This is a genomic window from Flavivirga spongiicola, assembly GCF_030540825.1.
Lineage (GTDB): Bacteria > Bacteroidota > Bacteroidia > Flavobacteriales > Flavobacteriaceae > Flavivirga > Flavivirga spongiicola.
Genome location: NZ_JAUOEO010000001.1, coordinates 3,175,001 through 3,290,343, shown reverse-complemented (window position 1 = coordinate 3,290,343; position 115,343 = coordinate 3,175,001). Strand labels below are relative to the sequence as shown.

The following is a 115,343-nucleotide window of genomic DNA, read 5'->3' as shown; positions in this document are numbered from 1 at the left end:
AATTACTACGTCAATAATGGCTGGTTTAATGTTAAAACCTCTTATGATATAAAAAAAGGTGAAGACAAACGTGCCAGTATTGAGTATCAAGTTAAAACAGGAACTCCTTTTATAATCGATTCTATTTCAGAAAAAGTAAAATCCCCCATAATAGATTCTTTATATCAAAACATTAAAAGAAATGCTTTAATCAAACCGAACGAACAGTATAAAACCAATAATTTTGAGCAAGAACGTAATAGGATCTCTAGTGCATTACGAAACTCTGGCGTATTTCATTTTGATCAAGATTATATTACTTTCGAAATAGATACAGTAGGCACTAATAAGAAAGTGAATGTTGGGATTCAAATTCAAGACAGAGCTATTAGAACACTAGATTCTATTAGACGTGAACCTTTTAAAATATTCAAAATTAAAGATGTTAACATCATTACAGATTACACCTTTGAAAATAGAGAAAAATCATTTCAAGAATCAATAACTTACGATGGCTATAAACTTTCTAGTTACGACAAAATACGATACAGACCAGAAGCTCTTACAGATGCTATATTTATAAATCCTGGCTCTGTTTATAAAGATATAGATAGGACACGTACCTATAGGCACTTAAATCAATTACGCACCTTTAAATACCCTGATATAAAATATGATACCGTTCCAAATTCAGATAACGAGCTCATTGCAACTATAAATTTAACGCCTTTAAAAAAGTTTAGTTTAGCGTTTAGTGGTGATGTATCACAGAGTAACATCCAAACATTTGGATTTTCATTAAACCCGAGCTTATTAATTAGAAATATTTTTAGAGGCGCAGAAACACTTGAAGTTTCTGCAATTGGATCCATTGGTGCGTCAAAAGACAAAAATAATCTTGACGATCCTTTTTTCGATATTAACGAAATTGGTATTGATTTTAAACTAACAATCCCTAGACTATTTTCACCTTTTAATACAGAAGGCATTATTCCTAAATATATGTCTCCTTCTACACGAATTGGTTTATCTACAACAGGCCAGACTAATATTGGACTAGACAAACAAACCTTTAGCGGTACGTTTAATTATAACTGGTATCCAAATAAAAAAGTAAGTAACAGACTAGATTTATTTAATGTTCAATATGTTAGAAATCTGAATGTAAACAACTATTTTGGTGTATATCAAAACTCCTACAATTCTTTGAATCAGATTGCAAAAGACGTCAATTATATTGATTCAAATAGTAATTTAAGTATTCCCAGTCAAACAGATGCCTTTTTAGATTATGCCTTAAACCCAGAAACTCCTGGTGAAATTTCAAGCAGTCAATTAGCAATAATAAATAGCGTTGACGAGCGTAAAGACAGATTAACAGAAGACAACTTAATTCTTTCTTCCAGCTTTAGTTTTATTAATGACGAACGTACTAATTTATTTGATGATGACTTTTCTATCTTTCGTTTTAAGTTAGAACTAGCAGGTAATTTATTAGCAAATACATCAAAATTATTGGGCTTAAAAAAAAATGATGACAATCGATATGAAATTTTAAATGTTGCATATTCTCAATATGTAAAAACCGAATTTGATTATACAAAACATTGGGGTTTAGGGAAAAAAAACATTTTAGCTATGAGAAGCTTTTTAGGTATTGCTATTCCTTACGGAAACTCTACAAGCATACCATTTTCAAAAAGTTTCTTTGCAGGTGGACCTAACGACAATCGCGCGTGGACAGCTTATAGTTTAGGTCCTGGTAGTTCAGAAACTATCAATGAGTTTAATGAGGCTAATTTAAAAATAGCCTTAAATATTGAACAACGCTTCAATATATTCGAAAACTTAAATGGAGCTATCTTTGTTGATGCCGGAAATATTTGGAATGTATTAGATAATGTAGAAGATGACAGCGCTACATTTACAGACTTTAATTCGTTAAAAGATATTGCCGTTGGTTCTGGTTTTGGTCTGCGTTACGATTTTAGGTTTTTTGTATTTCGTTTCGATATAGGTTTCAAAACTTACGATCCTTTTTACAGAGATCAAAACCGGTGGTTTAATGATTATAATTTTTCAAATGCCGTTTATAATATTGGTATAAACTATCCTTTTTAATTGAACTCGTTTAAAGTTTTTCAATTGGCTAGCTTAATATTATTGAGCTTTCTAATAAAATTGGCATTCTCTTGCCTGTGCTGAACTTGTTTCAGTAAAATCAAAGACTCACGAATACTATTTAAATAAAGATTTAATAAGTAAAGCGAGAATCTAATTCTAATTATAAAACTATAACGTTTTAGTCCTCTTTTAGTATTTTCAAGCCATTAAATCATATCTATTTATTCAAAAAATGATTACTTTTGGCTTCAATTAATCACTAATCAAATTATTTATAATGGGACACAATATTAAATCAGGAGTTGCTACAGGTCATGAAGTACAAGCAATTTTTAAACTTGCAAAAGAAAAAGGGTTTGCTTTACCAGCTGTTAATGTAATAGGTTCAGACACAATCAATGGTGTATTAGAAACTGCAGCAGCTTTAAATGCTCCCGTAATTATACAATTTTCTAATGGCGGTGCCCAATTTAATGCAGGTAAAGGCTTAAGTAATGAGGGGCAAAAATCTGCTATTGCAGGTGCTGTTGCAGGTGCAAAACATGTGCATACAATGGCAGAAGCCTACGGTGTTCCTGTAATTTTACATACAGATCACTGTGCAAAAAAACTATTACCTTGGATTGATGGTTTATTAGATGCAAGTGAAAAGCATTTCGCTGAAACTGGAAAATCACTATTCAGTTCACACATGATTGATCTTTCTGAAGAACCAATCGAAGAAAATATTGAAATATGTAAAACCTATTTAGAGCGCATGAGTAAAATGGGTATGACACTAGAAATAGAACTTGGAATTACAGGAGGTGAAGAAGACGGTGTAGATAATAGTGATGTTGATGATTCTAAACTATATACGCAACCAGAAGAAGTAGCTTATGCTTACGAAGAATTAAGCAAAGTAAGTGATCAATTCACAATTGCAGCAGCTTTTGGTAATGTACATGGGGTTTACAAGCCAGGAAACGTAAAATTAACTCCTAAAATCTTAAAAAATTCTCAAGAATATATTACTAAGAAATATGGTGTTGAAGAAAATCATATCGATTTTGTTTTCCATGGTGGTTCTGGTTCTACGGTTGAAGAAATTCGCGAAGGTATCAGCTACGGTGTTATAAAAATGAATATCGATACTGATTTACAATATGCCTTTATGAGTGGTATTCGCGACTATATGGATGATAAATCTGAATATTTAAAAGCACAGATAGGAAATCCTGATGGAGATGATGTTCCAAATAAAAAATTCTATGACCCACGTGTTTGGTTACGTGCTGGTGAAGTTACTTTTACAGAACGCTTAAAAAAGGCTTTTGAAGATTTAAACAATGTAAACACCTTATAATTATAGGTAAATTTACTACAAATACATTCATTAAAGGCTCTGTACAACACAGAGTCTTTTTTACATATACACCTACAAAACAACAAGTTACAAGTATTGAATTAATAAAATCATTAGGGCGTAACCACAAAATTAAAAAAAGGTTTAATTTTGTGGTCTGGCTTTCGATAATCGCTTTCCAATAAAATTTGGGAGTGTTTAAACAAATGCCTCAAATACGAAGTATTCACGATTTCGTATTTAACAATATTAAAGGATGAATAATTCTTAACGTGAATGTCATTCCTGCGGCATGTGCTGAACTTATTTCAGTAAAGCAGGAATCTCAAAGTGCTAACTAAATTTTAAAAGATTCCCTTTTACTAGGGAAAGTTAAATCGTAACTCATTATGTCTTGGTTTAAAAGAAAAACAAAAGGAATCACTACAACCACTCAGGAGAAAAAAGATACTCCTAAAGGTCTTTGGTATAAATCTCCCACAGGTAAAGTTGTTGATGCAGAAGAATTAGAGAAAAACTTCTATGTAAGCCCAGAAGATGGTTATCATGTACGCATAGGAAGTAAAGAATATTTCGAAATATTATTTGACGACAATAAATTTAAAGAACTAGATGCTAATTTAGAATCTAAAGATCCACTTAAATTTGTGGATACAAAAAAATATCCAGAGCGTTTAAAAGCAGCTCAAGATAAAACCAATTTAAAAGATGCTGTTCGTACAGCTGTTGGAAAATCCAAAGGAAAAGACTTAGTAGTTGCCTGTATGGATTTTGCATTTATTGGCGGTTCTATGGGAAGTGTTGTAGGTGAAAAAATTGCTCGTGCTGCAGATTATGCATTAAAGAACAAAATGCCTTTAATGGTCATATCTAAATCTGGGGGAGCAAGAATGATGGAAGCTGCATTATCTTTAATGCAATTGGCTAAAACATCTGTAAAACTAGCTCAGCTAGCTGATGCACAAATTCCATACATTTCACTATGTACAGATCCAACTACAGGTGGTACGACCGCATCATTTGCTATGTTAGGTGATATAAATATTAGTGAACCTGGCGCTTTAATTGGATTTGCAGGACCACGAATTGTAAGAGATACTACGGGAAAAGAATTACCAGAAGGTTTTCAAACTGCCGAGTTTTTATTAGAGCATGGTTTCTTAGATTTTATTACAGTTAGAAATGAGTTGAAAAACAAAGTAAACAAATACCTCGACTTAATAACAAATCAACCTTTAAGAGTATAAATACATAAGATTTAACGACTTAGATCTGTCAGGTTTTTAAAACCTGACAGATCTTTTTTGTAGTATAAATAAGGCTAGTTGAGGTTCGTATTATCATAGATAGTTTCAAGTTTTTTATCTTTCTTTTTTAAATGTGCATTTTTTACCTGCTGTAATAACTGTAATAGAAGTACAAACAATGTTTTGTATTCTATAAAATATTGTTTGTATCCATTAAAAATCACTATATTTGCCGCTCGAAAGATAAACTTTCGTTTACATAACAATTATTTACAATAATATTAGCATGTATTTAGATCAAAAAGAAAAAGAAGCCATCTTTAAAAAACATGGTAAAGATGCAAAAAACACAGGTTCTGCAGAAGGGCAAATTGCGTTGTTCACTTACAGAATTAATCACTTAACAGAGCACTTAAAAAACAATCGTAAAGATTTTAATACAGAGCGTTCGTTAGTAAAATTAGTGGGAAAGCGTCGTGCTTTACTAGATTACTTAACTAAGAAAGATATCTTAAGATATCGTGCCATAGTAAAAGAATTAGGATTAAGAAAATAATTAAAAGAGGCTTAACAGCCTCTTTTTTGTTTTTGCGCAGCTGTCTCTAGCCAAAAAATAAAGTGATGCGCAAATAATATAACTCGGACGAAGAGTATAAATTACGTAATTATATGATTAAGCAGATCCTGAAATGAGTTCAGGACACATAGTTTTTCATTGGTCACACAACAACTACAACAACACAACGACCATTGTTTAATTAGAATTAAAAAATTTATGATTCCACAAGTTTTTAGAGAGGTCATAGACCTAGGTAACGGTAGAGAAATTTCTATCGAAACTGGAAAATTAGCAAAACAAGCGCATGGTAGCGTTGTTGTGCAATCTGGAAAATGTATGCTTTTGTGTACAGTTGTTTCCAATTACAAACAGTCAGATGTTGACTTCTTACCATTAACAGTTGACTATAGAGAAAAATTTGCTGCGGCAGGACGTTATCCTGGAGGTTTCTTTAAAAGAGAAGCAAGACCTAGTGATGGTGAAGTATTAACAATGCGTCTTGTAGACCGTGTTTTACGTCCATTATTCCCAAAAGATTATCATAGTGAAACTCAGGTGATGATTCAGTTAATGTCTCATGATGATGATGTTATGCCAGATGCCATGGCTGGATTAGCGGCTTCTGCTGCTATTCAACTATCAGATTTCCCTTTTGAATGTGCTATTTCTGAAGCCAGAGTTGGTCGTGTAAACGGCGAATTCGTAATCAACCCAACACGTTCTCAGTTATTAGAGTCTGACATTGATATGATGATTGGTGCCTCGGCTGATTCTGTAATGATGGTTGAAGGTGAAATGGATGAGATTTCTGAGGAAGAAATGACTGAAGCTATCAAATTTGCACACGAAGCTATTAAAGTACAATGTGCTGCACAAGTTGCTTTAGCTGAAGCATTCGGAAAAAAAGAAGTTCGCGAGTACGAACCTGAACGTGAAGATACCGATTTAGCTCAAAAAATTCATGATATGGCATACGACAAAGTATATGCTGTAGCAAAAGCAGGTTCTGCTAAACATGAAAGAGGCGCTGCATTTGCAGAAATCAAAGAAGAAATAAAAGCGACTTTCTCTGAAGAAGAATTAGAAGATATTGGAGGTTTAATATCTAAATATTACAGTAAAGCTGAAAAAGCGGCTGTTAGAGATTTAACTTTAAACGAAGGTTTACGTTTAGATGGTCGTAAGACTGATGAAATTAGACCTATTTGGTGTGAGATTGATTATTTACCATCAACTCATGGTTCTGCAATCTTTACTCGTGGAGAAACTCAAGCATTAGCAACAGTTACTTTAGGAACATCTAGAGAAGCGAATCAAATAGATATGCCATCTTTTGAAGGAGAAGAACGTTTCTATTTACATTATAACTTCCCTCCTTTTTCAACAGGAGAGGCCAGACCAATTCGTGGGACATCTCGTCGTGAAGTAGGACATGGTAATTTAGCACAACGTGCTTTAAAAGGTATGGTTCCTGAAGATTGCCCTTATACAGTTCGTGTTGTTTCTGAAGTATTAGAAAGTAACGGTTCGTCTTCTATGGCAACGGTTTGTTCTGGTACTATGGCACTTATGGATGCTGGTGTTCAATTAAAGAAACCTGTTTCTGGTATTGCCATGGGATTAATTTCTGATGTAGATTCTGGAAAGTATGCGGTTCTATCTGATATTTTAGGTGATGAAGATCACTTAGGGGATATGGATTTTAAAGTAACTGGTACTGCCGATGGTATTACAGCTTGTCAAATGGATATAAAAGTAAAAGGATTGTCTTATGAAATTCTTGTAAATGCTTTAAATCAAGCTCGTGACGGTCGTTTGCATATTTTAGACAAATTAACTGATACTATCGCTGCTCCTGCAGAAGATGTGAAACCGCACTCTCCAAAAATGGTAACCAGAAGAATTCCTAACGAATTTATTGGTGCATTAATTGGTCCTGGTGGAAAAGTAATTCAAGAATTACAAAAAGAAACAGGAACAACGATCGTTATTAATGAAGATCCAGTTACCGAAGAAGGTATTGTTGAAGTTCTAGGTGTTGGTAACGAAGGTATCGATGCTGTTTTAGCAAAAATAGATTCATTAATGTTTAAACCAGAAGTTGGTAGCGTTTACGAAGTAAAAGTTATTAAAATGCTTGATTTTGGAGCCGTTGTAGAATACATGGATGCTCCTGGAAATGAAGTATTATTACACGTGAGCGAATTAGCTTGGGAACGTACAGAAAATGTATCTGACGTTGTAAACATGGGAGACGTTTTTGATGTGAAGTATTTTGGAGTTGATTCAAGAACGCGCAAAGAAAAAGTATCTCGTAAAGCTATTTTACCAAAACCGGAAGGTTATGTAGCAAGACCACCAAGAGAAAGTAATGGACGTGATAGCAGAGGTGGGCGTGATAACAGAGGTAGAGACAATCGAGGACGTGATAACCGTCGTGATGACAGAAAACCTAGAGAAGATAAAAAAGAAGGTTAATTAATTTAACACCTTTATAATCTACAAACTTAAAACCTCTCAATTTAAATTGAGAGGTTTTTTTTTCTCAACTTTTAAACTGCCAATTAATTATAGGAAATGAGCGCTTGTCATTTTTATTCCATATACCCAATTGAATGCCTCTAAAGTTTTTTGCTTTATTAAAAACACCAATTTGTACTCCTCTACCTTTTTCATATATGTAATTCTCAGCGGCAATTTGCATACCATTAAAACGTCTTGCTACGTTATTCCAAACACTTGCAATCATAATACCATTACCTTGATAAACTTGATTGCCTCCAAAACTGGCTACAATTCCATTTGCTCTTTCAATTGAATTAGTAAGTCCTGCTATAGAGACACCGTTATTCTTTCTGCTGTAATGCATAAAACCTGTTAAAGAGATACCATAAGAATCAATACCTTCAAAAGTTCCAGTCGAAATATTTAGACCATAAATTTGTTGTGTCACACTAGTGTTTTCCATATGCTTTTTATAGGCAACTTCATTTGTAGAGATAGGTGTTCTTGGAGCAAGAAAATAAAAGGGAGATAAAGGAAATATTTCAATTCGAATGCCAAACGTTCTTGTAAGTTTATGTTTATTATTATAATCCGTTGGAAAAGCACCTAAAGACACTCCTACTATATCGGTGTTCATACTATGAGTTGTCCAAATAGGGCCTCTTAATTTTCGGTTTACAATTGAGTCGTTTTGGCCAACAACACTTAAATTAACTAATAATATAGTAATAATGCATATTAATTTTCTCATAATTATAATTTTTAAATTCAGTCCAAAACTATTGCTATAATCACATATTTAATTGCTTAAAATGCAAGATAAAATATTATTATTTGTGATTATCACAAATAACAAATACATTTGAAAATGTATCAGATCGTTTTTATTCAGAATTTAAAACAGGAATTACCCAAAGGCACTTCAACTATTGAAGCTATTTCTACTGCTTTAGATATTAGCTATGACGCTGCACATAGGCGGGTGAGTTTAAAAAGTAAATTCTCTATTGAGGAAACCATTGTTTTGGCTAAATATTATAACATATCCTTAGACCGCTTGTTTGAAATCACAAACGCGGAGTTTGTGACAATTGAAAAGACAAAACATATCGAAACAGAATCCGAACTTCAATGCTACTTTGACGATTCTTACAATTCACTTTATCCCTTATTAAAACAAAAGGAAGGTCGTATTATATATTCAGCAAAAGATATTCCTTTATTTTATAATTTAAATGGTGATAAATTAAGTCAGTTTAAATATTATGTTTGGCTCAAATTATTAAATCCAAAATTAGCAACTAAAAGCTTCGAAAATTTTGCACCAAGCCCTGCTTTAATTGAAGCTGGAAAAAAATTAGGCAGTCTTTATTATAATTTGAATACCATTGAGATATGGGATATCACTTCGGTTAATAGTACATTAAAGCAGATTCATTTTTACTACCAGGCTGGACAGGTAAAAACGGAAAATGCTTTACAAATCTGTCAACTATTAAAACAATTAATCAAAGATATTTCTGTTAAACTAATTAATAAAAATCTTAAATTCAAGCTGTACTACAATGAGTTGCATTTAATGAATAATAATGTTTTAGTGAGCACTCCGGATGCTCAAATGCTATATGTGCCTTTTACTTTATTGTCTTATTACAAAACGGCAGATAAACATACATGTAATGAGGCGAATACTTTTTTAAAAAAGCAGTTGCAAAACTCCAAGTTATTAAATACTGCTGGCGAAAAAGAGCGCAATACTTTTTTTAATAAAATCTATTCAAAAATAGATGCACTGTACAATTTAATTGAAGCTACTAAACTTTTAGATTTTGAATAAACTTCAAAAATGCCCATTAATTATAGTAGTGCCTACTTTTCCATACTTCTTAAAAAATATAGCCAATACCTCTACTTTTAAGCAAAAAAAGGAATTAATGTGACTTTTTTGAGGTTTTTGGGTCTAAAAAAGGAATAAAAAAAATAATTTGAAACTTTTTGTAACATTTTACGACATATAAACGTATAACCACTGAACGCCCAAATATTCAATAAAAAATCACAGGAGAATTTTAGATGAGACAACTTAAAATTACGAAGCAAGTTACTAATAGAGAAACTGCTTCGTTAGATAAATACCTGCAAGAAATAGGCAAGGTTGATTTAATTACTGCAGACGAAGAAGTAGAATTAGCACAACGTATTAAAGCTGGAGATCAGATAGCTTTAGAGAAGTTAACGAAAGCTAATTTACGTTTCGTAGTATCAGTAGCTAAACAATACCAAAACCAAGGTTTAACATTACCAGATTTAATTAATGAAGGTAATTTAGGTTTAATTAAAGCGGCACAACGTTTTGATGAAACACGTGGTTTTAAATTTATATCCTATGCCGTTTGGTGGATACGTCAATCGATTTTACAAGCTTTAGCTGAACAATCTCGTATTGTACGTTTACCATTAAATAAAATTGGTTCTATTAATAAAATAAATAAAACGTTTGCTTTTCTTGAGCAAAGTCATGAACGTCCGCCAAGTGCAGAGGAAATTGCTAAGGAATTAGACATGACAATTAATGATGTTAAAGAGTCTATGAAAAACTCTGGTCGTCATGTAAGCATGGATGCTCCTTTAGTTGAAGGTGAAGATTCTAACTTATACGATGTACTAAATAGTGGTGAATCTCCAAATCCAGATAGAGAGTTATTGCATGAGTCTTTACGTACTGAGATTGAGCGTGCTTTAGAAACTTTAACACCTCGTGAAGCTGATGTTATTCGCTTATACTTTGGTTTAGGAAACCAACACCCAATGACTTTAGAAGAAATTGGAGAAACATTTGACTTAACACGAGAGCGTGTAAGACAAATTAAAGAAAAAGCGATTAGAAGACTTAAACATACTTCCAGAAGTAAAATATTAAAAACATATTTAGGATAGTAATTTTTTTACGACTAAATTACAGTAACAAACAGTTACACATAACTGTTCGTTTTTTGATTGATGAAAGAACCCCCGGCTGATTACCGGGGGTTCGTTTTTTATTCTCCTTAGGGCTTGTTATCATTTTGAAGCCAATTGAAAAAAGTTTAAAACACTTCTTTACATAAATATTGATTTCCGATTAATCCATTATATTATTTTTTGTATTTTCGAGAAAACGAACTTTCTTAAATGCTAAAGACAATATGTTATATAAGTGATTCTTGCCAGGAAGAATCGTTAGATACGCTTAAAGCCTTATATTCAAAAGCGAAAAATAATAATTCTAAATATAACATAACTGGTATATTGATATACTCTAATTCTAATTTCTTACAGGTTCTTGAAGGTGATCAAACTAGTGTTGATGCTACTTTTAAAAGAATTAGCCTGGATAGAAGACACAGGAATATTTTTAAAGTTATTAATATTGATATTCAACAGCGCATTTTTGAAGACTATAATTTTGGGTTCACAATAGTTAATAATAACAATAAAGAGTTAGATAGTCTTTACGAGTATCTTGAATGGCTTAGAAAAGCTGATAATACACTGGCCAATAAAGTTGTCAACATGGTTGAAAATTTTATTGCACAAAAAACAGCTAAACATTAAGTAGTACCATTTCTATCATAAAATATGGCATATAATTCGTTTATTTTTCACTATTTCTGCATTATAAAAACATGTGATTAGCTCGATTAGGTATAAATCGTAGCTATACTTTGACTTTAGCTTGTCTTAATTAATTCGGCTGCGCTCAACATGAACTAAAGACAAAAGGCTGGCATAAGTTCTTATGATTGGTTTTTTACGCTTTGAACCAGCAAAAACTATTTCAAATTATTTATATAGCATTTTATAAAAGAACTGGTATAAAACAGTTATTTTTGCTGAACAAACAAAACATTAAATGAGTTCTAAACTAATTGCGCCATCAATTCTGGCAGCAGATTTTGCAAACCTTCAATGTGATATAGAAATGGTTAATACAAGTGATGCCGATTGGTTTCATATTGATATCATGGATGGTGTATTCGTACCTAATATTTCCTTTGGAATGCCTGTTTTACAAGCCATTACTAAACATGCAAAAAAAACCATAGATGTACATTTAATGATTGTTGATCCAGACAGGTATATTAAAACTTTTGCTGAATTAGGTAGTGATGTTCTTACGGTGCATTATGAAGCCTGTACGCATTTGCATCGTACCCTTCAAGCTATAAAAAATGAAGGTATGAAAGCGGGTGTTGCCCTAAACCCTCATACTAATATAAATGTTTTAGAAGACACCATAAACGATATCGATTTGGTGTGTATTATGAGTGTAAACCCTGGTTTTGGAGGTCAAAGTTTTATTGAAAACACTTACAATAAAGTCTCGCAGCTAAAAGAATTAATAACACGCAAAAGAGCTTCAACAATGATAGAAATTGATGGAGGTGTCACTAACAAAAATGCCAAAGCACTTGTTGATGCTGGTGCGGATGTATTAGTTGCTGGAAGTTATGTATTTAAAAGCAGTGACCAAATTAAAACAGTTAAAGACTTAAAAGGATTGGCTAATTCTTAATATTGCTTTAGCAAATAATTTATTAAATCTGTAGTTGTTACAATACCTACCAGAAGCGAGTCGTCAACAATTGGTAACGCATGAAACTCATTTTTAGCTAAAATTTCTGCTACTTCTTTTATAGTTGTATCACTTGAAACACTTACCAGGCTTTTTGTCATAACCTGTTCAATAGTAAACATATTATAAACAACCGTGTCTACACTGCCCTCATCATCTGTAGCATCAGCAAAGCTAATTCTGAGTAAATCTGTATAGCTTAACATACCAATTATGGATTCACCACTAACTACAGGAATATGCCTAATGTTATGTCTTTTAAAAAGCATTTCGGCTCTCTCTAAATTATCTGACCTCCTTAAAGCTATAATATTCCTGCTCATTATTTCTGAAACTGGAGTTCTTCTTCTCATCTTACTAGATTTTTAATTCTACATTAAAATTAAGCATGGAAATGAAAAGAAAGTATGATAAAAATCATGTCATCAATATAAAAAAACACAAAGCAACATGTTAAAGTTATGTTAATCACATACAGACTTGTCTGTTTTATTATTTTTAATCTACATTTGTACTATGAAAAGATTAGGAGTAAAAGAACGAATTATTGAAACAGCATCAGATTTGTTCTACCATAATGGATACAATCAAACGGGTATCAATCAAATTATTGCAGAGGCTGGAGTTGCTAAAGCAAGTATGTATCAACATTTTAGATCTAAAGAAGATATTGCAGTAGCTTATTTAGTAGGAAGGCATACCATTTGGATGGGAAAATTATTTGACTTTATATCAACAGAGCGTACTTCAAAAGGAAAAATAATTCGTTGTTTTGACTATTTAATAGACTGGTTGGGCGAAGTAGATTTTAGAGGTTGTGGATGGCAAAATATAATAACTGATTTACCAATCGATCATGACAAAATTAGAATACAAGCAATAAATCATAAAAACGAAGTAAGAAACTATATTCATGACATATTAAAAAGTGAAACTGAATATACAATAGAACAAGCTGAACAATTAGGAGATCAAATTCTAATACTAATTGAAGGTGCTATCATTTTATCTCAAATTCAAAAAAATAAATGGCCCATTCTAGCTGCCAAAAATGCATCCATTAGCCTATTAAAATAAAACAAAAGAATCAAAATATAATAATTATCAACATAAAAAACAGACTTGTCTGTATGTAAAAATTAGAGTTATGAAAAAATTAGTCCCCCCTTTTAGTAAAGAAACAGCAGAAGCAAAAGTACAAGCAGCAGAAGATGCTTGGAATAGTAAAGATCCATATAGAGTATCACTAGCCTACACTAAAAATTCAAAGTGGCGTAATAGAAATTTATTTTTTCAAGGTAGAGATGCTATTGAACAGTTTTTAAGTAGAAAATGGAAAAAAGAATCTTATTACAAATTAAAAAAACATTTATGGTGTTTTTCTGAAAATAGAATTTCTGTTCGTTTTGAATATGAATGGTTAAACGAAAAAACGCAACAATGGTATAGAACACATGGAAACGAACATTGGGAATTTGACGATGATGGATTAATGCGAATAAGAGATATGAGTGCCAACGATATAGAAATACTCGAAACCGAACGCAAATTATAAACTATAAAAAATTATGAGAACATTAAACAGTAACCAGATTACAAGTACCTTAAAAACATCAAAAATTAATATTTGGAACAGTAAAAGACGATACAGGTAAATGTATCATATCAAAAACAATAATAACACAAAACATTATGAAATCAAAGATTCACGAATACCAATTAAAAACAAATCATAGAACAATGAGTAAAACACAAATTTTAAAATCAGTATTAGGTTTAACCTTATTAGTAATTGTATCCTTTGGGGTATTATCTTTTAATAGCCTAAAGAATACCGAAATTAGTAATACCAATAAAGAGACCTCCTATCCAACATTACACAAAAACGTCACTATAAATGGGTTAAATATTTTTTATCGAGAAGCAGGAAACATTAATAAACCAACCATAATATTATTACACGGTTATCCTACATCTTCACATATGTTTCGCAATTTAATAACAGACCTGTCTGTTCAATATCATGTATTAGCTCCTGATTATCCTGGGTTTGGAAAAAGTGACCAACCTTTAATAAAAGATTTTGATTATACTTTTGGTAACATGTCTAAAATTGTAGAGGAATTTATAAATACACTTCAGGTAGAAAAATATAGCCTATACTTAATGGATTATGGTGCCCCTGTAGGTTTTAGAATTGCTGCAAAATACCCAAACCGTATAGAATCATTAATCATTCAAAATGGAAATGCTTATGAAGAGGGCCTACGTGAGTTCTGGAATCCTATTAAAAAATATTGGAATGATTATACTATTGAAAATGGAAAACCCCTTGAAGGCTTCCACTCTATTGATGGATTAAAATGGCAATACACACATGGGGTACAAGATGTATCGAAAATTAGCCCAGACAACTGGACTATAGATTTACAACATTTAACAAGACCAGAGAATAATGACATACAATTGGCTATGTTTTATGATTATAGAACCAATGTCCCATTATATCCGGAATGGCAACAATACCTTAGAGATCATCAACCACCAACACTCATAGTTTGGGGGAAAAATGATATCATATTTCCTGTCGAGGGCGCACATCCATACAAAAGAGATTTAAAAAACTTAGAAACTCACTTATTAGATACAGGCCATTTTGCACTTGAAGAAAAAGGTACAGAAATAGCGAATTACATACTGAATTTTCTAAATAAAAATAACATTAATTAGGCATTTACCTTATGTAATTAATTAAAAATCAAACTCTTGTCATTTCGACGATAGGAGAAATCACAAATAAAATAGATAAATACTATGAGATTCCTCCTCATGCTTCGTTCGGAATGACAGGGTTATAACAAAAATTTGATATAACAAATTAACATACAACTAAATATTAATCGAGTTAGGTTAATATAGAATAGACTAGTTTTAAATTTAGTAACAATTTACCATGAAATATACCAGCGATATTGCATTTACACCAGCTGTAAAAAAGCTTCAAGAAAAATTTGGGTCACGAAAAGGTTATGGACGTATGGAAACATCTGGAGGATGGCAACAAGAAATCAATCCGAATCTAGCCCACATACTACAGCATATGGATTCTTTTTATTTTGCTACCTCTAATAGTATCAATCAACCCTATATACAACACAGAGGTGGTCCTAAAGGTTTTCTAAAAGTATTAGATAATAAACGATTAGCTTTTGCCGATTTCTCCGGAAATAAACAATATATTTCAGTAGGGAACCTCAGCGAAAATAATAAAGCCTATATTTTCCTAATGGATTATGCGAACCAAACCAGAATTAAAATTTGGGGAACAGCAGAAATAGTTGAAAACGATATTGAGTTAATAAATTCTTTATCTGATGAAAATTATAATGCTAAATCTGAAAGAGCAATCATTTTTTCAGTAGTAGCTTGGGATGTAAATTGCAGACAACATATTCAACGGCGTTTTACAATCGAGCAAATTGAGGAAGTTACAAAACCTTTATATAATAAAATTAAAGCGTTAAAAGAAGAAATAAACAGCTTAAAAACTAATACCCCTTAACCTTGAAATTAAGCATTTGCTTAATTTTATTATAAACCTCAGGAAACTGAGATCTGAATTCTTGTGGTGTTTCTATAAAATTCTCAATAGTAACTGCTAAAAACTCAAACTGATTTGTAAAGGCATATTTTCTAAAGTAATCAGACGCTTTTAATTCATCGCGCAATGATTCATTTTCAGAGAATAAAGCAGATAATTCTTTAAAAGAATCATTAAAAATGATCGAACTCACATCTCGTTCTTTCATACTATTAATGTGAATAGCATGTGTAAGTTCATGGATCCCTAAATTTAAATTATCGCTTTCATTATCGAAACCTTTTACAAAATCTTCCCAAGATAATACCAAGGTTTTAAATCTAGGATTAAATTCCCCTTTATGGTATGCTTTATTTATATTAGAATAATAGTTACTTGGATATATAATAATCTTAGAAATAATCCCAATATAAAAATCACGAAAACCAAAAGTTAACATCACAGCAGTTGAAGCTATTAGAATTTTTATTTCATCATTAATTACAATCCCATCTCTACCTATAAAATCTTTATCTATTATAAAGGATGCTACCCGATGTTCAAAGTATTTTTTCTCTTTAGCGGTGAGCTTCTTATAGAAGGAAAATTGGTTCGTTAAAACAGATTTTTGATTTTTATTTAAACGTCTTAAACGAAAATAAAAATGGTTATATAACGGTTGTTTGTATTTAAGCACATAGCCCATTTCTATCATTCTCATAGCATAATTCAAAAGCATATATGCCAAAACTGCAAAAAGAATTCCCAGAATTATTTTACTACCTAAAGTGTATTTTTCTACAACTAGAATTATAAACATATGTTGCTTAACGCTTTTAATTAAAAAATAATATGCTTTGTATTAATTATTCGCGCAAAATAACTAATTAAAAACATAGCTAAGAAATAAAATACATTTATAATTAACCTATTATAAACCCAATATCTTAAACTTTTGGTAAAATAACAGCGGAATAAAAAAGTGACATCATATGAAAACAAAAAACCGCAGTTTCTATAACCTTTGGGATAATAGAATAAGCTGAATCTGTTCCAGTGACCGTGAAGGAGTTCCTTCCCTACCCCCAAAGCTCTGCTTTGAAAATAAAAAATGCAGACTAACAAATTCAAATTAACTTGATTTGACGCATGCATTTTCTATTTATTCGTGATCCACATAGACCTGACATCAAATCAAATATTAGAATTTTAAAAAATTTAAGCGAAAAATTATAATGAGGTTTATATATGAATTATAGTAAAATAAAGTGTCGGTAGATAGAATAAATTAAACTTATAGATATAGAAAAACAAAACTAACTGTTGTTGTTTTGCTATCAAAAAAGACACTATTTTCTCCATTTAGTTCTAATCGATCTTAAATTAGATGAAGAAAGTAGTGTCAAACTAGTAAAATTATTTCAGCTAGTTATTCATTTGCCAATATATTAATTTGAGTTTGATTTAAGGCAGAATCATAAATTTTCATATTATCAATCAATCCATTAAAATAACTCCCATTCTTAGCTTTATTGACGCCCAATAACAGTTCTCCAGTTTCCGATGTAACCGATAAACCTGTGTTTGCCGTACCTGCTGAACCGTCAACATAGATAGTAACACTTCCGCTACCGCTGTGAACTATGGCCAAATGGTGCCAGTTAGTATCATTAACTGCACTCGAACCTGTTGTAGTACTTTGCCCCAACCAAGAGGTTATTTGATTACTAGTGTTCAACAAAAAGTAGTTCCTACCGCTAGTACCTTCTTGTTGCAAAATCAATTGGCTTGACGAAGTGGTGTTAGCTCTTTTTACCCAAACCGAAGCGGTAAACGCCGTATTAGGGTTAATAACAAAGGGGAGGTCTACATAATCTCCTGTACCATCCAAAGAAAGCACATTGCCTCTAGTGGCATCATTTACACCAGCCGTAGCATTACCTACCAAAGTACCATTGTACGAACCAACATCACTATCGGCATTTACATCAAAACTCCATGATGCCAAAGGGTTTGGTAAACTTGTACTACTACAAGTTGTGCCACTATAAGCATCTTCCTTAAAGGCATATATGTCTCTGATTGACCATTTTTTAGTAGAAGTTCCTGTTTGGCGTATGGTAATAAACCGTCCCGATTGTGCAGTAGTGAAACATTCATCTGTTACCGCAGAACCCGTTCCAGAAGCAATCATGGTACCCCAGTTGGCTACATTTGTAGATGTCCAAGCTGTTTCTGAATTTGATAAATAGATTTCATAATTAGCAGCATATTGACCCTCGGTATCATTTTCCTGACTAGCGCTTGTATAGCCTGGTGCAATGATACGCAATTGTTTAAATGCTTGCTCGTACCCCATATCTACTTTAAACCACTGATTTTCAGAAGGACTCTGAGATTCTGCACTTCTCCAGTACCATATTCCTCCAACTCCATGAACCTTTACTGTACGGGCTGGCCAATAACCTCCTGTGGGTGTGCCATTACCTGTATCCGTAGAGCTCGCTTTTGTAAACCAAGATGATCTATCAATTTCTGTCCATTCATTAATAGTACCTGTATTATTTGGGCTTTCATATAGTCTTACATAATCTACTTCCATATCAATCTCTCCACTTGCTGCCGAGGGTATTGCATGAGCTGCTGCTGTTAGCATTATATATTTTGGTGTTGCAGAACTCGTATTTCCGTTAGGTGTCGCGTTTATTTTTACACCATCAAAATACATGGTAAACCCAGAGGTAGTCCAAAGCAGGCCTATGGTATGAAAAGGGTCATTTCCATTATTTAATTTGTTAATCCCTGATCCATAAGCTATATGACCAGAATTTCCTGTCCAGGGACCATCACCTTCATTATGGTGTAATACATAATCGTTACTACTTTGATAAGCCTCCAGAATATCCACTTCATGTCCCCAACCTGGCATCCCAGATTTTGTATAAGTAGATGAATGGTTGGATCGATTGTCTGCATCACCTAGACCATCTAACCAAAATGCTGGAATATACCCTCCCCCATTACTTCTATTTGTACCTCCAAATTTAATTCTAGCTTCTAAATAACCATAAGAATACGTAAATTTATGCGCTGTACTTATAGCACCCGACTTGGTTGGTACTGTTCGTTCATTTACTGTTCCATTTTCAGTTTTAGATTTCACTATCAAATTACCATTTGAAACACTTACCATATCGGAAAAATAACCAAAATTATCATTTGGATGGATAAAATCTCTTTTTTTACCCCTTAAATACGGACTCCAAACTGTATTGTCTAATGCTGTACCATTAAACTCATCAGACCATGTAAGTACATATCCTTGATTCTGCAAATCAGTAGGAAGACCTGAACCTGTTTCTGCTAAAAGTTGTATATCTGCTATAGAAAGTGCTTGATCGAATATTGCAAGATCATCAATAAGGCCATTAAAATAACTACCATTCTTAGTTTTATTAACTCCCAATAACAATTCTCCTGTTTCCGAAGTAATCGATAAACCTGTGTTTGCCGTACCTGCTGAACCGTCGACATAGATAGTAACACTTCCGCTACCATTGTGTACAATAGCTAAGTGGTGCCAGTTCGTATCATTAATCACACTTGAACCTGTTGTAGTACTTTGCCCCAACCAGGAGGTAATTTGATTGCTAGTGTTCAATATAAAGTAGTTCCTACCATTACTACCTTCTTGTTGTAAGATTAATTGGCTTGACGAAGTGGTGTTGGCTCTTTTGACCCAAACGGAAGCGGTAAACGCCGTATTAGGATTAATAACAAAGGGGAGGTCTACATAATCTCCAGAGCCGTCCAATGAAAGCACATTCCCTCTAGTAGCGTCATTTACACCAGCCGCAGCATTGCCCACCAAAGTACCGTTGTAAGAACCTACATCACTATTGGCATTTACATCAAAACTCCAACTTGCAATGGGTGCTACTGAAGTGCTAGCTAATGAGGCTGACGTCTTAGAAAAAAGCACATTTTCTTTGACTAAATCATCTAGTTTATCTTCCTGACATCCTAAAAGAAATAATAATGACAGGACAAAGAGCGTAACTAAACCTCTTAAAGTTCTAGCTTTATGTATTACATTTTTATATTTTTGCATTGTTTTATTTATAAAGTGAAACATTCTATATTGGGCACTTCCTTAGGTACAAACTAAGGAGTGCTTTTTTATTTGAACCTATTTTTGGAGGATCTTTATTCATTTTTTAATTCTATCATATTAATTTCTAATTTTTTAAGGTTATAATCTAGAATAAATTGACTTTGATGGTTTCATAAGCAAGGATATTATTTCATTTTTTCAAAAACTTCAAGTAAATCCGGGGTGCTTCCAACCCATCTCAACCCTGCCACGTCCGTATGATACTTAGGCGTCTTTCCGTTAAATTTAATATTGTACGTGTTTCTCAAGTTTACATGCAAGTGCTCAACCATTTGCTCAGTGGGTGTTATGTTTAAAGTGCCATTATCGGCTACTTGTAGTTCACAGTTATAAGTTTCAAACGAGCCATCCTTATTTTCAACAACATATGCATTTGTTAAAGCTATTTCTTCTATACATTTAAATACTTCGTGAACAAAATTATCTATACCCCATTTTTCTCTCCATGTAGGGTTAGGTCTTTTATGCCAGCCACTTATCATATCTATATATTGTTCTCCAATAAGAATATTTTGTCTTTTCGCTATTCCGGACCCTAAAGGGGACTCTAGATATTGTTGGGTTTCGATATACGGATCAGGAACAAAGCAAAATCGAAGTTTTCCGGTATCTATATTTATAAGTTGTGCTCCAGTTCCTAATGAGTTCATGGTTTGTTTAAAGTACTCCGTTTCTCCTGTTAAAAGATATAGATACCATGTTCCATAAGTTTTCCACAATGACCACCCAGATGGAGAGTTCATCATATTGTGCATCATATTTACTGTGTATTGTGCTTCCCAAAAACGTAGGGTTGCTCCGTTCATTCTAGAGTCCGGTATTACCATTTGTGTTAAACATTGATGGCTTTTATCCAACTCAACAGCACGTTCAATATATTTTTTACGTTTGTTAGCATCACTTTCTCTAAGTGCTCCCATAGCCAATTGAGTTACCGAACACGATATCATACCATCTTCAAAGGTTTGTTGTCCCTCTGTTTGTACATTACTTCCTCTGTGTTCCAAATCATCAATAGCACGTTGAACAGATTCTAAATGACGATTATACTTCTCTTTCCATAGTTCATTTTTTAACGCAAGTTTACGTTCCTGTGTTACAACTTCCATAATAGATTTAGCTATATAAATTACAGATGTATAATGAACACCATGCCCGAAATTATAATATGCCCCATCTTCTTTCTGCGCTTTTTCTATTAAAAAGTCCACCATATTCACTGCTAACTCCAAATCACGTTCGTCTCCAGTTACTTGGTATCTATCTGCCAGAATACCAGCCATAGTTGCAGAGTTTTGAATTCTAGATTTCAACTCGCGCAATTCCTTGTTTTCACTATCGTATAGTTTTGGAAATAACTCTTGAAATACTTTTTCTGCTTGCTGATCTTCAATTGAATCTGGTAGATGTTTTCTAGCTAAAAAATACGTGTAAAACGGATAAAATGATTCTGCATGATGTGTATACGTTGGTAATACTCTTAAAGCTTCAGACCTGGCTTGTCTTAAATACCAAGACCAATCTTTTCTAACATATAGTTTAGCTTCTGAAATTTTACCAGCCTTATTCGTACTTATAACTGTGTATGTACCTTCTCCTCCATTTGGTATAAAATTAACGCTGTAAGTATTTGTAATTATTTCTTTTTCTGGTTTCAAGTGATATACGGTATTATTAGGGCCTATTACTTTAACTTTTATTGCTGTTGTTGAAACAATTTTTCCTTTAAAGGTTTGTTCTTTTGAAAGGGTATAGTCTTCAAATTTAATAATAGGTGCCTTGGTATTTATAGCAGCGACTCTATTAATTTCTTGCAGGCTTTTAGCTTCTTCAAAATATAAATTAACATGTATAGATTTTCCCGGAGCAATTCCTGTTAATTGTTGCGGATGACGATTTGGAAGAGGTAATTGATGCAATAAACTAAGCGAAGAAGTATATATTCTATGTGCTCCCACTTGCAAAGTTTCTTCTTTAACTACATTATTAATCTGTTTTTCTTTTACCGTATATGATCTTGTCTCATATTCATTATTCCAAGATGCAATAGGGTTAGAAGAGGTTACTGTTAAAATCTTTCCTTTTGGTGTCATAAAATAGGCCCAAAAATGTGTTTTTTCAGAACGTAATAGAGTTGGAGAAAATACATGATCCCATTCTGGATATGATTGCATATACGTATCAATTCCTAAATAAATATCTTCACTTTTAGGTTGGTAAAAGGACTCTCCTTTGTTGATAATATCCATTTTAACTTTTAGTTTTTTTCCTTCTGAAATGTACTGTAATCTATAAATGATAGCTTCTTTATGTCCTTCAAAAATTAGCTCTTTAGAATTGATACATTCCAATGGAATATTCTTGAAAACGGGCCCTGAGTATTTGTCTTTTCTAAAAGGCATCAATGTTCTATTCTTTCCTTCGCCTGAGTAAAAGTCTAAAATAGTTCCATTTTCACTCAATTTAATTTCCCATCCTTCGCCAGAAAGGTTGTAAGATTGTTTTAAGGAGTTTTGTGCCACAGACACATTAATAATACTCAACAAAAGACCTATAACCCAAATTCTATAAATTTTCATTCTTTTTCTTTTAATATGTGTTTTAATTTTATAATCTTATAAATACTTTTAGAGACAAAAGATTTCTTCTAACAGTAGCATTGTAAATTATTTAATCTCTCCTTTAATTTCTTCCATTTTAGCTAATTTTTTCTCACCCAATTGCTCAAATTTAAAGCGATCATTAACGGCCTCTACATGAGCCTCTTTTAATAAGGCTTCCATTTCTTTTATAACTTCGGGATGTTGAGATGCTACATTTTCAGTTTCATTGTCTACATTTAAATTATAAAGTTCTAGAACCGCACTTCCATCGTTTATATCCTTTCTTATAGCTTTCCAATCCCCTTTACGTATTGCTTGTTGTCCGCCATAATTTGTAAACTCCCAATATAAATATTTATGCTCTTTTTGCTGTTTCTTTCCTAATAAAGAGGGTAATAAACTAATACCATCTATAGTTTCTATTTTTTTATTCTTATTACCCACTATTTCAGCAAGTGTAGGGAATATATCCCATTGGGCGGAAATATGGTCGTTTACTGTACCTGGCTTTATTCTATCTGGCCAACTGGCAATCATGGGCACTCTAATCCCTCCTTCATACACAAAGCATTTCCCTTTTCCGTTTTCACTGGAAAACGGCCGTGCACTATCAAAGAAATTAGAATCGGAACCCCCGTTAAATGTAGGCCCATTATCACTTGAGAATATAATCAATGTGTTATCATATAATCCTAATTCTTTAAGTCTAGAGACCAATTGACCTACTTGGTCATCAAGATAAGTAACCATAGCCGCATAGGTAGCTCTTGGGTATTGATTTGGAAAATAATTTCCTCCTCCTGTATAGGGGAGCTCTTCTCCAAATTCTTTTCGATACTTGTCTACATATTCTTTGGGTGCTTGAAGAGGTACATGGGTAAGTGGGGACGCAAAATATAGGAAAAACGGATTTTCTTTATTTTCATCCATAAATCCTAAAGCTTCATCTAACATCAGAGTTGGAGCATATTCTTTTTGGGAAAATCTGGCATAACTTTCTTCCTTATTGGGATCTGCTCCTTCTTCTAAGCTAGAATGAGAGGGAACCAGTTCATTGTTCAACCAAATCTTTTCTTCGTTTTTCCATAGATGTTTTGGATATAGATTATGTGCTTGTCGTTGACAGTTATATCCATAAAAAAAATCAAAACCCTGTTTGGTAGCAACGCCTCCTGTATTCGGAGCTCCTAATCCCCATTTCCCTACCAATGCTGTTTTATAGCCTGCATTCTGAAGCATTTTACCAATCGTGTATGTACTATCTGGAATAGGGCGCTGTCCTTCCAGACCAGTATCGTGAACTGCCTTCTCATAATCCCAAACGTCGCCTCGTTGTGTCCACTCATCATTTCCTCTTATATATCCATGTCCAGTATGTAAACCTGTCAACAGGCTATACCTTGAAGGTGCACAAACTGGAGAGCCTGAATAATGCTGGGTAAATTTTACACCATGCTTCGCTAAAGCATCAATATTGGGTGTATGTATTTTGGTTTGCCCATAGCATCCCAATTCGCCATAGCCTAAATCGTCTGCTAGAATATAAACGATATTGGGGTTTTGTTCGCTTACAGGTTCTTTTTTTATTGTTGTTTTTTCCTTGCATGATATCAAGGTTAATAATATGACTATACTATAGGTCAATGTTTTCTTTAAATGGTTCATGTATTATTTTAATTTATGTGCTGAAAATAGTCTCAGGGTATCGTTATTACTACTTGCCAAAAAGCCAAACGCCTCTTGTGTACCAAGCTTTATTGGCTTTATATCTTTTATGTTATAGGGTAATGAAATACCACTGCTAGGATAAAATTCGAAATGTGGTAATGTATCTCTCTTTTTATGTTGTAATAGAAAACCTATAGATGCATCTGCCCGGGTTGTTTCTATTTCTACATCAAAATTATTGCCTCCTCCAATAACATCCATATATCCATCCGCATCAAAATCATAGACAGCAATTCCATTAAGGGTAGACAACTGAGCTTCTGCTGGAAGGGTTTGCGCCATGAATTCACCATTTTTATTCAAAAAAAGCACACTGTTGAACATATAGGCTTCAAGGTGTTTACGCGTAGAATTAAATGGCGCATTAATTACCTGAAAGATATCGGCATTGGCAAATTCGGCATAGGTTTTAAATCTTTTCGATATACTGGGCAATTGTTCGGTGGCACAATCTTTACCGCGTACAGGCACCTGCCTGTTTTTATCATATTTGGCAAGAAATATATCAATAGTATTGTTACGATCATAATCCCCTGCATAAATATGGAATGGTTTTTCTTGCGATGCCTTATATTTATAGTTCTCACCTAAATTCCCTGCTATAATATCAATATCACCATCATTATCTATATCTGTTGACACCAAGGTATTCCACCATCCATTGGTTTTTTCAGGTATGTATTTATTTGAAACATTCCGCATTTCAGTACCATCATAGCTAAACACATGTATAGGTGCCCATTCACCAGCCACCACCAGTTCTTCTGCCCCATCATTTTCAATATCTATGACCAAAGCTGTATTAACCAAACCTAGCTCTTTAAAATCAGTCGCCTTAGGGAAAAAGACATTTTCAAAAGAACCATTAGTATTTTCCAATAATGCACTGTTTTCACTAAAAGGATAGGCTCCCGGAATAGCGTGTCCCCCTACAAAAAGATCTTTATCTCCATCCTGATCATAATCTAAAGGAGTTACACAGCTTCCCACAAAATCCATTCTTGGTAAGGTTCCTTTTGAAAAGCCCCCTTTGCCATCATTTATATACAAACGATCTTGATACAATTCTTTTCTCATCTCAAATTCGTAACCACCGCTAACTATATATAAGTCCACATCACCATCATTATCGGCATCAAAAAATGCTGAGCCCATGTCTTCATATTCTTTATCTTTGAATAATGCCTTTGAATAAACGGGAATAAATTCTCCTTTTATATTTTGTATGTAAACAGTTCCTGGCTGCCCTTTTGGCCCTCCTACGAAAAAATCATCGAGTTTATCATTATTAACATCCCCTATAGAAATAAAGGGGCCTTTATGTGATAATTTATGGGGCAGCAACGGCTGTATAGTATAATCATCAAATTCATTCTCGATATGGATGAAAGGTTTCTTGAAACGTTGAGCCGTCTGATCTTCAAAAATAGTTTTTATCTCCTTTTCTTTGGTAATTGATTCTATAGCATCTGAATATGCAATGGTAATTCTTTGATTGGCTTTGATATCCCTCAAGGTAGTGACCTTACCATCTGTCCATTGTACTTTTAAAGAATCAACCCTTTGTATATCACCAAGACCAAAATGAGCCAATGGCTCTACTGAAGAAAGAAAGCCTCTGGTTGTTTTCATTTCAAAAAACTGAAGTGCGTCTCCAATAAAAAGGGAGATTTTAGCACCTAATCCTGTTTTATTTTTTTTTGGCCCGTTTAAACTTATTTGAATGAATTTATTCGTATTATTTTGGTTGTTGCGATAAACATGTGCCTCATCATCTATATTGTTGATAACCAGATCAAGATCCCCATCATTATCTAAATCGGCAGTAGCTGCTCCATTTGACAAAGAGGGTTTCTCTATTCCCCACGGCTCATTAACACTTTTAAATTTAAGCCCGTTCGTGTTTTTGAATATACGATTAGGAAGTTTATTGGAACCATATAGGTTAATTATATCTTTGGCAATGGCATTGGTTAACTCTTGCTGGGTTTTATACTTTTTTTTATTGGCGTTTACCAATTGTATCATTTTGGGTTTTACGTCTCGATCATAGACATCTCTTTTTATCCCATTGGCTACAAAAACATCACGATAGCCATCATTGTCAAAATCTTCCATAAGACATGCCCAGCTCCAATCTGTTTTATCTAGTGTTGCATACTCAGCGATATCACTAAGATGTTTTCCTTGATGATTCAACTGAAGGGTGTTGTGCATATACTGTCTATGAAACCCCTTGTCTAATAAATATTGGTACCCGGCCCTGTTCATAGGTGCCATTGTAGTCTTTGAGCGTTTGTAGTCTGATGGCAACATTTCACTGACCAGAACATCTTCATAACCGTCATTGTTTATATCGGCTATATCAACGCCCATAGCATAGAAAGAATTATGCTGTGTAAATTTTTTAATACTCTCGGTTACTGTTCCATCTCCATTATTCAAATAAAGGTAATCGTTTTCGGCGAAGTCGTTAGTAACATAGATATCCGTATAGCCATCTTTATTTATATCTGCAGTAACGACACCCAGCCCATAGCCATAATTGGATTTGAGGCCTGCTTGTTTGCCAATTTCAGTAAAATTTCCATTGGCATTTATATACAATTTATCTCGATGTACATCTCGAGATAGTTCTTTTTGATTAAGGTAAGCATCTATTGGTATAAAGAAGGACGAAGGTCTGTTTGTTAGGTACAGATCGAGATCATTGTCATTATCAAAATCAAAAAATGCGGCTTGGGTAGAATACCCATCATCATCTAAGCCATATTTTGATGCCTGTTCTGTAAAACCAAGATTCCCATTATTTATAAACAATAGGTTTTTTCTATCTTTTGGAGCATCATTCCATCCTCCTCGGCAAATATAAATATCGAGGTAGCCATCATGATTTATGTCTACCATAGACACTCCATTTCGCCAACCTTGACTTTTATTTATCCCAGATTTTTTACTGATATCCTCAAATTCAAGATGCCCCTTATTTAAGTATAATTTATCAGCAACTTGATTACCGGTAAAATAGATATCGGGAAGATTATCGTTATTAATATCCCCTATAGCTACCCCGCCTCCATTATAGGCGTAATTAAAAACATCTATGAAATTTTGTGCATTTTCTTGAATCTCATTTGTAAAATGAATTCCTGTACTTTGCGAATCCAGCAATGTGAATTGTTTTTTCGTATTAGAAAGTTTACTCTTAGAATTTTTATCATTGGATATACAACTAAACAGAACCCCAAAAAGCAAAAACAAAATAATATGTAACTGCAATCTTTTATAATATTCGAAAGTTAAGTTAGAGACCAACATTTATAAATAAGATGTTTTTAATTATATATTTAATAAAAATTACCTGCAAAGAATAATTAAAAGGATATCCTAAATATTCTTTTACATGCAATCATGTTTTTTTAAACTTTGAGTTAATTATTCTGAAGTACTTATTAATAACTAACAGCTTACAAAAAATTATGCTTGTTGTTTTCCAACTGAAACAAAATAAACTTGCAGGGAGATGTTTCCCCGCAAGTTCTTAAAAAAACTAACTCAAAAAAAAACTTTCATTTGAACAATAGTAATTAATTATATCCTGGATTATTAGGCGCCAAATTGGGGTTTTTAACAATCTCTTCTTCTGGTATCCTAAATAATACGTGGTGCGATTTAATATTGGTTGCTGCTGTAGGATTAGACCCAGAGGCAAACTGAACAGCTGCATTTAATGCATCAAACCCCCAGTGAATTAAATACCATTTTCTTAAACCTTCTCCGCCAAGTTCGAATCTGTTCTCATCAATTATAGCCTGGCTAAATGCCTCTTTAGAAAGCGCTGCTGGTACATCATGAGCATTATCACCAAAGGCACGTCTTCTAATTTCATTAATTGATGCATATGCTGCTGCAGTTGGTCCATTAATTTCGTTTTCTGCTTCTGCTGCTATTAAATACATTTCACCTAATCGTGTAACAGGAATATCTCTACTACCGTTATTTGGTGTTTCATCGAATGCTAAAAATTTCCTATTGTAATACCCTCCACTACCAGAGCTTCCTCCAGTCATTGTGATTGTGGTACCATCTGTTAGCATAAAATCATGCCACCATAATGCTTTACGAGTATCACCAGCCTCATAGCTATCATAATTCTCTGCGATGGTCTGGTAAATGCCCCAACCTTGAAAGAGTCCGCCTATACCACCTGCCTGTAGTACTTCTTCACCATCAGGTCTTATTGCAGCTATACCATTACTAAAATCTACTAAAACGGCCTCATCAAAACCACGTGCTGATGAGAACGAATGCACATTAGATCCTTTTATGTCCGTTAGCTTTGGAATAACATGTATTAGTTCGCTGTTAAACTTGTTATTAAAATCGAAAAGATCTTCAACGCTCGGGATTAATGAATGACCCGAGTTTAAAATAACATCATTAGCAGTACTCAAAGCATTTTGCCAATCATTTCCAAATAGATAAACTCTGGCAAGTAATGCCTTTGCTGCCCATGTTGTAACTCTTCCTAAATTTCCAGCATCACGTGTTGGGGGTAAGGAATTTGCCGCATCAGTTAAGTCTTGAATTATTTGAGCACGTACTTCTTCAAGAGGTGTACGCCCCAAGGTTTCTACTTCGTCTAAATTTAATTCGTTTAACCACATCGGTACATCACCCCATAATAAAGTGAGTTTAAAGTAATAATATGCTCTTAAATATTTGGCTTCACCTACAACCTCATCTTTAAAACCTTGTGTGAAGTTATCAGATTCTGAAACTCTTTGCACAACTGTATTTGCTGCCCCAATAGCCTGGTAGTGATCTCTATATAAGGTAGTAAATCGACCGTCTGGAGTATCCATTTCATAAAACTGTCCCGTATTAAATCGACCTATAGATCTGGTAACCCCTATGTCCGTACCTAAATCTCCTATTAGTAACCAAAAATTATCATTTATATTTTCATTATGCAAGAAATTATACACTCCAAACAGTGCTGCTTCAACCTCTTGTTCAGTATTAAAAAATTGTGATGGCGCAATGAATCCTGTTGGTTCCTCTTTTAAAATATCAGTACTACATCCCGTAATAAATGATGCAAATAATAATATGATTATTAAATTATTTATTTTCATAACTTCTATGTTCTTTAAATTAAAATGTTGCTCTAAGTCCTAATGTAAAAGATCTGCTTTGCGGATAAACATTACTATCGAAGCCTCTACGTGTAGCGCTAGTACCTGCACTGTTTACATCTGGTGTAAAACCATCATACTTAGTAAGGGTAAATAAATTAGTTCCCGTAGCGTAAACTGCTAAACTTTTAAGAATCTTACTTTCAAGCGGAATATCATATTGCAGGTTAAGAGTTTTTAACCTTAAATAAGAACCATCAGATACTACCAAATCACTCTGCTGTGCATAACTGTCAAAAAAATTGGTAAAATTACTTCCTGCTCTCGGAATATTTGAGCCAGTATTCTGCGGTGTCCAACGGTTTCTATATTTACCATACACATTGGTAGTAAACCCAGTGTTAAATTCCCTACCGGCCAAGTCATAAATATCATTTCCTTGACTAAAGTCAAAAAACATAGTTAGAGTAAAATCTTTATAAGTAAATATATTGTTTATTCCTCCATAAAAATCGGGAATAGCATTACCAATTATTTGACCATCTTCCACATTTATTATCCCATTATCATCTAAATCTTCAAACTTAGGATCTCCTGGTAAATGTCCTGCTATTCCAGCATCGCCATCTTGCCATACACCTAAATATTTGGCTCCAAAAAATGTACCTACAGATTCACCAACAATAAGCCTTGATCCTGTCCCATTTCCTAAAAAGTCTTTTCCTGCTAAATTGGTGACTTTGTTCTTATTTGAAGCAAGGGTAAGTGTAGATTGCCAATTAAAGTTTTCGTTACGAATTATTCTTGCATTTATATTAAACTCAATCCCTTTATTTTCAAGTGACCCAACATTCTCCAAACGTGATCCAAATCCTGTTTGAAAAGGCAACTCTCTACCAAGTAATAAGTCTGTGGTTTCTTTACTATAATAATCTATCTCTACATTAAGTCCTCTATTAAAAAAGCTAGCTTCTAAACCTATATTATATTGATCTGTAACTTCCCATCCTAATGATGAATTGGCTGAACCTCCAGGGATAAATGTGGTGACTTCATTCCCACCAATAAGTGTTGAACCAGACTGTAAGCTAGCTAAAGTTGCATAAGGATTAATGGACTGACTTCCAGACTTACCATAAGACACTCTTAATTTTAGGTTATCAAAAACATCTAAATCTTTTATAAAAGCCTCGTCAGATAATCTCCAACCTATGGCTACTGATGGGAAGAATTGCCATTGATTCCCCTCAGCTAATCTTGAAGATCCATCATTTCTTCCGGATAAGGTCAATAAATATTTTCCTTTATAGGAATAGTTAACCCTAAAAAGAGCCGAAAGCAAAGTCCAACTACTTTCGTTAGAATTTATAGAGTGTTGAGCCTGATCACCATTTTCTAAAGCGTTAAACAAACTCACATCATTAGAGAAGCCACGGGTTCCTGCATTTAGCCCTTCAAATTTAAAATTCTGATAGGTGTATCCTGCTAAAACATTTATATTATGGTCATCGTTAAATGTATGATCGTAATTTAATGTATTTTCATTTTGAATAGTTGTAGAAAAACCTGTATTTACACTTGCAATACCTCCTGTATTATTAAAAGCATTGGAAGGCAAATCTATAGAACTATAGGTATTATTTTTAGTTGTATATAAATCAAAACCGAAAGTTGATTTAAATGTTAATCCCTTTAAAAGGTTTACCTGAGCATAAATATTTCCAAGTATTCTATTTCCAGTGGTTTCATTTAATGTCAATTTTTCTAATGCTAGAGGATTGTTGAAAGGAAATCCATTCAATTGGTTCTCACTAAAAAAGCTTCCATCGTCATTGTATACTGGAGCTGTTGGCAATATGCCATAACCAGATGCGTTACGATTATCTCTATTTGTACGTGCCGCCGTTAGGGATGCCCCAATTTTAAATGCGTTGCCTAAGTGTTGATCAATATTAAATCGTAATTGATACCTTTTAAATCCAGAGCCAATTATAATCCCTTCGTCATTCAAATAATTTAAGCCTAGATAATAATTAGAAGTCTCTGTTCCATTGGTGACACTTAGATTATTGTTATGAACAACTCCAGTTGTAAACATTATGTCTTGCCAATTAGTATCTGCAATATCGTTGAGATCAGAAAATGGAACATTTGCAGGATCTACCCCATTATAAATAGCATATTCATTTCTAAATTCTGCATATTCTCTACCACTAAGTAAATCCAATTTTTTTACAGGGTTACTAATTGTTATGTTGGTATCATAAGTCACTTGAGGCACAGAATTTAGTTTTCCTCTTTTAGTGGTAATCAATACCACCCCGTTGGATCCCCTAGAACCATAAATGGCTGTAGAACTAGCATCTTTTAGAACTTCGATAGATTTAATATCTGCAGGGTTTATGGTGTTTAAGTCTCCTCCGCCAATAAACCCATCTACAACATATAGAGGTTCGTTGCCCGCGTTAATAGAATTTCCTCCACGTATTCTAATCGTAGTGCCTGATCCTGGTGCTCCTCCTATTGAAGATACTTGAACTCCCGAAAGCCTACCTTGTAATGCTTGGTCTATTCTAGTTACCTGCTGTTTTTGTATTTCTTCTTCTTTAATAGTTCCTACAGCTCCTGTAAGATCACTTTTTTTAACAGTTCCGTACCCAACAACGACAACCTCATCCAAACTTGCAGCATCTTCTTTCAAGACTACAGTTATGTTGGTTTGATTACCAATAGTAACCTCTTGTCTTTCAAAACCTAAATAAGACACTACAAGTATAGCATTGTCATTCGTTATTTTTAAAGAAAAATTACCGTCAAAATTGGATTGCGTACCATTTTTTGTTCCTTTTTCAAGAATATTAGCTCCTGGAAGTGGTTGCCCATTACCATCAATAACAACACCCGATACTTGAATGCCTTGCTCCTTAATGATGCTTTGCTTTCTTCTTTCTTTTACAACAACTGTATTATTAGAAGAAAGTACAACATTGAAATTGCCACTTGACAAACTCTTTTGTAATAATTTATTTGCTGATACGATTCCCTTTTTTACTTTTACTCTTGGGAAATCTTTAAATATCCCTTCTTGATAAATGAATTTATAGTCTGTTTGTTCCATAATTAGATCAAAGACTTCATCTACTGTTAAAGTATTATCTATATCTATTTTTATTTTAGTGTTTTGTGATAACACGTCACTTGGCGTAAAGCCAAAGGCTGTTATACAGCATAAGAAAACAAAGGTTCTCATAATAATTAGTAGTAGTTTCTTTCTAAAATAGAGAGATTTATTTTTTAATTTAATTTCCATAAATTTGTTTTGTTATTAGTTAGTTAAACATTTAATTAATTAGTGACTACAAAGGGGATAAAGTCTAATACTTTCCACGGTCTAAACTCTGTTCCCTTTACTTTTTTTTTAGAGTTGTTGTTATTTCATATAGTTCTTGGTGTTTATTATTAAACTTTATTTTCTATAGTTCATGCATTGTGCAAGTTGGCCATTTCATAAAAAATGTTAAGACATTTTCAATCTGTAACCTTTCCGTCCTACTTTAAAATTATTGTCTTGTCTTTAATTTTATAGTCTTTAATTATACTTAAAGTTTTTATTGCTGATAAAATTTCTTCAATGTTTTGATCTTTTCCTAAGACTCCTTTAAATCTAATATCTTCAAGTTCTTTATTTACAAAAACCACATCTATATCATACCATCTAGATATTACTTTCATTATATTTTTTAATGGTTTTTCTTTAAAAATGAAAACACCGTTTTTCCAAGAAATCTCAGTGTTTATATCTACTACTGCTACTGATAATTTATTATTTATAACATCAACGTTTGACTGCTGATTTGGAACCAATAATTGTTTATCTATTGATGTGTTAACTTCTATTTTCCCTTCAACTAAAGTGGTATAGACATTAGTCTCATCTTTATATGCTTTTATATTGAACTCGGTTCCGAATACTTCTATTTCTTGAGATTGGTTAAATACTTTGAATTTTGACCCTTTGTGTTCTGAACTAGATGACACATCAAAATATGCTTCTCCATATACTAATTCAACATTACGAGTTTCTCCATCAATAAAACTCACGGGGAATTTTAATTGCGATTCTGAATTAAGCCACACCTTAGTACCATCCGATAGTTTTACAAAAAACTGACCACCTCGTGGAATGGTTAGATAATTATATACAACCTCTTTTGCATTTTGTTTCGCTACTTCATAAATAATTTCCTCTCCATTACTGCTGGCATTTTGTGTTTGAAAAGATGAACCTTTCCCTAAAGCTACTTGAGAACCATCTTCTAAGGTAAGTGTAGCCTTGTCTGTACCAGGTACTATAATATTAGTATTTACTATTGTTGGAGTTGTGTTTTCTATATCATTATTTACAAATTTATCTCTAATAAAATAGCTGGTAGCTAGGATACCTATAAGAACTGCCGCTGCTACATATTTTAAATAAGGTCTGAACAGGTTTCCTTTTTTCTTCTGGGCTTTATTAATTTGAGATTCTATTCTTGACCATGATTCTATTTTGAACACGTTTTCTTTTCCCATTTTTAACTCAGTCCAAATATTATTTTTATCTTGATAGGAATCTAAAAATGCTTCTAATAACTGAATTTCTTCAATAGAACATTCATCATTAATGTATTTAGTAAAAAGCTTTTTTGCTTGTTTTATATTCATTATTTTTTGTAATAAACGTTTTAATAAATTTTGGGTAGATAATAGTAAGTAACAAAACTTACTACTTGGTACACGTTAAAAACAGTTTTTTTATAAAAAAAACATCAAAGCACATAAAACCCTGTACTTATCCTTTTTAATGTGAACTAGTGAATTTTGAATATTTTCATATTATAGACCTATACTATATCAAATAACAAATAGCACGTTTATTAAATAAAATGGTCTTGATTTGATGAGATACAAATGAAATAAAAAAGGTGTTCTTCATCTTGAAGGTCTTTCTTTATAAATTTTAATGCTTTTGAGATTTGATTTTTAACGGCTTGCATTGAGATTTTTAAATCTTCAGAGATTTCTTTATTCGATTTATATTGATATCTACTTAATTCGAAAATCTCTTTACAGCGTTTAGGCAATTTATTAACTGAATCATGTATAGCTTTTTTAAGTTCATCGTACTCCATTTTTTTGGAAGTATTAACCGATAAATCAACAATATTCAGTCTTGTAATATCTTCTTTTGTAAACTTTTGATCTCTAAAATAATTAAATATCTGGTATTTTACTGCTCTAAATAAATAGGCTTTGATATTAATTATTTTCGCCTCTTTTCGTTTTGACCAAAAATCAATAAAGATATTTTGGATGATGTCTTCACAGGCTTCTTTGTTTTTTATAACATTAAAAGCGTACAAAAACATTTTACTAGCGTACATTTCATGTAGTTCCTTAAATGCCTTTGAATTACCAAGTGCAATCTGCTCAAGAAGTTCTTTATCGCTATAAGACCTTAATATCATTAAAGAGAATATAAAAAAGTTTTAATTGTAGCATTTATTACAAAACAATATTAAGTAAATTTTATTAATATCTTTTGTTTATGGTAGTCTTTTGTAATCTGTTATCGAAATGTACTTAACGTTTTGCTTAAAATCAAGATATTTTGTTATTATTTACTAGCGATTTAGACTAACGGATTCTATTTAATATAGTATAATCTAAATTTGTATTTGCTTTTTCCAATATTTTATTTTTTTTACTAAACTTCTCTCATAATACTTTCATATCGCCTCTTACTTTTCTTTCTATTATTATAGTGACATAGATTTTAGCAACAATTTTTTTAAGCTCGAATAATTTTGGAGCAGCTTTTAAAGAAAAATATAGGCAACTGATAATACCCTAAACAACACAGTCAATATAAAAACTCCGATCTTCAAAGTAGGATAAATTTTGACCATGACAATAAAAAAAATCATACTGCTTTTCAGGCACTTACATTTTTAAAGTTTTTTATTATCATCTAAAAATAGATCCAAAATATTACAGATGCAACAGGACCAATTGCTATCATATTTAATGTACTCCTAAAAACCTGAAAACCATGCAATTCATAAGAATTACATGGTTTTGCTACTAAAAAACATTTAGTTTCAGTGACCGCGAAGGGATTCGAACCCCCAACCCTCAGAGCCGAAATCTGATATTCTATCCAGTTGAACTACGCAGCCATTACATTCCCGTCTTTCGACTTCGCTCAAGATAAACTCTAGCAGGAATCTTATAATTGTTAACTTAATTTTTGTCGTACAATATTAGAAATTGTTTTACCGTCCGCTTGTCCAGCTAATTCTTTACTAACCATACCCATGACCTTACCCATATCTTTCATGCCTTCTGCTCCAATTCGATCAATAGTCATAACAACTACTTTCTCAATTTCTTCATCTGTTAAAGCTTCTGGTAAAAATTGTGCAATAACCTCTGCTTCTGCTAATTCTGGAGCGGCTAAATCTTCGCGTCCTTGTTCTATATAAATAGCAGCGCTATCTCTTCGCTGTTTTACTTGTTTTTGAAGTATTTTAAGCTCTTGTTCTTCCGTTAAATCTTCCTTTGCACCGCTTTCAGTTTGTGCTAACAAAATTGCAGATTTCACGGCACGTAAAGCCGTTAAAGCTGTTTGATCTTTAGCTTTCATGGCTTCTTTTAAAGCTGACATGACATCTTGTTGTAAACTCATTATAATTCTATTTAAGTGCGAAGATATAAAAAAGTTGGAAGGAGGAAGTGGGAAGTACGAAGAAAAAAAAGATTCTCTCCTTCGAGGGAATGACAAACTTTCAATTGATTAAAAAACCCGAAAAGCTGAGGGAAACTTTTCGGGTTCATAACAAAGTAAGGCCAGTGTACTGTTTATACCAATTTGATTATAAAATGTGGTATTAAAGACAATGTTATTTTAAAATCTAAAAACGCTGTGATTAGATTGCATAGCATTACTACGGAATTTATGAACAAGGCATTTAGGTTTTAAAAGCCTGTGCTCAACTTGATTGGGTAAACGAGACGACATGCGACATTTTATACTCAAATTGATATTAATCTACGTTATCGTGTAAAAACGAATTATTGCTTCTTAATTGTATATCATCATTATCATCTGTCCCAATACTGGTTCTAGACATATCTGTTTCTGAAGAATGCTTAGCTTCATCTAAGTTAACACCTTGACGTTTATATGCAGGCACCTTTTCTATATCATCGATTTTTGCATTGTTGAATTTATAATTAAAGTCCTTCATTTTGAGTCTGCGTTCTTCTGCGCGCTCCTTAAGCAGCTCAGAAATAGGGCTATTCATAGGGTCTATTTCTTCAGTAGCTTCTTCCTTTAAAGTAGACTCCTCATGCGTGATCTTTTTTTCAAACACCATATCGTTATCCACTTCTTCCACAACTTCATTAGATGCAGGTTGCTTTTTATTCATTGAAGACTCAAGCTCAACATAATCATCCAGCGCATAACGAATATCTCCATCTTCATTAGTTTCTGTAACCGGAATAAGTTCTACATAATCATTTACTGGTATTTTTTTTATGTCATCATCCATTAACTGATGAGAAATAACGTCTTCATCTTCTTCAGTTTCTTCATTATTTGACGAAAGTGGCAAATCAAAGGTCAAAGTAATTTGTTGCTCTTCTTCAATATAATCTGAAATAATTTCTACATCAGTAATATCTTCAACATCATCAGACATCCTTGTAACTGGCTTAATAATAAAATCTTCATCTTCTTCAATATTAGCCGCAACCTCATCATATACTACATTGATATTTTTAATAATTTCTGATGTTGGTATTAAATCTATATTTTCAGTTGGCTCAACTGGTTTTTGTTTATTAATTGAACGTTTTTCAAAATTAATATTTTCCTCTTCTTCAGTTTCTAAATCTAAAGTATGACGAACAATTGGCACTTCCTTCTTCTCTTCCAGTTCGATTACCGGAGCAATAATTACGGGTTCTTTTTCTTTTGGATTTAAATCTTGATCTTCGCTAAGCGAGTGCACTACTTTTTTAGTTTCGGTATTAGAAATTTCGTCTTGTTGTTCAAGATTAAAACCAGTAGCAATAATAGTTACTGCTATTGATTCTTCTAACGCTTCATCTTCTCCAACACCCATAATAATATTTGCACCATGACCGGCTTCAGTTTGAATATGATCATTGATTTCCCCTATTTCATCGATAGTAATTTCGTGAGAGCCCGAAACGATCAATAACAATACATTTTTGGCACCTGTAATTTTATTATCGTTTAGTAATGGAGAATCTAAAGCTTTTCGAATAGCATCTTGAGCACGATTTTGACCTGAAGCCAAAGCAGATCCCATAATAGCAGTTCCACTATTACTCAATACTGTTTTAGCATCACGTAAATCAATATTTTGTGTGTAGTGGTGTGTAATAACTTCAGCTATACCACGAGCAGCGGTTGATAACACTTCATCTGCTTTAGAGAATCCTGCTTTAAAACCAAGATTTCCATAAACCTCACGAAGTTTATTGTTATTTATTACAATTAAAGAATCTACAACATCTCTTAACTTTTCAATCCCCTTTTGAGATTGTTCAATACGCATTCTCCCTTCAAATTGAAATGGCATAGTGACTATACCTACTGTTAAAATGTCTAATTCTTTAGCCATTTTAGCAATAATGGGAGCAGCTCCTGTTCCTGTACCACCACCCATGCCAGCAGTTATAAACACCATTTTAGTATTGGAATCCAACATTTGAGAAATATCATCAAAACTCTCAACGGCCGATTGTTCTCCTATATCTGGATTTGCCCCTGCACCTAATCCTTCTGTTAGGTTGAGTCCTAATTGGATTTTGTTTGGGACACCACTATTTTGAAGTGCTTGTGCATCGGTATTACAGATGTAAAAATCAACACCTTTAATACCTTGTTGGAACATGTGATTAATGGCGTTGCTGCCTCCTCCTCCAACACCAATAACTTTAATAACATTTGACTGATTTTTAGGCAAATCAAATGCAATGCTTTCGAATTCTTCTTTGCTGCTCATAAATTCTATTTATTGAGGGTTTTATACTTTATTTTTTAATTCAATGGATTATATCGTCTCTGTGCCATCTGGCAACTTCACTAAAATTATCTATTGACAATTTTATTATGCTTCTTACTCCGCGTTATCTAAAAAATCTTTAACACGTTCGGTTAACTTATCTAAAAAGGAACGACGTTCCTTTACTGGTTGCTCTTTAGTTTCTTCAATTGGGTTTTCTTCTTCATTTTCAAGATCCACCTCATTTTGTTCTAACTTCTTTCTTTCTTGACGTTTTAAACCATCTAAAACCAGTCCTACTGCTGTTGCATACAACGGACTTGTAATATCATCATCACTATCTCCCGCTAAATGTTCATTGGGATACCCTATTCTAGTATCCATTCCTGTTATATACTCTACTAATTGTTTTAAATGTTTTAACTGACTACCACCGCCCGTTAAGACGATACCTGCAATTAACTTTTTCTTTTGTTCTTCGTGCCCGTAATTTTTAATTTCAACATATACTTGTTCTACAATTTCGACAACACGTGCATGAATTATTTTTGAGAGATTCTTTAATGTAATTTCTTTGGGCTCTCTACCTCTTAAACCTGGTATAGATACTATTTCATTATCCTTATTTTCTCCTGGCCACGCAGAACCAAATTTTATCTTTAATAATTCAGCTTGCTTTTCAATAATAGAGCAACCTTCTTTTATATCTTCCGTAATCACATTACCTCCAAAAGGAATCACTGCAGTATGACGAATGATACCATCTCTAAAAATGGCTAGATCTGTTGTTCCTCCCCCAATATCAATAAGGGCGACACCAGCTTCTTTTTCTTCTTGACTTAAAACTGCATTTGCAGAAGCTAATGGCTCCAATGTGATACCTTCTAAATTTAAACCAGCACTTTGCACACAACGTCCAATATTTCTAATAGAAGATACCTGACCAACAACTACATGAAAATTAGCCTCTAAACGGCCTCCATACATCCCTATGGGCTCCTTAATTTCAGCTTGACCATCTACTTTATATTCTTGAGGCAATACATGAATAATTTCTTCTCCGGGAAGCATGACCAGCTTATGCACTTGGTTTATTAATCTGTCAATATCTTCTTCGTCTATAACATGCTCTGAATTGGGTCTTGTTATATAATCACTGTGTTGTAAACTTCTAATATGTTGTCCGGCAATCCCAACAGTAACACCACCAATTTTCATTTCAGCAGAAACTTCTGCTTCTTGAACAGCTTGCTGTATAGATTGAATTGTTTGCGTAATATTATTTACGACACCACGGTGCACACCTAAACTTTTAGATTTACCTATTCCTAAAATTTCTACTTTTCCATATTCATTTTTACGACCAATCATGGCCACAATCTTTGTGGTTCCTATGTCTAATCCTACTGCTAAATTATGCTCCATGGCTTATATTTTGGTACATATTACTTGATTGTCAAACTGCAAATTGATTTTACTATAATTATTAAGTGTTTTCTCTTTTAGTTTTTTTTGATAGAATGCTTTTAAATTATTAATCTTCTTATCTAAAAAATCCACATCGCCTAATTGTACCGTAAAGTTGCATTGTCTTAATTTTAAATAAATAGCTTTATCAATACTTTGATGAATCTCAATAACATTCTTTTTTAAGAATTCATCATGAGTAATTTTACTTGCAATTTTATAAATACTCCTTAAATTATTTTTTTCTACATAACCAGTAACTAGTGGCACCCTCGCCGAATAATTGGTAGACAATGGCATGTAGGAACCTTCGTCATCAATATAATAAGACGCATTTGTACTCACTCGTGCTATAGGTGTTTTTTGTTCTATTTCAGCATTAAGTGTCCCGTTTACAGCAACATACACTTCTGCCGCTTTTATCATTGGATTAGATTTTAGGGCATTCTCTAGCTCATTCAAATCTAAAGTTTCTTTGGGTACATTTTTAACGCCACCATATTTTTGTATTAACAATTTACTAACAGTCTCATTTGTAACAAAAAGGTTATTTTCCCCAATAAACTGTACTTGAGGGACTGATATCTTTCTAACCCCATTTCTTTGTGATGCAAAAGCGAATAAAAATCCTACTAACACCAATAAAACAAACATTCTTATGTAATTCCAATTAACCCGCAATGCTGAATTCTTTTTTAATACGTTTTACTTGTTCTCCTATGTCACCTGCGCCAATTGTTAATACAATTTGCGCATGACTATTATGTATAGCTGATAACAACTCCTCTTTGTTTATCAACTGTTTATTTTCATTATTTATTTTATTTAATAGCCAAGCTGAAGTCACCCCTTCAATAGGCAACTCTCTGGCTGGGTAAATATCTAACAATATCAATTCATCAAACTGTGATAAACTTTTAGCAAAATCATCTATAAAATCACGTGTTCTGCTATACAAATGCGGTTGAAAAATGGCCAATACTTTTTTATCAGGATACATTTCCCTAACAGCTTGATGAACCGCATTAATTTCTTCTGGATGATGTGCATAGTCATCAATAAAAACCAGATTATCCGTTTTTATATGATATGTAAACCTCCGTTTAACACCTTTATAACTCACTAAAGCTTTAGTAAGTTGCTGATAAGAGCAACCATATTCTATAGCCATCGCCAAAGCTATTAGTGCATTCAACAGATTGTGCCTACCCGGTAAGTTAAACTGTAAACCTTTAAGTACTGTTTTTGGGGTTTTTACATCAAAAACATAAGTACCGTTTTCTATTTTTATATTATGAATGGCGTAATCTGAATCATCTTCTATACCATAAGTAATACCTTGTAACGGTAATCCATTTCTAACAAATAATTTTCCGTTAGATTTTAGCCTTTTTGAAAAATCTTCAAATGATTTTTTTAACTCCGAAGGGGTGCCATAAATGTCTAAATGGTCTGCATCCATTGATGTGACACATGCCATATCTGGAGACAACGTCAAAAAAGAACGATCAAACTCATCTGCTTCGACCACCGAAACTTCGGTTCCATTTAGTATTAAATTAGAATTATAATTTTCACTGATGCCTCCTAGAAAAGCTGTTAAAGGCACATGACATTCGTTCATCAAATGCCCTAAAATACTTGTTGTAGTCGTTTTTCCGTGAGTACCCGCAACTGCTAAACAAAAAGTGTGTTCTGTTATCAATCCTAAAGCTTGAGAGCGCTTTAAAACCTGATATGCGTTGGTATTAAAATACGTTAATTCTAAATGACCCTTAGGAATTGCTGGCGTATATACAACTAAAGTTTTTTCAATATTCAAAAAAGGTGCAGGAATATTATCGACTGAATCTTCAAAATGAACGGCAATACCCAGAGCCACTAAACCATCTGTTATTTCAGTTTGAGTTTTATCATACCCTGCAACACTTTTATTATTAGCATGAAAATAACGAGCTAAAGCACTCATCCCGATACCTCCAATACCAATAAAATAAATATTATGTATGTTATTTAAATTCATTTTATTATTCCTGTCTTTCGTCTTCGCTCTAGATAAACTACGACAGGGATCTATTTTTATTTATTACTCTTCAGAAGTTTTTCTACTTCATCTACTATTTGATTCGTAGCATTTACCAATGCCATTTTCTTAATGTTGGTTCCCAGTTCTTTTTGCTTTTCAGGCGATGCCATAAGTTGCGAGAACTTGTTTTCAAAATCCACATCTAAATCCGCTTCTTTAATTATCATAGCCGAATCATTATTCACAATCGCCATCGCATTTTTTGTTTGGTGATCTTCAGCTACGTTTGGAGACGGAATGAAAATCACCGGCTTGCCTACAACACATAACTCAGAAACCGAGCTTGCTCCTGCTCTGGATATTACAATATCCGCCGCCGCGTAAGCAAAATCCATATTATTTAGAAACTCATAAACCTGTACATTATTTGTGTTACTATAAATTTTGTACTGCTGGTAATATAGCTTTCCACATTGCCATATAATTTGAACGTTTTGCGTGTCCAAAAAATCCAATTTATTCTCGATCAACTCATTTACTCTTCTAGCTCCTAAACTACCTCCCAAAACCAAAAGTGTATACTTTCCATGCTTTAGATTAAAGAACTCTTTAGCTTCTACTGTTTTACTATCTATATCTAATAAATCCTGACGTACCGGGTTTCCTGTTTTAATAATTTTTTCATTTGGAAAGAAACGCTCTAAACCATCATAGGCCACACATATTTTTTGTGTTTTTTTAGACAACAACTTATTAGTAATTCCAGGATACGAGTTCTGTTCTTGTATCAAACTTGGAATTTTATTTAATGCTGCCATATATAATAATGGCCCACTAGCAAAACCTCCTGTTCCAATTGCAACATCTGGTCTAAACGATTTTACTATTTTTCGTGCATTCCAAAGACTACTCAATAACTTAAAAGGAAACACCAGATTTTTTAAACTTAGCTTACGCTGAATTCCAGAAATCCAAAGTCCCTTAATATCGTATCCCGACTGTGGTACTTTTTCCATTTCCATTCTGTCTTTCGCTCCCACAAATAGAAAATCGGCATCTGGAAAACGAGACTTCAGCTCATTTGCAATGGCAATGGCAGGATAAATATGTCCTCCTGTGCCGCCTCCTGATAATATGATCTTATATTTTTGATTCACGATTTATGATTTACGACTTACCTATTTACGATTTACGATTACGCATAGTTTTAATAGATGCTACTATGATTGACAACAATTCATTGCCTTCTGCATGCAACCTTTTTATTTCAGAATGTTCTTTATCAGCTACTTCTAACAATAACTCTAAGAAATACATACTTTCATCGGCTTCTTCTTCTACAATCTTTAATTTATTTATAAAATCTGCATCTGATTTTGCTCTACATGCTGCTCTATAATTCGCTCCAACTGAACTTAAACACCTAATTAATTGATTACAAAATGCATTATACTCTCTTGAAACTGGAAATTTCGTGCATAAACTCCAACAATCCGCTGCATATTTTCTAGTTCTATTTTTTAATATTTGTTTCATTTCACAAATCGTAATTCAAAAATCGTATATCTAAAATCAGATAGTTTCCGATAAAATTTCTAACGGATTATCTTCTTTAAATTCTTGTTCTTTAATTTCCTCTCTTTTGGCACTCACGCTTAGAATAATGCCTACAGCCAAACAAGTCATCCATATTGAGGTTCCTCCACTACTCACTAATGGCAATGTTTGACCCGTTACTGGAAATAATTCTACAGCCACAGCCATATTAATCAATGCTTGAAATACTATTGGCAAGCCAACACCAAGCACTAAAAGTTTACCAAATATGGTATCAGATTTTTGAGATACAATAACAATTCTAAACAACAACCACATATAAAGAATCATGATTACAAAACCCCCTATTAAACCATACTCTTCTATAATAATCGCAAAAATAAAATCCGATGATGACTGCGGCAAGGCATGTTTTTGAATACTTTTACCCGGACCAACACCAAAAATCCTACCAGATGCTATCGCTACTTTTGCTTTTTCTATTTGATAATCGGCTTCAGTATCCTCACTATTTGAATAGTTTTTAATTCTATTTTCCCAAGTAGTCACTTTAACATGCAATGGCCCTGTCGTTAATTTAGCAAACATGACAAAAAACACTAATGCTACCAAACCCGAACCTAGTATAACTCCTAAATAACGAACGGGATACCCTCCTAAAAAAACCAAAAACAGAACCATTAAAAACATAATAGCTGCTGTCGAAAAGTTTGACGGTAAGATTAGAGCCAACACAAAGAAAACAGGCACCCAAAGCGGTAAGATAGATTTCTTTAATGTGACATTAATATCTTTAATTTTTGACATATATCGAGCCACATAAACCATAAGCACCACTGAGGCAAAAGTTGATGTTTGAAAAGACATACCAACAATAGGTATTTTAATCCATCTGCTAGCACTGGCACCTCCCATGACCGTTCCTTGCAACATAGTAATAACCAACAACACTAAAACTATTGGAATCATCACTAAAGACAAACCTTTAAAATATCTATATGGAATTTTATGAACACCATACATGATAGCAAATCCTAAAAACAAATGCATAAAATGCTTTACAAATGAGATAAATGTATTTCCATTATACTTATCGTATGCTAAATCACTAGCAGCACTATAAACAGGCAAAAATGAGGCTATAGCCAACAACGTCACTATTGCCCAAATTAACCGATCTCCTTTTATGTTTTTAAATATTGTTTGCATCCCATCTGTCCTTTCGGACATCTTCCCAAAGGGAAGAAATTGTTATTTAATTAATATTCATATTATTTATAGGTTTCTGCTTTCGCAGATATGAAATGATTATAAATTTCTTACTGCGTTTTTAAATTGACGTCCTCTATCTTCATAATTTTGAAACAAATCAAAACTTGCACATGCCGGCGACAATAAAACACTATCTCCTGCTTCAGTCATTTTATAAGCTATCTTTACAGCTTCACTCATAAATTGTGTTTCAACTATAACATCAACCATACCTCCAAACGTTTTCATCAGTTTTTCGTTATCGACACCCAAACAAATAATAGCTTTTACTTTTTCGTTTACAAAAGAGAATAGTTCTTCATAGTTATTCCCTTTATCTTCTCCTCCAACAATCCAAACAGTAGGCGTATCCATACTTTCTAGAGCATAATATGTAGCATTCACATTAGTCGCTTTAGAATCGTTTATATATTGAACTTTATTAATCTTTAAAACCTGTTCTAAACGATGTTCAACACCTTGAAAATTCTCTAAACTCTCTCTTATAGTTTGTTTTCTAATCTTTAGCAAATGGGAGACTGTTGACGCAGCCATCGCATTTTTTATATTGTGTTTCCCTTCTAATGTTAAGCTTTTTGTTGGCATAATTATTTGGTTGTTGTTTATTGTTATTTTAATATTATTATCATCTAAATACGCGCCATTTTCAATTCTTTTTGTTAATGAAAATGGCAGTAATGTAGATTGAACTGGATTATTTTTTAGATGACTTGTAATAACGTCATCATCGGCATCGTAAATCAAATAATCATCTTTTGTTTGATTTACAGCTATTCTGAATTTTGAAGCGATATACTTTTCAAATTGATAATCATATCTATTCAAATGATCAGGCGTAATATTTGTAATTACTGCTATATGTGGCTTAAAATCGACGATATCATCTAATTGAAAACTGCTAATTTCTAACACGTAATTTTCAAAACCTTCTTCCAAAACCTGTTTAGCAAAACTATCTCCGATATTGCCCGCTAAGCCCACATTTAATTCTTGTTTTAAAATATGATGCGCCAAAGAGGCTGTCGTTGTTTTACCATTGCTTCCAGTAATTCCTACAATAGTGGCATTAGTAAACTTTGATGCAAACTCAATTTCGGACACTACTAATATTCCTTTTTCACGAATCTGTTTTACCAAAGGCACTTTATCAGGAATCCCAGGACTCTTCATGATCATATCTGCATTCAGAATTTTCTCTTCAGAATGTTTTTCATCTTCCCATTCAATCTCATTATGTATAAGAACTTGTTTATATTTTTCTTTAATGGCTCCTTTATCAGAAACAAAAACATGATATCCTTTTTCTTTTCCCAAAAGCGCTGTACCTACACCGCTCTCTCCACCTCCTAATATGACTAAACGCCCCACCCTAAATCCTTCCCCAAAGAGTAAGGACTTACCTCTCTGCTTTTATTAATTGTTTTTATATAAATCTCTTTTTTCACTTCCTTTAACTCTATTTCTCTTTTTTCACGATAATGAGATTCCTGCCTCCGTAGGAATTTATCTAATTTTCAATGTTACAATTGAAACAATAGCTAACAGGATACCCACAATCCAAAATCGGGTTACAATTTTACTTTCGTGATATCCTATTTTTTGATAGTGGTGGTGTAACGGTGACATTTTAAAAATGCGACGCCCTACTCCATATTTCTTCTTGGTATATTTAAACCAACTCACTTGCATAATTACCGATACGTTTTCCGCTAAAAAAATGCCGCATAGCAATGGAATTAACCATTCTTTACGAACCGCAATGGCTATAACTGCGATAATACCTCCAATCGTTAAACTTCCTGTATCACCCATAAAAACCTGAGCCGGAAATGTGTTATACCATAAAAACCCTATTAACGCCCCAACAAAAGCTGCGATATAAATAGTAATTTCTTCTACTCTTGGGATATACATGATGTTGAGATAATCTGAAAAAATGATATTACCAGAAACCCATGCAAATATTCCTAAAGTGAGTACTATTATTGCAGATGTACCTGCTGCTAATCCATCAATACCATCCGTAAGGTTTGCACCATTAGAAACCGCAGTTATTATTAAAATTGATAATAGAATAAATATGATCCAAGCATATTTTTCTAAGTCTGGGCTTATCCATGTAACTAGACCAGCATAATCAAACTCATTTCCTTTCACAAAAGGAATCGTTGTTTTAGTTGACTTTACTTCTTCTTTAAAAAGTTTTGATGGTGCTATATCTGCATCTGCTGTCAACATTTCTTGTTGGACTTCAATGGGGAGTTTTTCCTTTATAGTAACATCTGAATGAAAAAACAAAGTAGCACCGACAATAATACCTAACCCCACCTGTCCAAGAATTTTAAAGCGCCCTTTTAGCCCTTCTTTATCATTTTTAAACTTTTTAATATAATCATCAATAAAACCGATAACACCCATCCAAAGTGTCGTTACTATTAGCAAAATGATATAAATATTCTCTAGTTTAGACAATAACAACACAGGAATTAATGTTGCTAGAATAATAATAATACCACCCATGGTTGGTGTTCCCGCTTTTTCTTGCTGCCCTTCTAACCCTAAATCTCTAATAGTTTCACCTACCTGTTGCTTTTGCAAAAAACGTATAATTCGTTTTCCATATATTGTTGAAATAAGCAACGACAAAATCATTGCCAAAGCAGCTCTGAAGGTTAAAAAACCAAAAAGTGATGCTCCAGGAAATTGAAACTGTTTTTCTAAATAATCAAATAGATAGTATAACATCTTTATTTATATTGAGATTCTTCGACTGCGCTCAGAATGACATTTATTTTTGTATTTGCTTTAAAAATTCCTTTACTATTTTATAATCATCAAAATCAAAGCGTTTGCCTTTAATTTCTTGGTATGTTTCATGACCTTTTCCCGCTATTAAAATAATATCATTAGGTCGGGCTAACTGACAAGCTGTTTTTATAGCTTGCTTTCTATCGACAATTGTTAGTGTTTTTTTATAGTTCAGGGGTTCCACGCCTTTTTCAATATCGTTAAGAATATCTTCCGGGACTTCACTACGTGGATTATCGCTTGTAAAAATGACTTTAGTGCTTAAAGCTGAAGCTATATTCCCCATTTTTGGACGCTTGGTTTTATCTCTATCACCTCCGCAACCTACGACTGTTATTAATTCTTCATTTTTAGTTCGAATACTATTAATAGTTTCCAATACATTCTTTAAAGCGTCAGGGGTATGTGCATAATCTATAATAGCAGTAATTTTTTCATCAGAAATTAAATACTGAAATCGCCCGCTTACATTATCCAATTCACTTACCAAGCGTAATACCTCAACTTTTTCCAGACCTAATAATTCCGCAGTAGCGTAAATAGCCAGAACGTTGTATGCATTAAAATCACCAATAAGCCGCGTCCAAACCTCACTATCGTTTACCTTAAGCAATAAACCACTAAATTGGTTTTCTAAAATTTGAGCTTTATAATCCGCATACCCTTTTAAAGCGTAAGTAAACTTTCGAGCCTTCGTATTTTGCAACATAACAAGCCCATTTTTATCATCTACATTCACCAATGCAAAAGCTTTCTCTGAAAGCCCGTCAAAAAACACCTTCTTAACATCTCTATATTCAGCAAACGTATTATGGTAATCTAAGTGATCGTGAGATAAATTGGTAAAGATGCCTCCTTCAAAATGCAAGCCTTCCGTTCTACATTGGTGAATCCCATGAGAGCTTACCTCCATAAAACAAAATTCAACCCCCACATCATTCATGGCCTTTAAATACCTATTTATAGTTAATGAATCTGGTGTGGTATGTGTTGCTTCATACTCCGTATTATCAACCATTATTTTAACAGTTGACAGCAACCCAACTTTATAACCTGCTTTTTTAAATAACTGATATAACAAACTTGCCACTGTAGTTTTCCCATTGGTCCCTGTAACACCAACAAGTTTTAAATTTTCAGATGGTGCCCCATAATAATTAGCTCCTATAATAGCTAAAGCTCTGCTAGAATTATCAACCTCTACATAAGTAATACCATCAATTAAATTTTCCGGTAATACTTCACATACTACCCCAAGAGCTCCATTCTTTATAGCGACATCAATAAAATGATGCCCATCAGCAATATGTCCCCGAATAGCAACAAACAAATGGCCGTCACTAATTTTTCGAGAATCAAAATCAACAGCATTGATACCAATACCAGTGCTACCCACCACAGCATTAATAGTTACCCTATACAATATGTCTTTTAATACCATCATGAGGCTTTTAAAACTACTGTTTGATTATTTTTTAATTTCTTATTTTTATTAACAGATTGCTCTTTTATAACACCATTTCCATTAAGCTTCACCTTTATTTCCACGTCCATATTCTCTAGAAGTGCCAAAGCATCCATTGCCGGTAAACCAATGACATTTGGCATGATTGTTTTATAAGTTCTTGCCGTTTGATAAAAGGACTCATACTCTTTATCTACAGAAACTACTTTAACATCTAATGCCCCTACTTCATCTATCATTGGTGTATCTGTATATATCTTTTGTGCTACTCTTTTAAATACAGGCCCCGAGACATCAGCTCCATAAAAACCGACCTCTGTACTTGGTTTATGAATAACCACAATGCATGAATATTTAGGGTTTTCTACTGGAAAATATCCTGAAAAAGAAGATATATATCTTTTATCCTCCTCCCAATCTTTCATCCAATATTCGGTTCTTGCTGTCCCTGTTTTTCCTGCCATTGAGAAATTTTTAGAATATAATTTCTCTCCCGTTCCTCGAACTACAATATTTTTTAGAACTTCACGTACCTTATTTAAAGTTTCATCTGAACAAATCCTCTTCTTAATCACTTCTTTATCGAAAGTCTCAATTTCTTTATCAAATTCTTTTACAGCTTTTAAAAACCTTGGTTTGATAAGCTCTCCATCATTAGCAATAGCGTTGTAAAAAGCCAAAGTTTGTAGCGGTGTTAATTCTAAATTGTAACCATATGCCATTGAAGGAAGTGCATTTCTACTCCATTTTTTATCACCTGGCTCGGGAATATCCGGTTGTCCTTCACCTATAATTGAAACACCTAAAGGCTTATTCAACTTCCATTCTTTAAGCTTGTTTATAAATTTTTTAGGATTATCAGAATAATGCTTATCTATCATAGTAGCCAAACCGATATTTGAGGAAACCTCTAACGCACGAGCTGCCGAAATTTTCCCATATCCCCCATAATGAGAATCATGTATATATCTACCATAAAACCGTTTTCTGCCTTTTTGGGTATCAACAATTGTAGAAGTATCAATAACGGCATCCTCTAAAGCTGCCATAAATGCCATCACCTTAAATGTAGAACCTGGCTCATGGCTCTCTCCTACAGCATAATTTAGTTTTTCGTAATACTTTCCCTTACTAGTTCTACCCAAATTTGAAATAGCTCTAATCTCCCCAGTTTTTACTTCCATAACGACCACGCAACCGTGTTCAGCCTTATATAGCTCCAACTGTTTTAAAAGTGCATGATGTGCAATATCCTGAATATTAACATCGATAGTGGTATACACATCATAACCGTCTTTTGGCTCTACCTGATTATGATCGGTCATTGGCTTCCACTTACCATTACCTATTTTCTGTTTTTTTCTTAACCCGTCAGTTCCTCTTAAGTATTTTAACCCGAAAGCACCATCAATACCCGGTCTTGTTACATTGCCTTCATCATCAAAATGCTCATACCCTATCGTACGTCTTGCAATACTCCCCATAGGAAACTCACGTTTCGTTTTTTGCTCAACAATTAATCCACCAGAAATAGCACCTCGCTTTAAAAGTGGGAAATTCCTAAACCGGACATAGTCTGTGTAATTAATATTTTTTACTAACAAGTAATATTGATTCTTATTTACTCTTGCTTTCCTTATTTCCTTCTCATAGTAGCTTGAAGATTTTCCCAAATAACCAGAAAGGGAATCACACAATGGCTTTATAAATTCCTCAAAGGTTTTATTCTGAGATGTTACAGCATCTATAGCAATATTGTATTTCGGAATGGATGTTGCCAGCAAACTACCATCATTAGCATATACATTACCTCTGTTTGCAGGTATTGTAATATCCTGAATATCTCTTTTATCAACTAGAGCACGATACTTATCTCCTTGCAAAAACTGAATGCTTAACAATTTAAACATCACAGCTAGCCCGAAGACGAACATACATCCTGCTATAAAATACAATCGGTTTAATATGCCTTTTTCGTTTACTGCCAAGAACTCACTTTATTTTCGAGATTTAACTTTTATCTTTTTAGGCGGAATCACCGAGGGTGACAAGCCTTTTTCTTTCATTTTATTAATAACTGCCGACTCCATTTTAAGCCTCATAAGTTTGGAACGCCCATCCACAAAAGCAGAACGCATTTCCTTGACTTCATTTTTTAATCGGCCAATTTCATATACTTTTTTATCAGCACTATGAGAACTAGCAATCATTATAATTGCCAAAACAGAAATAAAAAGGATGAACCTCCAATTTTTAAAAGAGTCATCACTAACTAAGAAAGTCCCTTTTAATATGTTATAGATATTTTTTTTCATTCCTCTCTGTCTCTTTGAGACATCTCTCCAAAGGAGAGAACTCAATTGTTCTTATTTATAATTTTCAAAGTTTTTCTGCAATCCGCAACTTTGCACTTCTAGCTCTGCTATTAATACTTACCTCTTCTTTAGAAGGAACAATCAAACCATTCACTTTTTTTAATGGCACTTCAAAATTCCCAAACATATCTCGTTCAGGCTCTCCCTCAAACATGCCATTTCTAATAAAACGTTTCACCAATCTATCTTCCAGTGAGTGATAGGATATAAAACTTAGCCTCCCTCCTTTAAACAAAACTTCCGGCGTCTGCTCTAAAAACTCTTTTAAAACCTCAATCTCCTGATTCACCTCTATCCGAATCGCTTGATAAATTTGAGCCAACACTTTATTTTCATGTCGTGGTGGCAAAAACTTCCTCAATACACTTTTTAACTGCTCACTCGTTATTATAGGGGCTGTATTTCTATGTTCAACAATTAATCTTGCCATAGCCGGCGCTGCACGCAATTCTCCATATTGCAAAAACACCTGTTTTAATTGCGCTTCTTCATATTTATTTACCACATGAAAAGCAGATAGTTCATTTTGCTGATTCATCCGCATATCCAAATCTGCTTCAAAACGTGTAGAAAACCCTCGTTCTGCGACATCAAACTGATGCGAAGACACCCCAAAGTCCGCCAAAATCCCATCAACTTGTTTTACACCATGAAAGCGCAAAAACCGTTTTATATATCTAAAATTCTCATGAATCAATGTAAATCGAGCATCTTCAATGTCATTTTCAAGAGCATCTTCATCCTGATCAAAAGCAAACAACTTACCCTTTTCACCAAGTCTACTTAATATTTCTTTACTATGACCACCTCCTCCAAATGTCACATCCACATACACGCCATCAGCTTTAATATTTAAACCGTCAACGGTTTCTTTTAACAGTACAGGGTTATGATATTCCATGGTCGTCGTCGTCTTGTCCCATTACTTCTTCAGCTAAATCGGCGAAATCAATTGCCGCATCATCAATAGCTTGCTCATATAAATCTTTATCCCAAATTTCGATAATATTTATAGCCGAGGCCACGACTATGTTTTTCGAAATACTAGCAAACACCGTTAAGTCTTTTGGAATCAACAAACGTCCATTAACATCAACTTCAACCATTTTTGCCCCCGCAGTAAACCTGCGAATAAAATCATTGTTTTTCTTTTTAAACTTATTAAGCTTATTCATTTTTTGCATTAAAATTTGCCACTCACCCATTGGATACAACTCCAAGCACTTTTGAAACACAGAGCGACGCAACACAAAACCATCAGGCAAAATAGAAGACAACTGCTTTTTTAAAGCAGCAGGCATCATCAATCTTCCCTTAGCATCTACTTTGCAATCGTATGTCCCTGTTATTAAGTCCAAAACGGTTTTGTTGAAATTTTAACGTTTGATTTTCAAATATATTGAAAAATATACCACATTTTACCACTTTATACCACTTTGTTAATAAATTTTCGATTAAATGAAGATTAAACACGGTTTTTGCTTAAAAAAAAACACTTAACACTTACTATCAAGATGTTAAAGACAAAAATTTAATAACATATATTTTATCAACACTCCTTTACAGAAAGTATTATTTTTATCAAATAATTTATATAGTTAAAATATGAATGAATTAACTATATTTGTTTTTAATGCAGTGACCAACAAACAATGATGTATCGTTTAAAAAAGGAAAAAGAATACAGCTATATTGAAGCTGGAGAAGGCACACCAATTGTGGTGTTACACGGCCTTATGGGGGGGCTAAGTAATTTCAATGCTGTCTCAGATTTTTTTAGCACAAAAGGCTATAAAATCATTATTCCGGAATTACCCGTATACACCATGTCTTTGCTAAAAACCAATGTAAAAAGCTTTGCTAAGTATCTACATGATTTTATCGAATTTAAAGGGTTTAATGAAGTCATTTTACTAGGAAATTCCCTTGGTGGCCACATAGGCTTATACCATACTAAACTTTATCCTGAAAAAGTAAAAGCTCTTATTATTACTGGAAGTTCGGGACTTTACGAAAGCGCTATGGGCGGTGGCTACACGAAACGAAGTGATTATGAAGTTATTAAAAAGAAGGCGCAAGATGTTTTTTATGACCCTGAAGTAGCTACTAAAGAAATTGTTGATGAGGTTTACGAAACTGTAAACGATCGTAATAAACTTATAAAAACACTGGCCATTGCAAAGAGTGCCATAAGGCACAATATGGCTAAAGACTTACCCAATATGAAAATACCAACCTGTATTATTTGGGGCAAGAATGATACTGTAACACCTCCGGAAGTTGCTGAAGAATTTAACGAATTGCTACCAGATTCTGATCTATTTTGGATAGATAAGTGTGGACATGCCGCTATGATGGAACATCCTGATGAATTCAATACCATCCTTGACGAGTGGCTAAACAAAAAAGGTTTTTAAAGCCTTACCCGAAACTAAAAAAGTCAGTTTCGCTCCTCCAAAGAAAGAGGTAAAATAGAAACCCGAAATACGAAGTTCAATTAATAAGATTCCCGACTTCTAGGGAATATAAATATGAAGATTAAATCTGCCGAATTTATAATGAGTAATTCTGATGTTGCTAAATGTCCTAAAAGCATGCTACCGGAATATGCCTTTATAGGTAGAAGTAATGTTGGTAAATCATCGCTTATTAATATGTTAACCAGTCGAAAAAGTTTAGCAAAAACGTCTGGCAGACCCGGAAAAACACAACTAATAAACCACTTTTTAATTAATAAAAACTGGCATTTGGTAGATTTACCGGGCTATGGATATGCACGTGTCTCTAAAAGTTCTAAAAAAATATTTCAAAAATTTATAACGCAGTATTTTGGTTTGAGAGAGCAACTTGTTACTGCTTTTGTTTTAGTGGATATTAGACATAATCCTCAGCCTATAGATCTCGAATTTATGCAGTGGCTGGGAGAAAACGGCATCCCGTTTTCTATTATTTTTACTAAAGCAGATAAGCTAAAACCAAAAGCGATCGATAATCATGTAGAAGCCTATAAAGCTATTCTTTTAGAAACCTGGGAAGACATGCCTAATTATTTTATTACCTCTTCATCGAAAAGCATTGGCAAAAAAGACATTTTAGAATACATCCATGAATTAAACATAAACATGGATTTAAATTAAAGTTATTCTTCACACACCTTTATCAAAAAAATTAATAACTTCCCCTGAGCTTTTAAGCTAAACAACATTATTGCAATATTTAAATATTATTAAAAGAGTAAGTCTCATGAAAAAAAAATTAATTATAGCTGTAATTGGCTTTATAGTAACAGTTAATTCTCATGCTCAAAACACTTCATTATTTAATGGAAAAAATTTAGACGGATGGAAAGTTTATGGCACAGAAAAATGGTATGTTGAAAATGGTGATTTGGTGTGTGAAAGCGGAAAAGATAAAGCTTATGGCTATTTAGGCACAAAAAAGCATTATAAAGACTTTATTTTAACCTTAGAATTTAAACAATGGAGTAACGGCAATAGCGGTGTCTTTATTAGATCGACCCTTAATGGCACAAAAATAAAAGGTTGGCAGGTAGAAGTAGCTCCAAAAGGAAAGCACACTGGCGGCGTATACGAATCTTATGGGCGCGGATGGTTAATAAAACCTGAAGCCGAAAAAGAAAACGTACTTAAAGAAGGCGAATGGAATACAATGAAAATTATAGTCAAAGGCTCAAAATTAACTTCGTGGCTTAATGGCACAAAAATGATTTCTCTAGATGATGAAAAAATAGGTAAAGGAGAAGGGGGCATAGCTTTACAAATTCATAGTGGTGGAAATGTTAAACTAAGTTGGAAAAATATAAAAATTAAAGAGCTTTAATTTTTATTAAATAAACCTTACGTTCTTTTACAGATTAAAGACGCATAATAGTCGTTTATCATTACCCTGTATTATATAAACTCATTTACAAAGTAATAGATACAACTTCTTAAAAAGCACAAAAACTAGATGCGTAACTACCTTTGGATTTTAGCTTTTTCAAATATTTTGCATGAACAACAACAATTATTGTATTACCCTTTAACATCCAAAGCATCCCTAAGCGCATTACCAATAAGCATAAACGCCATAACCAAACTCATAATACAAAGCCCCGGTATAATGGCCAAATAAGGCTTACCCAGTATAATATAATTGTAGTGGTCTTTAATCATGGCTCCCCAACTTGCCATAGGCGGTTGCGCTCCAATACCTAAAAAACTAAGTCCGCTTTCTATTAAAATAGCACCTGCAAAATTAGCTGCCGAAATAACAATAACCGGTGCCATAATATTGGGTAAAATGTGCTTGGTAATAATTCTAAAATCATTAAACCCCAAAGCTCTTGCAGCTGTTACATATTGCATTTCTTTAGCACTAATTATTTGTCCGCGTACAATTCTAGCCACCTCGACCCACATGGTAAGTCCAACTGCTATGAATACTTGCCAAAAACCTTTTCCTAAAGCTAAGGTAATAGCAATAACGAGCAGTAAAGTTGGAATAGACCATGTGACGTTAATAATCCACATAATAACCGCATCTACTTTTCCTCCAAAATAACCCGCTATACTCCCCATAAAAACACCTATGAGCAGCGAAATAAAAACCGCTACAAACCCTATAAAAAAAGATATTCTAGCACCTACCAATACACGACTTAATAAATCTCTTCCATATTTATCTGTACCAAAAAGAAAGGATTTTTCTTTTATATAATGATCCACTTTATTATTCGGAAAGGCATTTAATGAAATTGTTTTTTCAACCCCTTCTAATCCATCAGAGGCATATTCTTTGTACATCAGCAAACCTTCTTTAATTGAATATTCTGAAATGGGAATCTCGGTATCGGTATTTTTCTTTCCAAAGAAAATTTTATTTGCCCAACTTTGATTGGTTTCTAATTGAGACGGAATCGTCAACATTTCAACTTTAAAACCGGGCTTTTTAGAGTGGATTGATAAGTGCATTTGGTTAGCAAACTGCGAATCATCGGGTGCAAAAACATAAGCAAATACAGATACCAAACCAACAAATACAATAAAGCAAAAACTAAAAACGCCCCAAAAGTTCTTTTTAAACTTTTGGAGCGCTAATTGTTTTAATGAGCTTGATTTATGACTCATAAATAAACTTATTTTCTTACTGTAGACGCTACTTTTTTAATAGGGTACGACATTTTTAAATCTTCTAACACATTAAGCGCTTCTTCAATATAAACATCCTGACTCAAACTCTTGTGCCAACGTACGCGCTTTTCTTTCAAGTCTGTTGTATCATCTTTAAAAAGTGATTTCTCATAACTATGAGATTGGAAAGTTAAATTTGTTTGGTACTCGGCTATGGCATCAAATTTTTTAGCCTCTTCTTCATTTAGATCTAACTGCGCTCTATATGTTTTATAATTTAATGAAAAAATTCTATCATCAATTTTAGTCTTTACCCATTTAGCATTTTCCTCAATAAGCTTTAATTGTTCATTATTTACCATACGCTCTTTACTCCTTTTTACAGTTTCATTGTAATCAAAATAATATTCCCAAGGCGTATATTCCGCAGCATCAATTTCATCCCATGGCAGTGGGTTTTCTTTATCTTTTTCACCAACATCAATAAAACTAAAACGCCCCGGTACTTTTACATCACTTTTAACGCCTTCAAGTTGCACTGAACCTCCATTAATTCTATAATATTTTTGGGTTGTTAAAGCTAAGGCTCCTAAATCTCCACTAGTATTATTTCTAAGCATGTTATTTAAGTTAATAACATTTTGAACGGTTCCTTTTCCATAGGTTTGTTTACTTCCTATAATGATAGCACGCTTATAATCTTGCATGGCAGCAGCCATAATTTCGGAAGCAGATGCTGATATTTCATTAACCAAAATAACCAGAGGACCATCCCAAGTAATAGACTTGTCCATATCTTTTAAAACCTCTTTAGCTTCACCAGTAGAACGCACTTGCACCACAGGACCTTCTTTTATAAATAAACCGGCCATATCTACAACCGCTGGCAATGAACCACCTCCATTGTTACGTAAATCTAAAACTAAACCTTCCATTCCTTCAGATTTTAAACGTTCGATTTCATTTTTTACATCTTTGGCAGCATTTATATTTTTATAATCTTTAAAATCTACATAAAAAGCAGGTAAATTAATCACTCCAAATTTTTTGTTGCCTTTGTTTACTATTGAAGATTTAGCAAAAGTTTCAACTAATTCTACAACATCTCTTGTGATTACAATATCCTTAACACTTCCGTCTACTTTTTTCACAGTTAATGTCACTTTAGTTCCTTTTGGACCTTTTATATATTTTATGGCATCGTTTATACGCATACCTACAATATTCACAGGAAATTCTTCATCTTCCTGCTTTACTTTTAAAATAACATCTTCAACTTCAAGTTCATTACTTCTCCAAGCCGGACCTCCAGAAATAAGCCCTACTATTTTTATGTAATCCATCCTTTTTTGCAACCTGGCTCCGATACCTTCTAGTTTACCGGACATACGTTGGTCAAAATCTTCTTTACCTCTAGGTGCCAAATAATAGGTGTGTGGATCGAACTCTTCTACAATGGTATTAACATAAATAGCGAACCAATCTTCACGTTGTAAATCTTCAACATTATCATTAAAATAGATATCGATAGATTTTAAAGTGGCTTCACGAGCTTCTTTTTCAATTTGGCTTTCCGTCTTCATGACATAAGATCCATCTTTTTCTTTTGCTAATTTTTCTTGTGTAATTAAATCGTCGTAATTAGAAAGCGTTGAGAACTTAAGTTGTTTCCTCCAACGCTCCTTCATTTCTTTTTTATTTTTTGCAAACGAACTATTATCATAATCTGTGTCAAATACTTCATCTATTGAATAATCAAAAGGCTCTGATAAAACTTCTTTATAAATTCCCTTTGCTTCTTCTATACGCTTTAGCATGCGTTCGTTTACGACATTAAAGAATGTAATCTCTGTAGCTTTAAGTTGATTATCAAGAAAATATTTATACTTTTCAAAATCCCTATAATCAGATTCATAGAAATAACGTTTTACCGGATCTAGAATTTCTATATAATCTGAAAACAATTCGGCAGAAAATTCGTCATTCATAGCTATAGGATCAAAGTGACCCTGCTCTAAAACAAATGTTATAATTTGAATTAGTAATTTATCTTTATCTGGGTTACTGAATTTTTTCGTGGTAAAACTGCATGATCCAAAAGCTAATAATAATAAAAGCGACAAAATTTTATAGTTCCTTTTCATATTTTTTTTCATCTATCATTGTTTAATTACTTCATTAAAAGCAAAATATATTTTCACTAAAATAAAGAAAAAACTATGCCATTATGTAGAAATGACACTAATTTTTCGTTAAACTAAAGAAATTAACAGTTTACTGGTGAAATTATGTATTTTAGCGATGCCATAAAAGCATTAAATGACAGAAAGACCTCTTATACTAGTTACAAACGACGACGGCATAAATGCGCCCGGAATTAGAGCATTAATTTCTATCATGAATGCCATTGGCGAGGTTGTGGTTGTTGCTCCTGACAGTCCTCAAAGTGGTATGGGACATGCTATCACTTTAGACTCGACACTTTATGCTGAGCGCGTTTATATGGACGATGGTCCACAAATTGAATACAGTTGTTCTGGAACACCTGCTGATTGTGTAAAGCTTGCTATTAGAGAATTGTTAGATCGAAAACCAGACCTTTGTGTTTCTGGTATTAATCACGGCTCTAATTCGTCTATAAATGTTATTTATTCTGGCACTATGAGTGCTGCCATTGAAGCTGGTATTGAAGGTATTCCTGCAGTTGGTTTTTCTTTACTTGATTATACTTGGAATGCTAATTTTGAGGCATCGAAAGATTATGTAAAAACGATTACCGAACAGATTTTAAATAATAGTTTACCAAACGGTATTGTACTAAATGTCAATATCCCTAATATTTTAAAAAATGCCATAAAAGGTATTAAAATCTGTAGACAGGCAAAAGCAAATTGGGTAGAAGAATTTGACAAACGTAAAAACCCACAAGGAAAAGACTACTATTGGCTTTCTGGGAAATTTGTTAATTTAGATGGAGGTGAAGATACAGATGAGTGGGCTTTAGAACAAGGTTATGTTTCTCTAGTACCCGTACAATTTGATTTAACAGCACATAAATTTATTAAAAATTTAAATACATGGAATTTAAATGATTAAAAAAGATATTTTTATTGGAATATTTGTGGGCTTAATAGCTAATGCTATTGGCTTATTTTTTTCGGCAACTCTTTTAGGAAATGGAGATGATTTTGTAACAGTTATTCAGGCGGCTGCAAATGAAGGCTTTTTAGGAAAACTAATAAGCTTAGGTGCTATTTTAAATTTAATAGCTTTCTTTATTTTTATAAGAAAAAAACAAGATTATAGAGCCAGAGGTGTTTTATTGATTACTGTTTTTATTGCTGTTTTCACATTCGTATTTAAACTTTTTTAATAAAGAACTCATTTAAAGTTTTTCAATTGGCTAAAAAATGGCCCTTTTCACCTATTATTTTGACTTTTTTAATTCCGTAGCGATGCTATGCAATTAAAAAAGTCTTTAATCTATATAAAAATGACTAATTTTCGCTATAATTCATAAACTTTAAATGAGTTCGACATTTTGTCACCTCGAGTGCAGTCGAGAGGTATATTTAAGAGAAAGGTCTCGACTGCGCTCGACCTTACAATAAAAAAATGAAATATTACATTTTAGCAGGAGAAGCTTCAGGTGATTTACATGGTTCTAACCTAATAAAAGCTTTACTAAAAGAAGATGTTAACGCCGACATTAGGTTTTGGGGTGGTGATCTTATGCAAGCCGCCGGTGGTACTTTAGTAAAACACTATAAAGAACGTGCGTTCATGGGTTTTACCGAAGTTATCATGAACCTCTTTAAAATTTTTAAACTTATTTCGTTTTGTAAAAGCGATATTAAAACCTTTAATCCTGATGTTGTTGTTTTTATTGATAACTCCGGTTTTAATTTACGCATAGCCAAATGGGCAAAACAACACCATTTTAGAACTAATTATTATGTTTCCCCTCAAGTTTGGGCATCAAGAGCTGGTAGAGTAAAGGCTATTAAACGTGATATTGACGCTATGTATGTTATTCTACCTTTTGTAAAACCTTTTTACAAAAAGTATGATTATGATGCCACGTTTGTTGGACATCCATTAATTGATGCTATTACAGATCGTGAGCAGATTGATGAATTTACATTTAGAGAAGCTCATAACTTGGGAGACAAACCAATTATTGCATTATTACCAGGAAGCCGAAAACAAGAAATAATAAAAATGCTTTCAGTTATGTTAAGCCTGGTTGACCTTTATCCAAATTATCAGTTTGTAATTGCTGGAGCACCAAGTCAAGACTATAGCTTTTATGAAACTTTTATAAAATCATACGATGTTAAATTCATTTCCAATAAAACATATGATTTGTTAAGTCTTTCAACTGCTGCGTTGGTTACATCTGGAACGGCAACTTTAGAAACGGCTTTGTTTAAAGTACCTCAAGTAGTTTGTTATAAAGGAAGTGCGCTTTCTTATCAAATAGCAAAAAGAATCATCACTTTAAAGTTTATTTCGTTAGTTAATTTAGTCATGGACAAAGAAGTGATTACTGAACTTATTCAAAATGATTTCAATAAAAAAAGACTTAAGCAAGAACTAGACAAAATTTTAAATCCTGATACTCGCCACAAATTATTTTTAGAGTATTATGAATTGGAACAAACTTTAGGCGGCAAGGGGGCCAGTGAAAAAACTGCTAAGTTGATTTATGATGGGATAAAGGTGTAAGACGGCTATACTGTTAGGCCTGAAGACGGGAGACGGGAGAACGAAAATCAAAGACGGAAGGCCGAAGACCAAAAAACAAAGCCCGAAGAAAAACATTTGTATCTAATTTTATTATAAATTTACAACTAGTAACCCAAACCTACTTTAAAATACATGAAAAGAACAATCTTTATTCTTTTGATAATTGTAAGCTTCACTAGCTGCAAATCCTCAAAGCGAGCTAGAAGTAAAAAGCAAACTTCTACAACAATCATCTCTAAAAAAAGCAAAAAAGAAACAGCTAATTACAAGGCTAAATCTTCAAAAAAAGTATCTAAAGCTGAAAATATTGTTGACTACTCGAAACAATTTAAAGGGGTTCGCTACAAATGGGGAGGTACCACAAAATCAGGAATGGATTGTTCCGGGCTAGTTTTTGAGTCTTTTAGAGCCTATGATGTCATATTACCCAGAATATCTAGAGATATGGCTAAAAAAGGTCATAAAATTCCACTAAAAAAAACACAAGAAGGCGATTTACTTTTCTTTAAAACTAGTAAAAACAGGAGACATCGTATTAATCATGTCGGTTTGATTATAAAATCTAAAACTGGTGATATTTCTTTTATACATGCAACAACCAGAAAAGGGGTTATTGTTTCTAAACTTTCTGAAAACTATTGGAAATCAGCGTTTGTTGAAGCGCGTAGAATTTTGTAAGATATTTCATATATTGCATACTTATGCAATTATTGAATTTTACTATCATTAAATTAACGACTTACTTCATTATAGGTATTGCTATTAGTACTTTGTTTAGCATTCCTTTGAATGTCTCTTTATACTTAACAGCTTCCCTTTTTGTCATCTTATTAGTGTTTTACCTCATCGCAAAAAGGCAATTCATTAAAACCAGTTGGTTTGGTTTGTCCTCTTTTTTAATGATGATTAGCATTGGTATATTAACCACAAATCTTCATAACGAAAAAAACTATTCTAATCATTATACAAATCAGGTTTCAATAAAAAATGACTCTTTAAAAACGATGACGTTTAGAATTAGAGACGTTTTAAAATCTGGAAATTTCTATGACAAATACGTTATAGACCTTTTAGAAATTGATGGAAGCAAGGTAAAAGGAAAATCTCTTTTAAATATTGAAAAAGGTTCAACACAAATTGCTTTAAAAATTGATGATATTTTTATAAGTAAAACAGTCTTCAAAGATTTAAATCAACCATTAAATCCTCATCAATTTAATTACAAAACCTATCTAGAGAAAAAATATATTTACCAGCAATTATTTATTTCTAATCGATCACTTTTAAAAGTAAGTTCGAAAACACATTCTCTCTTAGGATTAGCTAGTAACATTCGTGAATATATCAACTTAAAATTAAAATCTCACCTTTTCAAACCAGACGAACTTGCCATAATTAATGCTCTATTATTAGGCCAACGACAAGACATTAGTAAAACTATTTACTCTAATTATACAAATGCAGGTGCTATACACATTCTGGCCGTATCTGGCTTACATGTGGGTATAATATTAATTATTTTAAGCTTCGTACTCAAACCTATTGAAAGCTTTAAACATGGAAAACTTATAAAAACGTTTCTGCTGGTAGTTATTTTATGGTGCTTTGCTCTTATTGCTGGGTTATCGGCATCAGTTACCAGAGCTGTCACTATGTTTAGTATAGTTGCGATTGCTATAAACCTAAAAAGACCAACTAATATATATAACACTTTAGCCATATCGATATTCACCATATTGCTTTTTAAGCCCATGTTTTTATTTGATGTCGGTTTTCAATTAAGTTATTTAGCTGTTTTTGCCATTGTTATTGTGGATCCTGTTATATATAAACGATGGAAACCAAAATCTAAAATCATCGATTTTTATTGGCATACATTCACTGTTACACTTTCTGCTCAATTAGGAATCATTCCGATAAGTCTTTATTATTTTCATCAATTTCCAAGTTTGTTTTTTATATCTAATTTGGTAATCATTCCTTTTTTGGGATTTATTTTAGGTCTTGGAATACTCATCATTCTTTTAGCTGTTTTAAATTTACTGCCACAGTTTATAGCTACTATTTATGGGCATATTATTGGCTTAATGAATGATTTTATTGCTTGGATTTCAAGACAAGAATTATTTTTAATAAAAGATATTCCCTTTGATCTTTTGTATGCTTTGGCTTCTTATCTCTCCATTATTTATCTCATAAAACTTCTTAAAAAGTGGCATTATTATAATCTCAAATACTTATTAATTACTATTGTGATTTTTCAAAGTATCGTTATTTACACCAATTATAATATCCAAACAAATGCCTTTATCATTTTTCACAAAAACAAGCATAGTCTTATTGGAAATATAACGCATAACAAAATGATAGTAGCCCATGATTTTGATACCTTACCGAAAACAAAAAACAATATCGTAAGAGATTATGCGGTTGGTAATCATATTAATATTATTGAAAAAGACTCGTTACAGTCGGTTTATCTTCTTAACAATAAAAGGTTTTTGGTTATTGATAGTCTGGGGGTTTACAATATTAAATCCTTTGAACCAGATTATCTATTACTAAGGCAATCACCAAAAATAAATTTGAATAGATTGATTGATTCTATAAAACCAAAATACGTTATTGCCGATGGAAGCAATTACAAATCTTATATGGAAAAATGGGAAATTATTTGTAAAAAAAGAGAACTCCCTTTTCACCAAACCAGTAAAAAGGGAGCTTTTATTATTGAGTATTGATTTTTTTGAGGAGATTCCTGACGCCCTGGGAATATTTTCATCATTTCAGGAAGTTCTTTTTCAACCTTTAAACTCTGGCTTAAATGCTTTATAGTAAACATTAAACTTTTCTTGAGTATCTATTTCTTTATGTTTGTCTTCTCTAAACATTTTTAAATATAATTCTAATTGCGGAGGCGTTTGATACCCTTTAATTGGGGCTATCACATCTCCTTTTTCATCTAAAAACACAATAGTTGGATATGCCTGTATTTGAAAATAACGGGACAACTCATGCGCAGAATTTCGTCTATTAGCATTCGCTGGATTATAATTAGGGTTCGAAAATATTTTTTCTTTATAATTAACCTGCTCATTACCCTCTGCATTAAATTTTACAGCATAATAGTTTTCATTAACATAATCTACAACATCTTTATTATGAAATGTGTTTTTGTCTAAGATCTTACATGGTCCACACCAATTGGTATAAACATCCATCATAATTTTTTTAGGTGCTTTCTTTTGAAGTGCTAAAGCTTCTTCAAAAGTCACCCAATTAATCTCCTGCGCATTTGTAAAAACTGTTACAAAAACAGCTAATAATAACCATATCTTTTTCATAATGTTTTAAGTTTTTTTACTTTCAGCTACAACATTGATGCCGCTTTGCCTATCCATTTAGTTGGACCTCCAGCCACATACCCTGTACTTCCAAGGCTTCTTAAATTTATTTGTTTTTCAGAATTAATTTCTGGATTAACAAACCATATGGTAGGGTACCCTCTTACCTTAAACATACTTTGCAATTGCCTATTTTGAGTTCTAATACTATCATCTTGAGGTGTCCTTTTTGGAAAATCTAATTCAACAAGTACGACATTTTCAAGCGCCCATTTTTTAAACTCGTTAGTTTGAAAGACTTCTTTTTGTAAACGTATACACCAGCCACACCAATCTGACCCTGTAAAAAACATTAACAGTGGTTTTTTTTCTTTAACGGCAAATTCTGATGCTTTACTCATATCTGTATGCCAAGTTAATTCTTGAGCACTAACTAATGCCGCTGTAAAAATGCTTACTAAAAGTATATAAATTGTTTTCTTCATAGTCATATTTGTTGCAAAACGTATACCGAACTTACAAAAAATGCTCCTAAACAGGAGCATTTTGAATATTATTTAATGATTTTTTCGACTAACGGACGCCATGCATTAGCCTTTTTAATACTGGATTAAGCAGTATAGAAATCAAACCTACACCAATTGGGATCAATGTAAATATTAAAAAAAAGGTGCCTAATGAGTATTGTTCAGAAATTTTATCAATCATACCACCCATCGTTCCGGCAGCTTTTTGTCCAACGGCAATTGCTAAATACCAAACTCCAAACATAAAACCAATCATTCTAGGTGGTACTAATTTACTCAAATATGACAAACCTACAGGCGATAAACATAATTCACCCATGGTATGGAAAAGATATGCCAAAATTAAAAACACCATACTAATAGACGCGGTTTTCGCTCCAGAAGGAATATCTGTTGCTCCATAAGAAAGTATTGCAAAACCAAGTCCTAACAAAATCAAACCTAAACCATATTTCATGGCAGCACTAGGATTATATTTACTTTCCCACCACCTTGAAAAAAATGGCGCTAATGTGATAATAAAGAACGAATTTAAAATACCAAACCATGTAGCTTCAATTTCATTTCCGGGTTCTGAGAATTTATTAACCAATCTAAAAATTACTAAAAACCAAATTCCAGCAAATGCGATACCTAAAATTATATTAGACAACCCAATTTTTGAAAATGTTTTCTTTGATAATAAAACTAAAACCCATGTGATGATTATTAACGGAATAGTGGTTAATAATGCATCAACAATTTTGAATATCATTGCAGAATTTCCAACCAAACTCCTATTAGTATAATCTCTTGCAAACAAAGTCATAGAACCCAATGATTGTTCAAAAAAGGCAAAGAAAAATACAGTAAATAACCCAAAAATAGATACTGCAATAATTCTATCTCTAACTATTGGAATATATCTAGCTATTCTGGTAACAAGTAAAATTAAAAACAAAACCAATGCTCCTAATACAATTACGTTTGATCCACTAAGACCATTTATTTCAAAAGGAGCCAAACTTGTACCTTCAATCTTTTCTAGTGGGTCATTGAATAAGTAAAGTAATCCTCCTAATGAGGATAAAACAATTAAAACTTTATCAAATAATGTAAATGGATTTAATTTTTCATCAATAAGCTCTTCTTTATTTTCAACAGGACTAGTTTCATTAATGTTTTGAGGTAATTCAACTTCGTGAATCTTACTAGGTTTAGCTCCAATATTCCCAAACAGACTTCCAGCTAACCAAAATTGTAACATCCCCAAGAACATAAATATTCCTGCGAGACCAAATCCCCATGACCACCCATAATTTTCGGCCAAATAACCACATAACATCATTCCAAAAAAAGCACCTGCATTTACACCCATATAAAAAATAGTATAAGCCCCATCTTTTTTGGACTCTTTACCTTTGTACATTTCAGAGATTATTGAAGTAATATTAGGTTTAAAAAAGCCTGTACCTATAACTAACAAGGCTAAACCTAAATAAAATGTCATCGTAGTTTCTAATGCCATTGCTGCATGGCCTAGTGTCATTATTAAACAGCCTACAACCACTGCTATACGGTACCCTGTAATCTTATCGGCGATCCACCCCCCTATGATTGGAGTTAAATATAATAATGATGCATAAGTCCCTATTAAAGCCAAAGCATGCTCTCTGGGCCATTCCCAACCTGGATTATCGCTCAAAATAGGAGCAGTTAAAAATAATACCAAGAGTATACGCATCCCATAAAATGAAAAGCGTTCCCACATTTCAGTAAAGAATAACACAAACAACCCCGCAGGGTGTCCAATAACTTTGTCCTTAAATAGGTTTTCAATGTCTGTATTCATAAAAAAAATAGTTAGTTAAAGAAAAAACCCTCCAAAAGAGGGTTTATATATTTTTAAACATCTGCTAATTCAAAACCTTCAGCTTCATCATGAATTACATGTTCATTATCTTCAGCTCCATGTGTAAGTTTTTCTAATTTTTTACGGAATACCATAACTAAGCCTCCAAATAAAACGCAAAAAACAGCAATTCCTGTAAATACAGTAAACTCGCCTAAACCTTCGGCAGATTCTCCCAAAAGCCCAGCTAACTTATTACCAAAACCAGTCATTGCAAAATAAACCCCCATCATTAACGACGCATATTTAACTGGAGCGAGTTTTGTGATATATGACAATGCAACTGGTGAAATACATAACTCTCCGACTGTATGAAACAAATAGGCTAAAACTAACCAATACATAGCAGAAGCTCCTGTACTATTAAATTCTGAAGCTGCAGCAGACATAAAAAAGAAGCCTGTACCCATGATGATTAACCCAACTATCATTTTAAATAAAGAGCTAGATACTTTTCCTTTTAATTTTCTACTTGCCCAATATAATGCTACTGAAGTTCCTAAAAAGATAATAAACATAGCATTTAAAGACTGAAACCAAGACGCTGGTACTTCCCATCCCATTAACATTCTATTGGTATTTTCCTTTGCATATATATTCATTAAACCACCAGCCTGTTCAAAGGCTCCCCAAAATACAATAACTAATAAAAAAGATATAAATAGCACCACAATTCTATCTTTTTCTATTTTGGTTAAAGGTTTTTTCATAGCTTCTTTCTCTTCCTTATTTTCAGAAGTTCCTAAAAAATTTCCGACATGTTTTAAATGTTTTTGCCCCACAACATATTGTATTAATCCTAAAGCCATACCTATTCCTGCTAATCCAAAACCATAATGCCAACCATGCACTTCTCCTACATAACCAACAATTAAACTTGATAAAAAAGCGCCAACATTAATACCAATATAAAAAATGGTAAATCCTTTATCTCTTCTTATATCTCCTTGCTGATATAAACCTCCAACCATGGTTGAAATATTTGGCTTTAGCATCCCTACTCCTGCAATGATTAAACCTAAACCTGTATAAAATGCCCACATTTCTTCTACAGCCAATATACTATGTCCGGCGACAAGAAGTAAGCCTCCATAAAGAACAGATTTTTTCTGACCTAAAAATTTATCTGCAATCCATCCTCCAGGTATAGACATAACATAAACCAACATGGTATAAGTTCCATAAAGCGATAAGGCATCTCCATTTGTCCATCCTAATCCTGCATTTTCTGCTTGCGTTTGTGCTACTAGATATAGCACCAATATGGCTCGCATTCCATAGTATGAAAAGCGTTCCCACATTTCGGTAAAAAACAGCACATATAATCCTATTGGGTGCCCAAATAATTCCTTTTGCTTTATTGTAGTTGAATTTGACATAAATTTATAATTAGTTTATCCTTTAATCTTTATTTCTTTTACTTCGTTTTCTTTTTGCTTTTCTATTTTATCACCAAGTTTATCATTGATAAAATGTGTCATTTTTTTAAACAAATGCAATCTGGTATTACCACCGTAAATCCCATGGTTTTTATCTGGATATACCGCCCAATCAAATTGCTTATCTGCCTGAATTAATGCTTCTGCTAAACGCATGGTATTTTGTAAATGCACATTATCATCACCAGACCCATGAACTAATAAAAAGTCCCCTTTTAACTTATCGACATGATTTATAGGAGAATTATCATCATATCCACTAGCATTTTCCTGAGGGGTCGTCATATACCTCTCAGTATAGATAGAGTCATAAAAACGCCAACTACTTACAGGCGCCACTGCAATAGCCATTTTAAAAACATCATTCCCTTTAAACAAACAATTACTACTCATAAAACCACCATAGCTCCATCCCCAAATTCCTATCCTGGATGCATCAATATATGGTAGTTCGCCCAATTGTTTTGCAGCTGCTATTTGGTCTTCTACTTCGTACTTTCCAAGTTCATTTTGAGTCACCTTTTTAAACGCAGCACCTTTTAATCCTGTTCCACGACCATCAACACATACAATAACATAACCTTGCTGTGCTAAATGCTGAAACCAATAATCATTCGCGCTATTCCAACTATTTGAAACAGATTGCGAACCTGGTCCGGAATATTGAGTCATAAATAATGGATATTGCTTTGATGCGTCAAAATCAGCTGGTTTAATCATCCACATATTAAGATCATTTCCATTAACATGAATGGTACTGAATACTTTCTTAGATGTTTTATAGTCTGAAAGGTTTTGTGATAATACATCATTATCTTTTATACTTTTAATTAAATTTCCTGAAGCGGCACTATTTAAAGTATATTCTGGTGGTGTAGAAGCACTTGAAAAGGTATTAATGAAATAAGAAAAATCAGCACTAAAAGAAGCATTATTGGTGCCTTCGCTTTTTGTTAATCTTGTTTTATTGCGTCCATTCAATTTAATGGCATATACATCTCGATTAATGGAACCATTTTCAACCGATTGATAGAAAATTTTATTTGTCTTTTCATCATAACCATAATAATTAGTGACTTCCCAATTTCCTTTGGTTATTTGATTAATTAGTTTCCCATTTTTATCATAATGATAAATATGATTAAACCCATCTTTTTCACTGGTCCAGATAAAGCTATTGTCCTTTAAAAAGGTTAGGTTATCTGTAACGTCTATGTAGGCAGTATCTTTTTCAGCTAAAACTAAGTTTGATGTATTATTTTTGGCGTTTATCATCCATAGGTCCAATTCGTTTTGGTGCCTATTCATATAATGTGCACTTAAAATATCCGAATCGTTAGTCCATTCTATACGCGGAATATAAAAATCGCTGTAGGCTTTGTTTAATTTAACTTCTTTGGTTTCTTTCTTGTTTAGATCATGAATGTGTAATGACACTGTCGAATTTGCTTCCCCGGCTTTTGGATATTTAAACACTTGTTGCGTTTGGTAAAGGCCTTCACCATAAACATCCATTGAGAATTCTGGCACATTGGCTTCATCAAATCGTATAAATGCTATTTTATTACTTGCAGCATTCCACTCGAAAGCACGAACAAACGCAAACTCTTCTTCGTAAACCCAATCTGTAATCCCATTAATTACAGCATTCTTTTTACCATCGAAAGTTATTTGAGTCGTCTCACCAGATTGCAAATCTTTTACATATAAATTATTAGCTTTTGCAAAAGCAACCTTATTTCCGTCTGGTGAAAATGCTGGCTCTTGAATTTTATCTTCGTCAATCAAAGTTATGGCTCCATCATTTACATTATAAACATAATAATTTCCTAAGGTAGAACGACGAAAAATGGCTGTTTCATTGGTTGCTAGAATCACTTTATTTTCATCACCACTAAAGGTATAATCAGAAAAAAACTGTACAGCCTCCAGTGAACCTGAATTCACTAAAGTTTTAACTTTTTTCAAAGTTTTATAATCGTAAATATCAATAGTTGTTGTTCGTGATTGTCTATCAAAGTTTAAAACAGAATATTGTTGTCCGTTTGCCATAGAATGCAAAACGTCCATTCTTTCCGTTCTAAAGGAACCATTCCAAATGGATTCGAGGGTAATTTCTTTTGTTTGAGCTGATAAAAAAAGTGTTGTAAAAAAACAAATGCAAAAAGACAATCTTGAGAATTTCATCAAAAAAAATATTTATTTCATAAAATGATGTCAAGTTTACTAAAAATTCTGCAAAAAACCGTCATTATTAACACTTAAATAACCTCGCATAAATCAAGGTAATCAATATTCGTATCAAGAGTAGTATCTTTGCATTGCAAATTAACATTTTATGAGTAAATCTATTGCTGGTTTTTCTAAGCTATCTAAATCTAAAAAAATCGATTGGATTGTTGAGACTTATTTTTCTAACACAGAAGATGCGAAACGTATTTTAAAACAATATTGGAATACCGACGAAAAACTACAACAGCTTCATGACGAATTTATTGAAAACACTATAACCAATTATTATTTACCGCTTGGTGTAGCTCCTAATTTTTTAATAAACGACAAGTTGTATACTATACCTATGGCTATTGAAGAGAGCTCAGTAGTAGCAGCGGCCAGTAAAGCGGCCAAATTTTGGTTAGAGCGAGGTGGATTTAAAACGCGTGTTATTTCTACAACTAAAATTGGTCAGGTTCACTTTATTTATAAAGGTGATTTTGAAAAATTAAAACAATTCTTTAGTAAAACAAAGCCTAAGCTTATACAAGATTCTAAGTCTATTACAGCGAACATGGAAAAACGCGGTGGTGGTATTATTGATATTGAGCTACGTGATAAAACAGATGATATAAACAATTATTATCAGCTCCATGCTTCTTTTGAAACGCTTGATGCGATGGGTGCCAATTTTATAAATTCTTGCTTAGAACAGTTTGCTACGACCTTTAAGAACGAAGCATTAATGTTTGATGCTTTCTCTGTGGAAGAAAAGCAAATAGACATCGTTATGAGTATTTTATCTAACTATGTTCCTAATTGTTTAGTACGTGTCGAAGTAAGTTGCAAAGTTGAAGATCTAAGTGAAAATAATGCTGTATCTGGTGAAGCTCTTGCTAATAAGTTTATACAAGCTGTTAATATCGCCGAAGTGGAGCCTTATCGTGCCGTTACGCACAACAAAGGTATTATGAACGGCATTGACGCTGTTGTTTTAGCAACAGGGAACGATTTTAGAGCAGTGGAAGCCGGTGTGCATGCATATGCATCTAGACATGGAAAATATAGTAGTTTAACACATGCTAAAATTGAAAATGGCATATTTACTTTTTGGATGGAAATTCCATTAGCATTAGGAACAGTTGGCGGACTTACAGGCTTACATCCCTTAGTAAAATTAGCATTAGAATTGTTACATAAACCATCGGCTAAAGAACTTATGCAAATTGTGGCTGTAGCTGGTTTAGCTCAAAACTTCGCAGCACTCCGCTCACTTACCACTACTGGCATTCAACAAGGCCATATGAAAATGCATTTAATGAATATTCTTAATCAGTTTGAAGCTAACAATGAGGAGAAGCAAACGATAACTGAATATTTCAAAACAAACGTTGTAACCCACAGTGCGGTTGTTGAAGCGATTAATAAGCTAAGAGTAAAAAATTAAATGAAGTCTTACTACAGTAACGGAAAACTTTTACTTACTGGGGAATATACAGTTCTTGACGGTGCACTTTCATTAGCTGTTCCAACAAAATACGGACAATCTATGCAAATTGAAATCATTACCGAACCTATACTTGGGTGGACAAGTTTAGATGACAATGAGACCGTTTGGTTTGAAACAACTTTTAAAATTACAAATAATGAGATTTCTCACGGAGTTTATCTTGAGCGAAGCCGAAAGGTTCGAAATGACAATACCGTTTCTGAAAGGCTTATTCAAATTTTAAATGCAGCAAAACGACTTAATCCTAATTTTTTAAACACTAAAAACGGGTTCAGAATTACTACTAAATTGGACTTCCCTCGACATTGGGGATTAGGGACTTCTTCTACATTAATAAATAATATAGCACAATGGGCAGGTGTTGATGCATATAAGTTATTAGAAATGACTTTTGGGGGTAGTGGTTATGATATTGCATGCGCGCAGCATAACACTCCTATTACTTATCAATTAATACATGGTAGACCATTCGGTAAACCCATAGACTTCAATCCTCCTTTTAAAGATCATTTATATTTTGTGTATTTGAATAAAAAACAAAATAGCAGAGAAGGTATTAAACATTATAATGCCAATAAAGCGCATTTAAAAACTGTTATTGAGGACATTAACAATATCACTTCACAAATAATGACCTCTAACTCTTTAGAAGATTTTGAAACCTTATTAATACAACACGAAGAAATAATATCCAAACTAACTAAGCAGAAAGCAATTAAAACACTTTTATTTAACGATTTTAAAGGGAGTATTAAAAGCCTTGGCGCTTGGGGAGGTGATTTTATCTTAGCCACTTCTAAAGAAAACCCAAGTCTTTATTTCAATCAAAAAGGTTTTGAAACTGTAATTCGTTATACGGATATGGTATTATAATCCTGAGTAGATTTTCATTTTAATCTATTCTATTCAACATATTAATCATATCTAATCTGGTCGAGCCTTTCGGTTTTAACTTATACTGAGCGAAGCAATCATGACAGGTTAAGTCAAAACCTCATCATTACTTACGGCTTAAAGACCTTTCGACTGCGCTCAAGGTGACACCTAATTAACTTTCGCATACAACAACAATAATCATAAATGATTTAAATTCAAGCTATTACCCAAAAAAAAGGTTTGTAAAAAACAAAAAAGGCCTCGTAAAACGAGACCTTTTTTAAACTTTATTTCTTAGTTCTTATTGAACTTGCGTTTTTGCTCTGTTATCTTCAATTTCTGCAGCTTCTTTTAAAGCATTATACAGTTTCGAGTTAACAACATTTATCTTTTGTTGCTCTACCCTATTTGCAGCAGCTTGGTAACTATCAAGTTCTACAGCTGGCGTTACTTTAGTAACTTGAATCATGTAAACACCGTTTTCTCCATCAATTAATTTTGACGTTTCTCCTTCATTTAGTCCAAAAGCAGTTCCAACAACTAAAGGCTCTCTTCCTGCTCCCGAAATAGTTGGGCTTTTCATGTTTATTGCAGATGCAGATCTCACGGTTGTATTTTCAGCAGTTGCTAAATCTTCAAGCGTTTTAGCAGATACTCTATCTCTAATCATTTTAGCCTTCTTTTCTTTTCTAACAAGAGGCAATACTTTAGCTGTAGCATCTTCAACAGACATTAAGCCTTCTTCGTGCTGGGCAACTAACTGCGCAATCACATAACCATTAGGAATATTAAAACGTTTAACAGCTCCAATTTCTAAATCTTCTTCAAAAGCCCAACGCACAATGGGTCTTTGATTTCCAACACCCGGAATACTCTCATCTAAAACTTTAATACCGTTTACAGGACGTACAGTATAACTCCCTTCTTTTGCTAATGCTTCAAAATCTCCTTCTCTTGCTTTAATTTCAAAGTTTGAGGCATCTCTAAATACTTTTGCAGTCGTTGCTTCAGATGGCTCTATCTTTCTAGTTATGGTTCCTACTTGTACTGCTTTGATTTTATCTGTCTGACCTTCAATTTCTATAATGTGAAATCCAAAAACTGTTTTAACAACACCTAAATCTCCCGTTTTACCTTCAAACTCAAAATCATTAAATTCCGAAACCATGGTGTTATAAGGATGCCAATCGTAACGGCCTTCTTTTTCTACACTTCCTTTGTCTGAAGAAAATTCCTTTACTAACTCTGGAAATTTAGAACGATTAGATTTAATAACCGTTAATAAACTATCGGCAGTTACTTTTGCTTCTGCTTCAGTTTGTGTAACCTCAGGAGCCGCACTTTGAGATCCTATAAAAGGAATTAAAATGTGCCTTACTTTTACTGAATCCGGAATTTGTTTAACAGCAACTACTTTAGATATTTTAAAATGACCATTATCTTTATATGGTCCGTAAACACCTCCTACTTCAAGATTATAAATAGTATCTGCAACAGCTGTTGGCAATCCTGACTTAAACACAAAGCGATTGTCGAATTTAGTATCTGAATTTGTGTTAATATAATCTTCGTTATCCTTAACTTTAGAAAAAGCAACTATGGTATCCTTTCTCCCAGTCTCATCAACAAACCTGCCATTTAAATAAACATTAAGTTCTGCTTTAATAGCATTTTCATCTTCAACAGATGCTACTTCATTAAATTGTATAAATTTAATATCTCTAGATGCATCAACTTCGTATTCTTTTTTATTTTTATTGATATAGTTAGAAATATCAGATTTAGAAACTTCAACTAAACTGTCTTTAATAGCTGCATAAGCTACTTGAACAAACTTGATATCAACTTTATTACCTTCTAATTTATGTTCTAATTCGCCCTCAGCTAAAGTACCTGTTAAACCGGCTTTAACTAAATTAAAATAATTCTGTTGTAGTCCACTTGCCGCAACAGATTTTTCGTAATTAATCCAGCTAGCATAAGCTTGTTGAGAAGTTTCTTTTAAATTGGCAATGTATTCGTTTAATTTATTCTCATCAAAAAGACCTGCCTCGTTTAAAAACTCAGGACTTGTAGCCAAAGATGTTTTTAACAAATCTCTCATTTGATCTTTTTCAACAGAAATACCTAACTCATCATATTGAGTTTGCATGATCGCTTTTCTAACTTCCTGCTCCCATACTCTATTCATTACTTGAGTATTTGTCGCATTTGGTCCAGCTTGTCTTTGTGCAGCTTCTACTTTTTGCATGAAATCTTCACGTGTAATATCTTTACCATTTATAGTAGCAACAATATTTTGTGATTTTGAAGTAAGTGCATCACTGTTTTTAAATAAATCTGCTAATACAAAAGAAAATAACGCCATTGCTATTATTAATATTAAAAATAGTGAGCGTTGTCTAATCTTATTTAAAACTGCCATTTGTAATTTAAATTTTTAAAACCCCTTGCTAGGGTTTAGCTTGTTAAGTTAGTTGTCAATATAACTATAATATCATTTCCACATTAAAATTACCGTAATAAAACGCCTTTTTTCCTTTCTTCTTCAATATAAAAAGAAACCATAGCTAAGGCTATGCTTTAGTTTTCTATTTTAAATAAATAAAAAATCATCATTTTCTTTTACGGTGATTTCAAAATAGAAATGATATAATTGACAAAATATCGTGCGCGAAAATACCATTTTCTATTTAATAATAAAAGCAGAAAGGTGCATTAATTGTATTAAACTTCCAGATTTTCACTTTAATAGGAAAGACACTATAAATGAAACTCCAGTAGATAGCTTTGAACGATTCTTTTCAAATCAATCTTCTTCTAAACGTTTAAGTTCTACCATATCAATTTTAGTATTTGATACTTCTAAAATTGTAAATTGAAACGCCTCAATTTTTACAATATCATTTTGAGCTGGAATCTCTTCGGTATGATTAACAATAAGACCTCCAAGTGTTTCGTAATTTTCACTTTCAGGTAAATTTATTTTATAAGTTTCGTTAATATAATCAACCTCTAAACGTGCAGAAAACTTATGCGTAACATCATCTACAACTTCTTCGATTAAATCTACTGTATCGTGCTCATCTTCAATTTCACCAAACAGTTCTTCAACAATATCTTCAACAGTCATAATACCCGATGTGCCTCCATATTCATCTAAAACAATCGCAATACTTCTTCGTTTTTTTGTAAGCACGCCCAATACATCTTTTATAAGTACTGTTTCAGGTACAAATTCAACAGGTAGCATCATGGACTTAATATCCTTGGGTTTTTTAAATAATTCAAAAGAGTGCACATATCCCAAAATATCATCCATAGTTTCTTTGTAGACCAATATTTTAGTACATCCTGTTTCGGTAAATAGCGTGTTAAGCGATTTAATAGAATCATTAATTTCTACAGCTATAATTTCGGTACGAGGTACCATGACTTCTCTTGCTTTTACTTCGGAAAATTCAAGTGCATTTTGAAAAATTTGAATTTCTGTATCAACTTCCTCGTGTGCTTCAACAGATTCCATTTGTTCGCTTATATAATTACCAAGTTCTACTTTTGTAAACGCTAATTGTATTTGATCGCCTTCTGTTTTAAAAAAATATTTAAGCACAAAATCTGATATCCAAATAACAAAATCTGATATAAAAGAGAATAAGACATAGAACACATAGGCTGGAATTGCCAAGATTTTAATTAATGTGTTCGAGTAAATTTGAAAAAATACTTTAGGCAAAAACTCTGCAGTTATTAAAATAATAATTGTAGATATTACGGTTTGTGTTAGTAAGTTTAAATCGGTTAACATATAGTTTAAAAAACCATATGATGTCGGTAGTATCGTTTGAAACCAATTTACCAACAAGTCTCCCATAAAAAACCCATATATAACCAATGCTATATTATTACCTATAAGCATGGTGGCTATAAACTTTGAAGGTTTAGCAGTAAGTTTTCTTAAAACTTTAGCAAATATACCTGCTTGTTTTTTTTCAATTTCAATATGAATTTTATTTGAAGACACATAAGCAATCTCCATACCTGAGAAAAAGGCAGAAAGAATTAATGATGCAATTATAATAATAGCATAAATGCTCATTTATTTTGAGTTATCTTTATTTTCAAACTTTTTGCTAAATCGGCTTCTAAAGAAAAACATAAAAATTGCCAAGGCTGCTAGCAATATTGAAGGATATACAATTTCACCTGTATTTATATATTTTGCAATAGCATCGTATATAAACAAAGCTGCAAATACGATATAGGCGTATTGAAAAATCTTAGAATATTTCATAGATTATGAATCGTTAATTAATTAAACAAAGATAGTAAAATCGAAAAAGAAATTCTGGTAAGAGAACGTTAATCGTCAAGCGAAATAATTCCAGTTACCTCTAGTACTTCGGCATTTGTAAATTTTGAATTAGAGTCAAAACCGTTGCCATTAATAACATCTTGTTTTGTTGTAAACGCTACGGGAACATTAGTAAACAACCATTCTCTTTTTTGGTCATAATATAACTGTTCTGTCTTTAAAACATTTCCATCATGCGTGGTAATAACAACATGTCCCTGCAAATCTATAAGGTCGGTCTTATCATATACTATCGCATAATCTGAAACCACAGTACTTTTTTTATTTTCCTTATCGAACACATATAATGTAATCCCCCCTGTAAATTCGTTAAAAGGAAAGTCACTATTCGAATAATCAAACATTTTAGCGCTTAAAAGATTTGCTGTCACTCTACCTGAGTCTGTATATTTTAAATTAATATTTTCAGCAATTCCAATAGGTTCATTTTCCGAAACACCAATTTTTTGTACCTGATTAAAATTGTCATTACATGAAAAAAACATAGTCACAGTAATAATTACTGTGACTATGTTCAATATATTATATGTACGTGCTTTGTTCATTAAATTTTTGGCACTGTAACCGAAGCCCCAATCCAACAAGCTATTTTTATGACTTGCCCAGATCTACCTGAACTAAAAATCTCAGCTTTTTGTGGTGCTTTTGCCAAATAATTAGCAACCGATTTAGCAGAATTTTTCTTTTGTGTAGGATCTACACGCGCCGCTTTTCTTGCTTCGTCTGCAGCTAACCAATATACAGCTCTTTTATCAAAGTTAGTAGTTCCGCAGTTATTTGCACTAGCAGCATACATAGCAGCTATTGATAAATATGGACGGCCGTTTGATGGGTTTAACTTTAATGCTTGTCTGAAATAATTTCTGGCTTTGCCATAACTACGTTTTGCTTTTAGTTTTAAAGCTATTCTATTATATAGTTTTGCTTTTTTAAAGTTATCTGTTTCTAAACGAATGGCTTGCTCGTAAAACTTAATAGCTTCATTAGATTTTTTCTGCTTGTCTTTTAATATCCCTAAGTAATAAGCAGAATTAGCCGATGGGCTTAACTCATGGTATGCATTAACCAATTGAAAGAATAATGGATCACCTGTACATTCCTTTTCAGACATTTTTCCTGCTGCTCTTTGCAACCAAACTGCATTATTTTTATTCTCTTCAAAATCTTTCTTATATAAAGGAATTAAATTTTCACAATTAGCTCTATCTCCTAGTTTTTGGTCAATACTTCCAGAAATTAGGTCGTAATTTTTCAAATAACTTTCATAAAACTTTTTATACTTACCATCTTTTTTAGTTAATTCAGTACCGGCATCTTCTTTTTCAATAAGCTTATTAAGTTTTTCTGAATAGTTTTTTACTTCCTCTTCAACTTTCTCTACAACATCGTCATACTTATTAAATAAATCTTTAGCCGGTTTCTTTTTTGCATCATACAAATCAACCATTAAAGAAAAATACGTGTATAAACTTTTAGGATGAGTAAAAGTGGCTCTATCCAATTTAAAAGCAGCATCATAGCACTCGTAAAGCTCTTCATCTGTTTTATTTAATATTTTTCTATTGTCATACATCAATTGACACGCTTTAGCAGCATACTCCCCTTTTTTGGTCTTACTTGCAAAATGTATCGTTCTTTCTTCCCATAATTTTAATAAATCATTAATATAATTTATTTTATCTACAGCTGATGCCTTTTTAATTTTATGGTTTAAAATTTTCTCACCATCAATATAAATGGCATTATTAAATTTTGGACATTTATTTCGTACTACCATCCACGGCTCATAAGCTGCATCATAATTTTTAGCTTTCACATACTCATGAAAAATAGAAAGCTTAGTCATACACTCTTCATCTTGTTGTGCAAAACCTATATTTAAGCCAACAAATAATAATGTGAATAATAATGTAGTTTTTGTTTTCATAATTATAATTTTATGCTGTTAGTCATACTTTCTTTTCTGAAACCATCTATCGTTTAGAGATAAACTTATTCGGAAATTAACAAAATCCTCTTGAATTAAAGAACTATTGGTTGTTCCTCGTTTACCGACTTCAAAACCTAAATTCGCGTTAGAAAAAAGATTCCCTACTGGTAATCCTACTCCAAAAGATATGCCAAACTCATTTATTGATTCGTTATTTATATTTAATCCTGTTTTTTCATAGCGTATTCCTGCTCTATAAACAACCCTTTTAAAGTAACTAGTATAAGAATTATATTGCGGAATATAGAATCCTCCTAAAGAAAAAGTTGAAGCATCTTCATATGTTGTAGAAACACTTGTACTACTATATAATTCATTTGAAAAATCACTAGTCTTTTGAGAGCTGTATTCAGCACCAACAAACCAATTTCTTGGCTTTCCTATCCCAGCCCCTATCGAAAACTTCGATGGCAACACCAAATCAGTTTCTAACAACCCTAGAGCTTCTAAATCAGTTTCTATTCTACTACCAGGAACTTCAAACTCTTGGCCGGATGTATTAGTTGTTATAGCAGAAAATGATCTTACGTTTTTAGATACTAAATCACTTTCTGGTGTATACGTTAAGCCAGAAGAAAGCTCTAAACTCTCAGTTATCATCTTTTTATAAGATAACCCCAAACTAAAGTTTAAACCACTTAAATCAGATCTGTTATTTTCCCGCGACTGATACTGAAGCTGAGTGCCATCACTATCATATAAGTATTCAACCGTACTATTTTGAATATTTCCAAAGTTATATTGAGCATCAACACCAACACTTAACCCATCCATTATTTGGTATCCTAAACTAAAAAATGCTTTGTTAAGGCCACCTTGCCCTCTAAATCTATTTTCAACATCCCCGTTACTGTTTAAAGACTCTAACTTGTACCCAACTGATGTATACGGTAATAATCCAAAACCAAAGCCAAATTTACCCATTGGTATAGATAAAGCTAGGTAATCAAAAGTAGTCGATGACGTATTATCTGTTCCAGAATCACTTTTTAAGTTTATACTGGAATAACTTCCTCCTACCGTAAACTTTATAGGCCTACTTTCATTATTAAAAAATTGTATATTTTTTCCTGCATAAGAAGCAGGATTACGCAAATTAATATGAATACTATCGCTATAAATACTTAAACCACCCATACTTCTATTTTCTACGGTGCCTTTAAATTTAAGACTTCCAATACCATAAAAAGAATAAGGAGAAGCCGTTCCTTCTTGGCCGTAACTGTGAATTGCAAAAACTGCAATAAAAACTAATACAAGTTTTTTTATCATTCGTTTGAGTTAAATTGTAAAATATAGTTCAATCCCTCTAAAAGAAAATTAGAATTGGCAAATATGCTACTTTTTAATTGTTTTGACAAAAAATTAGCGTCGCCTCCTGTTAAAATTACTGTTAAATCTGAATATTTTCGATGATATTCATCAATAATGCCTTCAATTTCCTTTAAAATACCATATACCACTCCAGAATGTATAGACCCATTTGTCGAATTTCCAATGATATTTTTTGGGATTTCTGATTCTAATAACGGCAAATTTACAGTTAAATTATTTAATGATTTATAACGCATTCTAAGCCCTGGAGAAATGGCCCCTCCCATATATTCATTCTTTGCTGTTACAAAATCATAAGTAACACAGGTGCCTGCATCAATAATAAGCACATTATTATTTGGAAATTGTTCAACTGAGGCACATACTAATGCGATTCTATCTACTCCTAAAGTATTTGGTGTCGTGTAAAGGTTTTTAAACGGTAATTTTACATTGGCATCTAAAATCATAACATCGAAAGATTTACTAATTGCCTTAATATCTGCTTTATTTAGTTTTCCAACCGAAGAAATAATTGCCTTTTTTATTGAAGTGTACTTCTCTTTTAAACTATTGATACCTTCTAAAACAAGATTTAGCTTCACAACTTCTTTGTGATTAAGCGTACCTCCCTCAAAAACAGCAAGTTTCACAAAAGAATTCCCTACATCTATTATTAAATTCATCCTTCTTTTTAAAAAGTTTAAATTTACAAAACGAGTGCCAAATAATTATTCATTTAACATATAATATTAATTACAAATCAGTTATACCAATTGAACTTCAAAATGATGCATAAATAATTTTGAAATTTTTTTTCTTAGATGAATCAAAAAACCTAAGCATAGCCAAAGCTATGGTTCTATACCCAGTCAAACTGAGCACATGTTTTTTAAAGAATTATAAGTAAAAAAGACCTGTACTCAACTTGATTGGGTAAACAAATTATATGCGTCGCTTTTAGGTTTAATTGGTATTAAAGCTATTTTGATTAAAAATAAATAAAGTTGAGTGATTTTTTATGAATTTCGTTTGGGTAATAATAAAAATGAATATATATTTGCAACCGCTTTGGCGAGGTACCTTAGCTCAGTTGGTAGAGCAAAGGACTGAAAATCCTTGTGTCCCTGGTTCGATTCCTGGAGGTACCACTTTTAAAGTTTATAAACCCTTGATTATCAGATGATTTTCAAGGGTTTTTTCATTAATGCTCTTGAATATCATCCCAAGTTAACGGTAGTAAGACTTCCCGTAAATCATTTTTGTTCGTTTGTATTTCAATGATATAATCTATTCTTCCAAAACCATTTTAATTAACCTTTTGCAAATAAGTTTTATCAAACATCATTTTAGAGGAATACTTTTCAATATATAAATTGTATGCATTTTTAATTATACCATCCCTTAGTTCCTTATTCTGTATGATAATTTTTATCTTTTCTTTAAAAGAATCTCTATCTAGTCCTTTTTTTTCATTTAACTCAATTTTTAAACAGGAATATTCATTTTTAAGCATTTTAAAAATATCTGACTCAGTTACAATCATAGGCACTTTATAAGACATGGCTTCTAACATAACGTAACTACTCTGTTCATTTAAAGAAGGAAAGATTAATGCATTTGCAAGTTTGTAATATAGTTTAACTCTAAAAGGTTGTACATATCCTATAAAAATTATTTTTTGATCAAAACCACAACATGCTTTTATTAGATCTTCTTTCATCTCTCCTCCACCAACTATAAGCAGTTTTGCATTTTCGCACCCCTCTTGCAAAACACTCTTAAAAACTTCAATAAGCTGGACAACTCCTTTTTGAGCATTTAACCGCCCTAAATAAAGGAAAATAAAGTCTTTTTTAGTAATCTGTAATTCTTTTCTAATCTGTTTGATTTCATAACTATCATTAGTATTAAATTTTTGTTCTCTTATTCCATTAGGAATTTTGTGAACTTTATGTTTAGGAATTTTATAAATTTCAAAAACATCCTTCTTCATAGTTTCAGATAAACATATAACTTGATCTGAAAGCTCACAATTTTTAATTTCTGCTTGTATATTCTTTTTATGAAAAGAGTCTTCTTTTGGGTCTTTAAATTCTGAAATAAATTTATTAAAGTTATTATTATAGTGTGTTTTCCATAATGAGACGTGAATGGTATATATTATTTTAGCATTAGTGTGTTCTTTAATACAGTTCATTAAAAAATATTGCATATTACTATTAAAATGAAATACATCGTTTTTATTAAATTTATAAAACTCATGTAATATGATAAATACAGCTTTTGAGTACAGATAAGATAAACTTTGAATTTTTTCTTTATGAAAAATTGGTTTAGGAATTTTTAAATAGGTAATATTAGTTATTTCATTCTTCTCAACAGTAATGCTATTAGATTCACCGATAAAAACAGAAACTAGATCAAAATATTTATTCCTCACTTTAGCTTCTTCTAGTATTTCATCTATATATTTGCCAACACCATATTTTTGAGAGTCATCTGCCTGATTTACAATAAAAATTCTTTTCTTTTTCATACAATTCAAATATTGAAAATTGTTATTTTAGATTATTAAATAACCCCAGCAAAAAAAGATTTTGATCCTTCGACTCATTATCTCTGCATAAAAAAATAGCTTGTATTATTAATTTGGAGAATAGTAGGCTATAATCATTAGTTTTATTTAGCAAACTTTTCATTAGTTTATTTATATCATTTTCTATTTGTTTTAATACTATTAACTTGTTTTTTTTATACAACTCTGTATCGCGGAAGTATAGTTCATTAAAAATAATTCCCACTTCGTATGATTTATTATTTATAAGAGACGAAAAAGTATTTTCTTTAGTTTCTTTTACTTTAGGCGCTTTAATATGATTAAATTCTTTATAACTATCTGGTTTACTCTTTTTTAAAAAATCTATATATAGTAAGTGATTTAAATAACCACTATTAATAATCAAGTTATAATTTTCATCCAACTTTAATAAAACACTTTGCAGGGCTTCATTTAATTTTAACAAAAAGGGGTTGTTGTTTTTTAACAATTTGACTCTTTCCAATATATAATGTCCATGAATAATGAAATCACTTAAATTATTAATATCTATATCCTTTTCTATTAAAATTTCAAAATCTGCCTGTGCTGAATTATCTATGAGTTCTAAAATATCCTCTAAATCATCAGATTCAAAATAGCCGTTTTCAATAAATTGTATCAAAGACCAACCTATACTTGCTATTTTAGAATTAGCTTCGCCCGTATGTTTTTCAATGGCAGATAACTCTTCCATCAATACATCTTCTAGAATTTCAAAAGCTAGTTCTGAATACTGTTGTTTTGAATATTTAGCTCCATAATTAAAAAAAAAGTATACGAGTGGCATTTTGCCATTTAAGCCATTACTTTTAAATACTTCAGAATTAATTAATAAAAGCTGTGCAATATTATGTATCGATAATTTCAAATTTATCTATGCTTTTTTGTGATTTGCTTTTATTTATTATTTAAGTTGTCCATAGTTGGAAATCTATTTATATCTACTAAGCTATATCCAAAAAAGTTGATTTTCTCTTCATATTTTTTTATTAGTTTTTCTTGGTCATCCTTTATTAAATAATTCGAATTCCATTTGGCTAAATATTCTGAATTTTTATTCAAAAGCTGATTTTTATAATCAATCTCTACTCCTGCAAAATCATTGATGTTTCTTAAAACTTTTTTTGGATTTTTAATTAGCTCTTCATAACTGATCAACATACTATTTGTTAGAAGTAATCTATCATTAAAGTAAATTTCATGTGCTTTAATCCAATGTTCCAAAAGACTCTCAATAGATGTTCTAGACCATTTTTGTGTAGAAAGGGAAACAACAATAGGGTTTCTAATGATTGTAATAAAATATGCGTTAGGAAAAATTTCTTGAAGAAATCTGGTTCGTATTATATTAGGAGGAGATTTTTCTAATAAAACCTCTTTAGTTAAATCCCAGTAATTTGACCATTCTCGAAAAAGAATATCTTTATTTTTATTAGTTATTAAAGCGCTCCTTTCTGTTAATCTAGCATTTTTATCAAAAGCAAATTTACCAGGCCCTCCATATGCATGCGCCGCTTTAAAAACAGACTGTAGGTGCTGTCCTTCATTTTCTGGAACCCCAGTATTTTTAAATGAACTTATATTTTCTGAGTTTGAAACAATATCACTCAAAATGGAGGTACCACTTCTATGTAGTCCACATATAAAAAGTACTTTATTATTATTTTCCACGTTATTATTATTCAAAAATTTGGATGATTGTTTTCATAAAACTTGTTTGTTGTGAGGTTTTAATTTAGGTTCTCCATGTTGTTTTTATAAGATAATCTTCTTTGTAAAACGCTTTTATTTTATTTAGATAATCAATATTTTTAATTTTAAAATTTACTTTCGTTTTATTTGAAACTTCTTTAATAAATGAGATTTTGTGAGCTTCAAGATAGCTGTACAAATCATTTATATGAACCACGTCATCAATATGCTTCATGCTATAATAGTCAACTTGTTTTCTAATATGTTCATCAATGTGCAATGGATCAGATTTTTTTAATTCAAACTCTATAAACTCCATGAACCTACTAAAAGAATCATCTTCGTATAAATTTAGAATTGAAAAATAGGCTCTATATTCTCTTTCTAGGACAAATAGTTTGTAGGTTGAAATAACCCTATCGATTGGGTCTCTCCAAACAGCAAACTTGTGTATTTTTTTATTCTGCTGTTTTTCAATCTTTTTAAGTTGTTTAGCAGTAAATAAATACTCTGATCGTTTAGGGTAAGAACCAACTTTTCGATGCGCCTCCCACACATTGGGAATATCTGGAGTCCATTTTTTTTCATTGTTATAAATGGCTACCTTTTTCAAAAAAGTGCAAGCATTCTTGCTAATTACAACAAATGCATAATTTGTATTTGGGATCATACAATAATAATTACCGAAAAAAGGGGACTCTACTTTTTCATCTTTTTTAAGTCTCATATATTAATTAGGGTTGTGGTTGATAAAAAGTTCAAAAGCTTGCTAATAGAATTATTAATATTATTCTTTTCTGTATCAATTGTTATTGATGCCATTTTTGTTTCTTCATATGCATCCGAAATACCTGTGAAGTTTTTTATTTTTCCTTTTCGAGCCAAAGCATATAATCCTTTCGGGTCTCTTTCTTCACAGATGTTAATTGGACACTTTACATGTACTAACAAAATATTGTTTTTACCAATTATGTTTTCAACAGCTGTTCTATCTGATTCATAAGGTGTTATTGCGGCAACAATAGGAACAACATTAGCCTGAAGCATTAATTTGCATATTTCTGCAATTCTTCTAACGTTTTCAGACCTATCATCTTTACTAAATCCCAAGTTTTTATTTATTCCATTTCTTAAAACATCTCCATCCAATAGAATTGTTGGTATATTTCTTTCTTTATACTCTTGCAAAACTTCTTTAGCTAGAGTCGTTTTACCAGCTCCTGATAATCCAAAAAACCAAATCATTTTATTTTTAATCATACATTGAATCAATTATAAGTTATAACCTCTCTAAACTTATAGAACATCCGTTCGGCAACACTTAGGTTTTCTGTAATAATTTCGGCATTACCAAGAAGCTCTTGAGTAAACTTAAAGGTTTTATTATAAGATGTTTTTGTCCCTTTAGGTAAGGAAATAAAAACCGTATAGTTACCTTCATTATTAGGGGATATGGAGAAATTCATTACTTTACCAATAAGCATCCCGTACTGTTGATAAGGATAATTATCTAATTTTATAAATACTTTCTGTCCTATACTTACTTTACCAGCATTTTGGGCAGGAATTACCAACTTACCAACTAGATTGGAAGTATCTGTAGGCAAAATAGAAAAAACAATATTTCCTGAGTTAACAAATTGATTAACCCCCCAATAATCTTGAAAACTAATAACACCATTTATAGAAGATTTCAACACATAATCATATTCCCACTTTCTAATGGCTTCTTTAAGTAAATCATAAGATTGACTTAAATTATTTAGAAATCGCGTGTTGTCCTCTTGTTCGCTTATATGTGTACTCTTTAAAGTTCTGTTAGCAGATGAAATAGCTTCTCTCATTTGAGATATAGAAATAGCCATCGAACTTATGCTTTTTTGCATCTGTATAAATTCTAACTGTTTGGACTCATAAGTTTGCTCGGAAATTACCCCTTTTTTAAATAAATGTTTATTTCTATCTAAGTCTGTTTGTTTTAAAACAAATTCCTGTTCTAAAAGTTTTTTTTGAGTAATCTGATTTCGAAGTCTATTCTTTATTTCTTGTAACGAGGCTTTATTTCCGCCTAATTGATTCGTATAAGGATCTAAATCTTTTAGCAAAAAGTAATCTGTATAACTTTTTTCAAAACCTAGATAGGCTGCACTTATATCGCCTAATATAAGGTGAGATGTTTTTTCAAAAGGAAATTGAAAGTTTTTTAAATTTAAAGGAATGGTATCTGTAATTTCTTTTAACAAATAAACATCTTCAAAACTGGCTGTATTTTTTATAATCGCTAATTTTTGATCGGCTTTAACCGTATCTCTATTCTTTATAAAAACTTTGTCTAATTGTCCTGAATATCTAGAGATTATTTTTTCTGCTGGTTGTTTAGTGGTAACCAATATTTTTGCCGTTACAAAATCTGGGTATTTAATTATAAAAGATAGCGTCAAAATAATACATGTGAACATAAAAATCAGTGTGATACCCCAACGTACAATCCATATAGGTGGGTTGGTCAAAATTTCTTGAACTTCTTCTGATCTTAAATTTAAATTATCTTGTTTTTCTTTTTTAGGCATCTGCTGTCTCGCTACTTAATTTTTCTAATTCTAATTGATTTTTTACTAAATTGTAATAGAATCCTCGTTGTTCTATCAATTCTCTGTGCTTACCAGATTCTTTTATCTTGCCATCATCAAGAACTATAATTTGATCTGCATTTTTAACAGTACTTAAACGATGAGCAATAATAACAACTGTTTTATCTTTAAAGAACTTATTTAAATTCTCCATGATGATACGTTCATTTTTCGCATCTAAAGCAGACGTTGCTTCATCAAAAAACAACAAATTAGGATTTTTATAAACAGCCCTAGCAATAAATAAACGCTGTTTTTGCCCGGTACTTACACCTACGCCTTCATTCCCTATTTTAGTGTTAAAACCCAAAGGGAGAGATTGTATAAAATCATAAATGTTAGCCACTTTTGTAGCTTGTATTAAACGTTCTTCGTCTATGATATCTTCGCCTACAGCAATGTTATAGGCAATGGTATCGTTAAACACATAGCCTTCTTGCATCACCACGCCGCAATTGGCACGCCACGCTTTGTATGATAGTGCTTTTAAATAATGCTCGCCATACATAATATTTCCTTTTTCGATATTATAAAATTTTAAAAGAATTTTCATTAAGGTGGTTTTACCACTCCCACTAGCTCCAACTATAGCGGTAATTTTATTGGAAGGAATTTGCATACTAATTCCCTTAATAACATTTTCGTCATTCCCCATGTATCTATAGGTAGCATTCTTGAGTTTTAAATCCTGATCGGGTTTTATGTCAGAAATTAAATGTTTCTGTTTACTTTCTTCATCTTCTTTATCATGTATTTCTCCTAGGCGTTCTAAACTTATTTTAGCATCTTGTATGATTTGTACGAAACTCACCAATTGCCCAATAGGACCGTTTAACTGCCCAATAATATATTGAATGGATAACATCATACCCAATGTGATATTCCCTTCGATAACCAACAACGCTGAAGTAAAAGTTATGAGAATATTTTTAGCTTGGTTTATAAATGAAGAACCGACTCCTTGAGTTTGTTCCAATGTCAAACTTTGCATGGAAACTTTAAACAAACGAGCTTGGACGTATTCCCATTTCCAACGTTTTTGTTTTTCTGCATTGTTCATTTTTATTTCTTGCATCCCATTAATAAGCTCTATAACGGTACTTTGCTCTTGACTCATTTGAGAAAAACGTTTGTAATCCAATTCTTTTCTACGTTTTAAAAAGAATAAAATCCACAGAACATAAACGATGCTTCCAATAGCAAATATGAAAAAAATAGAGGTGCTGTAATAAAGAAGAACTGCTCCAAAAACAAATAAATTCACCATGGAAAACAGGGTGTTTAATGTAGACCCTGTTAATAAACTTTCTATACGACTGTGATCGTTAATTCGTTGCATGATATCTCCTGTCATTCTAGAATCGAAATATGCAATGGGAAGATTCATCAATTTTATAAAAAAATCAGAGACTAACGAAATATTAATTCGAGTACTTAGGTGCAATAAAATCCAACTTCTAAAAATACCGACACTGGTTTGTCCCAAAAACAACATGATTTGAGCAATTAAAACCATATAGATAAAATCAATATCTTGGTTTTGGATCCCAACATCTACAATACTTTGGGTTAAAAAAGGAAAGATTAATTGGAGCATACTTCCTACCAACAAACCTATAACCAATTGCAACAACAGATTTTTGTATTTAAACAAATATTGAAACAGAAAACGAAACGACTTTTTGTCGGTCTCTTCCCAGTCCAATTCTTTAAATTTAGGAGTAACTTCTAACAACAATGCAATTCCTTCTTTGGTATCCTCTGTAGCATTATTCCCCATCCAACGGGGAATAAACTCGGCTTTGGGATAGGTAATCAAACCATAAGAAGGGTCCGATATATATACCACATCTTTTTTTATTTTATAGACGACCACAAAATGGTTTTTGTTCCAATGTACAATAAGAGGTAAAGGAGCTTCTTTAAGCTTATTGAAATCTAACTTAACACCCAACGATTTAAACCCGATGGCTTCTGATGCATCACTAAGTTTTAAAAGATTACTTCCTGCTCTTGTAGTCTCTGATAAATCTCTTACATCTTGCAATGAAATTAATTTACCATAGTGCTTTGCTATAATTCGCAAACAAGTAGGACCACAGTCTTTACCATCTGGTTGTTTGTAAAAAGGAAAAGGTTTTTTCAAAATAATTTTAAAACATTAATCTGTTAATAAGTATCTTTCAATTCTAATATTAAACCTGGTAAATTATTGAATTCTACAGGTTCAAACGGTACAAGTATTTGAGATGCATACCATGCTTCAATTCTAAATTTATATACCACTTTATTTTTATTTATTTTAAACCTTATTGCTTTATACCAGATATAACCCCCTATTTTTTTGATTCATTTATATAAAAGATGAAGGTTTAGAGCTTATCAAAGCATACTCTAGTGAGTTATTTACTTCTCTTAGAAAAGCGTCTTTTCTTTGTTTAAGTAATATTTACCTGAAAGTAATATTAAAAAGAGGCTTTTTAATTATTTAAATAGCCTCTTTAAAGCAATACTTCTTAGAAGTTAGTTAGTAAGCCCAGCAAAATTTATTATCTTGACCTGGTTCTACATTTATTGGCTCATGACAATACTCACCTTGATCGCAATGAGCATCTGTTTCACAAATCCGAACCTCACCAGGGGTACTGTAACCAACATAACCACCAAAGATAGTTTTAAGTTGGTTCGTTTTAAGCATAGAGCCTTCTTCTAATTTCAGGTTTTTTAAACTTAATTTTTTCATTTTATTAAAATTTAAATATTTATTTTTGCCTTGAACAGTTAAAGACACTCAAGGTTTGTGTCTGCCCTTCGCGAAAGGATATTGTTTGCGCCCAAAGTTTTTACTTTGAGTTTTTTTACTGTAATACTTCTTTTAAATCTTCTACACTATATTCTTTAGGCAACTCATACTCATTAATAAATATGGTAGGTGTATGTGTAATATGTTCTGCTTCGCACCAGTTTCTCATCGCTTCTATTTTATTGTTTTGTTTCTCAAGTTCTCCGTTCATGGGATATTTACTTGCAAATACTTCATAATCTTTTTCTTCAGCATGATACCAATCGTCTAGGGCTTGTTGGGTTTTAGTTTTATTTCCTTGTTCATCTATAGCTAAAAAATGACTTACTGGTTTACCCTTGGTATCCTTACTAGACCTAGCTGTAAATAATATTTGTAAATTTATTTTACCTGCGTTCACCAAATCTTCTAAAATTGGGTGTGCTTTGGCACAGGGTCCACAATAAGGATTACATACTTTTACAACATGGTATTTAACTTTTTTTTCTTGGTTAATTGAAATTCCCAAACCTTCTGTAGTTCCTTCTATTTTTCTGGATTTTATTAATAAGCCTTCTAAAACATCTGGATTGTTTTTTATTTTTTTTAGCAAGCGTTTATATACATTGGTTTCTTTTTCTTGTTCTAACAGCGGTTTTATAACTTTCCAACCTAGTATTGGAATTAATAATAGAGCCCATAGTAAAGGAAGTGTTTCATTTTCTATTGGAATTTTATAAAACTTACTGAAAAAAGAAATTACAATTTCAGCAATAAGCACCCCTTGAATAATGATGCAGAACTTACACCATTGTTTTATAACTACTGCCTGATAATAGATTGAAATGATTAGAATTGGTATGCTTATAAAACTCAATACTTCTAATATGGCTAATGCAGTTGGTAAAAAATCATAAACTAGTAAAAAAGATAATGTTCCAAAAAAATAAGAAAAGCTTAAAAGACTTAAGCTAAGTGTTCCATCTAATAACTTGGCGTGTTTTGAACCCAACACGGCATTACAATTAGTTTTTTTGCTATCACCCATACAAAAACTTTGCAAGGTAGGATTGTATTGGTCTACATCAAACCATAACAAAAACACACCTACGGTTATTCCTATGAATTTTAAAAAAGTGTAGGTAATAGTGTAAAATGTGGAAGATGTATTGATTCTCACTTCAGAATTAAAAAAAACAATCACAGTCCAACTCAACAATAACAAAGCAATACTTCCTATTAAAATGTTTAATGTTCGTCTTGAAGTAATCTTTTTTTCTATGTCTTTTTCCTTAGAATCTTCAGTTGTTTCAACTAATAAACAAATACCTGTCCATATTTTTAAAAAGTCTTCTTTAGAAGATTCTATTAATTTATTCTTATTATCGTAATAGGAAACTTTGTTATCGAACACACTTTTTAACACAAAAAACAAATGTTGCCTTTTAACTTTCACTTGAACAATAGAAGGCAATGGCATTTCTAAAAGTTTTTCGAAATCTAATTTTACTGCTAAAGTTTCGATATAGTACTTTTCTAGAGTATCCGATATAGATAATAAACTGGGGTAATCTGGATGAGACAGAATACTATCTTTTAAATATTTTGAGGTATGTTTTATATCATGTGAAGTCAATATTTTTTTAGTCGCTTGTATACAATTATCCATAATAGATAGATATTTGGGTTTAAAATATTTTAAACAAAAATTTTCAATATATAGCCCTTGGACTATTCTATTAAGTTTGAGAGACTGTGTTATTTACTGTGGGTAACATCAATAAAACGAGCAACAACGTAGTAAGTATTAAAATACTTGTCACTCTGTTAAGCCTAAAATTGTATTCTTAAAATTTGTAAATAACGTAGCACAATATACTTTTTTACTTATAAAAAAAAGGTTTCATATTAATCACAATTTACATACATATTCGTCAATTCTCTACTAAGTGGAAGTTATATTATTATAAAAGCAGGTTTAGTATTATTGGAAACCATGATTCTTGATAGCATATTTCTCTTCAAGTTGATTAATACCATTTCTAATTAAAAACATCAAATATTTATAAGGTTAAAAGTAGAGTTGTTTTTATTTCCATCTTAAATGAAAGCTCATCAATATCATGGTTGCTCACAAATATACTCTCGTATACTCACTAGTATAAAGAAACACACAAATATATTTACAAAATAATGAAGTACTCAAAATGTGCATACAGATGCACACAGTTATAGTTATATAGAAGTGAAGTGTAATATGGTGAACTACTGGAGGAACCACTTTCAAAGTTTATAAATATTTGATTATCATATTGTTTTCAAGGGCTTTTCGTTTAGTACCTAAGAGTGGTATTGAATGCCATCCCTGAACTACAGCGAGACTCCCTATAAATCGCTTTTCTTTTTAAAATAATAACTTACTGAATATCTGAATTACTTTTTTACATGCTCTTTTACACTGTAAATCACTACATTTATTTATACCATATGTATTTTCCCTTCTATTCATCCAAACACTATTAATTCAATAAAAACACCTTAGAAAACACATAATCTCTTGTATCGAGATGTATACAATATTATTAATCGGTTTTAACAAAAATAAAATTCTTTTGATATTGAAATTTTATTCCAAAAATTGCAATTGCAAATTACTATTTCTAAAATACAAATTCGGCAATTACCGGATAATGATCAGAAAGAAACCAATGTTCCTCCCCATTACAAACTTTGCTCTTGTACATTTTTTTGCTAGATCTGGTGATACCATTATATAATCGATTCGTGTAAGGCGCAAGATCAATTGCTCTATTGTTTCATTATTTATTGGCCCTAAAACTCTTCCTGGAAATGATCCTCTTTCATCAATCCCCTTGGTATAGAATTGACAGACATCTACAAGAGGAAAAGCCATAAACATACTATATTATCAATTAGTTTAATTTTATCTACCAACGTGTGTTCGACCTAAGTAATTACGATTAGTTGCATTCATACAGCCCATTCTAACATCTTGATTTAAAAGGGGATAAAATATAAAAAGAGGTTGTCTTTTCAAACAACCTCCTTAAAAAAGCCAGTATAATAACTCAAAAACTAACTGTTTTTTAATACACCTCAAACTCAGCCATATTTATGGATCTGCTACCAGAAGTCGAGTCGAGTTGAAGGCGTACATACCTTCCATTTACATTAATACCTTCATGCTTGGAAGGAAAACCTGCTGTACCTTCTTCGTGAACATCAGTTACACCTGCTTGTGCTTGTATTCCTTGCACTGTTGAAGCTGTAAATGGTGTTTCAGAAATAAATATGTGGTAATTGGTTAAACGATCTGCACAACAATCAGCTCTATTCCATATATTAACCTGTCTAACATTAACAACAGCTCCTAAATCTACTTCAAACCAAGAATCTTCTCCGTCTGCTTCATTGGTATGAATAATATTTGGGTAACCTCCGTTTTGAACACCATCAACTGCACTGGCTGCAACTGTTCCCCAAGCTTCAGCAGAGGCGGTTGCAGGTTTATTTAGTGCTAGGTTAGGTGATTTATCTCTAATTATAAAATCATAAGATAGTACGGCATTATAGTCAAATCCTTCTTCACCTTTATTGTCATAAGTAACTTTAAAAGCTATTTTGACATTATCACCAATACCTACTCCCATTTCTGCAACTGTTGAGGAAAAATTGGCTATATAACTTCCATTATTTTCCGTAACATCTAAAGTGGCTATAACATTTGATGTACTAGTATTTATCACCTCAACAGTTAAGGGTTGTGCTTGTATGGTTAATGTTAAATCTACATTGTCAATAAAAAAGTCCTCCAGGGTTGGATCATAATTTAATGCTGCTAATTCAGCTTCCGTGTATGCAAGACCTGTTGCAGGGTTAGAATGAGTAAGCGTTAACTCATCCTTTCCTTCTAATCTATTATCTACTCTATATTGATAGTCTAATGGGATATCACAATTTGTGCATACTAAACACAAAATTATTAAGTATAATATGTTGTTTTTCATTTTGTATATTTTAGTTAATATGTTACCTAACATTACCACCCTGGGTTTTGTGTTAGGTTCGGATTAAGTTTAATTTGCTCGACAGGGATTGGATATAAGTACAATTTTTGATCCCAAGATCTACTACCTTCATCATCGGCAATAATAAAACCATTGCCATCAACAGGAAAATCAGTACCGTCATATTTCACACCTAGTAAATTAACAGGAAGAAAATTTTCTGATTCTTTCCATCGTCTTAAATCATCATATCTAAAGCCTTCGTAAGCTAACTCTACAGTTCTTTCATTTCTAATCTGCCAAAGCATATTTAAAGCATTTCCAGTAGCTAAACCATTGGTTAAATGTGTTAACCCAACACGATCTCTCAATTGATTTATGGTTAAATCCAATTCTGAGTCAGAAATGCTTCCGTTTTTCTCATATAAAGCCTCTGCATGATTTAATAACACCTCTGCATAACGGATAACCATATAATCATAATAACATCTACCCAATTGAGACTCTTCGTTATCTGAGAAAAATTTATAGGGTAAATAACCCGATCTGGTACTTCCAGAGCTTCCACCAATATTAGGTATGGAAATATCATCTCCAAGATTGAGAACTACGGAGCCAGGAATTATCATCGTTTGTGACATTCTTGGGTCTCTGTTTTGAAATTCTGAGGCCATAGTATCATAGCCTTGAAATAATGGAGAAATACTAATAGGTAAACCATCCGTACATACATACATATCTGCCAACATTTTGGTTGGGGAATTATGATTTGTAGAAACCCATCTGGAAGTGTTATGAAATATTTCCCGTTCTTCATTATAACGTCTTGCCAAAATAGACTCCTTACTCCCTTCACCTTCCTCAATAAATAGATGTCTATAGGCAGCATCTGTTGAACCACCCATATAAATTTCGTACTCACCAGAATCTATTAGAGCTTGCGAGGCGTTTATAGAATGTGTAAAATATGAATTGGCATCGGCTCCTGTTGCATGATATTTAGCCCAGGTTCCTTCATATAAAAACATTCTTGATTTTAAAGCCAAAGCGGCGCCTTGCGTTACCCGTCCTTTTTCATTACTGGCTAGTTCGCTTTCTAAAGGCAAATTAGCAATAGCCCAGTCTATATCTTCTAAAATATAAGCTACGACTTCTTCTCTAGAAGCTCTTGGAGCATCTAATTCTTCAGAATCTAAAGTTAAAACAGTTCTAATTAATGGAACACCTCCAAAAGTACGCACTAAATTATGATAAGTTTGCGCTCTGAAAAAGCGTGCTTCGGCTGCGTATCTTTTAGTTTCTGATTGTATCGCTTCAGCCAGTTCGTAATTTTCAGTTATTCTAGTGGCTGCTCTAATGCTACCATAAGCTCCACCCCAACCAGGACCATCGTCTAAAAGTAGTTGACCAGCACTGGTACCGTTTCTTGAATGCCCTACAGTAATATCTGAATTTTGATCATAAGTACCATTAGCAGCACTCCTTAATGAAAAATAAAAAGCATTAGCTGCCTTTTCAAAATCACTTGCAGATTTCCAAAATGAAGCATCCGATACTTGATCTAAAGGTGCTAAATCTAATTCCTTTTCACAACTTAGTATTAAAGCTATCATAGCAAATAGCCCTAAGATTTTTATATTATTTTTTTTCATTTTTTAGAATGTTAAAGTTAAACCTAAAGAATAGCGTTTGGTATAAGGATAAAAATCGGCTGACCCATTTGTATTTTCTGCATCATATCCGCCATCTACAGCATCTATAGTAAATAAATCCTCTCCACTTAAATAAAATCTCAAGCTACTTATTCCTACTTTTTCTAAGACATCTGTAGGTATGGAGTAACCTAGGGTAATATTTTTAAATCTAGCGTAGGCGCCACTTACTCTAGTATTCTCAGATGTTCTATAATTCCACTCCCTCGTACCTCCGGTTGTAAGTCTTGGATATTTTGCTGTTGGATTCTCTGGTTGCCATGTATTTTGATAAAATCTTCTTAACGGCTGCCACCAAGGCTGTTGAAAAGGAATAGAAAAACTACCACTATAAAAGATTGATCTTTTTCCAACACCTTGAACAAAGGTGCTAAAATCGAAATTTTTATAATTTGCTGCTAAATTGATACCAAAGTTATATCGTGATGTATTGGTTCCTAAATTTATAATATCGGCATCATTACCATCATCATCATAAGTAGAAATTCTACCGTCTCCATTTAAATCTTTATATCGCGCATCACCAATAGCTATATCGGCCGGGATGTTTTCAAGCTTTTTATACTCGTTTAGTTCGACTTGATTTTGGATAATACCATCCCAGGCCCAACCAAAAATAGTGCCTAACGGATACCCTTCTCTTGTATCACTTACACGATCTCTTCCATCTAAATCTATTAACTTATTGGTATTGTCACTTAAAATCACACCAATACTATATGAAAAATCTTCGGAAACTGTATCCTTCCAATTTAAGCTTAATTCAAAACCTTTGGTTTCTAAACTCCCTATGTTTTGAGCTGGAGCAGCTCCTCCTAAAACGGAAGGTAAGTTAACCCCTAATAACATGTTGTCGTTTTCCTTTTTAAAAATATCGAATGAACCTGACAACTTAGAGTTTAAAAAAGAGAAGTCAATTCCAATATTAGTTGTTTTTATATCTTCCCATGTTCTGTTCTGTGATACGATACCTGCTTCTGAGGCACTTTGAGCTTGTTCTCCATCACCAAACGGGTATTGGCCACCAATATTGATAAGTGCAATATAATCGTAAAGGTTTCCAGTACTTAAGTTTTGATTTCCAGTCGTTCCTTGTGATGCCCTAATTTTTAAATGATCAAAAATATTTAGGTTTTTAATAAACTTTTCTTCTGAGGCTAACCAAGCTAGACTTACGCCTCCAAAATCACCCCATCTTTTGTCCGGAGAAAATACGGAGGTTCCATCTCTACGATAATTTATTTCCGCAATATATTTTGAGTTAAAAGTATATGTTAATCTTCCAAAAAATGATCTTATAGCCCAATGACTAGCATTTGCTCCATTCTCCATGTTTTCGGTATCACCTAAGTTTAAGCTCAATACTTCTGTTTGTGAAAAATCCTGTCTACTTGCCCAAAAACCACTATTTTCATTTTCTTCATGACTTGCTCCAGCTGTTAAACCTATATCATGTTTATTCCCGAATTGCTTATGATAATCTAAATATGCTGTGAAGTTTTTATAAGTAGACTCTGATGATGATTGCGTTAAACTATTCCTTGACCTTGTACTTCCAGAAGAGGTATCATTATAATTCCATCTTAAACTAATCGCATTAAAATCTTTACCAGTGTTAACACCTCTATTTATAGCAGCCTGAGTGTAAATCTTCAAACCATCAGTAATCTTATAGTTTAGTAAAAAATTCCCTCTTAATACTTCCGAAATTCTAGTTCTTTTACCTTGATCTCTGTTAGCTCGTTGCCTAGGATTTCCAAAACCCCATTGGGTTACATAGTTCTCTCCAGATTGACTAAATATAGGAAGCCAGGTAAAAACTCTATTTCTCAATGCAAAAATGTTATTGGAAGTAGCAGCACCTTCTAAATTTCTATTACGGTCGTAACTAATCTTAGTTTCTAATCGCAAACGATCTGTAAGATTGTAACCATGATTAAAACGGAAATTAATACGCTCATTAGAATCCCAGGCATTACTTAATATTCCGTCCGTTCTAGTAAATCCAGCAGATGCTAAATAATCTGAACGTTCTCCACCACCGCTTATAGTAACATTGTGACTTTTTTGTGTCCCATCATCAAAAAGGGCTTTGTCCCAATCTTCTAGTTTATAAAACAAAAAAGCGTTTCCGCCAATATCATCAGGTTCAGCCCCAGCATCAATTTTTGCTAAAACTTCATCTAAAGTTCCTCCGCCTGCAAACTGGGGAGATGCACCAGCAGCCGTTTTTGCTTCCCAGTCCATTTCTACCCATTGTCTTAAGTTTACTCGTTCTGTTAAATTAGATCTAACATTCGTAGAATAATTGGTAGTTAAAGTAACTTGTGGAGCTTGATTTTTTCTTCCGGTTTTTGTAGTAATAAGTATAACCCCTCCAGCTGCTCTAGCTCCATAAATTGCTGCCGAAGCATCTTTTAAAACGGTAGTAGACTTAACATCGTTAGGGTTTAATAAGTTAATATCTCCTTCTACACCATCAATTAATATAAGAGGTGAATTCCCACCATCATTTATAGAGTTAGTACCTCTTATATTTATAGAGTAGCCTTCTCCTCCTGGTCTTCCACTTGACCTATTGATTGTTAGACCTGGGACTGCACCCTGCAAACCATTAATCACATTTGTTATAGGTCTTTCCTCTAACACCTCTCCCGAAATTTGTCCAACTGCTCCTGTGGTTGTTTTTCTAGTACGCTGACCATAGCCAATTATCACAACTTCTTCTAGATGGCTTGTAGATTCTTCAAGTATTATAGAAACATTTGTTTGGTTGTTGACTGCAATTTCCTGAGTAACAAACCCTAAAAAAGAAACAACAAGTATCGCATTTGCATCCGTTACATTTAATGAGAATTTACCATCAAAATCGGCTTGAGTACCATTGCTGGTCCCTTTTTCTATAATATTGGCTCCAGGCAGGGGTACTCCAGACATATCTGAAACAATACCTGATACCTGAATGCCCTGATTTTCTTTAGAATTAACACTATTAAATTTCGCATCATTTTTAATTATCACAATATTACCATTGGATAATTCAAAATCCATATTATTATTTAATAGGCTTTTTTTCAATAACTCTGTTATAAGAACTTCACCTTTTTTTAATTGAATCTTTGGCTTGTTCTTAAATAGCCTTTTGGGGTAAATAAAATCATAATCGGTTTGGTTTTGAATGATTTTAAATACTTGATCGATTGTAGCCAATTGATCTTGATCGATTTTCACTTTCTCTTGAGAAAACACATTCTCTGTATTGAAACTAAAAACAGTAGTACAAAATAAAAAGATGAACGTCTTCATAATTGTAGATAAGACCCGTTTCCTAATATTGGAACGGACAGTGGTTAATTTAATTTTCATAAATTTGCTTTGTGTTAGTTAAACATTAATTAATACATAGTATAGGGGCGAAGTTTTGATACCGGAAAATTTCTCTACTTCGCTTCCTTTCTTGTTCGAACATTCCTTTATCTAAATCTTTTTTGATTTAAAAAATTAGATTAATTCTGTTCTTATTTTAATACGACATTCTTACCACTAATGGTATAATCTTTAATTGTTCCAAAACTTTTAATACCAGATAATACTTTATTTATATCTCGATTTCTTCTTAATACGCCAACAAATTCTTCGTCCTCAATGTCTTTGTTCATAAAAACAACTTCCATATCGTACCATCTGGACATGACTTTCATAATCTCTTTCAATGTTTTACCATCAAAACTAAATATGCCTTCTTTCCAAGAGATCTCATTATAGACATCTACATTAGCAACCTCTATAGTATTTGTATTCTTATCTAAAACCGACTGTTGGTTAGGTAATAACTTTTGCTTTGTACCTTCTTGATTTATCAACACTAGACCTTCTACTAAAGTTGTATAAATATTCGTTTCGTCTTTATAAGCTTTAATATTGAATTCTGTACCTAGCACTTCGATGTCCTGATTTTGATTGTGGACTATAAATTTTGAACCATTATGTGCTGTACTTGGGCTCACATCAAAATAAGCCTCACCATACACCAATTCCACTTTACGACTTTCTCCCTTAACAAAACTTGTAGGGTATTTAAGCTGCGATTCTGAATTTAACCAAACTTGTGTGCCATCTGAAAGCTTAATTAACCATTCCCCTCCACGCGGGATCGTTAAATAATTGTATGTGATTTCTTCTTTTGTAGTGTTCGCAGCATTATAAACTAATTCTTCCCCTGTACTCTTTATATTATTACTTTGGAATGTTTGCCCTTTTTCTAATGCGACTACAGAACCATCCCCTAAAGTTAACACCGCTTTGTCTGTACCGGTTTCTATTATATTTGTCTTTACAATTATTGGCGAATCCTCAATAGGTTTACTAAATAAATCCCCCTTGAATATATAACTAGTGGCAAGAATACCTACCAACACGGCTGCTGCATATTGTACCACTTTTCTTTTATAAAAGGGAATAACCTTGCTTTTTTGTTTTGGCTTAACATTTTCTTGGATTGCTTTCCAAGCAGCATTTACATCTAATTCTGAAATATCGTAAGCCCCGCTTCCTTCATTTTTTAATTGAAGCAACCGCTTGTATAGTCTTTCGTTTACATTAGAACTTTTAAGCCACTCTTGGAATATAATCTCTTCCTCTGGAGTTAGATTATTTCTTAACTTTTTAAATATGACATCTATATTTCTCACCTCAACCTAATCTAAATGATCTTATTGTTATACTAATAAGACCCATAACTTAAATTTAGGGTGATGTTTTTTTAACTTAATTTTATTTTTTTAGAATAAATCTTTTCTTGAGAAAATAAAAAGAGTAGTAAATGCGTATCTTTTAATGAAGATCTTAAAATTTTAAATGCTTTTTTCATTTGAGTTTTTACCGTGTTAATCGATATTTTTAAGACCTCTGCCGCTTCTTTATACTTAAGGTCGTTTAACACACATAATAAAAATACATTTTTACATTGTTCTGGTAGTAAATCTATTTGTTTATATAATTCTATTTTATTCTTAAGCGCTATGGCTTCTTGTTCTTCTGTATTGGCTGGATTATAAAAAAGATTGTGGTTAGAGAGCGTATCCGTTTTCTTCCTCTTTTGGATTCTTTTTAAACTGGTGTTACGCACAGCTGTTTTAAAATAACTTTCACTATTTTTTAATTCCTTCAGTTTGTTTTGCTCTATTATTTTTACAAAAACATCCTGAACGACATCTTTTGCCTCATTAATGTCCTTTAAATAATAATAGGACAGAATGCACAGTTCTTTATAGTTTTTTCTAAATATTTCTTCAATAGAATCCAAAAAGAGTCTTCTTTAATATTGTTATGTACTGCTTTTTTAAAATAACTTTCACTATTTTTTAATTCTTTCAGTTTGTTTTGTTCAATTATTTTTACAAAAACATCCTGAACTGTATCCTTTGCCTCATTAATATCCTATAAATAATAACTTAGGACAGCATGCATAGTTCTTTATATTTTTTTTAAAAAATATTTCTTCAATAGAATCTAAAAGGAACTTTATTAAATATTGATAGCTATACCAAATTAGCCGAAAAACTAATTAACCTAAACTTCTAATTTCAACGTGAACAAATCTAAATAAAACAAATTAATTAAACATCTTCACTTGCATTATAAATATTATTTGCAATAATTCCAAATTAGTTAGGTGGCAAAGCAATGTAACTTTAGAAACAAATCAAAAATTTGCAGTGGCAATTATGGCTAAAATATAGTAAGTCTACTTGTATTTATCTTAAAGATTCGGATTATTCTTTTGCGCCTAGCTTTGAGATTTTTTTTGTGACTAGGTTAGAACCTTTTGAAATTTCAAACGATGACATTTGAGCGTAAATATGCTCTCGCATACTTACATGAACACAGGTATTCGCAAGTACACCTTTTATATAAAGAAGCACTTAAAATGTGTATATAGATTTACACATATATACTAAAGCACATTTTAAAGTATAATTCCCCCCTTAAACGCTTATTACTTATACAAATCGTCAAGCACCAAACGCAATTCTCCATAACTATACTTAGCATCTACTTGGTGTTTTAAATCAGAGAGATTTTCAAACTTTGTTTTGGGGATAATGTTTTTTAGTTCTTCATAATGAACTTCGGAGATCAAATCGGTTATTTTTACTTCGCCTGAAGATATAAAGCTTGCCAAATGCCCTGTAATGGTATTCACATTCAAGTCACGTTCTAAAGCGATTGCTTCAGCAGATTTTCCCATTTTAAATAAGTCTAAGGAAATCTTTTTAGTATCGCCTTTTTTTCGCTTTGGTTTTGGTTTCTCAAAAAGATCTATCTCACTAGCATCAGAAGTTTCAATATCGTTCTCGTCACAATAGGTTCTAATCACTTCTAAAATGGCGGTTCCATATTTTTCAACCCGCACCTTCCCCATACCGTTAACTTGTTTTAGTTCTTGCTTATTCGTTGGTAAGGTTTCGCACATGTCGTATAAAGCTTTCTGTGTAAACACCTGAAAATGCACCAAATCTTCTCGTTTAGCTATACTGTTTCGTAGCTCACGTAATAACTCAAATAACTCAATATTGGTCGTCCCATCAATAATTGTTTTTCTAGGTTTCTTAGGTTTGTCTTTAGCAAGAAAAACGGATTTAGCACGTAATTCTAAAAAGGTGATCACATTAAAACCAGTTGTTAAACCTTCAAAATACAAGAGCTTGCTCGTCAACAATTCTTCTAGAGTGTCAAACTGTTTAAGCATATCTTTTTCAATCGTCTTGTTGTCCGTAGTAAAACCAAAGGATTTTATAGCGGGGCTTATACGCTCTTTTGTCTGGACACTGAAATAGTTGATCGCTTTAATAAACCGTTCTTGAAGCGCTTCACTCGATTCAGGCGCTTCAGAAGTTTCAGATAGGGCGGTTAGTTGTGCCTTAAATGCATTGGCTACTTTTAACAGTTCTGTAACACAAGATTTCATAGTATCTAAAGGATCTTCTACTTGTCCCTCTATACTGGTTTTATTCTTATAATAAATATCAAGTATACGTCCTATAGGATGGAGAAACTTATAAAAATCGAATAATTCTGCTATTAAATTCAACTGAAATTCCGATTTAGAAGCTTGTAATATACCTTTGTCTGGTTGATTCTCTTCAGCCATTTTATTAAAAGACAATACATTACTATCACTAATAATCTGACTGGAATTTATTTTACTATTTAGCACCAAACCTTCTAAAGATTTACATCTGCTTAATGCCACATAAGTTTGTCCATGTGCAAAAGCACCTTGAGCATCGATAATAGCTTTTTCAAAGGTTAGTCCCTGGCTTTTATGTATGGTTATAGACCATGCTAGTCGTAAAGGCATCTGCGTATAAGCACCTATTTTATTTTCGGTAATGGCTTTGGTTTCTGCATCAACAGTATAATTAATATTCTCCCAGATTTCTGGTGTGGTCACTATATTAAAATCATCTTCCTGACAATGTACGATCACTTCATCTCTGTCTAGGTGAATCACTTTTCCTATCTTTCCATTGAAATAGCGCTTTTCGGGTGAACTGTCATTTTTTATAAACATGACTTGCGCACCAACCTTTAAAGTTAGTTTCTCTTTATTAGGGTAGGCATATTCCGGAAACTTACCTTCAACACTAGCATCATAAGTATACGTCTTACTCTTTAGTTTATCCAGTTCTCTATTATTGGTCTGTTCTGCCTTATTATTATGCGTTGTTAAGGATATATAACCTTCTTTTTCATCTGGCACAAAATCGGGTTGGTAGCGTTTGTTTAATTCATCAGCTGAGGCTTGTGTTAGTGTATTGGTTCGGATCTCATTAAGAATGCTAATAAATTTAGGATTATCTTGCCTAAAAATATGACTCAATTCTATAGTAATAGCTTGACATTGTAGATACGCCTGACTACTAAAAAAGAACCCGTTTCTATAATAGGGTTTTAGTAATTCCCATTCATTTTCTTTTATAATAGGAGATAACTGTTGTAAATCGCCTATCATTAATAATTGAACACCTCCAAATACTTTATTTCTACTCTTAAAACGTCTCAAAACGCGATCAATACCATCCAATAAATCGGCACGAACCATACTAATCTCATCAATGACCAACAAATCCAGAGACTTAATGATGTTTATTTTGGTCTTGCTAAACTTACGATTAAAACCAGAAGATGTATTATTTAAGTCTGTATCTGGCAAAAGCGGACCAAAAGGCATCTGAAAAAACGAATGTATGGTCACTCCCTTTGCATTAATAGCCGCCACACCAGTAGGTGCAACCACTACCATACGCTTTAAAGATTTCATTTTCAACTTATGCAAAAATGTCGTCTTCCCAGTACCTGCTTTCCCTGTTAAAAATACATTTCTATCCGTATTATTAACAAAGTCCCAAGCTAAATCCAGTTCTTTATTTTCTATCATTATGTTTATTATAAAAACGCATTAAAGATAAGAAACCAACTACGAGTTTTACACTAAAAAAATTAAATAATTTGGATAAGCTTTTTACCTTACTATTCTCATTTATAAGTTGAGATGATTGTTTTATATACAGACCTACTTTTTTGAGCGGTATCCTTTTAACTGCAACCATCAAAACTATCACCTATAAAAAATAAATTTGTCGTTTGTAAAAAAAGGAACTTTTCCAAATCCTCTTGTAAGGCTTTTAACCCTTCTAAAATATCACCTACTACAAATAGTTTTCATTGATTTTAGTTTGTAAAAAACACAATAACTCCAATAACAATTAGAATACCTAGTACCAAAAAGAAAATCTTCCAGAATGAGTACGGTCGTTGCCCAGACAATACCCCTGTTTGCCCATTTACAAAGAAATTATATCGTTTTCCTTTAAATTGGTATGCGCTTATGTAAACAGGTAATAAAATATGTTTAAAAGTCTCTTCGCTTAACTGCATATTAATGGAAGAGACGCGTTGCGTATCTCCGCCAATATCATTTTTAGCCCATCGGGTGGCAATCGTCTTGGCTTCATTTGTAGCAACTAAATGCCCTTCTTTTAGGGGGATGGTATATTTTTCGGTAACAAAACCAGCTAAAAAACTACTGTTAAAAGGTTGTAGTTGTTTTAAGTTCCATCGAGACACTTTTGAGGGTATGACACCGGTTTTTTGTTTGGAAGCTTTAATCAAGGTATCATCCACAAATCCGCTTACATTGCCAGAAGCAGGATACCAACGTGTTCTACGCTCTTGTACAGTACGCCTATTTTTTCCAGAACCTACTGTTTTTGTTACATAATAGTACTCACCCCTTTGCCCTATATAGGTTGCAAAAAGTTGGGCATCAAATGTCCAATAGGGAGCGTACAGTCCTTTAGTATGTTGTGGATCTAAAGCAGCCTTTTTTAAATTGTTGGGAGCAAACCATAGGCTAGCGACCCAATTTTTAAAAATTTGATGCGCTTTTTCTTGCGTTATCTGAAAAGGAACAACAGCCCCCGGCAAAATCCAATCTTCTTTATAAGCGTCTTCAATAATAAGAGGCATACTACAATAAACACAATGCAACGACTTGTAGTTTTCTTCAACATGTTGATTGGCACCGCAGTTTTTACATTGTAGCATGGTAATTTGCTCACTATGCGACTGCCCTCCCATTTTATTAAGGTATTTTACAAGTTCTAGCTCTTCAAAACTATTTTCTGAAACAGGAATTTCCTGCTCATAGTTACAATAATCACATGTAAGTGAAGTAGTGCCCGGAGCATAAGTAAGCTCCGCACCACAGTTGATACAGGATTTTTTAAGCTCAGATTTTTGAGTGAATGTTTCTTGCATATTATTTTTACGCAGGAAGAGGTGGTGGAGTACTTCCTCCTAAAAAGGCTTTTAGTTCTTCCACTTCTTGTAATACTGTCCAATTTTGCATGCCTTGCTTCCACACCAAGGTTTCTTTGTTTACCGTTCTATTGGCAAATAATACTCTTAACTGCTCAAAGTTAACAGGACCAGCTTGTTGTCCATTTAATGCGTAAAAGTACTGTACGGCTATTGGCATTGGAGGTGGTACAGCTACTTGTTGCTGTGCCACCATAGGACTTGTAGTTGTCTGTTGCGTTCCTCCTGTCATCATACCACTCATTTGCTGAGCCAAGACAAAGCCCATTCCCATTCCCATTCCCGCACCCGCAGTACCTCCTTCGTTTGTAGCGGCAGCTTCAATGGCTTTGGCTGTTTTAAATTTGGTGAGTTTCTCAAGGTCTAATTTGTCTATACGACTATACTCAAAAATTTCTTTTTTAAGATCCTCGGGCATAGATACATTTTCAATAAAGAACTTTTCGAGAGAGATCCCCACACTATTAAACTCAGGCTGCATGACTTCTTTACAGGTTTCCGATAGTTCTGAAGTATTGGCAGCGTATAACTCAATAGGTAAATTTGCCTCGCCTACAGTATCAGTAAAACGCGTTGCAATTAAACTTTTTAAATGTTCGTTTATTTCAAAATTGGTAAAATTATTGTCTGTTCCTACAATATCTATAATAAATTTACCTGGATCGTTAATTTTAAAAGCATAGGTTCCAAAAGCTCTAATTTCAACAAGCCCAAAACGTTCATCATTTAAAGTAATTGGGTTTTTAGTACCCCATTTCTCGTCTGTAAAAAGGTGGGTGTTTACAAAATAAACTTCTGCCTTAAAAGGGCTGTTAAATCCATATTTCCAACCTTTAAGTGTAGCTAGTATCGGTAGATTTTGTGTATTTAAAGTATAAGTTCCCGGTGTAAATACATCGGCGAGTTGCCCTTCATTAATAAAAACCGCGACTTGCCCTTCCCTAACAATCAGTTTTGCTTCGTTTTTTATTTCGTTTTGATAGCGTTCAAAACGGTGTACAATAGTATCATCGGTATAGTCTAGCCACTCAATAATATCAATAAATTCGTGACTTAGTTTTTCTTTTATTTTGTCAAAAAGCCCCATAAGGTTATGTGTTAAAAAATTTATTACTAAATATAAGTATTATATTAAATAAGAATGTTACAGATAAAGGTATTTTTAAGATTAGTAAAATTTAAGAGTAGCTATTAATTTAAGTTAAATAACCATAAAAATGACATTTTCCGTATTATGTTAAGTATTACACATCCAGCCAGCCTCCTTTAATTTCAAAATTCATTTAAAAGCGCGTGAATGAAAATTGAATAATAATTATTCTAAATACATCCCACATCCATATTCAAAATAAAAAAAGAGTCTTAATAAATGCTTCACTTATAAAAAATTTAATACTCTTTTCATTTTTTACTATATTTATAAAAACCATAATGTAATCATTATAAGTAAATTATACCATTTTTAACTAAAATCTTTCGTGAAAGTTCTGACTGAATAAACATTAATAGCCTCAAAGAATATTGAATTGAAATTGACATTTGTCTAAGATCTACTTATAAAAGCATGTATTAAATGATATTTATGAATTTTCGATCAAGATCTATATTATTCGCTCTTTGTATAATAGTAAGTTTTATTCAATGTACTCAAAAATCAATATTACCACCAGGAGACCCCGATAATGGAGGGCTCTTTATTCCTGATGATTTTGAAGCTTTAATAGTAACAGATAGCATTGAAGGTAAAGCAAGACACCTTACCGTTGATAAATTCGGAACCATCTATGTCAATTTAAGGTATTCCAAAAATGGAGAAGCCATAGTGATATTACGAGATACAACTCAAAATGGAAAAGCAGACATCATTGAGAGGTATGGCAACATAAAAAAAGACTCTTCAGAATCAAGAGGTGGTTATTCCACAGCTATGAAAATACATAACGGTTATGTTTATTTTAGTACAGAATTGGTTGTGTATCGTTATAAACTGGATAAAAAAGGTCAAATTGTTCCTGGTGACCCTGAAATTATCATGACGGACGATCATGAACATGGACAACATCAACATATTGCAAAACCAATAGCTTTTGATAATAAAGGCTATATGTATGTGCCTTTTGGAGGTCCATCTAATGCTTGCCAAGTAGAAGGGAGAACACCCGAATCTCCTGGAATAGATCCTTGCCCCCAACTAGAACACCATGGAGGTATCTGGAGATTCGATGTAAATAAAACAGGGCAGACCCAAAAAGATGGTTATAAATTTGCAACCGGAATTCGAAGTGTGGTAGGATTAGATTGGAATCCGGTTGATGAAACCCTTTACGCCGTAGTACATGGTAGGGACGATCTATATCGTTTATTCCCTAACCAATTTACCCCATGGGAAAGCGCTATGTTACCTGCGGAAGAATTTATCAGAGTGACTGAAGGCTCAGATTTCGGATGGCCCTACTGTTATTATGATCAGCTTCAAAACAAAAAAGTATTAGCACCCGAATACGGCGGAGATGGTAAAATCGTAGGACGGTGTGAGTCCTGTGATGATCCCGTTATAGGCTTTCCAGGACATTGGGCTCCTAACGATCTTATGTTCTATACAGGTAACCAGCTTCCCGAACGCTATAAAAATGGGGCGTTTATTACCTTTCATGGTTCTACCAATAGAGGTCCCTACCCTCAGTCTGGGTATTTTGTTGGTTTTGTTCCCTTTAAAGATGGAAAGGCAACAGGAGATTGGGAAGTTTTTGCAGACGGTTTTGCTAAAAAGGATCCCATCGTAAGCGTATATAGAGCTGTTAACAGACCGATGGGTGTTACAACCGGTCCAGACGGATCCATATACATTAGTGATTCTAATCAAGGGAAAATATGGCGGGTTATGTATAAAGGCCATAAAGCTAGTTTTGGAGAAAAGGAACTGGCAGCCATGGAACAACGAAAATTAGTTACCCATATAAAAACACCAGACAAGGAAAAAGACAACTTAATGAAAGATGAACTATTATTAGGAGGACACAAGCTATACTTCAGATATTGTAGTGCCTGCCATCAAGACGATGGACATGGAGCAGGTGGTAGATTTCCAACATTGGTTCATACTGATTGGGTTACAGGAGATAAATCACGATTGATAAAAGTCATTCTTCAGGGACTGGAAGGAACCATCGAAGTTAATGGTGAGTCTTTTAGTGGTTTAATGCCCCAGCACAGTTTTTTAACCGACGATGAAATAGCAGAAGTTTTAACTTATATCCGTACCAATTTTGGTAATGAAGCTTCCACAATAGAAACAAAAGAAGTAAGTCGGATTAGAAAAAAATTAAAAAAGGAACATAATCATAACTAAGGATAATTGAGCCATAAATTACTCGGGGAAATATCTAAATGATCAAAATCATGAATAAATACCGTTTACTATGATTAGATTAAATAAAAAAAACTTGTTAAGTGTCTGTGTAATAAGTCTTATTAGTTCTCTGGCGTTAAGTCAAGACTATGATATTCTAATAAAAGGAGGACAGCTAATTGATGCTAAAAACAATATAAATAGTATTATGGATATTGCCATCGTCGATGGAAAAATAGCTCAGATAAGTACTAATATTTCGAAAGATCGTGCAAAAAAAACTATAGATGCCTCTGGACTTCTAGTATCATCAGGGCTTCTGGACATACATGGTCATAATTTTTTCGGAACACAACCTAAAGCCTATTTAAGTAATAGTTTTAGTAGTCTCCCTCCTGATGGTTTCACCTTTAGAAGTGGCGTGACAACCATTGTTGATGTTGGTGGTGCGGGCTGGAAAAATTTCGAGACCTTTAAAGAACAAACCATCGACCGGTCAAAGACACGAGTATTGTCCTTTTTAAATATTATAGGTTCAGGCATGAAAGGAGGTGCTATCGAACAAAACATTACGGATATGGACCCTATAGCCACAGCTAATAAGGCTAAACAATATCCCGGGATCATTGTTGGTGTAAAACTGGCACATTATTCTGGCCCGTTCTGGGAACCAACAGATCTGGCAGTGAGAGCAGGAACACTTGCAAACATACCAGTTATGATCGATTTTGGTGGTAGCGAACCAGAATTGAATATGAAAACCTTACTCATGGAAAAACTAAGACCTGGTGATATTTTCACTCATTGTTATGCACATATAAAAGGAAGAACAGCATTGGTTGATGAACATGGAAAGGTTAGACCCTATGTTTTTGAGGCACAAAACAAAGGAGTTATATTTGATGTAGGTCATGGCGGAGGTAGTTTTATATTTAGCCAAGCTATTCCGGCCACGCAACAAGGTTTTTGGCCAAATTCCATTAGCACTGATCTACATACTGGTAGTATGAATGGAGGCATGAAGGATCTCACAAACATTATGTCCAAATTTTTAAATATGGGCATGCCTGTTAACAAAATACTTGAGAGTGTCACCTGGAACCCAGCGCAATATATTAAGAGAACCGACTTAGGACATTTGTCTGTTGGTGCAGTTGCAGATGTTACCCTTTTAAAGTTAGTTGAAGGCGATTTTGGTTTTGTAGATACGAAAGGTTTAAGAATGTCTGGGTCGCAAAAAATAATTTGTGAATTAACCATAAGAAAAGGTGCCATCGTCTGGGATTTAAACGGCATCTCATCCACTTTATGGAATGAATAAATATGCCATTAAAAACAAGTAATAAAACAACCTATATGAAATCCATTTTTAAATTTTTACTATTCGGCTCAATTACCTGTCTGTTAATTACACTTATAATGTTAATCATGGGGCAAGGTTCAAATGCTGGATTCCCTCTCATGTTATTTTTCTTTCTCTTGGCTCTCGCTGTAAGAGGTACGCAAAAATTTAAAGGATTTTCATTTACCATATTGATCTTTGCGGCGGTTACCGTATCCATGTATTATCCATCTTATTTCACGAGTATAGGAAGTTTTAATCTAAAAAAGTTAATCGTTCCCTTACTTCAGATAATCATGTTTGGAATGGGTACCGCAATGAGTATTAAAGACTTTGGCAATGTTGTTAAAATGCCAAAAGGTGTTTTAGTCGGGCTTACTTGCCAATTTACAATAATGCCCCTATTAGGATTTAGTATTGCAAGTCTTTTTGGGTTCCCGGCCGAAGTTGCCGCGGGCGTCGTATTAGTTGGTTCATCGCCTAGTGGATTAGCATCTAACGTCATGGCATACCTTGCAAAAGCTAATCTGGCCCTTTCTGTTACACTTACAGCCGTTTCAACGGTCTTAGCACCATTAATGACTCCCTTATTGATGAAAGTATTTGCTGGTCAATTTGTGCCAATCGATTTTTGGTCCATGATGCTCAGTATATTGAAGATTGTGATTTTGCCAATAATAGTAGGCTTGATTTTTAATCATTTTTTCCATGGCAAAGCCAAATGGTTAGATAAGTTAATGCCTATAGTTTCTATGGTGGGAATAGCCCTCATTATTACCATTATTACAGCAGCTGGAAGGGATAGTTTACTCACCATTGGATTATTATTGGTATTAGCCGCTATCATCCACAATATCGCTGGATATTTTCTTGGGTATTGGGGCAGTCGCGCATTAAAAATGAGCGAACAAGATTGTCGTACTATAGCCTTAGAAGTTGGCATGCAAAATGGCGGGTTGGCTTCAGGAATAGCACTCGAAATGGGTAAAGTTGCAACCATTGGTCTGGCTCCGGCTGTTTTCGGCCCTTGGATGAATATTTCTGGTTCGTCATTGGCAACATGGTGGAGAGATAAAGACGCAGCAAAGAATTCCGGCTCGAATAACGCAGAGAAAAAAGAAACTGCTGACGAAAATGCAACTAAATAAAAAAAGACATTCTGAATAACCAGAAAAAACAAAAAAGTATGAAACACATCAAATCAATAACTTTAATTGGAATATGCCTGCTTATGTTCAATGTAACACTGGCACAAACCATCACAAAAGAACAGACTATATTTCTTACGCCATTATGGGAAGGTGAAAGGTTTCCTGATGGCCGCCCAAAAGTTCCGGATGATATTCTTGAAAGAATGAAAAGTGTTGCTATAGAAGAAGCCTGGGGTGTACTAAGAAACGAGGGATACCACAATCAATTTGAAGGAGGCTGGAAACCATTACATGATGATGCTCCTTTTGTAGGTCGGGCACTCACTGCTCAATACATGCCTAACCGTCCGGATGTTGCTGATCAAATTAAAAAGAAAGGAGAAAGAGATGGTCGTGTTGGAAACACCAATTCCTGGCCCATAGATATGCTTATTACTGGTGATGTTTATGTCGCCGATTGTTTTGGAAAAATTGTCGACGGTACTTTAATCGGGGATAATTTGGGAAATGCCATTTATGCCAAATCTAAAACAGGTGTTGTTTTTAATGCTTCAAGTCGCGATATGGAAGGGCTTTCCCAAATTGAAGGCTTTAATGCCTACGTACGGGATTGGCATCCTTCATTTCTTACCGAAGTGATGCTTTTAAGTTTAAACACACCTATTAGAATAGGAGCGGTAACAGTTTTACCAGGAGATGTCGTATTGGCGAAAAAGGAAGGTGTTATATTCATTCCTGCACACTTAGCAGAGAAAATTGTGATTACCTCAGAAATTGTAAGACTACGAGATTTATTTGGAATTACTAGACTCAAGGAAGGCGTTTACAGCCCTGGACAAATAGATAACAAATGGTCCGATGCTATTGAAAAAGATTTTTCGAAATGGCTTAATGATCATATAGATGAATTACCCGTACCAAAAGAACAAATACAAGAACTATTAAAAAAGAGAACGTGGTAGTATTATTCTGATACTGCTTTATCACTTATACCATAAAATAATCAATAAATCTATTACGTATGAACAACATGGAAAATAAAACCACAAGAAGATCCTCTCTAAAAAGAATGGGAATGGCTATTATTGGTGTCTTCGGTTTAGGCATAACAAAAGCAATGGCCAAGGAATCAAATCCTAAAAAAGAAGTACTTGATCTATCAAAAGATAGTCAAGAAATCCCTTTGTTTTCTGGTGCAGTAAAGCATGGCAATACGCTATACATAGCTGGAAAAGGCGCTCATTTTGAAGGAGATATTAAGGCACACACAGACCATGTATTAAAAGAACTTCAAAAAGAACTGGAAAAAAATGGTTCCTCTATGGAACAAGTCTTAAAAGTGAATGTGTATCTCCACGATTTGGAAGATTATAAAGGAATGAATGAAGTCTTCAGGGGTCGCTTTGGAAAAAAGCCTCCTGTTAGAACTACGGTTGCTACATATGGTGGTGTACCCGGAAAGTCACTCGTTGAGATGGATTGTATTGCCGCAGTTAATTAAATAACCATTAAAACTTAGAACATGGCATCACGAAGAGAATTATTAAAAACCCTATCCATGCTACCATTAGCTGGTGGTTTACTGGGGTCTGAATGGCTCCACGGACAGCCAATCAATAAAGTACTATTAGAACCTGCTACACGTAATTTTTTTAAAGAATTAGGGCTTAGAACATTTATTAATGCGGCAGGGACCTATACTTCTATGACTGGCTCGTTAATGTCTAAGGAAGTTACTTCTGCTATTAGTTACGGTGCAACAGAATACGTTAATTTGGATGAACTACAGGACAAAGTAGGAGAAAGGATCGCTGAGCTATTAGAATGTGAGTACGCTACTGTATCATCAGGAGCATTTGGAGCTATGACCATAGGTCTTGCCGGAGTCATTTCTGGAATGGACGAAAAAAAAGTGGCACAGCTTCCTGATACAACGGGGCTTAAAAATGAGGTCATCCTTCAAGAATCACATAATATTGTTTATACCCATGCCTTAACAAATGTTGGAGTAAAAATAATCACTGTAAAAACCGCTAAAGAACTGGAAAAAGCCATCAATAAAAATACTGCTATGTTATGGTTTTTAAACGCCAATACAGATGAGGGTGAAATTAAACAAGAAGCCTTTGTTAAACTAGGTAAAAAACACGGTATCCCAACATTTATTGACTGTGCAGCTGATGTCCCTCCAGTAGAAAACCTATATAAATTCACTAAAATGGGGTTTGATCTGGTCGCATTTTCGGGAGGAAAGGGCTTGAGAGGTCCACAAAGTGCTGGACTACTATTGGGTAACAAAAATCTTATCAAGGCTGCTCGACTTCATACACCACCGCGCGGACATACCATTGCTCGAGGTATGAAAGTTAACAAAGAAGAGGTTCTAGGCATGTTGGTAGCCTTAGAATTGTATTTACAAAAAGACCATATAAAGGAATGGAAAATGTGGGAATCACAAATAAAGTTAATTAGTGATAGTGTATTGTCTGTTAAAGGTGTTGAAACAGAGATTCATATCCCAAAATATGCTAATCATGTTCCTTCTTTAAAAGTTAGATGGGACCAGGACATTGTTAAAATGACTCCGAATGACGTTAGGTCTGAATTGAAAAATGGTCATCCATCTATCGAGACCGTGGGAAACGATAAAGAAATAGGCATAACCACTTGGATGATGGAGCCCGGTCAAGAAAGATTGGTTGCCCAACGACTTAGAGAAGTATTATCAAACATTTAACAATATAAAAAATATGAAAATATCTTGGATATGTATCCTTGCGTTGCTCTTAATAAGTTGTACGCAAAAAGCAACACAAAAGGAGCATACAAACACAACAAGTGTAGTTACAAATGACTACGATCCTGAAGCCAATCTGAAAAAGCTAAAAATAACCTTAAGGGCTCCATCTACCCCAGTTGCTAATTACGTAAATGTAGTTCGTACGGGAAATTTGTTATTCCTATCTGGTAAAGGTCCACTACAGGACAATGGAAAAAATATTACTGGAAAAATCGGTGCTGACCTTACTATTGAACAAGGGTATGAAGCAGCAAGAATCACAGCTATAAATCAACTATCGGTACTTAAATCAACACTTGGAAATTTAAATAAGGTAAAAAGAGTTGTAAAAGTTTTAGGAATGGTAAATGCCACTTCTGATT

88 protein-coding genes and 2 tRNA genes (2 of these 90 running past the window's edge) are annotated in these 115,343 nt (G+C 33.0%); 31 read left to right on the top strand and 59 right to left on the bottom strand.

The window, feature by feature from the left end; all coding sequences use genetic code 11:
- From tamL to Q4Q47_RS13160, 5 genes are all read left to right on the top strand, one after another.
- A protein-coding gene (tamL, locus tag Q4Q47_RS13180) for a translocation and assembly module lipoprotein TamL (protein ID WP_303307115.1) crosses the window boundary here: on the top strand, positions 1-2,100 show its 3' portion. 432 nt of this gene lie to the left of the window's left edge; the window shows 2,100 of its 2,532 coding nt (coding positions 433-2,532); the start codon falls outside the window, past its left edge; it ends in the stop codon at positions 2,098-2,100.
- Positions 2,101-2,380: 280 nt separating this feature from the next.
- The gene (fbaA, locus tag Q4Q47_RS13175) at positions 2,381-3,448 is read left to right on the top strand and encodes a class II fructose-bisphosphate aldolase (protein ID WP_303307114.1); all 1,068 of its coding nucleotides are present in this window, start codon (positions 2,381-2,383) and stop codon (positions 3,446-3,448) included.
- A 389-nt stretch (positions 3,449-3,837) separates the two neighbouring features.
- Positions 3,838-4,695 carry an acetyl-CoA carboxylase, carboxyltransferase subunit beta gene (accD, locus tag Q4Q47_RS13170; RefSeq protein ID WP_303307113.1) on the top strand — a complete coding sequence of 286 codons (858 nt, stop codon included), beginning with the start codon at positions 3,838-3,840 and terminating at the stop codon, positions 4,693-4,695.
- 286 nt (positions 4,696-4,981) lie between these two features.
- Positions 4,982-5,251, top strand: coding sequence for a 30S ribosomal protein S15 (rpsO, locus tag Q4Q47_RS13165; RefSeq protein WP_303278477.1), 270 nt, complete (start codon positions 4,982-4,984; stop codon positions 5,249-5,251).
- A 219-nt stretch (positions 5,252-5,470) separates the two neighbouring features.
- Positions 5,471-7,732, top strand: coding sequence for a polyribonucleotide nucleotidyltransferase (locus Q4Q47_RS13160; RefSeq protein ID WP_303307112.1), 2,262 nt, complete (start codon positions 5,471-5,473; stop codon positions 7,730-7,732).
- Positions 7,733-7,799: 67 nt separating this feature from the next.
- Here Q4Q47_RS13160 and Q4Q47_RS13155 read toward each other — a convergent pair whose 3' ends face one another.
- Positions 7,800-8,510 carry an LA_2272 family surface repeat-containing protein gene (locus tag Q4Q47_RS13155; RefSeq protein ID WP_303307111.1) on the bottom strand — a complete coding sequence of 237 codons (711 nt, stop codon included), beginning with the start codon at positions 8,508-8,510 and terminating at the stop codon, positions 7,800-7,802.
- Between the two features lie 117 nt (positions 8,511-8,627).
- Between Q4Q47_RS13155 and Q4Q47_RS13150 the strand changes: the two genes are divergently transcribed.
- From Q4Q47_RS13150 to rpe, 4 genes are all read left to right on the top strand, one after another.
- Positions 8,628-9,596, top strand: a complete 969-nt coding sequence (locus Q4Q47_RS13150; RefSeq protein WP_303307110.1) for a helix-turn-helix domain-containing protein — start codon at positions 8,628-8,630, stop codon at positions 9,594-9,596.
- Positions 9,597-9,832: 236 nt separating this feature from the next.
- Positions 9,833-10,696 carry a sigma-70 family RNA polymerase sigma factor gene (locus tag Q4Q47_RS13145; protein WP_034041378.1) on the top strand — a complete coding sequence of 288 codons (864 nt, stop codon included), beginning with the start codon at positions 9,833-9,835 and terminating at the stop codon, positions 10,694-10,696.
- Positions 10,697-10,930: 234 nt separating this feature from the next.
- Complete coding sequence (locus Q4Q47_RS13140) at positions 10,931-11,353, top strand: BLUF domain-containing protein (RefSeq protein ID WP_303307109.1); 423 nt, start codon at positions 10,931-10,933, stop codon at positions 11,351-11,353.
- A 298-nt stretch (positions 11,354-11,651) separates the two neighbouring features.
- Entirely contained in the window at positions 11,652-12,314 is a 663-nt protein-coding gene (rpe, locus tag Q4Q47_RS13135; protein WP_303307108.1) for a ribulose-phosphate 3-epimerase, read from the top strand.
- On the opposite strand, the gene Q4Q47_RS13130 is transcribed toward rpe, so the two are convergent.
- A complete protein-coding gene (locus Q4Q47_RS13130; RefSeq protein ID WP_303307107.1) occupies positions 12,311-12,727 on the bottom strand; it encodes a CBS domain-containing protein in 417 nt (138 codons plus the stop codon). The genes rpe and Q4Q47_RS13130 overlap by 4 nt on opposite strands.
- Positions 12,728-12,890: 163 nt before the next feature.
- Here Q4Q47_RS13130 and Q4Q47_RS13125 point away from each other — a divergent pair, with 163 nt between their 5' ends.
- The 4 genes from Q4Q47_RS13125 (at position 12,891) to Q4Q47_RS13110 (ending at position 15,936) form a co-directional block, all read left to right on the top strand.
- Positions 12,891-13,451 carry a TetR/AcrR family transcriptional regulator gene (locus tag Q4Q47_RS13125; protein ID WP_303307106.1) on the top strand — a complete coding sequence of 187 codons (561 nt, stop codon included), beginning with the start codon at positions 12,891-12,893 and terminating at the stop codon, positions 13,449-13,451.
- Between the two features lie 70 nt (positions 13,452-13,521).
- Entirely contained in the window at positions 13,522-13,929 is a 408-nt protein-coding gene (locus tag Q4Q47_RS13120; RefSeq protein WP_303307105.1) for a nuclear transport factor 2 family protein, read from the top strand.
- Between the two features lie 137 nt (positions 13,930-14,066).
- A complete protein-coding gene (locus tag Q4Q47_RS13115) occupies positions 14,067-15,104 on the top strand; it encodes an alpha/beta fold hydrolase (protein ID WP_303307104.1) in 1,038 nt (345 codons plus the stop codon).
- Between the two features lie 223 nt (positions 15,105-15,327).
- The gene (locus Q4Q47_RS13110; protein ID WP_303307103.1) at positions 15,328-15,936 is read left to right on the top strand and encodes a pyridoxamine 5'-phosphate oxidase family protein; all 609 of its coding nucleotides are present in this window, start codon (positions 15,328-15,330) and stop codon (positions 15,934-15,936) included.
- Here the strand turns inward: Q4Q47_RS13110 and Q4Q47_RS13105 are convergent.
- From Q4Q47_RS13105 to mraZ, 25 genes are all read right to left on the bottom strand, one after another.
- Complete coding sequence (locus Q4Q47_RS13105; protein WP_303307102.1) at positions 15,923-16,774, bottom strand: zinc-dependent peptidase; 852 nt, start codon at positions 16,772-16,774, stop codon at positions 15,923-15,925. The genes Q4Q47_RS13110 and Q4Q47_RS13105 overlap by 14 nt on opposite strands.
- Positions 16,775-17,383: 609 nt before the next feature.
- Complete coding sequence (locus Q4Q47_RS13100; RefSeq protein ID WP_303307101.1) at positions 17,384-20,065, bottom strand: LamG-like jellyroll fold domain-containing protein; 2,682 nt, start codon at positions 20,063-20,065, stop codon at positions 17,384-17,386.
- Positions 20,066-20,253: 188 nt separating this feature from the next.
- Positions 20,254-22,707: a hypothetical protein gene (locus Q4Q47_RS13095; protein ID WP_303307100.1), complete on the bottom strand. Its 2,454-nt coding sequence runs from the start codon at positions 22,705-22,707 to the stop codon at positions 20,254-20,256.
- Positions 22,708-22,794: 87 nt separating this feature from the next.
- On the bottom strand, positions 22,795-24,396 hold the full coding sequence (locus tag Q4Q47_RS13090; RefSeq protein ID WP_303307099.1) for an arylsulfatase: 1,602 nt from the start codon (positions 24,394-24,396) through the stop codon (positions 22,795-22,797).
- Between the two features lie 3 nt (positions 24,397-24,399).
- The gene (locus Q4Q47_RS13085; protein WP_303307098.1) at positions 24,400-27,630 is read right to left on the bottom strand and encodes a VCBS repeat-containing protein; all 3,231 of its coding nucleotides are present in this window, start codon (positions 27,628-27,630) and stop codon (positions 24,400-24,402) included.
- A 416-nt stretch (positions 27,631-28,046) separates the two neighbouring features.
- On the bottom strand, positions 28,047-29,597 hold the full coding sequence (locus Q4Q47_RS13080) for a RagB/SusD family nutrient uptake outer membrane protein (RefSeq protein WP_303307097.1): 1,551 nt from the start codon (positions 29,595-29,597) through the stop codon (positions 28,047-28,049).
- A gap of 19 nt (positions 29,598-29,616) precedes the next feature.
- Positions 29,617-32,907: a SusC/RagA family TonB-linked outer membrane protein gene (locus tag Q4Q47_RS13075; RefSeq protein ID WP_303307096.1), complete on the bottom strand. Its 3,291-nt coding sequence runs from the start codon at positions 32,905-32,907 to the stop codon at positions 29,617-29,619.
- A gap of 239 nt (positions 32,908-33,146) precedes the next feature.
- Positions 33,147-34,301, bottom strand: coding sequence for a FecR family protein (locus Q4Q47_RS13070; protein ID WP_303307095.1), 1,155 nt, complete (start codon positions 34,299-34,301; stop codon positions 33,147-33,149).
- A gap of 212 nt (positions 34,302-34,513) precedes the next feature.
- On the bottom strand, positions 34,514-35,104 hold the full coding sequence (locus tag Q4Q47_RS13065) for an RNA polymerase sigma-70 factor (RefSeq protein ID WP_303307094.1): 591 nt from the start codon (positions 35,102-35,104) through the stop codon (positions 34,514-34,516).
- A gap of 637 nt (positions 35,105-35,741) precedes the next feature.
- A tRNA-Arg gene (locus Q4Q47_RS13060) sits at positions 35,742-35,815 on the bottom strand.
- 59 nt (positions 35,816-35,874) lie between these two features.
- A complete protein-coding gene (locus Q4Q47_RS13055) occupies positions 35,875-36,324 on the bottom strand; it encodes a GatB/YqeY domain-containing protein (protein WP_303307093.1) in 450 nt (149 codons plus the stop codon).
- A gap of 358 nt (positions 36,325-36,682) precedes the next feature.
- Positions 36,683-38,677 carry a cell division protein FtsZ gene (ftsZ, locus tag Q4Q47_RS13050; RefSeq protein WP_303307092.1) on the bottom strand — a complete coding sequence of 665 codons (1,995 nt, stop codon included), beginning with the start codon at positions 38,675-38,677 and terminating at the stop codon, positions 36,683-36,685.
- Positions 38,678-38,791: 114 nt separating this feature from the next.
- Positions 38,792-40,102, bottom strand: coding sequence for a cell division protein FtsA (gene ftsA, locus Q4Q47_RS13045; protein WP_303307091.1), 1,311 nt, complete (start codon positions 40,100-40,102; stop codon positions 38,792-38,794).
- Positions 40,103-40,105: 3 nt separating this feature from the next.
- Entirely contained in the window at positions 40,106-40,798 is a 693-nt protein-coding gene (locus Q4Q47_RS13040; RefSeq protein ID WP_331497726.1) for a cell division protein FtsQ/DivIB, read from the bottom strand.
- Between the two features lie 16 nt (positions 40,799-40,814).
- Complete coding sequence (gene murC / locus Q4Q47_RS13035) at positions 40,815-42,167, bottom strand: UDP-N-acetylmuramate--L-alanine ligase (RefSeq protein ID WP_303307089.1); 1,353 nt, start codon at positions 42,165-42,167, stop codon at positions 40,815-40,817.
- A 56-nt stretch (positions 42,168-42,223) separates the two neighbouring features.
- On the bottom strand, positions 42,224-43,330 hold the full coding sequence (murG, locus tag Q4Q47_RS13030) for an undecaprenyldiphospho-muramoylpentapeptide beta-N-acetylglucosaminyltransferase (RefSeq protein ID WP_303308473.1): 1,107 nt from the start codon (positions 43,328-43,330) through the stop codon (positions 42,224-42,226).
- Between the two features lie 22 nt (positions 43,331-43,352).
- Entirely contained in the window at positions 43,353-43,706 is a 354-nt protein-coding gene (locus Q4Q47_RS13025) for a four helix bundle protein (RefSeq protein ID WP_303307088.1), read from the bottom strand.
- 36 nt (positions 43,707-43,742) lie between these two features.
- Entirely contained in the window at positions 43,743-44,936 is a 1,194-nt protein-coding gene (locus Q4Q47_RS13020) for an FtsW/RodA/SpoVE family cell cycle protein (RefSeq protein ID WP_303307087.1), read from the bottom strand.
- 99 nt (positions 44,937-45,035) lie between these two features.
- The gene (gene murD, locus Q4Q47_RS13015; RefSeq protein ID WP_303307086.1) at positions 45,036-46,367 is read right to left on the bottom strand and encodes a UDP-N-acetylmuramoyl-L-alanine--D-glutamate ligase; all 1,332 of its coding nucleotides are present in this window, start codon (positions 46,365-46,367) and stop codon (positions 45,036-45,038) included.
- Positions 46,368-46,502: 135 nt separating this feature from the next.
- Entirely contained in the window at positions 46,503-47,744 is a 1,242-nt protein-coding gene (gene mraY / locus Q4Q47_RS13010) for a phospho-N-acetylmuramoyl-pentapeptide-transferase (protein WP_303307085.1), read from the bottom strand.
- 43 nt (positions 47,745-47,787) lie between these two features.
- Positions 47,788-49,251 carry a UDP-N-acetylmuramoyl-L-alanyl-D-glutamate--2,6-diaminopimelate ligase gene (locus tag Q4Q47_RS13005; RefSeq protein WP_303307084.1) on the bottom strand — a complete coding sequence of 488 codons (1,464 nt, stop codon included), beginning with the start codon at positions 49,249-49,251 and terminating at the stop codon, positions 47,788-47,790.
- Positions 49,248-51,206: a penicillin-binding transpeptidase domain-containing protein gene (locus Q4Q47_RS13000; RefSeq protein ID WP_303308472.1), complete on the bottom strand. Its 1,959-nt coding sequence runs from the start codon at positions 51,204-51,206 to the stop codon at positions 49,248-49,250. Before Q4Q47_RS13000 ends, Q4Q47_RS13005 begins: the two co-directional genes overlap by 4 nt.
- Before the next feature lie 63 nt (positions 51,207-51,269).
- Positions 51,270-51,587: an FtsL-like putative cell division protein gene (locus tag Q4Q47_RS12995; protein WP_303307083.1), complete on the bottom strand. Its 318-nt coding sequence runs from the start codon at positions 51,585-51,587 to the stop codon at positions 51,270-51,272.
- A gap of 64 nt (positions 51,588-51,651) precedes the next feature.
- A complete protein-coding gene (rsmH, locus tag Q4Q47_RS12990; RefSeq protein ID WP_303307082.1) occupies positions 51,652-52,548 on the bottom strand; it encodes a 16S rRNA (cytosine(1402)-N(4))-methyltransferase RsmH in 897 nt (298 codons plus the stop codon).
- Complete coding sequence (mraZ, locus tag Q4Q47_RS12985) at positions 52,535-53,005, bottom strand: division/cell wall cluster transcriptional repressor MraZ (RefSeq protein ID WP_303307081.1); 471 nt, start codon at positions 53,003-53,005, stop codon at positions 52,535-52,537. Before mraZ ends, rsmH begins: the two co-directional genes overlap by 14 nt.
- A gap of 294 nt (positions 53,006-53,299) precedes the next feature.
- On the opposite strand from mraZ, the gene Q4Q47_RS12980 reads away from it, so the two are divergent.
- The 3 genes from Q4Q47_RS12980 (at position 53,300) to Q4Q47_RS12970 (ending at position 55,487) form a co-directional block, all read left to right on the top strand.
- Entirely contained in the window at positions 53,300-54,064 is a 765-nt protein-coding gene (locus Q4Q47_RS12980; RefSeq protein WP_303307080.1) for an alpha/beta fold hydrolase, read from the top strand.
- 114 nt (positions 54,065-54,178) lie between these two features.
- Complete coding sequence (gene yihA / locus Q4Q47_RS12975; RefSeq protein ID WP_303307079.1) at positions 54,179-54,784, top strand: ribosome biogenesis GTP-binding protein YihA/YsxC; 606 nt, start codon at positions 54,179-54,181, stop codon at positions 54,782-54,784.
- Between the two features lie 106 nt (positions 54,785-54,890).
- Complete coding sequence (locus Q4Q47_RS12970) at positions 54,891-55,487, top strand: 3-keto-disaccharide hydrolase (RefSeq protein ID WP_303307078.1); 597 nt, start codon at positions 54,891-54,893, stop codon at positions 55,485-55,487.
- A gap of 194 nt (positions 55,488-55,681) precedes the next feature.
- Here Q4Q47_RS12970 and Q4Q47_RS12965 read toward each other — a convergent pair whose 3' ends face one another.
- Together Q4Q47_RS12965 and Q4Q47_RS12960 are read right to left on the bottom strand one after the other, a co-directional pair.
- On the bottom strand, positions 55,682-56,776 hold the full coding sequence (locus Q4Q47_RS12965; RefSeq protein WP_303307077.1) for an ABC transporter permease: 1,095 nt from the start codon (positions 56,774-56,776) through the stop codon (positions 55,682-55,684).
- An 8-nt stretch (positions 56,777-56,784) separates the two neighbouring features.
- Positions 56,785-58,923, bottom strand: coding sequence for a carboxy terminal-processing peptidase (locus tag Q4Q47_RS12960; RefSeq protein WP_303308471.1), 2,139 nt, complete (start codon positions 58,921-58,923; stop codon positions 56,785-56,787).
- A gap of 175 nt (positions 58,924-59,098) precedes the next feature.
- On the opposite strand from Q4Q47_RS12960, the gene surE reads away from it, so the two are divergent.
- The 5 genes from surE (at position 59,099) to Q4Q47_RS12935 (ending at position 64,269) form a co-directional block, all read left to right on the top strand.
- Entirely contained in the window at positions 59,099-59,875 is a 777-nt protein-coding gene (surE, locus tag Q4Q47_RS12955; RefSeq protein ID WP_303307076.1) for a 5'/3'-nucleotidase SurE, read from the top strand.
- Positions 59,868-60,152, top strand: coding sequence for a hypothetical protein (locus Q4Q47_RS12950; protein ID WP_303307075.1), 285 nt, complete (start codon positions 59,868-59,870; stop codon positions 60,150-60,152). The genes surE and Q4Q47_RS12950 overlap by 8 nt, the downstream gene beginning before the upstream one ends.
- 242 nt (positions 60,153-60,394) lie before the next feature.
- A complete protein-coding gene (lpxB, locus tag Q4Q47_RS12945) occupies positions 60,395-61,507 on the top strand; it encodes a lipid-A-disaccharide synthase (protein WP_303307074.1) in 1,113 nt (370 codons plus the stop codon).
- Between the two features lie 153 nt (positions 61,508-61,660).
- Positions 61,661-62,206: a C40 family peptidase gene (locus tag Q4Q47_RS12940; RefSeq protein ID WP_303307073.1), complete on the top strand. Its 546-nt coding sequence runs from the start codon at positions 61,661-61,663 to the stop codon at positions 62,204-62,206.
- A gap of 23 nt (positions 62,207-62,229) precedes the next feature.
- On the top strand, positions 62,230-64,269 hold the full coding sequence (locus tag Q4Q47_RS12935; RefSeq protein ID WP_303307072.1) for a ComEC/Rec2 family competence protein: 2,040 nt from the start codon (positions 62,230-62,232) through the stop codon (positions 64,267-64,269).
- Between the two features lie 60 nt (positions 64,270-64,329).
- Here the strand turns inward: Q4Q47_RS12935 and Q4Q47_RS12930 are convergent, their stop codons facing one another.
- From Q4Q47_RS12930 to Q4Q47_RS12910, 5 genes are all read right to left on the bottom strand, one after another.
- Positions 64,330-64,872, bottom strand: coding sequence for a thioredoxin family protein (locus Q4Q47_RS12930; RefSeq protein ID WP_303307071.1), 543 nt, complete (start codon positions 64,870-64,872; stop codon positions 64,330-64,332).
- Positions 64,873-64,898: 26 nt separating this feature from the next.
- Complete coding sequence (locus Q4Q47_RS12925) at positions 64,899-65,357, bottom strand: thioredoxin family protein (protein ID WP_303307070.1); 459 nt, start codon at positions 65,355-65,357, stop codon at positions 64,899-64,901.
- Between the two features lie 88 nt (positions 65,358-65,445).
- Positions 65,446-67,230, bottom strand: coding sequence for a peptide MFS transporter (locus Q4Q47_RS12920; RefSeq protein ID WP_303307069.1), 1,785 nt, complete (start codon positions 67,228-67,230; stop codon positions 65,446-65,448).
- Positions 67,231-67,283: 53 nt separating this feature from the next.
- Entirely contained in the window at positions 67,284-68,669 is a 1,386-nt protein-coding gene (locus tag Q4Q47_RS12915; protein WP_303307068.1) for a peptide MFS transporter, read from the bottom strand.
- A gap of 15 nt (positions 68,670-68,684) precedes the next feature.
- On the bottom strand, positions 68,685-70,916 hold the full coding sequence (locus tag Q4Q47_RS12910; RefSeq protein WP_303307067.1) for a S9 family peptidase: 2,232 nt from the start codon (positions 70,914-70,916) through the stop codon (positions 68,685-68,687).
- A gap of 151 nt (positions 70,917-71,067) precedes the next feature.
- On the opposite strand from Q4Q47_RS12910, the gene Q4Q47_RS12905 reads away from it, so the two are divergent.
- Positions 71,068-72,390, top strand: a complete 1,323-nt coding sequence (locus Q4Q47_RS12905) for a hydroxymethylglutaryl-CoA reductase, degradative (RefSeq protein WP_303307066.1) — start codon at positions 71,068-71,070, stop codon at positions 72,388-72,390.
- Positions 72,391-73,326, top strand: coding sequence for a GYDIA family GHMP kinase (locus tag Q4Q47_RS12900; RefSeq protein WP_303307065.1), 936 nt, complete (start codon positions 72,391-72,393; stop codon positions 73,324-73,326).
- 304 nt (positions 73,327-73,630) lie between these two features.
- Here Q4Q47_RS12900 and Q4Q47_RS12895 read toward each other — a convergent pair whose 3' ends face one another.
- The 7 genes from Q4Q47_RS12895 to Q4Q47_RS12865 form a co-directional block, all read right to left on the bottom strand.
- Positions 73,631-75,754 carry a peptidylprolyl isomerase gene (locus tag Q4Q47_RS12895; protein ID WP_303307064.1) on the bottom strand — a complete coding sequence of 708 codons (2,124 nt, stop codon included), beginning with the start codon at positions 75,752-75,754 and terminating at the stop codon, positions 73,631-73,633.
- A gap of 384 nt (positions 75,755-76,138) precedes the next feature.
- The gene (locus tag Q4Q47_RS12890; RefSeq protein ID WP_303307063.1) at positions 76,139-77,428 is read right to left on the bottom strand and encodes a hemolysin family protein; all 1,290 of its coding nucleotides are present in this window, start codon (positions 77,426-77,428) and stop codon (positions 76,139-76,141) included.
- Positions 77,429-77,623, bottom strand: a complete 195-nt coding sequence (locus Q4Q47_RS12885; protein ID WP_303307062.1) for a hypothetical protein — start codon at positions 77,621-77,623, stop codon at positions 77,429-77,431. It abuts the gene before it with no gap.
- Between the two features lie 68 nt (positions 77,624-77,691).
- Positions 77,692-78,249, bottom strand: coding sequence for an LPS export ABC transporter periplasmic protein LptC (lptC, locus tag Q4Q47_RS12880; protein ID WP_303307061.1), 558 nt, complete (start codon positions 78,247-78,249; stop codon positions 77,692-77,694).
- The gene (locus Q4Q47_RS12875; RefSeq protein WP_303307060.1) at positions 78,249-79,631 is read right to left on the bottom strand and encodes a hypothetical protein; all 1,383 of its coding nucleotides are present in this window, start codon (positions 79,629-79,631) and stop codon (positions 78,249-78,251) included. Before Q4Q47_RS12875 ends, lptC begins: the two co-directional genes overlap by 1 nt.
- Before the next feature lie 18 nt (positions 79,632-79,649).
- Entirely contained in the window at positions 79,650-80,966 is a 1,317-nt protein-coding gene (locus tag Q4Q47_RS12870; protein WP_303307059.1) for a hypothetical protein, read from the bottom strand.
- Complete coding sequence (locus tag Q4Q47_RS12865; RefSeq protein WP_303307058.1) at positions 80,963-81,694, bottom strand: type III pantothenate kinase; 732 nt, start codon at positions 81,692-81,694, stop codon at positions 80,963-80,965. Before Q4Q47_RS12865 ends, Q4Q47_RS12870 begins: the two co-directional genes overlap by 4 nt.
- A 392-nt stretch (positions 81,695-82,086) precedes the next feature.
- Here Q4Q47_RS12865 and Q4Q47_RS12860 point away from each other — a divergent pair.
- A tRNA-Phe gene (locus tag Q4Q47_RS12860) sits at positions 82,087-82,159 on the top strand.
- Between the two features lie 158 nt (positions 82,160-82,317).
- On the opposite strand, the gene Q4Q47_RS12855 is transcribed toward Q4Q47_RS12860, so the two are convergent.
- The 18 genes from Q4Q47_RS12855 to Q4Q47_RS12770 form a co-directional block, all read right to left on the bottom strand.
- Complete coding sequence (locus Q4Q47_RS12855; RefSeq protein ID WP_303307057.1) at positions 82,318-83,547, bottom strand: glycosyltransferase family 4 protein; 1,230 nt, start codon at positions 83,545-83,547, stop codon at positions 82,318-82,320.
- A gap of 22 nt (positions 83,548-83,569) precedes the next feature.
- The gene (locus tag Q4Q47_RS12850) at positions 83,570-84,478 is read right to left on the bottom strand and encodes a hypothetical protein (protein WP_303307056.1); all 909 of its coding nucleotides are present in this window, start codon (positions 84,476-84,478) and stop codon (positions 83,570-83,572) included.
- Positions 84,479-84,507: 29 nt separating this feature from the next.
- A complete protein-coding gene (locus tag Q4Q47_RS12845; protein ID WP_303307055.1) occupies positions 84,508-85,281 on the bottom strand; it encodes a sulfotransferase family protein in 774 nt (257 codons plus the stop codon).
- Between the two features lie 64 nt (positions 85,282-85,345).
- A complete protein-coding gene (locus Q4Q47_RS12840; RefSeq protein WP_303307054.1) occupies positions 85,346-86,029 on the bottom strand; it encodes a sulfotransferase family 2 domain-containing protein in 684 nt (227 codons plus the stop codon).
- Entirely contained in the window at positions 86,026-86,562 is a 537-nt protein-coding gene (gene cysC, locus Q4Q47_RS12835) for an adenylyl-sulfate kinase (RefSeq protein WP_303307053.1), read from the bottom strand. The genes Q4Q47_RS12840 and cysC overlap by 4 nt, the downstream gene beginning before the upstream one ends.
- Before the next feature lie 8 nt (positions 86,563-86,570).
- A complete protein-coding gene (locus Q4Q47_RS12830; protein WP_303307052.1) occupies positions 86,571-87,872 on the bottom strand; it encodes an HlyD family secretion protein in 1,302 nt (433 codons plus the stop codon).
- On the bottom strand, positions 87,865-90,078 hold the full coding sequence (locus Q4Q47_RS12825) for a peptidase domain-containing ABC transporter (RefSeq protein WP_303307051.1): 2,214 nt from the start codon (positions 90,076-90,078) through the stop codon (positions 87,865-87,867). Before Q4Q47_RS12825 ends, Q4Q47_RS12830 begins: the two co-directional genes overlap by 8 nt.
- Positions 90,079-90,101: 23 nt before the next feature.
- Positions 90,102-90,218: a hypothetical protein gene (locus Q4Q47_RS12820; protein ID WP_303307050.1), complete on the bottom strand. Its 117-nt coding sequence runs from the start codon at positions 90,216-90,218 to the stop codon at positions 90,102-90,104.
- 241 nt (positions 90,219-90,459) lie between these two features.
- Entirely contained in the window at positions 90,460-90,675 is a 216-nt protein-coding gene (locus Q4Q47_RS12815; RefSeq protein WP_303307049.1) for a hypothetical protein, read from the bottom strand.
- A gap of 115 nt (positions 90,676-90,790) precedes the next feature.
- Entirely contained in the window at positions 90,791-92,383 is a 1,593-nt protein-coding gene (locus Q4Q47_RS12810; protein ID WP_303307048.1) for a cysteine peptidase family C39 domain-containing protein, read from the bottom strand.
- A gap of 1,438 nt (positions 92,384-93,821) precedes the next feature.
- Positions 93,822-94,742: a discoidin domain-containing protein gene (locus Q4Q47_RS12805; protein ID WP_303307047.1), complete on the bottom strand. Its 921-nt coding sequence runs from the start codon at positions 94,740-94,742 to the stop codon at positions 93,822-93,824.
- A 32-nt stretch (positions 94,743-94,774) separates the two neighbouring features.
- On the bottom strand, positions 94,775-96,394 hold the full coding sequence (locus tag Q4Q47_RS12800) for a RagB/SusD family nutrient uptake outer membrane protein (RefSeq protein ID WP_303307046.1): 1,620 nt from the start codon (positions 96,392-96,394) through the stop codon (positions 94,775-94,777).
- Positions 96,395-96,397: 3 nt separating this feature from the next.
- Positions 96,398-99,760, bottom strand: a complete 3,363-nt coding sequence (locus Q4Q47_RS12795; protein WP_303307045.1) for a SusC/RagA family TonB-linked outer membrane protein — start codon at positions 99,758-99,760, stop codon at positions 96,398-96,400.
- Between the two features lie 212 nt (positions 99,761-99,972).
- On the bottom strand, positions 99,973-101,145 hold the full coding sequence (locus tag Q4Q47_RS12790; RefSeq protein WP_303307044.1) for a FecR family protein: 1,173 nt from the start codon (positions 101,143-101,145) through the stop codon (positions 99,973-99,975).
- A gap of 71 nt (positions 101,146-101,216) precedes the next feature.
- Positions 101,217-101,759: an RNA polymerase sigma factor gene (locus tag Q4Q47_RS12785; RefSeq protein ID WP_303307043.1), complete on the bottom strand. Its 543-nt coding sequence runs from the start codon at positions 101,757-101,759 to the stop codon at positions 101,217-101,219.
- 693 nt (positions 101,760-102,452) lie between these two features.
- A complete protein-coding gene (locus Q4Q47_RS12780) occupies positions 102,453-104,897 on the bottom strand; it encodes a helix-turn-helix domain-containing protein (protein ID WP_303307042.1) in 2,445 nt (814 codons plus the stop codon).
- 293 nt (positions 104,898-105,190) lie between these two features.
- Complete coding sequence (locus tag Q4Q47_RS12775) at positions 105,191-106,279, bottom strand: DNA helicase PriA (protein WP_303307041.1); 1,089 nt, start codon at positions 106,277-106,279, stop codon at positions 105,191-105,193.
- A 7-nt stretch (positions 106,280-106,286) separates the two neighbouring features.
- On the bottom strand, positions 106,287-107,426 hold the full coding sequence (locus Q4Q47_RS12770) for an SPFH domain-containing protein (RefSeq protein ID WP_303307040.1): 1,140 nt from the start codon (positions 107,424-107,426) through the stop codon (positions 106,287-106,289).
- A 495-nt stretch (positions 107,427-107,921) separates the two neighbouring features.
- Here Q4Q47_RS12770 and Q4Q47_RS12765 point away from each other — a divergent pair, with 495 nt between their 5' ends.
- The 7 genes from Q4Q47_RS12765 to Q4Q47_RS12735 all read left to right on the top strand — a co-directional run.
- Positions 107,922-109,688, top strand: a complete 1,767-nt coding sequence (locus Q4Q47_RS12765) for a PQQ-dependent sugar dehydrogenase (RefSeq protein WP_303307039.1) — start codon at positions 107,922-107,924, stop codon at positions 109,686-109,688.
- Positions 109,689-109,758: 70 nt separating this feature from the next.
- Positions 109,759-111,009: an amidohydrolase/deacetylase family metallohydrolase gene (locus tag Q4Q47_RS12760; protein ID WP_303307038.1), complete on the top strand. Its 1,251-nt coding sequence runs from the start codon at positions 109,759-109,761 to the stop codon at positions 111,007-111,009.
- Positions 111,010-111,044: 35 nt separating this feature from the next.
- Positions 111,045-112,178, top strand: a complete 1,134-nt coding sequence (locus tag Q4Q47_RS12755; RefSeq protein ID WP_303307037.1) for a bile acid:sodium symporter family protein — start codon at positions 111,045-111,047, stop codon at positions 112,176-112,178.
- Positions 112,179-112,216: 38 nt separating this feature from the next.
- Positions 112,217-113,143 (top strand): RraA family protein, encoded by a 927-nt coding sequence (locus tag Q4Q47_RS12750; RefSeq protein ID WP_303307036.1) that lies wholly within the window; start codon positions 112,217-112,219, stop codon positions 113,141-113,143.
- A gap of 59 nt (positions 113,144-113,202) precedes the next feature.
- The gene (locus Q4Q47_RS12745) at positions 113,203-113,682 is read left to right on the top strand and encodes a RidA family protein (RefSeq protein ID WP_303307035.1); all 480 of its coding nucleotides are present in this window, start codon (positions 113,203-113,205) and stop codon (positions 113,680-113,682) included.
- A gap of 21 nt (positions 113,683-113,703) precedes the next feature.
- Positions 113,704-114,918 (top strand): selenocysteine synthase, encoded by a 1,215-nt coding sequence (locus Q4Q47_RS12740; RefSeq protein WP_303307034.1) that lies wholly within the window; start codon positions 113,704-113,706, stop codon positions 114,916-114,918.
- A gap of 43 nt (positions 114,919-114,961) precedes the next feature.
- Positions 114,962-115,343, top strand: partial view of a RidA family protein gene (locus Q4Q47_RS12735; RefSeq protein ID WP_303307033.1) — the 5' portion only. The gene runs 152 nt beyond the window's last position; the window shows 382 of its 534 coding nt (coding positions 1-382); its start codon is at positions 114,962-114,964; its stop codon lies beyond the right edge, outside the window.

What these genes read in the sequence shown, in the direction of transcription:
- fbaA (WP_303307114.1), top strand. Translation starts at nt 2,381, where the DNA reads ATGGGACACAATATTAAATCAGGAGTTGCTACAGGTCATGAAGTACAA.
- accD (WP_303307113.1), top strand. Translation starts at nt 3,838, where the DNA reads ATGTCTTGGTTTAAAAGAAAAACAAAAGGAATCACTACAACCACTCAG.
- rpsO (WP_303278477.1), top strand. Translation starts at nt 4,982, where the DNA reads ATGTATTTAGATCAAAAAGAAAAAGAAGCCATCTTTAAAAAACATGGT.
- Q4Q47_RS13160 (WP_303307112.1), top strand. Translation starts at nt 5,471, where the DNA reads ATGATTCCACAAGTTTTTAGAGAGGTCATAGACCTAGGTAACGGTAGA.
- Q4Q47_RS13155 (WP_303307111.1), bottom strand. Translation starts at nt 8,510, where the DNA reads ATGAGAAAATTAATATGCATTATTACTATATTATTAGTTAATTTAAGT.
- Q4Q47_RS13150 (WP_303307110.1), top strand. Translation starts at nt 8,628, where the DNA reads ATGTATCAGATCGTTTTTATTCAGAATTTAAAACAGGAATTACCCAAA.
- Q4Q47_RS13145 (WP_034041378.1), top strand. Translation starts at nt 9,833, where the DNA reads ATGAGACAACTTAAAATTACGAAGCAAGTTACTAATAGAGAAACTGCT.
- Q4Q47_RS13140 (WP_303307109.1), top strand. Translation starts at nt 10,931, where the DNA reads ATGCTAAAGACAATATGTTATATAAGTGATTCTTGCCAGGAAGAATCG.
- rpe (WP_303307108.1), top strand. Translation starts at nt 11,652, where the DNA reads ATGAGTTCTAAACTAATTGCGCCATCAATTCTGGCAGCAGATTTTGCA.
- Q4Q47_RS13130 (WP_303307107.1), bottom strand. Translation starts at nt 12,727, where the DNA reads ATGAGAAGAAGAACTCCAGTTTCAGAAATAATGAGCAGGAATATTATA.
- Q4Q47_RS13125 (WP_303307106.1), top strand. Translation starts at nt 12,891, where the DNA reads ATGAAAAGATTAGGAGTAAAAGAACGAATTATTGAAACAGCATCAGAT.
- Q4Q47_RS13120 (WP_303307105.1), top strand. Translation starts at nt 13,522, where the DNA reads ATGAAAAAATTAGTCCCCCCTTTTAGTAAAGAAACAGCAGAAGCAAAA.
- Q4Q47_RS13115 (WP_303307104.1), top strand. Translation starts at nt 14,067, where the DNA reads ATGAAATCAAAGATTCACGAATACCAATTAAAAACAAATCATAGAACA.
- Q4Q47_RS13110 (WP_303307103.1), top strand. Translation starts at nt 15,328, where the DNA reads ATGAAATATACCAGCGATATTGCATTTACACCAGCTGTAAAAAAGCTT.
- Q4Q47_RS13105 (WP_303307102.1), bottom strand. Translation starts at nt 16,774, where the DNA reads ATGTTTATAATTCTAGTTGTAGAAAAATACACTTTAGGTAGTAAAATA.
- Q4Q47_RS13100 (WP_303307101.1), bottom strand. Translation starts at nt 20,065, where the DNA reads ATGCAAAAATATAAAAATGTAATACATAAAGCTAGAACTTTAAGAGGT.
- Q4Q47_RS13095 (WP_303307100.1), bottom strand. Translation starts at nt 22,707, where the DNA reads ATGAAAATTTATAGAATTTGGGTTATAGGTCTTTTGTTGAGTATTATT.
- Q4Q47_RS13090 (WP_303307099.1), bottom strand. Translation starts at nt 24,396, where the DNA reads ATGAACCATTTAAAGAAAACATTGACCTATAGTATAGTCATATTATTA.
- Q4Q47_RS13080 (WP_303307097.1), bottom strand. Translation starts at nt 29,597, where the DNA reads ATGAAAATAAATAATTTAATAATCATATTATTATTTGCATCATTTATT.
- Q4Q47_RS13075 (WP_303307096.1), bottom strand. Translation starts at nt 32,907, where the DNA reads ATGGAAATTAAATTAAAAAATAAATCTCTCTATTTTAGAAAGAAACTA.
- Q4Q47_RS13070 (WP_303307095.1), bottom strand. Translation starts at nt 34,301, where the DNA reads ATGAATATAAAACAAGCAAAAAAGCTTTTTACTAAATACATTAATGAT.
- Q4Q47_RS13065 (WP_303307094.1), bottom strand. Translation starts at nt 35,104, where the DNA reads ATGATATTAAGGTCTTATAGCGATAAAGAACTTCTTGAGCAGATTGCA.
- Q4Q47_RS13055 (WP_303307093.1), bottom strand. Translation starts at nt 36,324, where the DNA reads ATGAGTTTACAACAAGATGTCATGTCAGCTTTAAAAGAAGCCATGAAA.
- ftsZ (WP_303307092.1), bottom strand. Translation starts at nt 38,677, where the DNA reads ATGAGCAGCAAAGAAGAATTCGAAAGCATTGCATTTGATTTGCCTAAA.
- ftsA (WP_303307091.1), bottom strand. Translation starts at nt 40,102, where the DNA reads ATGGAGCATAATTTAGCAGTAGGATTAGACATAGGAACCACAAAGATT.
- Q4Q47_RS13040 (WP_331497726.1), bottom strand. Translation starts at nt 40,798, where the DNA reads ATGTTTGTTTTATTGGTGTTAGTAGGATTTTTATTCGCTTTTGCATCA.
- murC (WP_303307089.1), bottom strand. Translation starts at nt 42,167, where the DNA reads ATGAATTTAAATAACATACATAATATTTATTTTATTGGTATTGGAGGT.
- Q4Q47_RS13025 (WP_303307088.1), bottom strand. Translation starts at nt 43,706, where the DNA reads ATGAAACAAATATTAAAAAATAGAACTAGAAAATATGCAGCGGATTGT.
- Q4Q47_RS13020 (WP_303307087.1), bottom strand. Translation starts at nt 44,936, where the DNA reads ATGCAAACAATATTTAAAAACATAAAAGGAGATCGGTTAATTTGGGCA.
- mraY (WP_303307085.1), bottom strand. Translation starts at nt 47,744, where the DNA reads ATGTTATACTATCTATTTGATTATTTAGAAAAACAGTTTCAATTTCCT.
- Q4Q47_RS13005 (WP_303307084.1), bottom strand. Translation starts at nt 49,251, where the DNA reads ATGATGGTATTAAAAGACATATTGTATAGGGTAACTATTAATGCTGTG.
- Q4Q47_RS13000 (WP_303308472.1), bottom strand. Translation starts at nt 51,206, where the DNA reads ATGTTCGTCTTCGGGCTAGCTGTGATGTTTAAATTGTTAAGCATTCAG.
- Q4Q47_RS12995 (WP_303307083.1), bottom strand. Translation starts at nt 51,587, where the DNA reads ATGAAAAAAAATATCTATAACATATTAAAAGGGACTTTCTTAGTTAGT.
- rsmH (WP_303307082.1), bottom strand. Translation starts at nt 52,548, where the DNA reads ATGGAATATCATAACCCTGTACTGTTAAAAGAAACCGTTGACGGTTTA.
- Q4Q47_RS12980 (WP_303307080.1), top strand. Translation starts at nt 53,300, where the DNA reads ATGATGTATCGTTTAAAAAAGGAAAAAGAATACAGCTATATTGAAGCT.
- yihA (WP_303307079.1), top strand. Translation starts at nt 54,179, where the DNA reads ATGAAGATTAAATCTGCCGAATTTATAATGAGTAATTCTGATGTTGCT.
- Q4Q47_RS12970 (WP_303307078.1), top strand. Translation starts at nt 54,891, where the DNA reads ATGAAAAAAAAATTAATTATAGCTGTAATTGGCTTTATAGTAACAGTT.
- Q4Q47_RS12965 (WP_303307077.1), bottom strand. Translation starts at nt 56,776, where the DNA reads ATGAGTCATAAATCAAGCTCATTAAAACAATTAGCGCTCCAAAAGTTT.
- Q4Q47_RS12960 (WP_303308471.1), bottom strand. Translation starts at nt 58,923, where the DNA reads ATGAAAAGGAACTATAAAATTTTGTCGCTTTTATTATTATTAGCTTTT.
- surE (WP_303307076.1), top strand. Translation starts at nt 59,099, where the DNA reads ATGACAGAAAGACCTCTTATACTAGTTACAAACGACGACGGCATAAAT.
- Q4Q47_RS12950 (WP_303307075.1), top strand. Translation starts at nt 59,868, where the DNA reads ATGATTAAAAAAGATATTTTTATTGGAATATTTGTGGGCTTAATAGCT.
- lpxB (WP_303307074.1), top strand. Translation starts at nt 60,395, where the DNA reads ATGAAATATTACATTTTAGCAGGAGAAGCTTCAGGTGATTTACATGGT.
- Q4Q47_RS12940 (WP_303307073.1), top strand. Translation starts at nt 61,661, where the DNA reads ATGAAAAGAACAATCTTTATTCTTTTGATAATTGTAAGCTTCACTAGC.
- Q4Q47_RS12935 (WP_303307072.1), top strand. Translation starts at nt 62,230, where the DNA reads ATGCAATTATTGAATTTTACTATCATTAAATTAACGACTTACTTCATT.
- Q4Q47_RS12930 (WP_303307071.1), bottom strand. Translation starts at nt 64,872, where the DNA reads ATGAAAAAGATATGGTTATTATTAGCTGTTTTTGTAACAGTTTTTACA.
- Q4Q47_RS12925 (WP_303307070.1), bottom strand. Translation starts at nt 65,357, where the DNA reads ATGAAGAAAACAATTTATATACTTTTAGTAAGCATTTTTACAGCGGCA.
- Q4Q47_RS12920 (WP_303307069.1), bottom strand. Translation starts at nt 67,230, where the DNA reads ATGAATACAGACATTGAAAACCTATTTAAGGACAAAGTTATTGGACAC.
- Q4Q47_RS12915 (WP_303307068.1), bottom strand. Translation starts at nt 68,669, where the DNA reads ATGTCAAATTCAACTACAATAAAGCAAAAGGAATTATTTGGGCACCCA.
- Q4Q47_RS12910 (WP_303307067.1), bottom strand. Translation starts at nt 70,916, where the DNA reads ATGAAATTCTCAAGATTGTCTTTTTGCATTTGTTTTTTTACAACACTT.
- Q4Q47_RS12905 (WP_303307066.1), top strand. Translation starts at nt 71,068, where the DNA reads ATGAGTAAATCTATTGCTGGTTTTTCTAAGCTATCTAAATCTAAAAAA.
- Q4Q47_RS12900 (WP_303307065.1), top strand. Translation starts at nt 72,391, where the DNA reads ATGAAGTCTTACTACAGTAACGGAAAACTTTTACTTACTGGGGAATAT.
- Q4Q47_RS12895 (WP_303307064.1), bottom strand. Translation starts at nt 75,754, where the DNA reads ATGGCAGTTTTAAATAAGATTAGACAACGCTCACTATTTTTAATATTA.
- Q4Q47_RS12890 (WP_303307063.1), bottom strand. Translation starts at nt 77,428, where the DNA reads ATGAGCATTTATGCTATTATTATAATTGCATCATTAATTCTTTCTGCC.
- Q4Q47_RS12885 (WP_303307062.1), bottom strand. Translation starts at nt 77,623, where the DNA reads ATGAAATATTCTAAGATTTTTCAATACGCCTATATCGTATTTGCAGCT.
- lptC (WP_303307061.1), bottom strand. Translation starts at nt 78,249, where the DNA reads ATGAACAAAGCACGTACATATAATATATTGAACATAGTCACAGTAATT.
- Q4Q47_RS12875 (WP_303307060.1), bottom strand. Translation starts at nt 79,631, where the DNA reads ATGAAAACAAAAACTACATTATTATTCACATTATTATTTGTTGGCTTA.
- Q4Q47_RS12870 (WP_303307059.1), bottom strand. Translation starts at nt 80,966, where the DNA reads ATGATAAAAAAACTTGTATTAGTTTTTATTGCAGTTTTTGCAATTCAC.
- Q4Q47_RS12865 (WP_303307058.1), bottom strand. Translation starts at nt 81,694, where the DNA reads ATGAATTTAATAATAGATGTAGGGAATTCTTTTGTGAAACTTGCTGTT.
- Q4Q47_RS12855 (WP_303307057.1), bottom strand. Translation starts at nt 83,547, where the DNA reads ATGAAAAAGAAAAGAATTTTTATTGTAAATCAGGCAGATGACTCTCAA.
- Q4Q47_RS12840 (WP_303307054.1), bottom strand. Translation starts at nt 86,029, where the DNA reads ATGAGACTTAAAAAAGATGAAAAAGTAGAGTCCCCTTTTTTCGGTAAT.
- cysC (WP_303307053.1), bottom strand. Translation starts at nt 86,562, where the DNA reads ATGATTAAAAATAAAATGATTTGGTTTTTTGGATTATCAGGAGCTGGT.
- Q4Q47_RS12830 (WP_303307052.1), bottom strand. Translation starts at nt 87,872, where the DNA reads ATGCCTAAAAAAGAAAAACAAGATAATTTAAATTTAAGATCAGAAGAA.
- Q4Q47_RS12815 (WP_303307049.1), bottom strand. Translation starts at nt 90,675, where the DNA reads ATGAAAAAATTAAGTTTAAAAAACCTGAAATTAGAAGAAGGCTCTATG.
- Q4Q47_RS12810 (WP_303307048.1), bottom strand. Translation starts at nt 92,383, where the DNA reads ATGGATAATTGTATACAAGCGACTAAAAAAATATTGACTTCACATGAT.
- Q4Q47_RS12805 (WP_303307047.1), bottom strand. Translation starts at nt 94,742, where the DNA reads ATGAAAAACAACATATTATACTTAATAATTTTGTGTTTAGTATGCACA.
- Q4Q47_RS12800 (WP_303307046.1), bottom strand. Translation starts at nt 96,394, where the DNA reads ATGAAAAAAAATAATATAAAAATCTTAGGGCTATTTGCTATGATAGCT.
- Q4Q47_RS12795 (WP_303307045.1), bottom strand. Translation starts at nt 99,760, where the DNA reads ATGAAGACGTTCATCTTTTTATTTTGTACTACTGTTTTTAGTTTCAAT.
- Q4Q47_RS12780 (WP_303307042.1), bottom strand. Translation starts at nt 104,897, where the DNA reads ATGATAGAAAATAAAGAACTGGATTTAGCTTGGGACTTTGTTAATAAT.
- Q4Q47_RS12775 (WP_303307041.1), bottom strand. Translation starts at nt 106,279, where the DNA reads ATGCAAGAAACATTCACTCAAAAATCTGAGCTTAAAAAATCCTGTATC.
- Q4Q47_RS12770 (WP_303307040.1), bottom strand. Translation starts at nt 107,426, where the DNA reads ATGGGGCTTTTTGACAAAATAAAAGAAAAACTAAGTCACGAATTTATT.
- Q4Q47_RS12765 (WP_303307039.1), top strand. Translation starts at nt 107,922, where the DNA reads ATGAATTTTCGATCAAGATCTATATTATTCGCTCTTTGTATAATAGTA.
- Q4Q47_RS12760 (WP_303307038.1), top strand. Translation starts at nt 109,759, where the DNA reads ATGATTAGATTAAATAAAAAAAACTTGTTAAGTGTCTGTGTAATAAGT.
- Q4Q47_RS12755 (WP_303307037.1), top strand. Translation starts at nt 111,045, where the DNA reads ATGAAATCCATTTTTAAATTTTTACTATTCGGCTCAATTACCTGTCTG.
- Q4Q47_RS12750 (WP_303307036.1), top strand. Translation starts at nt 112,217, where the DNA reads ATGAAACACATCAAATCAATAACTTTAATTGGAATATGCCTGCTTATG.
- Q4Q47_RS12745 (WP_303307035.1), top strand. Translation starts at nt 113,203, where the DNA reads ATGAACAACATGGAAAATAAAACCACAAGAAGATCCTCTCTAAAAAGA.
- Q4Q47_RS12740 (WP_303307034.1), top strand. Translation starts at nt 113,704, where the DNA reads ATGGCATCACGAAGAGAATTATTAAAAACCCTATCCATGCTACCATTA.